The 91,284-nt window shown below is 61.5% G+C and carries 100 protein-coding genes and 1 pseudogene (1 of these 101 cut by a window edge); 63 read left to right on the top strand and 38 right to left on the bottom strand.

What is annotated here, in order from left to right; genetic code table 11:
• Nucleotides 1-859: 859 nt before the first annotated feature.
• The 3 genes from rpsT to mutM all read right to left on the bottom strand — a co-directional run bounded on the left by rpsT (nucleotide 860) and on the right by mutM (nucleotide 3,008).
• A complete protein-coding gene (rpsT, locus tag RG540_RS22460; protein WP_038594489.1) occupies nucleotides 860-1,126 on the bottom strand; it encodes a 30S ribosomal protein S20 in 267 nt (88 codons plus the stop codon).
• 190 nt (nucleotides 1,127-1,316) lie between these two features.
• Complete coding sequence (locus tag RG540_RS22455; protein WP_038592710.1) at nucleotides 1,317-2,090, bottom strand: enoyl-CoA hydratase; 774 nt, start codon at nucleotides 2,088-2,090, stop codon at nucleotides 1,317-1,319.
• 39 nt (nucleotides 2,091-2,129) lie between these two features.
• Nucleotides 2,130-3,008, bottom strand: a complete 879-nt coding sequence (gene mutM / locus RG540_RS22450) for a bifunctional DNA-formamidopyrimidine glycosylase/DNA-(apurinic or apyrimidinic site) lyase (protein WP_038592707.1) — start codon at nucleotides 3,006-3,008, stop codon at nucleotides 2,130-2,132.
• 151 nt (nucleotides 3,009-3,159) lie between these two features.
• Here mutM and ubiE point away from each other — a divergent pair, with 151 nt between their 5' ends.
• The 4 genes from ubiE (at nucleotide 3,160) to RG540_RS22430 (ending at nucleotide 7,776) form a co-directional block, all read left to right on the top strand.
• Nucleotides 3,160-3,936, top strand: a complete 777-nt coding sequence (gene ubiE, locus RG540_RS22445) for a bifunctional demethylmenaquinone methyltransferase/2-methoxy-6-polyprenyl-1,4-benzoquinol methylase UbiE (protein ID WP_038592704.1) — start codon at nucleotides 3,160-3,162, stop codon at nucleotides 3,934-3,936.
• A 4-nt stretch (nucleotides 3,937-3,940) separates the two neighbouring features.
• Complete coding sequence (gene ubiB / locus RG540_RS22440) at nucleotides 3,941-5,503, top strand: 2-polyprenylphenol 6-hydroxylase (protein WP_038592702.1); 1,563 nt, start codon at nucleotides 3,941-3,943, stop codon at nucleotides 5,501-5,503.
• 148 nt (nucleotides 5,504-5,651) lie between these two features.
• On the top strand, nucleotides 5,652-7,013 hold the full coding sequence (locus RG540_RS22435) for a hypothetical protein (RefSeq protein ID WP_038592699.1): 1,362 nt from the start codon (nucleotides 5,652-5,654) through the stop codon (nucleotides 7,011-7,013).
• Entirely contained in the window at nucleotides 7,000-7,776 is a 777-nt protein-coding gene (locus RG540_RS22430) for a COG3904 family protein (RefSeq protein WP_038592696.1), read from the top strand. The genes RG540_RS22435 and RG540_RS22430 overlap by 14 nt, the downstream gene beginning before the upstream one ends.
• Nucleotides 7,777-7,804: 28 nt before the next feature.
• Here the strand turns inward: RG540_RS22430 and RG540_RS22425 are convergent, their stop codons facing one another.
• Together RG540_RS22425 and RG540_RS22420 are read right to left on the bottom strand one after the other, a co-directional pair.
• Nucleotides 7,805-8,365 (bottom strand): glyoxalase superfamily protein, encoded by a 561-nt coding sequence (locus tag RG540_RS22425; RefSeq protein WP_038592693.1) that lies wholly within the window; start codon nucleotides 8,363-8,365, stop codon nucleotides 7,805-7,807.
• Nucleotides 8,366-8,589: 224 nt separating this feature from the next.
• Nucleotides 8,590-8,949 carry a hypothetical protein gene (locus RG540_RS22420; protein ID WP_038592690.1) on the bottom strand — a complete coding sequence of 120 codons (360 nt, stop codon included), beginning with the start codon at nucleotides 8,947-8,949 and terminating at the stop codon, nucleotides 8,590-8,592.
• A 128-nt stretch (nucleotides 8,950-9,077) separates the two neighbouring features.
• Here RG540_RS22420 and coaBC point away from each other — a divergent pair, with 128 nt between their 5' ends.
• Nucleotides 9,078-10,283, top strand: a complete 1,206-nt coding sequence (gene coaBC, locus RG540_RS22415) for a bifunctional phosphopantothenoylcysteine decarboxylase/phosphopantothenate--cysteine ligase CoaBC (protein ID WP_038592687.1) — start codon at nucleotides 9,078-9,080, stop codon at nucleotides 10,281-10,283.
• 3 nt (nucleotides 10,284-10,286) lie between these two features.
• On the opposite strand, the gene RG540_RS22410 is transcribed toward coaBC, so the two are convergent.
• On the bottom strand, nucleotides 10,287-11,081 hold the full coding sequence (locus RG540_RS22410) for a class II glutamine amidotransferase (protein WP_038592685.1): 795 nt from the start codon (nucleotides 11,079-11,081) through the stop codon (nucleotides 10,287-10,289).
• A 194-nt stretch (nucleotides 11,082-11,275) separates the two neighbouring features.
• Here RG540_RS22410 and otsB point away from each other — a divergent pair, with 194 nt between their 5' ends.
• Both otsB and otsA read left to right on the top strand, forming a co-directional pair.
• Nucleotides 11,276-12,091, top strand: coding sequence for a trehalose-phosphatase (otsB, locus tag RG540_RS22405; protein WP_038592683.1), 816 nt, complete (start codon nucleotides 11,276-11,278; stop codon nucleotides 12,089-12,091).
• Nucleotides 12,092-12,108: 17 nt separating this feature from the next.
• A complete protein-coding gene (gene otsA / locus RG540_RS22400; protein WP_038592681.1) occupies nucleotides 12,109-13,485 on the top strand; it encodes an alpha,alpha-trehalose-phosphate synthase (UDP-forming) in 1,377 nt (458 codons plus the stop codon).
• A 97-nt stretch (nucleotides 13,486-13,582) separates the two neighbouring features.
• Here otsA and RG540_RS22395 read toward each other — a convergent pair whose 3' ends face one another.
• Complete coding sequence (locus RG540_RS22395; RefSeq protein ID WP_038592680.1) at nucleotides 13,583-14,290, bottom strand: glutathione S-transferase family protein; 708 nt, start codon at nucleotides 14,288-14,290, stop codon at nucleotides 13,583-13,585.
• Between the two features lie 111 nt (nucleotides 14,291-14,401).
• Here RG540_RS22395 and RG540_RS22390 point away from each other — a divergent pair, with 111 nt between their 5' ends.
• Both RG540_RS22390 and RG540_RS22385 read left to right on the top strand, forming a co-directional pair.
• Complete coding sequence (locus RG540_RS22390; protein ID WP_038592677.1) at nucleotides 14,402-15,295, top strand: LysR substrate-binding domain-containing protein; 894 nt, start codon at nucleotides 14,402-14,404, stop codon at nucleotides 15,293-15,295.
• Nucleotides 15,296-15,357: 62 nt separating this feature from the next.
• Nucleotides 15,358-16,302 carry a threonine/serine dehydratase gene (locus RG540_RS22385; protein WP_038592674.1) on the top strand — a complete coding sequence of 315 codons (945 nt, stop codon included), beginning with the start codon at nucleotides 15,358-15,360 and terminating at the stop codon, nucleotides 16,300-16,302.
• Here RG540_RS22385 and RG540_RS22380 read toward each other — a convergent pair whose 3' ends face one another.
• Nucleotides 16,303-16,830 (bottom strand): Lrp/AsnC family transcriptional regulator, encoded by a 528-nt coding sequence (locus RG540_RS22380; RefSeq protein WP_038592671.1) that lies wholly within the window; start codon nucleotides 16,828-16,830, stop codon nucleotides 16,303-16,305. It abuts the gene before it with no gap.
• An 81-nt stretch (nucleotides 16,831-16,911) separates the two neighbouring features.
• On the opposite strand from RG540_RS22380, the gene RG540_RS22375 reads away from it, so the two are divergent.
• A complete protein-coding gene (locus RG540_RS22375) occupies nucleotides 16,912-17,298 on the top strand; it encodes a RidA family protein (RefSeq protein ID WP_038592668.1) in 387 nt (128 codons plus the stop codon).
• A gap of 6 nt (nucleotides 17,299-17,304) precedes the next feature.
• On the opposite strand, the gene RG540_RS22370 is transcribed toward RG540_RS22375, so the two are convergent.
• Nucleotides 17,305-18,888: a peptide chain release factor 3 gene (locus RG540_RS22370; protein WP_038592666.1), complete on the bottom strand. Its 1,584-nt coding sequence runs from the start codon at nucleotides 18,886-18,888 to the stop codon at nucleotides 17,305-17,307.
• Between the two features lie 98 nt (nucleotides 18,889-18,986).
• Here RG540_RS22370 and dut point away from each other — a divergent pair, with 98 nt between their 5' ends.
• Both dut and cysK read left to right on the top strand, forming a co-directional pair.
• Nucleotides 18,987-19,457: a dUTP diphosphatase gene (dut, locus tag RG540_RS22365; protein WP_038594486.1), complete on the top strand. Its 471-nt coding sequence runs from the start codon at nucleotides 18,987-18,989 to the stop codon at nucleotides 19,455-19,457.
• Nucleotides 19,458-19,586: 129 nt separating this feature from the next.
• A complete protein-coding gene (gene cysK / locus RG540_RS22360; protein ID WP_038592663.1) occupies nucleotides 19,587-20,555 on the top strand; it encodes a cysteine synthase A in 969 nt (322 codons plus the stop codon).
• Between the two features lie 73 nt (nucleotides 20,556-20,628).
• Here cysK and RG540_RS22355 read toward each other — a convergent pair whose 3' ends face one another.
• From RG540_RS22355 to rsmI, 9 genes are all read right to left on the bottom strand, one after another.
• Nucleotides 20,629-22,164, bottom strand: coding sequence for a YifB family Mg chelatase-like AAA ATPase (locus RG540_RS22355; protein WP_038592654.1), 1,536 nt, complete (start codon nucleotides 22,162-22,164; stop codon nucleotides 20,629-20,631).
• Nucleotides 22,165-22,359: 195 nt separating this feature from the next.
• Nucleotides 22,360-23,310 carry a glutathione synthase gene (gshB, locus tag RG540_RS22350; RefSeq protein ID WP_038592651.1) on the bottom strand — a complete coding sequence of 317 codons (951 nt, stop codon included), beginning with the start codon at nucleotides 23,308-23,310 and terminating at the stop codon, nucleotides 22,360-22,362.
• A gap of 74 nt (nucleotides 23,311-23,384) precedes the next feature.
• Nucleotides 23,385-23,888: a cupin domain-containing protein gene (locus RG540_RS22345; protein WP_038592649.1), complete on the bottom strand. Its 504-nt coding sequence runs from the start codon at nucleotides 23,886-23,888 to the stop codon at nucleotides 23,385-23,387.
• A gap of 108 nt (nucleotides 23,889-23,996) precedes the next feature.
• Complete coding sequence (locus tag RG540_RS22340) at nucleotides 23,997-25,097, bottom strand: sn-glycerol-3-phosphate import ATP-binding protein UgpC (RefSeq protein ID WP_038592647.1); 1,101 nt, start codon at nucleotides 25,095-25,097, stop codon at nucleotides 23,997-23,999.
• Between the two features lies 1 nt (nucleotide 25,098).
• Nucleotides 25,099-25,947: a sn-glycerol-3-phosphate ABC transporter permease UgpE gene (gene ugpE / locus RG540_RS22335; RefSeq protein ID WP_038592645.1), complete on the bottom strand. Its 849-nt coding sequence runs from the start codon at nucleotides 25,945-25,947 to the stop codon at nucleotides 25,099-25,101.
• Between the two features lie 9 nt (nucleotides 25,948-25,956).
• On the bottom strand, nucleotides 25,957-26,841 hold the full coding sequence (ugpA, locus tag RG540_RS22330; RefSeq protein ID WP_038592643.1) for a sn-glycerol-3-phosphate ABC transporter permease UgpA: 885 nt from the start codon (nucleotides 26,839-26,841) through the stop codon (nucleotides 25,957-25,959).
• Between the two features lie 77 nt (nucleotides 26,842-26,918).
• The gene (gene ugpB, locus RG540_RS22325) at nucleotides 26,919-28,241 is read right to left on the bottom strand and encodes a sn-glycerol-3-phosphate ABC transporter substrate-binding protein UgpB (protein WP_038592641.1); all 1,323 of its coding nucleotides are present in this window, start codon (nucleotides 28,239-28,241) and stop codon (nucleotides 26,919-26,921) included.
• A 113-nt stretch (nucleotides 28,242-28,354) separates the two neighbouring features.
• Nucleotides 28,355-28,744: a YraN family protein gene (locus tag RG540_RS22320; RefSeq protein WP_046599596.1), complete on the bottom strand. Its 390-nt coding sequence runs from the start codon at nucleotides 28,742-28,744 to the stop codon at nucleotides 28,355-28,357.
• Nucleotides 28,725-29,645 carry a 16S rRNA (cytidine(1402)-2'-O)-methyltransferase gene (rsmI, locus tag RG540_RS22315; protein WP_038592639.1) on the bottom strand — a complete coding sequence of 307 codons (921 nt, stop codon included), beginning with the start codon at nucleotides 29,643-29,645 and terminating at the stop codon, nucleotides 28,725-28,727. Before rsmI ends, RG540_RS22320 begins: the two co-directional genes overlap by 20 nt.
• Nucleotides 29,646-29,914: 269 nt before the next feature.
• On the opposite strand from rsmI, the gene dnaN reads away from it, so the two are divergent.
• The 7 genes from dnaN to RG540_RS32915 all read left to right on the top strand — a co-directional run bounded on the left by dnaN (nucleotide 29,915) and on the right by RG540_RS32915 (nucleotide 34,966).
• Nucleotides 29,915-31,033 carry a DNA polymerase III subunit beta gene (gene dnaN / locus RG540_RS22310; protein WP_038592636.1) on the top strand — a complete coding sequence of 373 codons (1,119 nt, stop codon included), beginning with the start codon at nucleotides 29,915-29,917 and terminating at the stop codon, nucleotides 31,031-31,033.
• A gap of 121 nt (nucleotides 31,034-31,154) precedes the next feature.
• A complete protein-coding gene (pmtA, locus tag RG540_RS22305; protein ID WP_038592634.1) occupies nucleotides 31,155-31,748 on the top strand; it encodes a phospholipid N-methyltransferase PmtA in 594 nt (197 codons plus the stop codon).
• A 2-nt stretch (nucleotides 31,749-31,750) separates the two neighbouring features.
• Entirely contained in the window at nucleotides 31,751-32,344 is a 594-nt protein-coding gene (locus RG540_RS22300; RefSeq protein WP_038592632.1) for a histidine phosphatase family protein, read from the top strand.
• The gene (gene pyrF / locus RG540_RS22295; RefSeq protein WP_038592630.1) at nucleotides 32,341-33,033 is read left to right on the top strand and encodes an orotidine-5'-phosphate decarboxylase; all 693 of its coding nucleotides are present in this window, start codon (nucleotides 32,341-32,343) and stop codon (nucleotides 33,031-33,033) included. Before RG540_RS22300 ends, pyrF begins: the two co-directional genes overlap by 4 nt.
• A 150-nt stretch (nucleotides 33,034-33,183) precedes the next feature.
• Nucleotides 33,184-33,471: a DUF1330 domain-containing protein gene (locus RG540_RS22290; RefSeq protein ID WP_038592627.1), complete on the top strand. Its 288-nt coding sequence runs from the start codon at nucleotides 33,184-33,186 to the stop codon at nucleotides 33,469-33,471.
• A gap of 102 nt (nucleotides 33,472-33,573) precedes the next feature.
• Entirely contained in the window at nucleotides 33,574-34,554 is a 981-nt protein-coding gene (locus RG540_RS22285; RefSeq protein ID WP_038592623.1) for a complex I NDUFA9 subunit family protein, read from the top strand.
• Nucleotides 34,555-34,813: 259 nt separating this feature from the next.
• Complete coding sequence (locus tag RG540_RS32915) at nucleotides 34,814-34,966, top strand: hypothetical protein (RefSeq protein ID WP_007763306.1); 153 nt, start codon at nucleotides 34,814-34,816, stop codon at nucleotides 34,964-34,966.
• 149 nt (nucleotides 34,967-35,115) lie between these two features.
• On the opposite strand, the pseudogene RG540_RS22275 reads toward RG540_RS32915, so the two are convergent.
• A pseudogene (locus tag RG540_RS22275) lies at nucleotides 35,116-35,916 on the bottom strand (undecaprenyl-diphosphate phosphatase); the annotation flags it as partial.
• 155 nt (nucleotides 35,917-36,071) lie between these two features.
• On the opposite strand from RG540_RS22275, the gene RG540_RS22270 reads away from it, so the two are divergent.
• The 13 genes from RG540_RS22270 to guaA all read left to right on the top strand — a co-directional run bounded on the left by RG540_RS22270 (nucleotide 36,072) and on the right by guaA (nucleotide 49,465).
• Nucleotides 36,072-36,764 carry a glutathione S-transferase family protein gene (locus tag RG540_RS22270; protein ID WP_007775165.1) on the top strand — a complete coding sequence of 231 codons (693 nt, stop codon included), beginning with the start codon at nucleotides 36,072-36,074 and terminating at the stop codon, nucleotides 36,762-36,764.
• On the top strand, nucleotides 36,745-37,920 hold the full coding sequence (queG, locus tag RG540_RS22265; protein ID WP_051909574.1) for a tRNA epoxyqueuosine(34) reductase QueG: 1,176 nt from the start codon (nucleotides 36,745-36,747) through the stop codon (nucleotides 37,918-37,920). The genes RG540_RS22270 and queG overlap by 20 nt, the downstream gene beginning before the upstream one ends.
• On the top strand, nucleotides 37,920-38,792 hold the full coding sequence (locus RG540_RS22260) for an SDR family oxidoreductase (protein WP_038594473.1): 873 nt from the start codon (nucleotides 37,920-37,922) through the stop codon (nucleotides 38,790-38,792). The genes queG and RG540_RS22260 overlap by 1 nt, the downstream gene beginning before the upstream one ends.
• A gap of 382 nt (nucleotides 38,793-39,174) precedes the next feature.
• A complete protein-coding gene (locus RG540_RS22255) occupies nucleotides 39,175-39,585 on the top strand; it encodes a septal ring lytic transglycosylase RlpA family protein (protein ID WP_046599602.1) in 411 nt (136 codons plus the stop codon).
• Nucleotides 39,586-39,682: 97 nt separating this feature from the next.
• A complete protein-coding gene (locus RG540_RS22250) occupies nucleotides 39,683-40,972 on the top strand; it encodes an RsmB/NOP family class I SAM-dependent RNA methyltransferase (protein WP_038592620.1) in 1,290 nt (429 codons plus the stop codon).
• Between the two features lie 134 nt (nucleotides 40,973-41,106).
• On the top strand, nucleotides 41,107-42,384 hold the full coding sequence (locus tag RG540_RS22245; RefSeq protein ID WP_038592617.1) for an imelysin family protein: 1,278 nt from the start codon (nucleotides 41,107-41,109) through the stop codon (nucleotides 42,382-42,384).
• 51 nt (nucleotides 42,385-42,435) lie between these two features.
• Nucleotides 42,436-43,974 carry a di-heme oxidoreductase family protein gene (locus RG540_RS22240; protein ID WP_051909573.1) on the top strand — a complete coding sequence of 513 codons (1,539 nt, stop codon included), beginning with the start codon at nucleotides 42,436-42,438 and terminating at the stop codon, nucleotides 43,972-43,974.
• Nucleotides 43,974-45,077, top strand: coding sequence for an imelysin family protein (locus RG540_RS22235; protein WP_038592611.1), 1,104 nt, complete (start codon nucleotides 43,974-43,976; stop codon nucleotides 45,075-45,077). The genes RG540_RS22240 and RG540_RS22235 overlap by 1 nt, the downstream gene beginning before the upstream one ends.
• Nucleotides 45,078-45,081: 4 nt before the next feature.
• Nucleotides 45,082-46,164 carry a DUF1513 domain-containing protein gene (locus RG540_RS22230; RefSeq protein ID WP_038592608.1) on the top strand — a complete coding sequence of 361 codons (1,083 nt, stop codon included), beginning with the start codon at nucleotides 45,082-45,084 and terminating at the stop codon, nucleotides 46,162-46,164.
• A 37-nt stretch (nucleotides 46,165-46,201) separates the two neighbouring features.
• The gene (locus tag RG540_RS22225; RefSeq protein WP_038592605.1) at nucleotides 46,202-46,654 is read left to right on the top strand and encodes a TspO/MBR family protein; all 453 of its coding nucleotides are present in this window, start codon (nucleotides 46,202-46,204) and stop codon (nucleotides 46,652-46,654) included.
• Between the two features lie 72 nt (nucleotides 46,655-46,726).
• Entirely contained in the window at nucleotides 46,727-47,176 is a 450-nt protein-coding gene (locus tag RG540_RS22220) for a PaaI family thioesterase (RefSeq protein ID WP_038592602.1), read from the top strand.
• Nucleotides 47,173-47,826 carry a 5'-methylthioadenosine/S-adenosylhomocysteine nucleosidase gene (locus RG540_RS22215; RefSeq protein WP_038592592.1) on the top strand — a complete coding sequence of 218 codons (654 nt, stop codon included), beginning with the start codon at nucleotides 47,173-47,175 and terminating at the stop codon, nucleotides 47,824-47,826. Before RG540_RS22220 ends, RG540_RS22215 begins: the two co-directional genes overlap by 4 nt.
• Before the next feature lie 61 nt (nucleotides 47,827-47,887).
• Nucleotides 47,888-49,465 (top strand): glutamine-hydrolyzing GMP synthase, encoded by a 1,578-nt coding sequence (gene guaA / locus RG540_RS22210; protein WP_038592589.1) that lies wholly within the window; start codon nucleotides 47,888-47,890, stop codon nucleotides 49,463-49,465.
• A 322-nt stretch (nucleotides 49,466-49,787) separates the two neighbouring features.
• Here guaA and RG540_RS22205 read toward each other — a convergent pair whose 3' ends face one another.
• On the bottom strand, nucleotides 49,788-50,693 hold the full coding sequence (locus tag RG540_RS22205) for a LysR family transcriptional regulator (protein WP_038592586.1): 906 nt from the start codon (nucleotides 50,691-50,693) through the stop codon (nucleotides 49,788-49,790).
• A 119-nt stretch (nucleotides 50,694-50,812) separates the two neighbouring features.
• Between RG540_RS22205 and RG540_RS22200 the strand changes: the two genes are divergently transcribed.
• Nucleotides 50,813-51,235 (top strand): DoxX family protein, encoded by a 423-nt coding sequence (locus RG540_RS22200; protein WP_038592583.1) that lies wholly within the window; start codon nucleotides 50,813-50,815, stop codon nucleotides 51,233-51,235.
• A gap of 44 nt (nucleotides 51,236-51,279) precedes the next feature.
• Nucleotides 51,280-52,152, top strand: coding sequence for an NmrA family NAD(P)-binding protein (locus RG540_RS22195; RefSeq protein WP_038592580.1), 873 nt, complete (start codon nucleotides 51,280-51,282; stop codon nucleotides 52,150-52,152).
• Between the two features lie 463 nt (nucleotides 52,153-52,615).
• Here RG540_RS22195 and RG540_RS22190 read toward each other — a convergent pair whose 3' ends face one another.
• Both RG540_RS22190 and RG540_RS22185 read right to left on the bottom strand, forming a co-directional pair.
• Nucleotides 52,616-53,218, bottom strand: coding sequence for an NADPH-dependent F420 reductase (locus RG540_RS22190; RefSeq protein WP_038592578.1), 603 nt, complete (start codon nucleotides 53,216-53,218; stop codon nucleotides 52,616-52,618).
• Between the two features lie 116 nt (nucleotides 53,219-53,334).
• On the bottom strand, nucleotides 53,335-54,069 hold the full coding sequence (locus RG540_RS22185; protein WP_038592574.1) for an SDR family NAD(P)-dependent oxidoreductase: 735 nt from the start codon (nucleotides 54,067-54,069) through the stop codon (nucleotides 53,335-53,337).
• Nucleotides 54,070-54,331: 262 nt separating this feature from the next.
• Between RG540_RS22185 and RG540_RS22180 the strand changes: the two genes are divergently transcribed.
• Nucleotides 54,332-55,246, top strand: coding sequence for a LysR family transcriptional regulator (locus RG540_RS22180; protein ID WP_038594467.1), 915 nt, complete (start codon nucleotides 54,332-54,334; stop codon nucleotides 55,244-55,246).
• A gap of 7 nt (nucleotides 55,247-55,253) precedes the next feature.
• Here the strand turns inward: RG540_RS22180 and RG540_RS22175 are convergent, their stop codons facing one another.
• Nucleotides 55,254-56,144, bottom strand: a complete 891-nt coding sequence (locus RG540_RS22175; protein WP_038592571.1) for a transcriptional regulator GcvA — start codon at nucleotides 56,142-56,144, stop codon at nucleotides 55,254-55,256.
• A gap of 142 nt (nucleotides 56,145-56,286) precedes the next feature.
• Here RG540_RS22175 and RG540_RS32435 point away from each other — a divergent pair, with 142 nt between their 5' ends.
• From RG540_RS32435 to RG540_RS22160, 3 genes are read left to right on the top strand one after another with little or no spacing between them, the layout of a single operon-like run.
• Nucleotides 56,287-56,529: a hypothetical protein gene (locus RG540_RS32435; RefSeq protein ID WP_038592568.1), complete on the top strand. Its 243-nt coding sequence runs from the start codon at nucleotides 56,287-56,289 to the stop codon at nucleotides 56,527-56,529.
• A 42-nt stretch (nucleotides 56,530-56,571) separates the two neighbouring features.
• On the top strand, nucleotides 56,572-57,024 hold the full coding sequence (locus tag RG540_RS22165; RefSeq protein WP_038594464.1) for a VOC family protein: 453 nt from the start codon (nucleotides 56,572-56,574) through the stop codon (nucleotides 57,022-57,024).
• A 52-nt stretch (nucleotides 57,025-57,076) separates the two neighbouring features.
• On the top strand, nucleotides 57,077-57,808 hold the full coding sequence (locus RG540_RS22160) for an SDR family oxidoreductase (protein ID WP_038592565.1): 732 nt from the start codon (nucleotides 57,077-57,079) through the stop codon (nucleotides 57,806-57,808).
• Nucleotides 57,809-58,082: 274 nt separating this feature from the next.
• Here RG540_RS22160 and RG540_RS22155 read toward each other — a convergent pair whose 3' ends face one another.
• Complete coding sequence (locus RG540_RS22155) at nucleotides 58,083-59,354, bottom strand: FAD-dependent monooxygenase (RefSeq protein WP_038592561.1); 1,272 nt, start codon at nucleotides 59,352-59,354, stop codon at nucleotides 58,083-58,085.
• A gap of 68 nt (nucleotides 59,355-59,422) precedes the next feature.
• Here RG540_RS22155 and RG540_RS22150 point away from each other — a divergent pair, with 68 nt between their 5' ends.
• Nucleotides 59,423-60,034: a TetR/AcrR family transcriptional regulator C-terminal domain-containing protein gene (locus RG540_RS22150; RefSeq protein ID WP_038592558.1), complete on the top strand. Its 612-nt coding sequence runs from the start codon at nucleotides 59,423-59,425 to the stop codon at nucleotides 60,032-60,034.
• Nucleotide 60,035: 1 nt separating this feature from the next.
• Here the strand turns inward: RG540_RS22150 and RG540_RS22145 are convergent, their stop codons facing one another.
• Complete coding sequence (locus tag RG540_RS22145) at nucleotides 60,036-60,614, bottom strand: TetR/AcrR family transcriptional regulator (RefSeq protein WP_038592555.1); 579 nt, start codon at nucleotides 60,612-60,614, stop codon at nucleotides 60,036-60,038.
• Between the two features lie 150 nt (nucleotides 60,615-60,764).
• On the opposite strand from RG540_RS22145, the gene RG540_RS22140 reads away from it, so the two are divergent.
• The 3 genes from RG540_RS22140 to RG540_RS22130 are packed head-to-tail and all read left to right on the top strand — an operon-like array spanning nucleotide 60,765 to nucleotide 63,060.
• Nucleotides 60,765-61,400, top strand: coding sequence for an NADPH-dependent F420 reductase (locus RG540_RS22140; RefSeq protein ID WP_038592552.1), 636 nt, complete (start codon nucleotides 60,765-60,767; stop codon nucleotides 61,398-61,400).
• A 50-nt stretch (nucleotides 61,401-61,450) separates the two neighbouring features.
• Nucleotides 61,451-62,392, top strand: coding sequence for an SDR family oxidoreductase (locus tag RG540_RS22135; RefSeq protein ID WP_038592549.1), 942 nt, complete (start codon nucleotides 61,451-61,453; stop codon nucleotides 62,390-62,392).
• A 47-nt stretch (nucleotides 62,393-62,439) separates the two neighbouring features.
• Entirely contained in the window at nucleotides 62,440-63,060 is a 621-nt protein-coding gene (locus RG540_RS22130; RefSeq protein WP_038592546.1) for an NADPH-dependent F420 reductase, read from the top strand.
• A gap of 244 nt (nucleotides 63,061-63,304) precedes the next feature.
• On the opposite strand, the gene RG540_RS22125 is transcribed toward RG540_RS22130, so the two are convergent.
• A complete protein-coding gene (locus tag RG540_RS22125) occupies nucleotides 63,305-63,511 on the bottom strand; it encodes a Rossmann-fold NAD(P)-binding domain-containing protein (protein WP_038592543.1) in 207 nt (68 codons plus the stop codon).
• Nucleotides 63,512-64,408 (bottom strand): LysR family transcriptional regulator, encoded by an 897-nt coding sequence (locus tag RG540_RS22120; RefSeq protein ID WP_038592540.1) that lies wholly within the window; start codon nucleotides 64,406-64,408, stop codon nucleotides 63,512-63,514.
• A 150-nt stretch (nucleotides 64,409-64,558) separates the two neighbouring features.
• Here RG540_RS22120 and RG540_RS22115 point away from each other — a divergent pair, with 150 nt between their 5' ends.
• From RG540_RS22115 to RG540_RS22105, 3 genes are all read left to right on the top strand, one after another.
• On the top strand, nucleotides 64,559-65,212 hold the full coding sequence (locus RG540_RS22115; RefSeq protein ID WP_038592537.1) for a hydrolase: 654 nt from the start codon (nucleotides 64,559-64,561) through the stop codon (nucleotides 65,210-65,212).
• Nucleotides 65,213-65,331: 119 nt separating this feature from the next.
• Nucleotides 65,332-65,688, top strand: a complete 357-nt coding sequence (locus tag RG540_RS31200) for a nuclear transport factor 2 family protein (protein WP_051909570.1) — start codon at nucleotides 65,332-65,334, stop codon at nucleotides 65,686-65,688.
• Nucleotides 65,689-65,735: 47 nt separating this feature from the next.
• Nucleotides 65,736-66,326 carry a YqaA family protein gene (locus tag RG540_RS22105; protein ID WP_038592533.1) on the top strand — a complete coding sequence of 197 codons (591 nt, stop codon included), beginning with the start codon at nucleotides 65,736-65,738 and terminating at the stop codon, nucleotides 66,324-66,326.
• A gap of 48 nt (nucleotides 66,327-66,374) precedes the next feature.
• Here RG540_RS22105 and RG540_RS22100 read toward each other — a convergent pair whose 3' ends face one another.
• Nucleotides 66,375-68,342 (bottom strand): phospholipase D-like domain-containing protein, encoded by a 1,968-nt coding sequence (locus RG540_RS22100; protein ID WP_038594460.1) that lies wholly within the window; start codon nucleotides 68,340-68,342, stop codon nucleotides 66,375-66,377.
• A gap of 117 nt (nucleotides 68,343-68,459) precedes the next feature.
• Nucleotides 68,460-69,017 carry a methylated-DNA--[protein]-cysteine S-methyltransferase gene (locus tag RG540_RS22095; RefSeq protein ID WP_038592530.1) on the bottom strand — a complete coding sequence of 186 codons (558 nt, stop codon included), beginning with the start codon at nucleotides 69,015-69,017 and terminating at the stop codon, nucleotides 68,460-68,462.
• A 301-nt stretch (nucleotides 69,018-69,318) separates the two neighbouring features.
• Between RG540_RS22095 and RG540_RS33190 the strand changes: the two genes are divergently transcribed.
• The 4 genes from RG540_RS33190 (at nucleotide 69,319) to RG540_RS22070 (ending at nucleotide 72,090) form a co-directional block, all read left to right on the top strand.
• Nucleotides 69,319-70,257 (top strand): nuclear transport factor 2 family protein, encoded by a 939-nt coding sequence (locus tag RG540_RS33190; RefSeq protein ID WP_244446598.1) that lies wholly within the window; start codon nucleotides 69,319-69,321, stop codon nucleotides 70,255-70,257.
• A gap of 17 nt (nucleotides 70,258-70,274) precedes the next feature.
• Nucleotides 70,275-70,769, top strand: coding sequence for a nuclear transport factor 2 family protein (locus tag RG540_RS22080; RefSeq protein WP_244446597.1), 495 nt, complete (start codon nucleotides 70,275-70,277; stop codon nucleotides 70,767-70,769).
• A gap of 193 nt (nucleotides 70,770-70,962) precedes the next feature.
• A complete protein-coding gene (locus tag RG540_RS22075) occupies nucleotides 70,963-71,526 on the top strand; it encodes a 2'-5' RNA ligase family protein (RefSeq protein WP_051909566.1) in 564 nt (187 codons plus the stop codon).
• Nucleotides 71,527-71,607: 81 nt separating this feature from the next.
• Nucleotides 71,608-72,090 (top strand): VOC family protein, encoded by a 483-nt coding sequence (locus RG540_RS22070; protein WP_065814428.1) that lies wholly within the window; start codon nucleotides 71,608-71,610, stop codon nucleotides 72,088-72,090.
• A 20-nt stretch (nucleotides 72,091-72,110) separates the two neighbouring features.
• Here the strand turns inward: RG540_RS22070 and RG540_RS22065 are convergent, their stop codons facing one another.
• Nucleotides 72,111-73,505 carry a methyl-accepting chemotaxis protein gene (locus RG540_RS22065; RefSeq protein ID WP_051909564.1) on the bottom strand — a complete coding sequence of 465 codons (1,395 nt, stop codon included), beginning with the start codon at nucleotides 73,503-73,505 and terminating at the stop codon, nucleotides 72,111-72,113.
• Between the two features lie 179 nt (nucleotides 73,506-73,684).
• A complete protein-coding gene (locus tag RG540_RS32910; RefSeq protein WP_167551683.1) occupies nucleotides 73,685-73,849 on the bottom strand; it encodes a hypothetical protein in 165 nt (54 codons plus the stop codon).
• Between the two features lie 174 nt (nucleotides 73,850-74,023).
• Here RG540_RS32910 and RG540_RS22060 point away from each other — a divergent pair, with 174 nt between their 5' ends.
• From RG540_RS22060 to RG540_RS22050, 3 genes are read left to right on the top strand one after another with little or no spacing between them, the layout of a single operon-like run.
• Entirely contained in the window at nucleotides 74,024-74,377 is a 354-nt protein-coding gene (locus tag RG540_RS22060; RefSeq protein ID WP_038592527.1) for an ArsC family reductase, read from the top strand.
• A gap of 16 nt (nucleotides 74,378-74,393) precedes the next feature.
• On the top strand, nucleotides 74,394-74,867 hold the full coding sequence (gene ybaK, locus RG540_RS22055; RefSeq protein ID WP_038592524.1) for a Cys-tRNA(Pro) deacylase: 474 nt from the start codon (nucleotides 74,394-74,396) through the stop codon (nucleotides 74,865-74,867).
• A gap of 8 nt (nucleotides 74,868-74,875) precedes the next feature.
• Nucleotides 74,876-75,763 (top strand): MBL fold metallo-hydrolase, encoded by an 888-nt coding sequence (locus tag RG540_RS22050; protein WP_051909678.1) that lies wholly within the window; start codon nucleotides 74,876-74,878, stop codon nucleotides 75,761-75,763.
• 30 nt (nucleotides 75,764-75,793) lie between these two features.
• Here the strand turns inward: RG540_RS22050 and RG540_RS22045 are convergent, their stop codons facing one another.
• On the bottom strand, nucleotides 75,794-76,603 hold the full coding sequence (locus RG540_RS22045; protein WP_157884637.1) for a hypothetical protein: 810 nt from the start codon (nucleotides 76,601-76,603) through the stop codon (nucleotides 75,794-75,796).
• A gap of 79 nt (nucleotides 76,604-76,682) precedes the next feature.
• On the opposite strand from RG540_RS22045, the gene RG540_RS22040 reads away from it, so the two are divergent.
• Complete coding sequence (locus tag RG540_RS22040) at nucleotides 76,683-77,936, top strand: aminopeptidase (RefSeq protein ID WP_038592516.1); 1,254 nt, start codon at nucleotides 76,683-76,685, stop codon at nucleotides 77,934-77,936.
• A 4-nt stretch (nucleotides 77,937-77,940) separates the two neighbouring features.
• On the opposite strand, the gene RG540_RS22035 is transcribed toward RG540_RS22040, so the two are convergent.
• Both RG540_RS22035 and xseA read right to left on the bottom strand, forming a co-directional pair.
• Nucleotides 77,941-78,534, bottom strand: coding sequence for an NAD(P)H-dependent oxidoreductase (locus tag RG540_RS22035; protein WP_038592513.1), 594 nt, complete (start codon nucleotides 78,532-78,534; stop codon nucleotides 77,941-77,943).
• On the bottom strand, nucleotides 78,534-80,141 hold the full coding sequence (gene xseA / locus RG540_RS22030; protein WP_038592510.1) for an exodeoxyribonuclease VII large subunit: 1,608 nt from the start codon (nucleotides 80,139-80,141) through the stop codon (nucleotides 78,534-78,536). Before xseA ends, RG540_RS22035 begins: the two co-directional genes overlap by 1 nt.
• A gap of 302 nt (nucleotides 80,142-80,443) precedes the next feature.
• On the opposite strand from xseA, the gene RG540_RS22025 reads away from it, so the two are divergent.
• The 3 genes from RG540_RS22025 to RG540_RS22015 all read left to right on the top strand — a co-directional run bounded on the left by RG540_RS22025 (nucleotide 80,444) and on the right by RG540_RS22015 (nucleotide 81,366).
• Nucleotides 80,444-80,707 (top strand): spike base protein, RCAP_Rcc01079 family, encoded by a 264-nt coding sequence (locus RG540_RS22025; protein ID WP_038592507.1) that lies wholly within the window; start codon nucleotides 80,444-80,446, stop codon nucleotides 80,705-80,707.
• A gap of 18 nt (nucleotides 80,708-80,725) precedes the next feature.
• On the top strand, nucleotides 80,726-80,998 hold the full coding sequence (locus RG540_RS22020; protein WP_157884636.1) for a hypothetical protein: 273 nt from the start codon (nucleotides 80,726-80,728) through the stop codon (nucleotides 80,996-80,998).
• A gap of 137 nt (nucleotides 80,999-81,135) precedes the next feature.
• A complete protein-coding gene (locus RG540_RS22015; RefSeq protein WP_038592501.1) occupies nucleotides 81,136-81,366 on the top strand; it encodes a hypothetical protein in 231 nt (76 codons plus the stop codon).
• A 19-nt stretch (nucleotides 81,367-81,385) separates the two neighbouring features.
• Here RG540_RS22015 and RG540_RS22010 read toward each other — a convergent pair whose 3' ends face one another.
• A complete protein-coding gene (locus RG540_RS22010) occupies nucleotides 81,386-83,227 on the bottom strand; it encodes a hypothetical protein (protein ID WP_244446596.1) in 1,842 nt (613 codons plus the stop codon).
• A 137-nt stretch (nucleotides 83,228-83,364) separates the two neighbouring features.
• Here RG540_RS22010 and RG540_RS22005 point away from each other — a divergent pair, with 137 nt between their 5' ends.
• Genes RG540_RS22005 through RG540_RS21990 form a run of 4 tightly spaced genes read left to right on the top strand, consistent with a single transcriptional unit; the run spans nucleotide 83,365 to nucleotide 85,812 of the window.
• Nucleotides 83,365-84,372 (top strand): glycosyltransferase, encoded by a 1,008-nt coding sequence (locus RG540_RS22005; RefSeq protein ID WP_038592495.1) that lies wholly within the window; start codon nucleotides 83,365-83,367, stop codon nucleotides 84,370-84,372.
• Nucleotides 84,369-85,067, top strand: a complete 699-nt coding sequence (locus RG540_RS22000) for a class I SAM-dependent methyltransferase (protein ID WP_038592492.1) — start codon at nucleotides 84,369-84,371, stop codon at nucleotides 85,065-85,067. Before RG540_RS22005 ends, RG540_RS22000 begins: the two co-directional genes overlap by 4 nt.
• A 9-nt stretch (nucleotides 85,068-85,076) precedes the next feature.
• Nucleotides 85,077-85,439: an EamA family transporter gene (locus RG540_RS21995; protein ID WP_038592489.1), complete on the top strand. Its 363-nt coding sequence runs from the start codon at nucleotides 85,077-85,079 to the stop codon at nucleotides 85,437-85,439.
• Nucleotides 85,440-85,446: 7 nt separating this feature from the next.
• On the top strand, nucleotides 85,447-85,812 hold the full coding sequence (locus RG540_RS21990; protein WP_038592486.1) for a hypothetical protein: 366 nt from the start codon (nucleotides 85,447-85,449) through the stop codon (nucleotides 85,810-85,812).
• On the opposite strand, the gene RG540_RS21985 is transcribed toward RG540_RS21990, so the two are convergent.
• A complete protein-coding gene (locus tag RG540_RS21985; protein ID WP_038592483.1) occupies nucleotides 85,809-86,795 on the bottom strand; it encodes a Gfo/Idh/MocA family protein in 987 nt (328 codons plus the stop codon). The genes RG540_RS21990 and RG540_RS21985 overlap by 4 nt on opposite strands.
• Nucleotides 86,796-86,986: 191 nt before the next feature.
• Here RG540_RS21985 and RG540_RS21980 point away from each other — a divergent pair, with 191 nt between their 5' ends.
• The 3 genes from RG540_RS21980 (at nucleotide 86,987) to RG540_RS21970 (ending at nucleotide 89,429) form a co-directional block, all read left to right on the top strand.
• On the top strand, nucleotides 86,987-87,937 hold the full coding sequence (locus RG540_RS21980) for an aldo/keto reductase (RefSeq protein ID WP_038592480.1): 951 nt from the start codon (nucleotides 86,987-86,989) through the stop codon (nucleotides 87,935-87,937).
• Nucleotides 87,938-87,997: 60 nt separating this feature from the next.
• Nucleotides 87,998-88,993 (top strand): aldo/keto reductase, encoded by a 996-nt coding sequence (locus RG540_RS21975; RefSeq protein ID WP_038592477.1) that lies wholly within the window; start codon nucleotides 87,998-88,000, stop codon nucleotides 88,991-88,993.
• Nucleotides 88,994-89,069: 76 nt separating this feature from the next.
• A complete protein-coding gene (locus RG540_RS21970) occupies nucleotides 89,070-89,429 on the top strand; it encodes a nuclear transport factor 2 family protein (protein WP_038592474.1) in 360 nt (119 codons plus the stop codon).
• 15 nt (nucleotides 89,430-89,444) lie between these two features.
• Here the strand turns inward: RG540_RS21970 and RG540_RS21965 are convergent, their stop codons facing one another.
• Both RG540_RS21965 and pheT read right to left on the bottom strand, forming a co-directional pair.
• On the bottom strand, nucleotides 89,445-90,062 hold the full coding sequence (locus tag RG540_RS21965) for a hypothetical protein (RefSeq protein ID WP_038592471.1): 618 nt from the start codon (nucleotides 90,060-90,062) through the stop codon (nucleotides 89,445-89,447).
• 80 nt (nucleotides 90,063-90,142) lie between these two features.
• Nucleotides 90,143-91,284, bottom strand: the 3' end of a protein-coding gene (gene pheT, locus RG540_RS21960; protein WP_038592468.1) for a phenylalanine--tRNA ligase subunit beta. It continues 1,282 nt past the right edge of the window; the window shows 1,142 of its 2,424 coding nt (coding positions 1,283-2,424); the start codon falls outside the window, past its right edge — the gene reads right to left on this strand; the stop codon is at nucleotides 90,143-90,145.

The following is a 91,284-nucleotide window of genomic DNA, read 5'->3' as shown; positions in this document are numbered from 1 at the left end:
AATTCGCCGCCTTCCAAATCTAGTAGCCTGGCGGTTCTCGTTAACGCCGCCAGAACAAACATCGTTTCAAGGCATAGCAAAACCATTCCCAATCATTGAGAACCGTCGCCGCCCGTCCCCTTTTTTCAAAACTCTCTCTCGTCCTCGCAGCCGATCAAAAGTCCCGCCCAGCCCGCCTCGTGAACGGTCTGCGCTTGCAGGAGCCACCCCACATATACGAACGCTCTCATCCTCATCATGAGCCGTCCGAACTCTTCCACCTCCTTGGTCCGGATGCAGGACCCGGATTCGCATTGACAAAGACCGACCGCTTCCGGAAATGCCAATTTCCGGACCACAACCGATGGTTATCAGGAAAACGGGAGAATTTATCCCCGTTGCAAAGGGCAAAAGTCTGCTTCCCGTCCTTCACTTTGACGGTTATCGGCAGCCTCTGAAGTAATCCCCGCGCCCCTTGCTGAAGGGCATTTAGGCAGGATCAAATGCCAAGATCAATGATGAATTTTACGCAAAATTAAGAGCCGGGCGTTGACTCCGCGAGCGTGATTTGAATGTCACAGAGGCATTCATGGAGAATCGCTGTTGAATCAATGGGATTCAAAAAGGACATACATTCTGAACGATTGTTCACAGAAAAAATAAAAATGTTCTTGACTCGACCCAAGGGCATTTGGTGGCCTCCAAAGTCACCTACAGACTCATAGACCTCCAGTAAGCCACTGATATTTAAGTCTATTTTCTGTCACGCCGATGACACGAAATTGTTAATGAGCCGGATAAATATAAGGAGGCCTGAGAGAATCACAAAAAGCCCAGTCGGAACGACCAGGCTTCATTATGATACAGTTTGTAAAATTGATTAGGCCGAAAGGGCCTTCACACGTGCAGCAAGACGGGACACCTTGCGGGATGCCGTGTTGCTGTGAAGCACGCCCTTGGTGGCGGCGCGCTGGATTTCCGGCTGGGCAGCCTTGAGGGCTTCGGCAGCAACGGTCATATCGCCGGAAGCGATGGCTTCCTCGACTTTACGGATGAAGCCGCGAACGCGCGAGCGACGGGACTTATTGACTGCAGTACGGCGAGCGATCTTGCGGGTCGCTTTTTTCGCCGAAGTTGTATTGGCCATTTCATGCCTCTCTACGAATTCGAACCAAACTCCGCCGTTGCCGCGCCGGTCCTTGCGACCATCAATCCAGCAATTCGGGAGCAATAGAGGAAGCCATGATCAGGCTTTCCCAACTGTGGGCGGGCATATAACCGGAATACCCGCCCCAGTCAACGCGCATTTTGGTGGATGACCATCCGCTGTTGCACGATTATCGGTTGGAGAACTGCGGCTTGCGCTTTTCCACGAAGGCCGCCATGCCTTCCTTCTGGTCGGCGGTCGCAAACAAGGAATGGAAAAGCCGCCGTTCGAAACGCAGCCCTTCGGCAAGCGTGCCCTCGAAGGAGCGGTTGACGGCCTCCTTTGCCATCAGCACCGCGGCGCGCGGGAAGGAGGCGATCTTTGCGGCCGCCTCGACCGCCTCATCGATCAACCGCTCCGGCGAAACGATGCGCGACACCAGCCCCGCCCGCTCCGCTTCCGCCACGTCCATCATCCGGCCGGTCATCACCATGTCCATCGCCTTCGCCTTGCCAACCGCTCGCGTCAGCCGTTGTGAACCGCCCATGCCGGGAATGACGCCGAGCGTGATCTCCGGCTGCCCAAACTTCGCGGTTTCCGAGGCGATGATGAAATCGCACATCATGGCGAGCTCACAACCACCGCCGAGCGCGAAACCGGAGACGGCGGCAATCATCGGCTTGCGGGTCGCGGCAACCGCCTCCCATCCGGAGATGAAGTCGTTCACATACGCTTCGACGAAATCGATGCCTTGCATTTCCTTGATATCGGCGCCGGCGGCAAAGGCCTTGTCCGAGCCGGCGAGCACAATTGCACCGATCGCCTCATCCCTGCCGAACGCGGAAAGCACTTCGGTCAATTCCGCCATGACGGTCGAGTTCAGCGCGTTCAGCGCCTTTGGCCGATTGAGGGTGATGAGCGCGACGGCGCCCCGGGTTTCGGTCAGCAGGGTTTCATAGCTCATCGAATGTCTCCTCTTCTGCTCTATTTCTCTAGGCAGCGGTTATTTCTGGCAGACCGGGCAATAGAATGTGGAGCGGCCCGCCTGGGTGATGCGTGCCACGGTACCGCCGCAGCCCAGCGTGCGGCAAGCGCCGCCTTCCCGGTCGTAGACGGAGAAGGAGTGCTGGAAATAACCGAGCGAGCCATCCGTCTGGATATGGTCTCTAAGCGACGAACCTCCGGCGGCGATCGCATCGGCGATGACGTCGCGGATCGACTGGTTGAGAAGGACCAGCTCCTTGTTCGGCCTGCCGGTCTTGGTCACGACACTGCCGGCGGCGCGTTTCGGCGACAGATGCGCGCGCCACAGCGCCTCGCAGACATAGATATTGCCGAGACCCGCTATCACCGTCTGGTCGAGCAGCGCGCCCTTGAGCGGCTGGTTCTTGCCCGCCAATCTCGCCGCCAGATAGTCCGCATCGAGTGCATTGCCCGTCGGTTCCGGTCCGAGCTCGGCAAAGGCCGGATAAAGATCGAGCTCGCTGCGCTTCCACAGCTGCATGAAGCCGAAGCGGCGCGGGTCATTATAGATGACGCGCAGCAGGCCTTCATTCTGTCTCAGATGGAAGACGACATGATCGTGTTTCTGATCTTTCGAACGTGGATGGTGGAACTCGGCGAGCGCATCGTTCTCGATCCGAAACGATCCCGACATGCCGAGATGGCTGATCACGGTGAGATCGTCCTCCAGGTCGATCAGCAGGTATTTGGCGCGCCTGCCGAGCGAGACGATACGGCGTTCGTTGACGGCATTGGCGAAATTCTCCGGAAGCGGAAAGCGCAAGTCCGGACGGTTGAGCTCCAGCCTGGCGATCACCGCACCTTCCATTGCCGGGGCGAGACCGCGCCGGACGGTTTCCACCTCTGGCAATTCGGGCATGATTGACTAACTTCCTGTTTCAACGACATCGCGCCTGGTCTATAGACCGGACCGGATGTCGCACCCATGTAATGACACGCGCCACAGATAGCGTGGGATGAGCGATTTCGCTATGGTCGCCGACCAGAAGAGAGACGTTAGGAGTTCACCGATGACTGAAGCTCGTACCAGCGCCGACGGCGGGATGGAAACGTCCTATGGCTTCCGCAAGGTCGCCGACGGCGAGAAGCAGGGTCTCGTCAACGACGTCTTCCATAAGGTCGCCAAACGCTACGACATGATGAATGACGTGATGTCGGCCGGCATGCACCGCGTCTGGAAGGATGCTCTGATCGCCTCGCTCAATCCGAGAAAGGACGTCGGCTACAAAACCTTGGACGTGGCCGGTGGTACGGGCGATATCGCTTTCCGCATCGTCGAGGCTTCCGACCGTAAGGCGCATGTGACCGTGCTCGACATCAACGGCTCGATGCTGGCAGTCGGCGCCGAGCGGGCCGAGAAGAAACGTCTCTCGGAAAACCTCGCCTTCGTCGAGGCCAACGCAGAATCCCTGCCCTTCGAGGCGAACTCCTTCGACGCCTATACGATCGCCTTCGGCATCCGCAACGTGCCGCATATCGACGTGGCGCTGAAGGAGGCCTATCGCGTGCTGAAGCGCGGCGGACGGCTGCTGGTGCTGGAATTTTCAGAAGTCGAGATGCCGCTTCTGGAGCGCTTTTACGAGGAATGGTCGTTCAAGGCGATCCCGCGCTTCGGAAAGATGATTACCGGCGAGGCCGAGCCCTATCAATATCTGGTGGAATCGATCCGGAAATTTCCGAACCAGGAGAATTTCGCCGCGATGATCCGCAATGCGGGTTTTTCGCGCGTCACCTACACCAATTATACCGGCGGCATCGCGGCGCTGCATTCCGGCTGGAAACTCTGAACGCATGAGCACGATCGGCGCTTATTTCCGGCTTGCCCGCGTCGGCTGGGTCCTGGTGCGCGAGGGCGTGGTATCGGCACTGCCGACCCAGGACATGCCGCCTTCCGTCGGCCTCATCAAGGCACTGGTGGAGCCCTTGGCGCGGTTCCGCTCCAAGACGCAGGCGCGCAGCGAGCGCCTGACCCGTGCCGTCGATCGGCTGGGGCCTTCCTATGTCAAGATCGGCCAGTTCCTGGCGACCCGTCCGGATGTGGTCGGCGTCGACTGGGCCGTCGATCTCGCCATGCTGCAGGACCGGATGGCTTTCTTCCCGACCGAGATCGCAAAAGCGGCGGTCGAGGCGTCGCTCGGCCGGACGATCGGCGACCTCTATTCCTCCTTCGGCGAGCCGATTGCGGCCGCCTCGATTGCCCAGGTCCATCCTGGCGTCGTCAATGACAGGAAAGTGGCGATCAAGGTGGTGCGCCCGGGCGTGCGCCAGCGCTTCGCGCATGACATCGAGAGCATGTATCTGTTGTCGCGCATGCAGGAACGCTTCATGCGCTCCAGCCGCCGGCTGCGACCCGTCGAGGTGACGAGGACGCTCGAACAGACCACCAAGGTGGAGATGGACCTGCGCCTGGAAGCGGCAGCGCTCTCCGAAATCGCTGAAAACACCAAGGACGATCCCGGTTTTCGCGTGCCGCAGGTCGATTGGGAGCGCACCGGGCGCGACGTGATCACCATGGAGTGGATCGACGGCGTCAAGATGTCGGATCTGGCCGGGCTTCGCGCCGCCGGCCACAATCTCGAAAAGCTCGCCGAAGTGCTGATCCAGTCCTTCCTGCGCCATACCCTGCGGGACGGCTTTTTCCATGCGGACATGCATCCCGGCAATCTGTTCGTCGATTCCGCCGGCACCGTCGTCGCGGTCGACATGGGCATTGTCGGGCGATTGGGAAAAAAAGAGCGCCGTTTCCTCGCCGAAATCCTCTACGGCTTCATCACCCGCGACTACCTGCGCGTTGCGGAAGTGCATTTCGAGGCGGGTTACGTGCCGGCCCACCACGACGTGGCGAGCTTCGCCCAGGCGATCCGCGCAATCGGCGAACCGATCCACGGCCAGCCCGCCGAAACGATCTCCATGGCGCGGCTCTTGGCTCTGCTCTTCGAGGTGACCGACCTGTTCGAGATGCAGACCCGCACCGAACTGATCCTGCTGCAGAAGACCATGGTCGTGGTCGAAGGCGTGTCGCGCATGCTCGATCCGCGCTTCAACATGTGGAAGGCTTCAGAACCGGTCGTCGGCCAATGGATCCGGGACAATCTTGGGCCGAAACGCATTGTTTCGGATTTGCGCGACGGGGTGAAAGCCGCCGTCAAGCTTGCCGAGGCTCTTCCGGAAATCGCCGCCAAGACGGAGACGCTACACCAGGAACTCGTCTATATGAGCGAGCACGGCCTGCGCTTCGATCCTGAGACGACAGAGGCCATCGGCAAGTCGGAGGCTCGACACAATCGTTCGGGGCGCGTCGCGCTGTGGATCATCGCGCTGTCGCTGCTTTATCTTGCTTTCAGACTCAGCTGAAATTTGCCCGGTGGCCTGATGATGCAAAAACCCTGCTCCACAAGGGTTTTCGCCATATTGCAACTCTAAAGCGGCCTTTATTCCGCCGAGTTCTCATTCTCTGTTAAGGAATACATTCCTTTTGGAATTCGGCTTCCGGAGACAGTTCATGGCGCTAGGCGCAACTCAACGCTTGCATGACGGCGTCGCGGCCGTCGAGACGATGACCCGTTTCGCGCTCGCCGTGCTGGCGCTCGCCTCCGGCGTCTACACCTATCTCGGGGCACGCAGCATTCTCGACGGGTCGCCGACGGCCGTGTTCTTTGCAGCGGTCATCTACTCCGCCTCGGTCTCGGTCGGCATCTATGCCTTCTGGTCCTATATGGCCCGGTTCTACCCGCATGTGACGAGCCGTGGCGGCCGCACCGCCATGCTCGGCGTCATGGCGGTCGGCGCTGCGATGATCCTTGCGATGTCGAGCTGGCTGAACGCGGCGGCACTTGCCGGCTCCGCAGCCGTGGAGCAGCATCTTTCCGAAACCGTCGAGGACTATACCGCGGATCTCGACCGCGCCCACCAGAATGCACTCGCGGCCCAAAACCTGCTGCCGGATATCCAGCGTGCGTCCGAGCGTTTCGCCCAGCTTGCGGGCGTCGAGCGCCAGTCCGGTTCGCTCACCGGCACGACCGGATCGGGGAGCGTCGTGCAGCTTCTCAGCCAGATGTCGGCGCAGATGAAGTCGCTTACAGCCAACATCAATGCCTCGCGCGAGCAGGTGGACGGCCTCTTCGCCCAAGGCCAGAAACGGCTTGAGACAATGCGTTCGCTGGTATCCGCGCCGGGCACGATCGAGCCGCGCGCCGACCAGTTTTCCACCGAAGCCGTGGCGCTGACCGGCGTCATCACCTCGCTCGCGCAGACCTCGATCGCACCGTCGATCCGTCGCGCGGCGGACGACCTGTCGCTCGGCTTCATCGCGCCGGTTCCGGATGGTGGCGCTGCAGATCTCGTCAACCGGCAGAACCAGGTGATGGACACCGTCCGCACCTCGGTCACGGCGCAATCCAAGGCGCTCGCCAAGGCTGCCGACGAAATCCTCGCGCGCCCGCCTGTGCAGGAGCGTCGTTTCGTGCCTATGTCCTCCGCCGAGGCCGTGCTGAATTATGCGCAGGACTTCATTCCCGCCTGGGCCGGCGCTATTTCCATCGACCTGCTGCCTGGCGTGATGGTGTTCATCCTGGCCGTCGTCCATGGCGCTATCCGCCGCCAGGAAGAAAACCTGCCCTTCGCCGAGCGGATCACGGCGGCCGAGCTTCTCAGGGCGCTTGAAGTTCAGCGTGCCGTCACGGCGAGCGGGGTGAACATCGAGCAGACGATCGCCAAGGCGGAAGCCGACGACAAGACATTCGCGCCAAGGCCGCAGCCGGCACCCGAACTAACACCGGAACCAGCGTCTGAAGGCGAACCGAACAACATCACCGCCATCGACCTCAAGTCGCGCAGCCGGGACCGGACGCATGAGGATCGGTGAGGCGATCGGCAAGCTCGATGAAGGCGTGCTGATGCGCGGCGCCTTCTATATTCTTCTCTCGGCCGCAGCGGTTTTCCTCGTCGTCGATATTCGTGACATGACAGCGATGAACGCAGCCCTGCCGGGCTTCGATCCGATGCACGAGGACCAGCCCGTGCTGCCGCCGGCCCTGACCGAGGGCGTGCCCGCAGCACCGCCGGTGCAGCCCGCCAGCCCCAGGGAAGTGCTGCGCAAGCCGATCACCTTTGAGCTCACCACAGGCGGTGTGCTGCTCGCCGAAGGGACGATCGACCGGGGTGCCGCCGCCCGCTTTTCCAAGGAGATCGAGACGCGCGGGGAATATGTGAAGACGGTGACGCTCAATTCCCCCGGCGGCTCGGTTGATGACGCGCTCGCCATGTCGAAGCTGATCCGCGACAGGAAGCTCGACACCAAAGTCGCTTCGAAAGCGCTCTGCGCCTCATCCTGCCCGATCGTATTTGCCGGCGGCGTCGGGCGTTTGGCGGAGAAGGATGCAGTGATCGGCGTGCACCAGGTGTTCAACGGAGCCAAGGACCGGCCTTCGGCGGAACAGGCAATGTCGGCCGCGCAGGCGACCACTGCGCGGGTCGCCCGCCATCTCGACCAGATGGGCATCGGTGCGGGCCTCTGGATCCATGCGCTCGAAACGCCGCCGGACCGGCTCTATTATCTGACGCCGAAGGAAATGACCGATTTTAAGTTGACGACCGAGCCGCTCGCGACCGCCAGGAAGAAAATCTAGCGTCTCGTTGGGCCTTGAGGGCCTCAGGTCAGGTTTGCGGCTTGATCTCCCGCTCGCAGAAGGTGATGCGGTTGCTGAAAGGATCGGTGACCGTCACTTCCAGACCCCAATCCGCCTGTTCGAGCCCTGGCTTCATATAGGGGTAGTTCCTGCCGATCAGCTCCTGCTGAAACGCGCGCGCACCTGTCATCGGCACGAAGACCCTGGCTCCCGGCGACGCGTCGCCCGCATGTTCGGAGAGGTGCATCAGCATGCCGCTTCGCGAAATCTGGCAATAGAGCGGGAAGTTTTCACCGAAACGGTGCTCCCAGTCCACGGTGAAGCCTAAGAAATCGCGGTAGAATTCCATCGCCTTGTCGACGGAGAAGATCCGGAAGATCGGGATCGCTGGCTGGATCGACACCGCATCCGGCTTCCTTTGCTGCGGCTCTGACGCGTCGATCTTTGCAGCAAGGATATTCCAGTTGTCATAGCCGAATTGCGCTGCAACCAGTTCCAGGGCCTGGCTATGCGTCAGCTCGACCTTACGTTCGGCAAGCGCCTCGCGCAGGCTTTTCGCCATCAGTTTTGCATCGCGGAAATCGCGCATCTCATCATCCTTTCAACAGACGAACAAAGACCGGTCAGGTCCCATCAATCAGCGCCCGCATTGCTGATCCGTTCGTCATCGCTGGCCGGATTGGCAAAGGATGAGAGGCGGTGGATGCGTTCACCTTGGCGCTTGAGGGCGCCGCGGGCGGCTGGCCGCATCCGGCCGCAAACAGGAGTAACGCAGTCCAGAATCTAGCGCAAGATGTTCGGATTGCTTTCGCGTCAGTGCGTGACCGGTTCCGGGAAAATCCGGCCCTCCTTCGCCTTTGCGCTTGCCTTGAAGAGAGCGCGCGTCGGGCTGGTGACGACGTCGATCGCTGCTGCAGTTGCGCTCTCGATCGCCTCGCCTGCCACGCTTGCGGCAAGGGCGCGTCTGCGGCCGCTTATCTTGCCGGGCTTGCGGACGTCGGCCCGCTCGTCGGTCAGGACGGCGGCGGCAGCATTGGCGCCGGCGACGAGGGCTCTCGCCAGCATCTGTCGGCCGGTGCGGCTTGCCAGCATGTTGCGCAGCAATGACGACTTGCGCACGGATTTCGGCACCTTGAACCCCGCGACCTTCTTCGGAACGATCTTCTTTTTCATGACGGCTCTCCTTTGCGGTCCAACTCCTGTTGGCTGCAACTGTTCCGTGACGCCGTCAAATGGGGAAGGCAATTGCAACTTGGCGACCGAAAGCTTAGCTTCCGGCCATTCTGGTATCGGGTAATGGCATGGAACTCTCCGGCAAGCGCATTCTTCTGATCATCTCCGGCGGCATCGCGGCCTATAAAAGCCTCGATCTCATCCGCCGGCTTCGCGAGCGGGGCGCATCGGTTCGTCCGATCATGACCAAGGCGGCCCAGGAATTCATCACACCGCTCGCGGTCGGCGCGCTATCCGCCAGCCATGTCTATATCGATCTGTTTTCCCGCGAGGACGAGCAGGATGTCGGCCATATCAGGCTCGCCCGCGACAACGATCTTGTGATCGTCGCACCCGCCAGCGCCGACCTGATGGCCAAGATGGCGCATGGCCTCGCCGACGATCTTGCGAGCGCTGTGCTGCTTGCCACCGACAGGCCGGTCCTGGTCGCTCCTGCCATGAACCCGAAAATGTGGGCAGCGTCTGCCACCAGGCGCAATGTCGAAACGCTGAAGGCTGACGGCATTCATTTCATCGGCCCGATGGCCGGCGAGATGGCCGAAAGCAACGAGAGCGGCACCGGGCGCATAGCCGAGCCGCTGGAAATCGTCGTGGCAGCGGTCCAACTGCTGGACGGCGCACCAAAACCGCTTGCTGGCAAAAAGGTCATCGTCACATCCGGCCCGACGCACGAGCCGATCGACCCGGTGCGTTATATCGCCAACCGCTCCTCCGGCCGCCAGGGCCATGCGATCGCCGCAGCACTCGCAAAGCTCGGCGCAGATGTGACGCTCGTCTCCGGACCGGTCACCATACCTGATCCGATGGCCGTGGAGACCGTGCATGTGGAACGCGCCGAGGAGATGCTGGAAGCCGTGATCTCGCGCCTGCCAGTCGATATCGCCGTCATGGTCGCAGCGGTCGCCGACTGGCGCGTCGCCTCGTCGGCCGGCCAGAAGATCAAGAAGCAGCCGGGCGAGGCCCCGCCTCCCCTGTTGCTGACCGAAAACCCGGACATCCTGAAGACCGTGGGGCATCACGAAAAGCGGCCGAAGCTGGTGATCGGCTTTGCTGCAGAGACCCAGGATGTCGAAAAGAACGGCCGCGCCAAGCTGGAACGCAAGGGCGCCGACCTGATCGTTGCCAACGACGTGTCGCCGGAAACCGGCATCATGGGCGGCACCCGCAACCGGGTGAAGATCATCAGCGCCAAAGGCGTCGATGAATGGCCCGAGCTTGACAAGGACGAGGTGGCGGAGCGCCTTGCCGCGCTGATCTCCTCGAAGCTCGGATAGAGATCAAGCCGCTTCCGACAGCGCCTTCGGCCGAAAGAGCGTGGCCTGCAGGCCATCGGCCCCAACCACAACGGCGCTGCCGTCCGGGATTTCTACCCAGGTATCGACTTCATCGTTCAGCGGCTCGGAAACAAGGCAATAACCCGTCTTGCCGCCCATCGGTGCCGCGTAGAGCGTCGGCGGTTTATGGTCGGTGGCATAGCGCACCGCATAGAGTTCGCGGCCGTTGGAATAGGCGGCGGTGAAGCGCACCAACGCTTCGCCCGATTTTTCCAGAGACAGGTCCTCGACCGTGGCGATCGCCTTTTCCATGGCCTGGAACGGATCGGTATCCAGGCCGAATTGCAGGGCGAGCAGGAAGAGAAGCTCGGAGTCCGTCGTGCCGTTGCGGGCTTCGAACAGCGCGTCCGAGAGCATGCCCTCCATATGCCGGCGGATGCGCTCGAAGCCGGAGATCTGGCCGTTGTGCATGAACGACCAGTGGCCTTGGACGAAAGGATGGCAATTGTCGCGCCGCGTCGCGCCGTGGGTTGCCGCCCGTACATGAGCGAGGAAGAGCGGCGAACGGATCTGCCGCGCCAGGCTCTTCAGATTACAGTCGGACCAGGCAGGCAGGATGTCGCGGTAACGGCCCGGTTCCGGCCGGTCTCCATACCAGGCGATGCCGAAACCATCACCATTCGTCGCGGTCTTGGCGCGGGTGGCGCAATGAGACTGCTCGATCAGGGAATGGGCCGGCGAGGATACGAGTTCTTCGAGATAAAGAGGTTCGCCGCGATAGGCTGCCCAACGACACATGAGTATTTCTGCTCCGACGTTGCCGCCCGTCCGCGGCCTGAAAATCCAGGAATTTCAGGGTCTCTACAAAGGCTTAATGAAACATGAATTCAATGGTTACATGCCAGCTTCTTGCTAAAGAATGTATCACTTTTTGCGACAGGGCGTGATCTTTCGAGGTTGCCGCCGGAGTTTGGCGGCCTAGATAGAGGCTCATGTCGCGTAAAGAACAGTCGAGCCCAGCTACAGCAGAAGCGCCCCTTCCGGGGGATCCCGTTCTCGCCAGGCTCATGCTCGAACCGGAGCGATGGGCGCTGTTTCTCGATATCGACGGCACGCTGATCGAGCTTGCCGAGACCCCGGACGGGATCGTCGTACCGCCGGATCTGCCCGAAAACCTGCATCGTCTTTCCATGAGCCTTGGCGGCGCGCTGGCGCTGGTCACAGGCCGGGCTCTTCCCTATGCCGACCAGCTTTTCACCCCGTATAAATTCCCGATCGCTGGCCTGCACGGCTCCGAGCGCCGCGACCCCTCCGGGGCGATCAGCCGGGTGGAGGTTGGTGCAGCGTTCGAAGATCTGAAAGCGGCTCTTGTCCGCGAGGCCCGTCAGTGGCCGGGCGTTCTGGTGGAGGACAAGGGGGCGGCCGTCGCAGCCCATTATCGCCAGGCGCTGGAGCAACGCGAGGCGGTCGAGGCGGCCATGCCCCGCTACCTCGATATGGCAGGACCCGACTTCACGCTCCAGCACGGTAAGATGGTGATGGAGATCAGGCCGGCCCAGGCGAGCAAGGGCCACGCATTGCAGGCCTTTCTCGATCAACCGCCCTTCAAGGGCCGCAAGCCAATCGCGATCGGCGACGACGTGACCGACGAGGCGATGTTCCGCACTGCCAACGAGCTCGGCGGCCATTCCATCCGTATCACCGAGACGCCGGGTGATACGGAAGCCAAATCCACCCTCCCCTCGGCCGCTGCCTTGCGCGCGGCAATCAAAGCGCTCGCGAGTGGCGTCAAGCCCGACGCCGCGTGAGCTGAAAGGACAATATCTTGAGCCGACTTGTCGTCGTTTCGAACCGTGTCTCCCTGCCGCAGAAGAGCGGCGATGCTCCAGCCGGCGGGCTGGCTGTTGCGCTGCAGGCCGCTCTGGAGGAACACGGCGGCATCTGGATGGGATGGTCCGGCAAATCCAGCGGCGCGAAGGAGCCGGCGCCACTCGACATGCAGCAGCACGGCAACATCACCTATGCGCTCACCGATCTCACCAAGACGGATGTCGAGGAATATTACCACGGGTTTGCCAACCGGGTGCTCTGGCCGATCTGTCATTACCGGATGGATCTTGCGGAATATGGACGAAAGGAGATGGCCGGGTACTTCCGCGTCAACCGCTTCATCGCCCATAAACTGGCGCCGCTCATAGAGGACGACGACGTCATCTGGGTGCACGACTATCACCTGATCCCGCTTGCCGCAGAACTGCGCCAGATGGGTCTCAAGAACAAGATCGGCTTCTTCCTGCACATTCCCTGGCCGCCGGCCGACGTGCTCTTCACCATGCCCGTTCACGAGGAGATCATGAAGGGGCTGTCGTATTACGATCTGGTCGGGTTCCAGACAGACCATGACCTTGCCAATTTCGTCGGCGGGCTTGTGCGAGAAGGCATCGGGGACGCGCTCGAGGGCGGGAAACTGACCTCCTATGGGCGCACCTTCAAGGGCGGCTACTACCCGATCAGCATCGAGACGGCGATGTTTGCGGAATATGCGAAGAAGGCAGCGAGCAACGTCATCGTGCGCAAGGCCAAGCAGAGCATCGAAGGGCGGGACCTGATCATCGGCGTCGACCGGCTGGATTATTCGAAGGGCATCACCCAGCGGATCGACGCCTTCGAACACTTCGTCAAATCCAACCCGGCCCATCATAACCGCGTCACCTATCTGCAGATCACTCCGAAATCCCGCTCCGAGGTACCGGAATACGAGCAGATGCAGCGCATGGTGGCCGAGCAGGCAGGCCGCGTGAACGGTGCAATCGGCACGGTCGACTGGGTACCGATCCGCTATATCAACCGCTCGATCGGCCGGCCCGTTCTGGCAGGCCTTTATCGGCTCGCCAAAATCGGGCTCGTCACGCCGCTACGCGACGGCATGAACCTGGTCGCTAAGGAATATGTGGCGGCCCAAGATCCGGAGAATCCGGGCGTTCTCGTGCTGTCGCGCTTCGCGGGTGCTGCACGGGAACTGCGTGGGGCGCTGTTGGTCAATCCCTATGACATCGAAGGCACGGCAAACGCGATCGCGCGCGGCATCAACATGCCGATCGAGGAGCGCAAGGAGCGCTGGGGCCGGATGATGGAGCATCTCCTCGAATACGACGTGACACGCTGGTGCGACGATTTCCTCAAGGACCTCACTGCGGCGTAAGCTCCTCAAACTCTGAAGATCAACCGCAATATCACGTCGGGCAGGTGCTTTGGTCATGGCGTTGCCAAGGACGCCATGACTGCGGATGGTTATTGGATCACGCCGCCTGCTTCAAAGATCCGAGCGCCTCATCGAGACTCACATGGCCGAGGAACTGGCCGCTCGTCTGCGCCTCTTCCTGATGTTCGATGGCCCAGGCGAACTGCACCGCGGAGTCCTGCTGCAGGCGCTCGTAAAGGGCGTTGAGCGCCGGAAACTGCCCCCGATCGACGACCTGGTGGAAATCGTTCCAGCGGGCAATGCCGGCGAAATAGGCATCCGCAAAACTCTTCTCGTCGCCGAGCAGCCATTCGCGGCCGCCAAGAAGCGTTTCGAGCTGCGCATGCGCCTTTTCGACCTTGGCGACACTGTAAGCGCGGAGCGCTTGCTTGGCCAGCGGGTCGAGTTCGTGCTCGACCGTGTGCCAGAGCGGACCGAAGGCATTGAAAAAGGCGGTATTGAGGAAAGCCAGCATCTGGTTCAGCCGGTCGAATTTTTCCGATTTCGGATCGAAACCCCAACCCTTGCCCACCGTGCGCGCGGCGATGTGATTGAGGATCGCCATGCTTTCGCTCATCACCCGGCCATCCGGCAACATCAGCGACGGTGTTTCGCCGATCGGATTGACCGGCTTGTAGGCCTCGCTCGAAACCGCGGCCGGCATTTCGACGCGGCACAGCCGATAGGGCGCGCCGGTCCATTCGAGCGCGACGATCGAGCCGAAGGAACATCCTTCCGGAACGCCGTAAAACAGAATCGGTGTCATTTTCATACTCCCTGGATTGAAATTTTGAGGCACCGGCAATATGAATTTGTGGACGCCGGCGCGGTAGACCCCAGTTTTCCGCCTTTAAGTCTACAGGCATGGAAGCTGAGAATGACTTTGCCCAACCTCAACGATCTCTATTTGTTCGTGCAGGCAGTGGAGCATGGCGGCTTTTCCGCGGCAGGCCGCCGGCTCGGCGTGCCGAAATCCACCGTCAGCAAACGCGTGGCGGAACTCGAGGACCGGCTCGGCGTGCGGCTGATCCAGCGGACATCCCGCAGTTTCTCGCTGACCGATCTCGGCCGGGATTTCTTCCGGCACGCGCAGGCATCAGTGATCGAGGCGGAGATGGCGGAAACCATCGTTCGCACCCATCTCGGCGAACCGAGCGGCATGGTGCGGATGACGGCCGCGGTGCCGACCGCGCAATTCGTGCTCGCCGATCATCTCGCCGAGCTTTCGACGCGTTATCCCAAGCTGCATCTTTCGCTGCATGTCAGCGACCGGTTCGTCGATATCGTTCAGGAGGGTTTCGACATCGCGGTACGCAGCCATCAGGCGCCGCTGCCGGATTCGACACTTCTGCAGAAGAAGCTCGCGGTGCACTCTTTCTTCGTCGTCGCCTCACCGGATTATGTTCGCATCCATGGTGAGCCCTTGCGACCGGAAGATCTCGCCGGACACAGGGCGGTCACTGCCGGCCCGATGGATACGGTCTGGAAGCTGGCCTCCGAGGATGGCGAAGCGGTCGTGGTGACACCCAGATCCGTGCTTTCCGCCGACGAGCCGATGGTGATCATGAAGGCGACGATGACAGGCCTTGGCCTGACCTGCCTGCCGACTTCCGTCTGCCGCGGGGCACTTGCCGAGGGCCGGCTGATCCGCCTGTTGCGTGATTGGACCGCCGGCAGCATCACCACGACGATCCTGATGCCGCATCGACGCGGGCAGCTTCCGGCCGTGCGCGCCGTCGTCGACTTTCTCAGCGAACGGATCGGCGCCTAAAGGGACTTTCCTTTCGGTGACTTGGCGGCTACCCATGGCCGTTCCATTCCCAAGAGGCCATCATGTCGATCGAACATACCGTCACGCCCGAACGTATCGCGGAGACCGAGAAGCTCATCCGTCCGCATATCCGCCGCACGCCTGTGATGCGCGTCGACATGCGGGATTTCGGCGGGACACCGCTGCCGATCGACCTGAAGCTCGAACTGCTGCAGCATTCCGGCTCGTTCAAGGCGCGCGGCGCCTTCACCAACCTTTTGACGCGCAATGTGCCGGCGGCAGGCGTCGTCGCCGCGTCCGGCGGCAATCATGGGGCGGCCGTCGCCTACGCCGCGATGCGACTCGGCGTGCCCGCGCATATCTTCGTGCCGAGTGTGGCCTCGCAGGCGAAGATCGACCTCATTCGCTCCTATGGCGCGGAACTGGTGGTCGGCGGTGATCGCTACAACGATGCATTGGCCGCAAGCCAGACCTACGTGGCGACGAGCGGCGCAATCGCCGCCCATGCTTATGACCAGGTGGAAACCCTGCTCGGCCAGGGCACGCTCGGCAAGGAGATCGAAGACGACCTGCCGGAGATGACGACGCTGCTGGTCGCTGTCGGCGGTGGCGGACTGATCGGCGGCATCGCCTCCTGGTTCCGCGGCCGGGTGAAGATCGTCGCGGTGGAATCCGACGGTGCGCCGACCCTTTACGAAGCCTTCAAGGCGGGTAACCCGGTGGATGCGCCGACCGGCGGCATCGCCGCGGATTCGCTTGCGCCAAAGCAGGTCGGCGAACTGATGTTCCCCGTCGCGCAGAAATACGTGCAGCCGCCCGTGCTGGTGACCGACGACGAGATCCTCGCCGCTCAGAAGGCACTCTGGGCCGGCGCCCGTATCGTTGCCGAACCCGGCGGTGCCGCAGCCTTCGCCGCCCTGCTTTCCGGCAAATATGTTCCCGGCCCTGATGAACGCGTCTGCGTGCTGGTCTGCGGTTCCAACACGACGGCGGTCAAGTTCGGCTGATCATTCCGGCGGCAGGGGCACGTTCGGCCATTCCGTCGTGACTTCCGCCTGAACCGGCCGGTCGAGATAGGTGGAAAGTGCGATATAGCTGCGGGTGCCGCGCACGCCGGCCAGCGAATGGATCTGGCCGAGCAGGAATTCGAGCGCCTGCGGATTTTCCATCCGCACCTTAAGGATCACGCTCGCATCGCCGGCAACGGAATGCAGTTCCTCCACCTCCGGGAAACGGGCGATCTGCATGAGCCGCTCGCTCTTGCCCCAGCCCGCGGCCTCCACATGCACGAAGGCCATGAGAGGCTTGCCAACCGCCGTACCATCCAGCCGCGCCACCGTATCGCGGATCACGCCCGAACGCTTCAATCGCTTGACGCGCTCATGCACCGCAGGCGGTGACAGGCCCACGATTTCCCCCAGCGCCGCGTAGCTCCGGTCCGCATCGGCAGCGAGTGCTGCTAATATCCTTCGGTCAAAAGCGTCGAGCGGGGCAGGCCCCCGCCGCTTCGGCCGAACATCCTCTGTATTTTCCATCCCATCGCCTCTTCAGCTTTTATGCCGAATAGTATTCGGCAAGAATGGGGCATTGCCAGATGAAATTCCAGAGGAAGCAAGATGAAGATGATCGCCCATAACCCAAAGGATGGCGTCTATGCCGCGACGCCGGACTATGTGCACGCCATGGAAGTGTGCCGCCCCGACCGTTTTCTTTTCGTCAGCGGCACGATGGGCCTCGACGGGAATGGAGCGGCGGGCGCTGACCTGGAAACCCAACTCCGCCTGATCTGGTCGAACCTTAGCCGGATCCTTGCCGAAGCGCGGATGACTTCGGACAACATCGTGCGGCTGACCAGCTATCTGCGGCATGCCTCCTATGTGGAGGCGAACCAGAAAGCGCGGCTTTTAGCACTCGGCGGCCGCCCTGTGCCAACGACCGCCATCGTCGTCGAGACCCTGCGCGACGACTGGCTGGTGGAGATCGAGGTCATTGCCGCGGCGTGAGCAGTCTCACGCCGCCTTGGCGACCTGATATTCCTTGATCGCGACCATCTTGATCGCCGGAAAACGCTCCGACTCGTAGCGCAGCGAAAAGCTGTCCTGCGCGAGGAAAACCGGATCGCCATCGAGATCGCGGGCGATATCGCCGCGCTTGACCGTCAGGAATTTTTCGAGATCGGCCTGATGATCGGCGGAGATCCAGCGGCAGATCGAGAACCGCGACATTTCGAAGGAAACCGGCAGGCCGTATTCGCCCTGCAGCCGTTCCTTCAAGACGTCGAGCTGCAGCGCGCCGACGACGCCGACGATGGCCGGCGAGCCGTCTTCCGGCGAGAAGAGCTGCACGACGCCCTCTTCCGCCATCTGCTGCAGCGCTTCCTTGAGCTTCTTCGCCTTCATGGCATCCTCCAGCCGCACGCGGCGGAGGATTTCCGGCGAGAAGTTCGGCACGCCCTGGAACACCAGGTGTTCGCCTTCGGTCAGCGTATCGCCGATGCGCAAAGTGCCGTGGTTCGGGATGCCGACCACATCGCCAGCATAGGCGGTATCGGCCAGCTGGCGCTGGGACGCGAAGAAGAACTGCGGCGCCGTCAGCCCGAGCTGCTTGCCGGTGCGCGACAGCCGCGCCTTCATGCCACGCTCCAGCTTGCCGGAGCAGATGCGCGCAAACGCGATGCGGTCGCGGTGGTTCGGGTCCATGTTCGCCTGGATCTTGAAGACAAAGGCCGTCATCTTGTCGTCGGTCGCGTGCACTGTGCGGATGTCCGCCACCTGGTCTCGCGGCGGCGGGGCGAAATCGCCGAGCGCATCGATGAGGTCGCGCACGCCGAAATTCCGCAAAGCCGAACCGAAGAAGACCGGCGTCATGTGGCCTTCGAGGAAAGCCTTGCGATCGAACGGCCGGCAGGCCTCGATCGCCAGTTCGGTCTCCTCGACGAAGGCGGCGCGTTCGTTTTCCGGCAGGCGGTCAGCAATGCTCTGCGGGCCGTTGACTGGGGTCGCCTTGACGTCCGTATCCGAGCCGCGGACGGTATTGTCCGCCAGGTTATAGGAACCGCAAAAACTCTTCGAACGGCCGATCGGCCAGGTGACTGGAGCGGTGTCGAGCGCCAGCTTCTCCTCGACTTCATCGAGGATCTCGAACGGATCGCGGCTTTCACGGTCCATCTTGTTGACGAAGGTGATGATCGGGATATCGCGCATGCGGCAGACTTCGAACAGTTTGAGCGTCCGCGGCTCGATGCCTTTTGCGGCGTCGAGGACCATGACTGCGGCATCCACCGCCGTCAGCGTGCGATAGGTGTCGTCGGCGAAGTCTTCGTGGCCGGGCGTATCGAGAATGTTGAAGACGTTGCCGTCATATTCGAAGGTCATCACCGAAGTGACGACCGAGATGCCGCGTTCGCGCTCAATTTTCATCCAGTCGGACCGGGTCTGGATACGGTCCCTCTTCGCCTTCACTTCACCGGCGAGCTGGATCGCGCCGCCGAACAGAAGCAGTTTTTCGGTCAGCGTCGTCTTGCCCGCGTCCGGATGGGCAATAATTGCGAATGTGCGGCGGCGGGAAACCGCCTCGGCAATCGTTTCGGGCATTTTTTCTAGATCCTTTACGTTGCCGCGTATCTAACGACTCCGTGGATAACTTTCAATTCGTGTTTGACCGGAGCGACAGTGGGTCGACAAATGACATGATGAACATTCACGCCCCCTCCTCGCCGAAGCTCAATCTCGTCCGCCTTCCTCACGGCGCCGGCCTCGATCTGCCGGCCTATGAAACCGCCGGCGCCGCCGGCATGGACCTGCGCGCCGCCGTCGAGGACGACATGCCGCTGACGATCGCGACCGGCAGAAGGGCACTGGTGCCGACCGGCTTCATTTTCGAAATTCCGGAAGGTTTCGAGGCGCAGGTGCGGCCGCGCTCAGGCCTTGCCTTCAAGAACGGCATCACCTGCCTCAACACGCCCGGCACGATCGACAGCGATTATCGCGGTGAGGTGAAGGTACTGTTGATCAATCTCGGCGACGAGGATTTCGTCATCAGCCGCGGCATGCGGATCGCGCAGATGGTGATCGCGCCGGTGACACAGGCTCGGGTGGCCGAGATTACAGAAACCTCGACGACAGCCCGCGGTGCCGGTGGCTTCGGCTCGACCGGTCTTTGAACGCAAAGGCGTTTTCGTTCCCGACCACTTCCGGGAACAAAATTTCCATTTCTCTTTCCGTCCGGTTCCGCCTTGCTGGCATTCGTCGGGAACACGCCCTAACTTCTCTCCAAACCCAGGGAGAGCACCATGCCAGAGACCAGAAAGCCGGGACGCGGCCGCATCTATTCCTCGATCACCGAAACCATCGGCGACACCCCCATCGTGCGCCTCGACAAGCTGGCCAAGGAAAAGGGCGTGAAGGCCAATCTTTTGGCCAAGCTCGAATTCTTCAACCCGATCGCATCCGTCAAAGATCGCATCGGGGTGGCGATGATCGAAAGCCTGGAGGCTGAAGGCAAGATCACGCCCGGCAGGACGACGCTGGTCGAGCCTACGTCCGGCAATACCGGCATCGCGCTGGCCTTCGCAGCGGCCGCCAAGGGATACAAGCTGATCCTGACGATGCCGGAAACCATGTCGATCGAGCGCCGCAAGATGCTGGCCCTCCTCGGCGCCGAGCTGGTGCTGACCGAAGGCCCGAAAGGCATGAAGGGAGCGATCGCCAAGGCGGAAGAACTCGCCGCTTCCCTTCCGGACGCGGTCATCCCGCAACAGTTCGAAAATCCGGCCAACCCCGAAATTCACCGCAAGACGACGGCCGAGGAAATCTGGAACGATACCGATGGCAAGATCGACATCTTCGTCTCCGGCATCGGCACCGGCGGCACGATCACCGGTGCCGGCCAGGTGCTGAAAGAGCGTAACCCGGCACTCAAGATCATTGCCGTCGAACCGGAAGAATCGCCGGTGCTCTCCGGCGGACAGCCCGGGCCGCACAAGATCCAGGGCATCGGCGCAGGTTTCGCACCGAAAATCCTGGACACGCACATCTATGACGAGATCATCACCGTCAACAGCGGTGAGGCGATGGAGATGGCCCGCCTGGTGGCCAGGCTCGAAGGCGTGCCGGTCGGTATCTCCTCCGGTGCGGCGCTGCAGGCCGCCATCGAAGTCGGCAGCCGCGAAGAAAACGCCGGCAAGACCATCGTGGTCATCATTCCATCCTTCGCCGAGCGTTATCTGTCGACGGCGCTTTTTGAGGGATTGGGGAATTAGTGGATAGTGGGTGGTGTCGGGCGAAGCCGGCGTCATACAAGCCGCTGAGAGCTTCGTTCACCACTCCCTACCCTCACGCCGCGGCCGTCGCCAGCCGTTCGCCGGCCATGCGATAGGAAATCGCCTCGGCGAGATGGAGGCGGCCGACGGTATCCTTGCCGTCCAGATCGGCGAGCGTGCGGGCGACCTTCAAAATGCGGTGGTATCCGCGGGCTGAGAATTTGAGCTTTTCCGCCGCATCCCTGAGCAGCTGGAGACCGCCGGGATCGGGTTCGGCGATCTTCTCGATCAATGCCGTCGAGCAGCGGGCATTGGTGAGCACGCGCGGATAACCCGCCTGTTCAAACCGCTCCCGCTGCCTGTCACGCGCAGCCGCTACGCGCCTGGCGACATCCGCGCTACTTTCCGCCGGCCGCGGACGAATGAGATCGGCAGCGGACACGGCCGGCACGTCTATGCGGATATCGATCCTGTCCATCAGCGGCCCTGAAATGCGCCCCTGATAGTCCGACATGCATTTTGGCCCACGTGCGCAGGAATGGCCGGGTTCGCCTGCCATGCCGCAGCGGCATGGGTTCATGGCGGCGACGAGCTGGATACTGGCGGGATAGGAAACCCGATGGTTGGCGCGGGCGATAATGCATTCGCCGGTCTCCAGCGGCTGGCGGAGCGCGTCCAGCGCCTGCGGCGAGAATTCCGGGAATTCGTCGAGGAACAGCACGCCGTGATGGGCAAGCGATGCCTCCCCTGGCCTGGCGCGCAGGCCACCGCCCACGAGCGCTGCCATGGTGGCCGAATGGTGTGGCGTGCGGTAAGGTCGGCGATCGGAAAGCTTGCCGCCGGAAAGCTGGCCGGCGATCGAATGGATCATCGACACTTCCAGCAGTTCGGCAGCTGAAAGCGGCGGCAGGATGGACGGCAGCCGGGCGGCGAGCATGGATTTTCCGGAGCCGGGAGGACCGACCATCAGAAGATTATGCCCACCGGCTGCGGCGACTTCCAGCGCCCGCTTGGCGCTTTCCTGGCCTTTGATGTCGACGAGATCCGGCAGGTTGGCAGGCAAGGCGCGGATCGCCGGCTGCGGACGCGAGATGACCTGGGTGCCGCGGAAATGGTTGGCAAGCGCGATCAGGCTGCGCGGCGCGATGATATCGATATCGGCCCCTGCCCAGGCGGCTTCCGCGCCGCTGTCGGCCGGGCAGATCAGGCCCTTTCCCAGAGCGTTGGCGGCGATTGCCGCCGGAAGTGCGCCGGCCACGGGCGCAAGCGTGCCGTCGAGGTTCAGTTCCCCAAGCACGACATAACCGGTGAGTGCATCTCCGGGAACGGCGCCCAACGCCGCCATCAGGGCCAGCGCGATCGGCAGGTCGAAATGCGATCCTTCTTTCGGAAGGTCGGCCGGCGCCAGATTGACGGTGATCTTCTTCGGCGGCATGGCAAGGCCAGAGGCGTGCAACGCCGCCTGCACCCGCTCGCGGCTCTCGGCCACCGCCTTGTCCGGCAGGCCGACGATATGCATGTTGATTTTTCCGGGTCCGACCATGACCTGCACGTCGACCGGAACGCCTTCTATGCCCTGGAATGCAACCGTGCTGACGCGCGAAACCATATCCACCCCGCCCCTAACTTCATGTCCAGGACGCCAGCGATACACGCTTTCCGTGCCAAGAATTGCAATCTGGCATAGAAATAAGAATGAAACAAGAACATTAATCGAACAACTTCACGCATCCGCTGCAAGTGGGTTGCAGGCGGTTGCATCGTGAGAACAAAGGCAATCAGTATCCGAAACCCCTTGCCTGCATCAGGCGCGTTTTGCCTCGATTGCATCCCAGAGGAGGCTTGCGACGTCGGCGCCGCCGAACTTCTTGACTTCGCGGATGCCCGTCGGGGATGTGACGTTGATCTCGGTCATGTAATCGCCGATGACATCGATGCCAACGAAGATGAAGCCGCGCTCGCGCAGGGCGGGTCCGATGCGGGAGCAGATTTCCTTCTCGCGCGGCGTGATCTCGGTCGCCTCGGCGCGGCCGCCGACATGCATGTTGGAGCGGCTGTCGTGCTCGGCGGGAACCCGGTTGATCGCGCCGACCGGCTCGCCATCGACCAGAAGGATGCGCTTGTCGCCCTTGCGCACGGCCGGCAGATAGGCCTGGGCGATATAGGGTTCACCGCGATACATCTGGCCGAACATTTCGAGCAGCGACGTGAAATTGCGATCGTCGCGGGCGGAATGGAAAACCCCGGCGCCGCCATTGCCGTAGAGCGGCTTCAGGATGATGTCACCCATCTCCTCGCGGAAGCGGGCGATTTCGCCCGGATCGCGGCTGATCAGCGTTGCCGGCATCAAATCGGCAAATTCGGTGACGAAAATCTTCTCAGGCGAGTTGCGCACCCAGGCGGGGTCGTTGACGACAAGCGTTTTCGGGTGGATGCGCTCGAGCAGATGGGTCGAGGTGATATAGCCCATATCGAAGGGCGGATCCTGACGCAGATGCACGACGTCCATCTCCGAGAGGTCGATGCGCTCCTTGTCGCCGAGCGTGAAATGATCGCCCTTGACGTCGCGAACCTGCAGCGGTTCGACGGCTGCAAAGATCTTGCCGTCGCGCATGGTCAGGCGGTCGGGGGTATAGTGAAAGAGTTCGAAACCACGCGCCTGCGCTTCGAGCGCCATGGCGAAGGTGGAATCGCCGGCAATGCTGATGCCGGAAATATGGTCCATCTGGAACGCGACCTTGCGGATTTTCGCCATGACTTCAGCCCCCTAGGATTGGCCCGCCTGATGTAGGATGGCGAGCCCCCAAAGGCAACTGCAATCGGCCGATATCACGCGGAGATGCCGACCTGCGTCTTTGCCCGCAACATGTTGCGCAGGCGGAAAAGCATGGCGATCGGCTTCGGGAAAGGCCGGCGGATGAAGGCGACCTTCTTGAGATAATTGTCGATGCGCCAGGTGGCCCAGGTCCGGCCCTTGAAATAGCCGACATCGCCTGCCGTCAGCGTGCGCTGCGTGCCGTCATCGGCGGTCACGTGCACCTCGCCTTCGAGGATCACCACCGTCTCGTCCCAGTGGAAATACCAGCGGAACTCGCCGGCCGTGCATTCCCACACGCCGGTCGTGGCGCAATCGTCTTCTGCAGTGGAGTGGGAGGCGGCCCGCGCCCGCGGATCACCGGCGAGCACCCATGTGGGCTCGATCGGCATTGGCTTCATTTCCAGAGAATGCGGACAGGCGCCGATGAACGCCTTAACCTTCGGCTTCTCCGGGGCGTCGGACCTGTATCTGAATGCGAGTGCCGCTGCGGTCGCGGCGAGGACGTGCCAACTCATCTTTCCCCCAAAAGCTGCCAATTCCGGGAAACTGTAGTGGCAAAGAGTAAGGCTGCTGTTCAGGCCGATCTTACAATTTTAACGATCGGCCTGATTTTCGCGCTCTCTTTAGAGAACCGGTTCGACGGGCGCGAGCTTCGCCTCCGCCGGTACGTTGCCCGGCAGCCGCTTGCCCGTATCGAGCGAGAAAAAGTGCAGGCGCCTGGCATCGACGGCGATGCGCATTTCCGCAGAAATCGCAATTTCCGGCGAAACGGCGGCAGTGATCTGCTGATCGCCGACAGTGCCGTGGATCAGTCGCTGGGCACCGAGTTCCTCGGTATATTCGAGGCGGAAAGGCAGAGCCTCTTCGTCGTCGCGCGCGATGCGCAGGTCCTCGGCGCGAACGCCGACGGTAACTGCGCCCGAAGTCGGTGCGAAACCGTTGAGGCTGATCATCGCCGGGCCGATCGCCAGCTTGTCGCCATGCAGTTCGCCCTTGACGAGGTTCATGGCCGGCGAACCGATGAAGCTCGCGACAAAGGTGGAGGCCGGCGCGTGGTAAACTTCCAACGGCGCCCCGATCTGCTCGATCTCTCCCCCGTTCAGAACGACGAGGCGGTCGGCGAGCGTCATGGCTTCGAGCTGGTCATGGGTGACGTAGATCGAGGTGGTGCCGAGGCGGCGCTGCAGGCGCTTGATTTCGCCACGCATGGAAACGCGCAGTTTCGCATCGAGGTTGGAAAGCGGCTCGTCGAACAGAAAGGCTGCCGGTTTGCGGACGATGGCGCGGCCCATGGCGACACGCTGGCGCTGGCCGCCGGAAAGCGCGCGGGGCTTGCGCTCCAGATACTGGGTGATCTCCAGCATGCGGGCGGCTTCGGCGACACGCGCGTCGATCTCAGCCTTCGGCGTACCGCGGTTCTTCAGACCGTAGGCCAGGTTGTTATACACCGTCATATGCGGATAGAGAGCGTAATTCTGGAACACCATGGCGATATCGCGCTCGGCCGGCTCGACCTCGTTGACGACCCGGCCGGCGATTTTCACTTCGCCCGCAGAGATGGCTTCCAGCCCCGCAACCATGCGCAACAGCGTAGACTTGCCGCAGCCAGATGGACCGACGAGGACGATGAACTCGCCATCGGCTATGTCGATGGAGACGGAGCTTACCGCCTTTACGCCGCCGGTATAAACCTTCGAAACTTCTGAAATGTGAATGCCAGCCATGTTATTTCTCCGTTTCAGTAAGCCCGCGGATGAACAACCGCTGCATGAAAATCACGACGAGGATGGGGGGAAGCATGGCGAGTACGGACCCTGCCATGACGAGTTGCCACTCGATGACGCCGTCCTGCGCCGTAACCATGCGCTTCATCCCCATCATCAGCGTGTAATAGCCGGGGTCGGTGGTCACCAGGAGCGGCCAGAGGTACTGAACCCAACCGTAGATGAAGAGGATGACGCATAGCGCGCCGATATTGGTGCGCGAGAGCGGCAGCAGGATGTCCCGGAAGAACTTCATAGGGCCGGCTCCGTCCACACGGGCCGCTTCCAGAAGCTCGTCCGGGACTGTCATGAAGAACTGGCGGAACAGAAAGGTCGCCGTGGCCGATGCGATCAGCGGGACAGTCAGACCAGCCCAGGAATTCAGCATGCCGAGGTCGGCGACGATCTTGTATGTCGGCATGATGCGCACCTCGACCGGCAGCATCAGGGTGACGAAGATGATCCAGAAAGCCAGTAGCCGGAACGGAAACCGGAAATAGACGATCGCGAAGGCGGAAAGGATCGAGATGGCAATTTTTCCGGCCGTGATCGTCAACGCCATGATCAGAGAGTTCAGCGCCATGTGCGAATAATTGGGCAGGCCGTGAGCGGCCGCGGCGCTCGTCAGAATGGTCGAATAGTTCTCGATGAAATGCGAACCTGGCAGAAGCGGGACAGGCCCGCTCATCAGCGTCGAGACGTCATGGGTCGATGCCATGATCGCGACATAGACCGGCAGCGCGACCACCAGAAATCCCAGGATCAGGAATGCGTGGGTGAGGAAGGTCAGGAAGGGGCGGTTTTCAACCATGATCGTTCCTCAATACTGGACGCGGCGTTCGACGAAGCGGAACTGAACAAAGGTCAGCAGCATCACGATCAACATCAGCAAGACCGACTGCGCCGAGGACGAACCGATGTTCAAACCGACGTAACCGTCCTGATAGACCTTGTAGACAAGCGTCGTCGTCGCCTGCGCGGGGCCGCCGCCCGTCGTGGCATCCACGATCGGGAAGGTGTCGAACATCGTGTAGTTCACGTTGATGATGAACAGGAAAAACGTCGTCGGCGACAGAAGCGGCAGAGAGATGGTGAAGAAGCGTCTCACCGGGCCTGACCCATCGATCGCGGCGGCCTCGATCAGCGACTGCGGCACCGACTGCAATCCAGCCAGGAAGAAAAGGAAGTTGTAGGAGATCTGCTTCCAGGCTGCCGCGATGATGATCAGGATCATCGCATGCGTGCCGTTGAGATCATGGTCCCAGCGAATGCCGATGCGCTCCAGGAAGAAGGGCAACAGGCCGGTGGATGTATTGAAGAGAAACCACCACAGGACGCCCGCTACGACAGGTGCGACGGCATAAGGCCAGACAAGCAGGGTGGTATAAATTCTGGCGGACCGCGTCAGGCGGTTGACCGCGGCCGCGAATGCAAGACCGAGCATCATCGACAGGATGGTTACGGACACCGCGAATACGGCGGTGCGCCAGAGAGCATCCAGATAGTTCGGGTCTTCGAACAGCCGCCGATAATGGGTCAATCCGACGAAAACGGTCGAGAAACCAAAGGGATCTTCCCGCTCGAATGAAGACTTCACTGCCTGCGCGGCAGGCCAGATGAAGAAGACGAGCGTGATAGCGAGCTGGGGCGCGAGCAGCATATAGGGCAGCAGGCGGTTATTGAAGGTTGTTCTTTTGGTATCCACCGTTCCCTCACCACAACGTAATAAGCAAGCAAGGGAGGGCCGGCGACAGCCGGTCCTCCCTGCGGAGATCGGAACGATCAGTTCGAGTTGGCCGCCTCGAATTCACGCAGAAGCGCATTGCCGCGCTGCACTGCGCTGTCGAGCGACTGCTTGGCGTCCTTCTTGTTGGCGAGGAGTGCCTGGAACTCCTCGTCGATGATGGTGCGGACCTGGGTAAAGTTGCCGAACCGCACGCCCTTCGAATTTTCCGAGGGAGTACCGCGAGTGATCTGCTTGATGGCGATGTCGGAGCCCGGGTTCTTTTCGTAATAGCCCTGCTTCTGGCCGAGTTCGTAAGCAGCATTGGTGATCGGCAGATAACCGGTGAATTGGTGCCAATCAGCCTGGACATCCGGCTTGGAGAGATAGCTGAAGAACTTGGCTACACCCTTGTAGGTCGCCTTATCCTTGCCGTTCAGCACCCAGAGGGTGGCGCCGCCGATGATGGAGTTCTTCGGCTCCTTGATCTCATCGTCGTAATAAGGCAGCGGGGCGAAGCCCGGCGTGAAGTTCTTGGCGTTGTTGATGACCCCGGCGCGGCCTGCGGAGGAGTTCATCGTGATGGCGCATTCCTGCGAATAGAACATGGTCGCCGCCTGGTCGCCACCGACCGGTCCACCATACTTGAACAGTCCTTCGTCCTGCCACTTCTTCAGGTTTGCCCAGTGCTTGACCTGCAGAGGACCGTTGAAGGTGAATTCAGACTTCACACCGCCGAAACCGTTCTGCAGGGTGCCGAAAGGCTTGTCGTGCAGCGCCGAAAGGTTTTCGGTCTGGACCCAGGTAATCCAGGCGGAGGTGAGGCCGCATTTGGCAGCGCCGGAGGAAACGATCTTCTTCGAGAACTCCTCCACTTCCTTCCAGGTCTTCGGGGCAACTTCAGGATCAAGGCCCGCCTTTTTGAAGATGTCCTTGTTGTAGTACATGATCGGAGTGGAGGAATTGAAGGGCAGCGACAGGATGTTGCCCTTCGTATCGGAATAGTAGCCGGTGACCGGAGCCAGGAATGTCTTGGTGTCGAAGGGTTCGCCTTCGTCCGCCATCAGCTTGTAGACAGGATAGACGGCGCCCTTGGCAGCCATCATCGTGCCGGTGCCAACTTCGAAGACCTGGACGATAGCCGGTTGCTGGCCAGCGCGGAACGCGGCGATCGCGGCGGTCAACGTTTCCGGATAACTTCCCTTGTAGACCGGAACGACTTTGTAGTCGGACTGGCTCTCATTGAATTTCTGAGCGATTTCCTCAAGCTTCTTGCCGAGTTCGCCACCCATGGCATGCCACCAGGTGACTTCCGTCGCGGCAAGCGACGACGTTGCCGACAGCGCGACCGCGAATGCGGCCATTGAGAGTTTTCTCAACATTATTATTTCCTCCACCTTGATTGGTGTCGGCCCCCAAATAGGGTCCTCCCATGACACCACCGTTACAGTTTTATGTCATTTTTCTAACAGAGCAAGGACACTTGATTCGTTCGTTAGAATGCGTCGGGAAAATGCCGCGGCAGACGCCCTGGAAGCACTGCAATAATATCGTAGCGCTGCGAAAGCGTCGCTACATGCTTCCGCTTCGAAAGCCACAGCGCGCTTGCCGCGCGAATACGGTTCTGGGTCGTGTAGCCGACTGCATCGATGGCTTCGCTTTCGCCTCTCCGCGCCTTGACCTCGACGAATATGACAAGGTCCCCCTTGCGGGCTATAAGATCGATCTCGCCGATCTTTGTGCGATAGCGAATGGCAAGGATGCGATAGCCCTTCACAAACAGATAGAGCGCGGCGAGATATTCGGAGAGATGGCCTCTTTTATAAGCCCTCTGCCGCGCGGCCTTTCGCCGGTTCAGGCCGTTGTCATTGCGCCCCGCCGCCATCCTCGCCCTTCAACTCCAGGAGCCGCTGATAAAGAACCTTGCGGGCAAGGCCGGTGAGCCGCGCAGCCTCGGCAGCGGCTTTCGCCGCTGGCATGGAGGTTGAAAGCTGGCGCAGCAGCACGTCCACCTCGACTTCGCCGGGAGGCTCCTCAGCCTCGGGTGGCGCGAGAAGCAGCACGATCTCCCCCTTCACCACGCGGTCGTCGTCGTAATAGGCGGCGAGTTCCTCCAGCGTGCCACGGCGAAACTCTTCGAAAGTCTTCGTCAATTCACGGCAGACCGCCGCGCGCCGGCCAGTTCCGAGCACTTCGGCGGCAGCGGCGAGCGTTGCGCCGATGCGATGCGGCGATTCGAAGAAGATCAGCGTTGCCGGCACTTTCGAAAGCTCGGCCAGCCGGTCGCGGCGGCCCTTGTCCTTGACCGGCAGGAAACCGGCGAACAGAAACGCGTCGGACGGCATGCCGGAACCGACGAGCGCTGCGAGCGGCGCAGAGGCGCCGGGGATGGGCACGACCTTGTGGCCGGCCTGGATCGCCATCTGACCAAGCCGGTAACCGGGATCGGAGACCAAGGGGGTGCCGGCATCGGAGACCAGCGCCACCGATTTTCCTTCTTCCAAAGCCGCGATCAGCTTCGGTCCGACCTCGTCGGAATTATGCTCGTGGTAGGCATAGGGCCTGTTGACGATGCCATAGCGGTCGAGCAGCACGCGGGTCACCCGGGTGTCCTCGCAGGCCAGCACATCGGCGCCGGAAAGCGTTTCGAGCGCACGCAGCGTGATGTCGCCGAGATTGCCGATGGGGGTCGCGACCAGATAAAGCGCCGGCTCCAATGGCCGCGCAGGTACGAAAGTATTGGCGACGCGATAGCCGCGCTGGCTGCTCTTCAGGTCATCGGTCAAGGGGCGTCACGCGTAAAAGGATGGTCATGTGCCTTTATGGGCAAGCGGACCGGCTTCGGCAAGTAAAGCCCAAGCTGTTGAGAACGCATATTTTCTGTGTGCAGCGCGTGAGACAGATGCGAAATGACTTGCTAACGCCTTGTTCACCTCTTGCTTTTCGAACGGGTTGTCTGCCATTTTGCCGGTCCACATCATCCGGCTGGCCCAAAGCCGGCAGAATATCAGGGTCCGGCCCTGCCGGATCGCCACGGTCGAAAGCGATTGCGTCCATGCGTATTACTCTTGAGCGGTCAAACCTTCTGAAGTCGCTGAACCACGTGCATCGCGTGGTGGAGCGACGGAACACCATCCCGATCCTCTCCAACGTGCTGATGCGCGCGGCCGGCGCCGGTCTCGACCTGAAAGCGACCGACCTCGATCTCGAAATCACCGAAGCCCTTCCGGCCATGGTCGAGACTGCCGGCGCCACGACGGTTCCCGCGCACCTGCTTTACGAAATCGTCCGCAAGCTGCCGGACGGTTCGGAAGTACTGCTCGCCACCAATCCGGACGGCAGCTCCATGACGGTGCAATCCGGGCGCTCGAAGTTCTCGCTGCAGTGCCTGCCGGAATCGGACTTCCCCGACCTCACCGCCGGCAGCTTCACACATACGTTCAAGCTGAAGGCGACCGATCTGAAAATGCTGATCGACCGCACCCAGTTCGCGATCTCCACCGAGGAGACCCGCTATTACCTGAACGGCATCTTCTTCCACACGATCGAAGCCGACGGGGACCTGAAGCTTCGCGCGGTCGCGACCGATGGTCACCGTCTGGCCCGCGCCGATGTAAAGGCGCCATCGGGTTCCGAAGGCATGCCGGGCATCATCATCCCCCGCAAGACGGTCGGCGAGCTGCAGAAACTGGTCGATGATCCGGAAGCGGTGGTCACGGTCGAGGTTTCGGACGCCAAGATCCGCGTCACAATCGGCTCGGTCGTGATGACCTCGAAGCTGATCGACGGCACTTTCCCGGATTACCAGCGCGTCATCCCGACCGGCAACGACAAGGAAATGCGCGTCGATTGCCAGAGCTTTACCAGGGCTGTCGACCGCGTCTCGACCATTTCCTCCGAGCGCGGCCGTGCGGTAAAGCTGTCGCTGACCGACGGCCAGCTGACGCTGACGGTCAATAATCCGGATTCGGGCAGCGCCACGGAAGAGGTTGCGGTCGGCTACGACAACGATCCGATGGAAATCGGCTTCAACGCCAAATACCTGCTCGACATTACCGCCCAGCTTTCGGGCGACGACGCGATCTTCATGCTGGCGGATGCCGGTTCTCCGACATTGGTGCGAGACACAGCGGGCGACGACGCGCTCTATGTCTTGATGCCGATGCGCGTTTAACATCATCAAGGCGGCCGGAAGCTCCGGCCGCCTTTTTCATGCGGTTTTCCCAGGTGCGACATTTTTCCTTGCTTTTGCGGCATCAGGGTTCCACATGGGGCAAAAAGGGAGAGGATAAAAAATGGAACTGCGCTTGAAGGAGCGGCTTGGCCGCAAGTTCGATGATGAGATCCGGTTCTTCAAAGGCTGGATCGATGGCCCGAAACGGGTCGGCGCGATCTGCCCCACCTCCTCCGTCACCGCCAAACGCATGGCAAGCGTCATCGACACGGCCTCCGGCCTGCCTGTCCTCGAACTCGGGCCCGGCACCGGCATCATCACCAAGGCGATCCTGAAGCACGGTATCTCGCCGGAAAACCTGGTCTCCATCGAATATTCGACCGATTTCTTCCAGCACCTAGTCCGCACCTATGAAGGCGTGAACTTCATCAATGGCGATGCCTTCGATCTCAAGCGCACGCTCGGCGCCTTGAAGGACACGACATTCGACAGCGTTATTTCGGCAATCCCGCTTTTGAGCTTCCCGATGGAGCGCCGCATCGCGCTGCTCGAAGACCTGCTCGACCGCATCCCGGCCGGCCGGCCGGTGATGCAGATCACCTATGGCCCCGTCTCGCCGATCATTGCCCAACCCGATCGTTACCGGATCAAGCATTACGATTTCGTCGTCCGCAATATTCCGCCGGCGCAGCTCTGGACCTATAGCCGCGGCTGACCATGGCATTCGGCCTCTACATCACCCATCCGCAGGTCCGCATCGATCCGAACGTGCCGGTGCCTCGGTGGGGACTCTCTGACGTCGGCGCCGCCCGCGCTCGCGCGGCCGCCCAATCCGAATGGGCAAGGAAACTCGGCCGGATCATCTCCAGCGACGAGGTAAAGGCGATCGAGACTGCCGAAATCCTCAGCCTCGCCTCGGGCATTTCGATCGAGATCGCCGAGGACACCCATGAGAACGATCGCTCGGCGACAGGCTTTCTGCCGCCGCCACGGTTCGAGGATGCAGCCAACTGGTTTTTCGCCCACCCGGAAGAGAGCTTCAAAGGCTGGGAGCGCGCCGTGGACGCCCAGAGCCGCATCGTCTCGGTGGTCACCAGAATTCTTGCCGAGCACGACCCGAGCACGCCGATCGCCTTCGTCGGCCATGGCGGCGTTGGAACGCTGTTGAAATGCCACCTCACCGGCTCGCCGATCGCCCGCGACCGGGACCAACCGGGCGGTGGGGGAAATCTCTTCTGCTTCACCCTTGCGGACCGGACGCTCTCATGCGACTGGACGCCCATCGAAAAATGGGAAGGGTTCCAGGCATGAACGCTCGTGATCGCCTCATCGTAGGCCTCGACATTCCGACCATCGGCGAAGCCGAAAAGATGGTCTCCGCGCTCGGTGACACCGTTTCCTTCTACAAGATCGGCTATCAGCTCGTTTTCGCCGGCGGTCTCGAACTTGCACGCGATCTGGCAAAGGATGGCAAAAAAGTCTTCCTCGACATGAAGCTGCTCGACATCGACAACACGGTCGCGAAGGGCGTCGAGAACATCGTCAAGATGGGCATGACCATGCTCACCCTGCACGCCTATCCGAAGGCGATGCGGGCCGCGGTCGAGGCTGCCAGGGGTTCGGACCTCTGCCTGCTCGCGGTAACCGTCCTGACCTCGATGGACGAAACGGACCTCGTCGATGCCGGTTACGAATACGATCCGCACACACTGGTTCTGCGACGCTCGGAACAGGCGCTGGCCGCCGGAATGGGCGGTATCGTCTGCTCGGCCGAGGAGTCCGCTGCGGTTCGCAAGATTGTCGGCCCTGATCTGGCGATCGTCACGCCCGGCATCCGCCCTGCGGGTTCGGAAGCGGGCGACCAGAAGCGGGTGATGACGCCGGCCGACGCATTGCGCGCCGGATCGAGCCATCTCGTCGTCGCCCGCCCGATCGTCAAGGCGCCGGATCCGAAGGCGGCGGCGCAAGCCATCCTCGCCGAGATGCAGGGCGTGCTCTGATAATCCGTCGTTGCCGGAGAGATATTCTCCCGGTCGTGATCCGGGATGAGTCCCGGTGGCCGCCGGACAGGTACGCAACACCCGCCATATTGACTCGCCCGGGAATTTGCCGGAAGTCGTCCTAACCGAAAACACGCTGGAGGAGATATCATGGCCAAGGGATATTGGGTCGCTCGCGTCGATGTCCGCGACCCGGAACGTTATAAGGATTATATCGCAGCGGCCACGCCCGCCTTCGAGAAATACGGCGCCAATTTCCTTGCCCGCGGCGGCACCATGGCAGCGATGGAGGGCAAATCCCGCGCCCGCAACGTCATCATCGAATTCCCGTCGATGCAGGCCGCCATCGACTGCTACAATTCGCCCGAATATGCGATCGCCATCAAGATCCGCCAGGAAGTGGCGGATGGCGAAATCGTCGTCCTCGACGGCCTTTAAGAACCGGTTATCGCGGGCGGTGCGGCAGTGGAGACACTTCCACCCGTGCCGCGATTCGGTTAAACAGCACTCATCTCGTCCCACAGGCTCCCGGAGCACGCCATGACCATCAACAACCTTCCGCCGCTCGTCACCGTTTTCGGAGGATCGGGCTTCGTCGGCAGGCATGTGGTGCGTACGCTTGCCAAACGCGGTTATCGCGTCCGGGTCGCCGTTCGCCGTCCGGATCTCGCCGGCTTCCTGCTGCCCGCCGGTTATGTCGGGCAGATCTCGCTGGTCCAGGCGAACCTGCGCTACCGCCAATCGGTCTTGAAGGCCGCCGAAGGCACTTCGCATGTAATCAACTGCGTCGGCATCATGTTCGAGAGCGGCCGCAACACGTTTGACGCGGTCCAGGATTTTGGCGCTCGCGCGGTTGCCGATGCGGCACGTGCTGCCGGCGCCAAACTTACCCATATTTCCGCGATCGGCGCCGATGCCAATTCGGAATCGTCCTATGCCCGCAGCAAGGGCCGCGCCGAAGCGACGATCCTTTCGACGCTGCCGGATGCCGTGATCCTGCGGCCGTCGATCATGTTCGGGCCGGAAGACAGCTTCTTCAACAAGTTCGCCTCCATGGCCCGCACCTTCCCTGCGCTGCCGCTGATCGGCGGCGGCAAGACGAAGTTCCAGCCGGTTTATGTGGAGGACGTCGCCGAAACCGTCGCCCGCTCCGTCGACGGCACGATCGCGTCCGGCAAGATCTATGAGCTCGGCGGCGGCGAGGTCATGACCTTCCGCCAGTGTCTCGAGACGATGCTGCGCGTCACCAATCGCACCAATGCGCTCGTCTCGCTGCCCTTCGGCATCGCATCGCTGATCGGCAGCATCGCGTCGTTGATCCCTTTCGTCCAGCCGCCGATCACCAGTGACCAGGTGAAGCTGCTGAAAATCGACAATGTCGTTTCCGATGCCGCCGCCACGGAAGGCCGCACGCTGCAGGGAATAGGCATCCGCCCGACGCTCGCGTCCTCTATCTTGCCATCCTACCTTGTGCAGTATCGCCCGCAGGGCCAGTACACAGGCTCTGGCCGCGCGGCCTGATATCATTAACCATATCCAGCAATTTGTTTCGCTTCGACATTCCGGTCGTGCCCGCTGAAAAATCGGGCACCTCTTTGTTGTCGCTCATGTTTCGGGCAAGGATAGTGGCACAAAGGTCGCAGTGGCCGAAGCAGTCGCGTTAACGGCCGGTTCAGCAAAATCCTTTATTGAATTCTTCTAATCCAACCCATAAATCCTCCCTCACCAAACAAGCGGCGCAACCGTGACGATAAAATCTTCCATCGAAAGGCATTCCTCCATGGGCAAGCCCATCGCCCTCTTTTTTGCATGCGCAGCGCTGATCATCCTCGCGGGCTCGTTCATGGCCCCGACGACGGGCGCAGCCGGCAAGAGCGAATGCACGCCCGCATACGGTGTCGATCCGTGCAGCACGGCATCCATTCATCACTAAGCATCGACAAAACAAAAAGGCCGCTCCTTAGCAGCCTTTTTGTTTCATGAAGAATTGAGCGCCCTTCACTTTAGCAGTGCAGGACGCAGGGCAGTCTCGGCCGGCGCGACGGCGCTTGAGACCACGGCACTCTGATCACCGCGTTGTGGGACAGATCCCAGCGCGATCAGGCCGAGCAACAAAAATCCGAGAATGATTCTATAGATCGCGAAGACGGTGAAGCGGTTGCTGCGGATATAGGTCAGCAGCCATTTCACGGCGATGAAGGCGACGATCGTCGACACGACGAAAGCCACGCCGAGCGAGGTCCAATCCTCGTGCGCAGCGCTGCCGTCCTTGAGCGTCTTCAGCAGCTCATAGCCACTGGCCGCGTACATGGTCGGAATGCCGACGAGAAAGGCAAACTCAGTGGCCGCGGCCCGGCTTCCGGTACCGGCCAGCATGGCGATGAAGATCGTGGCACCTGAACGCGACGTGCCGGGAAAGACACCCGCAACCACCTGCGCAATGCCGACCAGGATCGCGACGAGCCAGGTTATCTGCGTGGAAGCGGGCCTGCGTGCAGCGGCCCATTCTGCAAAGATCATCCAGATGCCGCCGATGATGAGTGCCCAGGCAATTGGTGCCGCGTCCTCGGGAAGCGCGAAACCGAGCTTCTTGACGATCAGGCCGAGAACCGCCGTGATCAGGAAGGCAACGATCAGCTTGGCAGCATAGTCGCGATTTGCCGGCTCCCGCCAGCCGAGCAACAGGTCAAGCAGGCGACGCCAGTAGATGATGGTTACCGCGATGATCGCGCCGGCCTGGATGACGATATTGAACGTATCAGACCGGTGACCGAGCCATTGTTCCGCGATGATGAGATGGCCGGTGCTGGAGATCGGCAAAAACTCGGTAATACCCTCGATCACACCGAGCACGAGGGCGCTGATAATCGACTGATCAGCCATTCTTAATCCTTTGTTGAGCAGATAAGGACAGTTTTAAGCAGTTTATGAGCCGTTGCTTGTGCTGGACCTACCAAATCCATATAGCTGCCATATGTCACGCGGGCGCGCTACGTGCCCCATCCTTCGTATACGATATTCGTGAAGTTCAAGTATCCATGCCCACGCTCTATCATCATTCCATGTCTTCGGCCTCGCGGTTCGTCCGGCTGATTCTCGCCGAATATGGCTTCCAGGCGGACCTGGTCGAGGAGCAACCGTGGGAAAAGCGGCGGGAATTCCTGACGCTCAATCCTGCGGGCACGCTCCCGGTTTATGTCGACGACAGCATGAGGGTGCTTTGTGGCCCTTCCGTGCTCCTGGAATTCCTCGACGAAACCCATGGCGTGCTGAAGCGCGACCGGCGGCTGCTGGCGGAAGATCCATGGCAGCGTGCCGAAATCCGGCGCCTGACGGAATGGTTCCTGCAGAAGATGGAGCAGGATGTCACCCGGCCTCTGACCCGGGAGCGGGTCTTCAAACTGCAGATGACGACGGCTCAAGGCGGCGGCGCGCCGGATTCGAAGGTGTTGCGCACGTCCCGCGCCAATATCCGCCAGCATATGAAATATCTCTCCTGGCTTGCCGGCTCACGGCCCTGGCTTGCCGGCGACCGCCTGAGCTATGCCGACCTTGCCGCCGCCGCCTCGATTTCGATCCTCGACTATCTAGGCGAGATCGACTGGTCGGAGACGCCGGTCGCCAAGGACTGGTATCAGCGGCTGAAATCCCGACCCTCCTTCCGGCCGATGCTTTCCGAACGCATCCGCGGCCTCACCCCGGTATCCCATTATGCGGACCTTGATTTCTGACGCGCCCGCGCGCGAGGAAGAAAAGGCGCTCCGGCGGCGGGAGAAGCTGACCGCCTTCATTCGCGAGGAAGCGGCGGCTCAGGGCTTCGACCTTTGCCGGATTGCAGGCCCGGACAGCATTCCGCAGGCGCCGGAGCGGCTGGAGATTTTCCTGGCCGACGGCCACCACGGCAGCATGGACTGGATGGCAGAGACGAGGCTGCGCCGCGCCGATCCGAGGATGTTGTGGGATCAGGTGCGTTCGATCGTGATGTTCGGGCTGAACTACGGGCCTGACGAAGACCCGCGCGGCATTCTCGACAAGCCGGACAAGGCCGCGATCTCCGTCTATGCGCGCAATCGCGATTATCACGACGTCATCAAGGGCCGGCTGAAGGAGATCGCCACCCGCTTTGCGGCGCGCGCCGGCGAGGACGTCAAAGTCTTTGTCGATACGGCGCCGGTGATGGAAAAACCGCTCGCTGAAGCGGCCGGGCTCGGCTGGCAGGGCAAGCACACCAATCTCGTCAGCCGCACCCACGGCTCCTGGCTGTTCCTCGGCAGCCTGTTCACCACCGCGGACCTTATTATAGACGCGCCCGAGATCGACCATTGCGGCTCCTGCCGCGCCTGTCTCGACGCCTGCCCGACGGCTGCCTTTCCGGCGCCCTATCGGCTCGATGCGCGCCGCTGCATCTCCTATCTGACGATCGAACACAAGGGTCCGATCGATCCGGAATTCCGGCCACTGATCGGCAACCGCATCTATGGCTGCGACGACTGTCTTGCCGCCTGCCCGTGGAACAAGTTTGCCGCCAGCGCCGCCGAGATGAAGCTCAAGGCGCGCGACGACTTGAAGGAACCGTCGATCGCGTTTCTGCTGACCTTGGACGATGCGACTTTTCGAACCTTCTTCAGCGGCTCGCCTGTCAAGCGGATCGGGCGCGACCGGTTCATTCGCAACGTGCTGATCGCTGCGGGCAATTCCGGCGATGCCAGCCTCATCGGACAATGTCTCGAACTTGCGGGCGACCCCTCGCCCGTGGTGCGCGGCATGGCTATATGGGCCCTGAAGCGCCTGATGACGGATGCGGACTTCGCGCGGTTTGCCGAGGCGCGCGGCGCGGAAGAGGATCCGGAAGTGCGGGAAGAATGGCGACTGGCGGGAGCGGCCTGATGAATGTGATGATCTTCGGATGCGGCTATTCGGGCCAGGCAATCGCCGAGGCTTTCAAATCCGAAGGCCATCGGGTCTCCGGCACGGTCAGAACGGCCCACAAGGCACTGGAGCTTGCGGCCCGTGACATCAAGGCCTTCGTGTTCGACGGGAGCCCGTTCAGCGGCGAACTGTTGGCGGAGCTTCAAGAGGTGACGCATCTGGTGCAGTCGATCCCGCCCGGCACCGAGGGCGATCCACTGCTGAAGTTCGTCTCCAGACGACTGCGTGCGCTTTGCCCGAAGCTCGAATGGATCGGCTATCTCTCGACGGTCGGCGTCTACGGCGATCATGGCGGCGGCTGGGTCACCGAGGAGACGCCGGGCACCCCGATCCAGGGCCGGTCGATCGAACGGGTCGATACGGAAGATGCCTGGGCTGCCGAAGGGCGGGCCGCCGGTCTGCCAGTGGCGAGCCTGCGCCTCTCCGGTATCTACGGCCCCGGCCGCAACGCCTTCGTCAACCTCGCGCGCGGCACGGCACGGCGCATTATAAAGAGAGACCAGGTCTTCAACCGGATCCGCGTCGAGGATATCGGGCGTGCGGCGCTCTTTCTCGCCGTAGGCAATATGGGCGGCATATATAATGTCACCGACGACGAGCCCGGTCCGCCGCAGGATGTCATCATCGAAGCCGCGCGCCTGATGGGTGTCGAGCCGCCGCCGGAACTGGATTTCGAGACCGCTGACATGACGCCGATGGCGCGCTCCTTCTATGGCGCCAACAAGCGCGTTTCCAATGCCAAAATCCGTGCCGCGGGGTTCGAGTTCCTCTTCCCCAATTACCGCATGTCACTCGCCGATATGTGGACCTCGGGCCGCTGGCGAGGATAAAGTTCCCATTATGAAACGGTTGAAATTTCCATCCTGATCGGTTGATCTAGTTATTATTTCTTAATACTTACGGCTGAGCGTCACAAAATTTGCCCAAATGAGGCAATAAATCACGCATCGCGACAAATTTTTTTCTGCGGTTTTCGTGATCACAGACTCCCTGCGAGTCTCATTGAAACTACATTCCGCTTTCTGACTGTTTTTAAAGGTTTTCTTCCGCAGAAGCTTAGCTGGCTTCTTAAAAAGATCGGCAGCAATCTAATCACAAATGTTACAGACTGTAACGTTCCGTGATCGAAAGTCTCACTTTTTCGCCACTTTTCGCCCCGCTTAGCCGTTTTGCACGCAACGTGCAGGGACAAAACGAACGGGGACGACCGACTTGACAACAATTCGACGCTCGACTTTCGCCGCGGCCTCCATTGCTGCTTTTGCAACTCTCGGCTCCGCGCAGGCCAATGCTGCGCCCGGGTGCGGTCACGCATCCTGGTATGCCCTCGGATCCAAGACGGCATCCGGGGAACGAATGAACCCTTCTCTCATGACAGCGGCCCACCGGACGCTGCCCTTCGGCACCAAGGTGATAGTGACGAACAAGCGCAACGGCAAAAGCGTCGTTGTGCGCATCAACGACCGCGGTCCATTCATCCGCGGCCGGGTGCTCGATGTTTCCAAGGCCGCAGCCAAGGACATCGGCATGATCAGTTCCGGCACCGCCCAGGTCTGTTACCAGATCGTCGATGCCGGCGATCAGAAGGTCGCAGGCAAGGGCCTGAAAGCGATCGACGGCTGAAGCTGTTCAGAGAGACCGTTTAGGCCGACCTCTTGCCCTATCGCGCAATCGCGGTTACGACCCGTGCCATACGGGTGCGACCGACACGGAGATTGACATGCGATTGGGCGGACGAATTGCCGGAGCCATAGAGGTGCTGGCCGACATCGAGACGCGCAAACGCCCTGTCGCCGACGCGCTCAAGGACTGGGGCCTCGCCCATCGTTTCGCCGGTTCCGGTGATCGGGCAGCGATCGGAAATATCGTCTACGACGCACTGCGCATGCGGCTCTCCCATGCCTGGCTCATGGACGACGAAAGCCCGGCGGTACTCGCCTACGCGGTCCTCATCCGGCAATGGGGCCTGACGCCCGACGCTCTCCAGGCCGAGTTCACGGACGACCGCTTTGCACCGCCGGCTCTAACCGAGGCGAACCTTTCGTCGCTTGCCTCCCGCAATCTCGACGATGCGCCCCTGCATGTTCAGGGCGACATTCCAGACTGGATCCAGCCGTCCTTCGAAGCCAATTTCGGCGAGGACTGGCTGATCGAGGCCAAGGCACTGGCCGACCGCCCGACCCTCGATCTGCGCGCCAACACGCTGAAGGCGTCTCGCGAGAAGGTCGTCAAGGCGTTGGAACGCTCGAACGCAAAGGCTTCGCGCATCGCCCGCAACGGCATCCGGATTGCCGCCGGCGAAGGAGCCTCCCGCCTGCCCAACGTCACCGCCGAGCTTTCGTTCCAGAAAGGCTGGTTCGAAGTTCAGGACGAAGGCTCGCAGATCGTTGCCGAACTCGTGCAGCCCGGCGAACATCATCAGGTCCTCGATTATTGCGCCGGCGGCGGTGGCAAGACGCTCGCCATGGCGGCCGCGATGCACAACAAGGGCCAGATCCACGCCTATGACGCCGACCGCAAACGGCTGGCGCCGATCATCGAGCGGCTGCGCCGCGCCGGCACCCGCAACGTTCAGGTGCACGACGACGCGCGCCAGCTCAACGGCCTGAAGGGCAAGCTCGATGCGGTCCTGGTCGATGCCCCCTGCACCGGCACCGGCACCTGGCGCCGCCGTCCGGACACCAAATGGCGACTGACCCCGAAGAACCTCGACGAGCGCATCGCCCAGCAGCAGGAAGCGCTTTCCGAGGCGGCCGTCTTCGTGAAGCCGGGTGGCGCACTCGTCTATGTCACCTGTTCGATCCTGCCGGAGGAGAACGACGCCCAGGTTTCCCGCTTCTGTGCCGAAAACCCGGAATTTTCGATCGTCCCCGCGGCAGAGCATTGGGACAGCATCTTCGAAAAAGACGCGCCGCAGCCTCGCTCAAAAGATGCGCTGACAGTGACGCTGACGCCTGCAAGTACCGATACGGACGGATTCTTTTTCTGCCGCATGCAACGCAGAGCTTGAATGCGGTAAGGGCGAAGACAAAGTCGAGTTCTACTTTCAAATTATTCTAAACTAGATTGTTTGACACCAGTTTCCAATTGCGCGATGAACCCTCTAACGGCCGGGGAGAGATCCGGGCCGTGAAGGAGAGGGACATGATCCGCAAGACCGTTCTTGGCGCCGCCCTGGCGCTTTTCGCCGCCTCCGCGGCGTTCGTCGTGACAGAGGCGCAGGCCGCCACCACATCCGCAGCTGTCCTCAAGCATTATGCCGAACTGGCGCATGCGAAATACGAAGATTCTCTGACGACAGCGCAAGCGCTCGACAAGGCCGTCAACGCGCTGATCGCCAAGCCGAGCGACGAAACGCTGAAGGCTGCCAAGGACGCCTGGATCGCCGCCCGCGCTCCCTACCAGCAGACGGAAGTCTACCGTTTCGGCAACCCGATCGTCGATGATTGGGAAGGCAAGGTGAATGCCTGGCCGCTCGATGAAGGCCTGATCGACTATGTCGACGCCTCCTACGGCACCGAGAGCGACGAGAACGCGCTCTACACCGCCAATGTCATTGCCAACCCGAAGATCAAGGTCAACGGCAAGACGCTCAACCTTTCGAAGTTCGACGCCAAGACGCTGCGCAGCCTGAACGAGGCCGGCGAGATCGAGGCCAACGTCGCGACCGGCTACCACGTCATCGAGTTCCTGCTCTGGGGCCAGGATCTGAACGGCACCGGACCGGGCGCCGGCAAGCGTCCCTATACGGACTACGACAAGGCCAATTGCACCAACGGCCATTGCGATCGCCGCGCCGAATACCTGAAGGCTGCGTCTGCGCTACTCGTCTCCGACCTTAAGGACATGGTCACTGCCTGGGGGCCGAAGGGCAAGGCGACCAAGAACGTCGAGGCCAATTCCAAGAAGGGTCTGACCGCCATCCTCACGGGCATGGGTTCGCTCTCCTACGGCGAGCTTGCCGGCGAACGCATGAAGCTCGGCCTGCTGCTGCACGATCCGGAAGAGGAGCACGATTGCTTCTCCGACAACACCTACAACTCGCATCTCAACGACGCGGTCGGCATCAAGTCGGCCTATACGGGCGAATATACCCGCGTCGACGGCACCAAGATGACCGGGCCTTCGCTCTCCGAACTGGTTGCGGTGACCGACAAGTCGCTCGACACCGAAATGCTCGGCAAGCTCGACGCGACGCTTACCGCCATGAACGCCATGGCCGACCGGGCGAAGAAGGTCGAGGCCTATGACCAGATGATCGGCGAAGGCAATAAAGAGGGCAATGCGGTCGTCCAGAAGGCGATCGACGGCCTGATCGACCAGAGCAAGAGCGTCGAGCGCGTCATTGCGTCGCTGAAGCTTGGCAAAGTAGAGCTTGAAGGTTCCGACAGCCTCGATAATCCTGATGCCGTCTTCAAATAAGCAATGAAAAGGCGGGCCGCGGCTGACCTTCAGCCTGCGGCCCGATTTCCCATGAGAACGCCCAAGTCTTTCGTCTTCCTGTTGCCGGCACTGTCGGGCGCTCTTCTTCTCACGCCGCTGATCGCGATCGGTGGCGATGCTCTTTTCCCGACCATCCGCACGGATCTCAATCCGAAGGACCAGAAACGCGTCGAGAGCGTCACGCGCCCGACGACGGATTTCTCCAAGCCCGAGCCGTTCGAGACCATGTCCGGCGGGGCCGCGACCAGCCGCGCCGATGTCAATGGCGACGCCTTCTCGCATTTCTCCGCCAACATCACCTTCGAGGAAGAAGGGACGTTCAAGCTCGGCAATGCGCTGTTCACCAAGCTCTGGGTCTCGGCGCCCTCCTCGACGCAGGCGTCCGACGGGCTCGGCCCGCTCTTCAACGCGCGCGCCTGCCAGAGCTGCCACCTGAAGGACGGCCGCGGCCATCCCCCGGAAGGCGGAGCCGACGCAACCTCGATGTTCTTCCGACTCGCCCGTCCGGCCCGCACGGACGAGGAACGCGAGGCAGTCTCCGACTACTGGAAACTCAATTTCCCCGACGCGATCTATGGCGAGCAGCTACAGGACCTCGCCGTGTCTGGCCTCGCCGCTGAAGGGCGGGTGCAGATTTCCTACCAGGAAATCCCGGTGAAGCTCGGTGACGGCGAAATCGTCCACCTGCGCAAACCGAGCTATTCGGTCGCCGACCTCGGTTACGGCGCGATGGAAGGTGATGTGACGCTGTCGCCACGTATCGCGCCGCCGATGATCGGCATGGGCCTGATCCAGGCGATCCACGACGCCGACATTCTCGGCCTCGCCGACCCGGGCGACAAGGACGGCGACGGGATCTCCGGCAAGCCGGCCATGGTGCGCGACCACAAGACCGGCGAGCTGAAGCTCGGCCGCTTCGGCTTCAAGGCGCAGAATGCCTCGGTCCGTGACCAGAGCTCGTCCGCCTTTGCCGGCGACCTCGGTATCTCCACGCCCGACAATCCGTTCGACCACGGCGACTGCACCAAGGCAGAGGCTGCATGCCTCGCCATGCCGACTGGCGTGCAGCAGCGGCTCGGGCCGGTCGAGGCGCCTGATCCGGTCCTGCCGCTGGTTACCTTCTATTCCGAAAACCTTGCGGTGCCGGCCCGCCGCGATATCGGCGACAAGACGGTTCTGAAGGGGAAGGAGCTGTTCTACCAGGCCGGCTGCACCGCCTGCCACACGCCGAAGTTCGTGACCAACCGCGATGCCAGCAACAAGGCGCAGGCTTTCCAGCTGATCTGGCCCTATTCCGACTTCCTGCTGCACGACATGGGCGAAGGCCTAGCCGACGGCCAGCCGGTTGGCGTCGCCACCGGCAGCGAATGGCGCACCCAGCCGCTCTGGGGCATTGGCCTCACCGAAACCGTCAATGCCCACACGTTCTTCCTGCATGACGGCCGGGCGAGAAACCTCACCGAAGCCGTTCTCTGGCACGGCGGCGAGGCGCAGAAGGCCCGCGATGCCTTCGCCGCGCTCGGAAGACAAGACCGTTCTGCCCTCCTCAAATTCCTGGAGTCGCTCTGATGCGCAAGATATTCTTTGCCGGACTCGTCTCGCTGCTTCCCGCCACCGCCTTTGCGCAGGAAGGTGAACCCGCGTCCTCGGTGGATCTGCCGATGGCTGACGTCACCAAGGTGATGACGGCTGCGGTGGACGGGTTCATCCGGCCGGGCTACGACGCATTCTACGAGTCCGCGGGCAAGATGACGACGGCGATGAAGGCGCTCTGCGAGGCGCCCTCCAAGACGAGCTACGATACCGCGAAAGGCGCCTTCCGTGACGCGGCGGTCAGCTGGGCGCATATCGAGGTGGTTCGTGTCGGACCCGTCATCGAACAGAACCGCTTCGAGCGCATCCTTTTTTATCCCGACCGCAAGAGCACCGGCTTGAAGCAGGTCCAATCCGTGCTGTCCAAGGCTGATGAAACCGCGACCGATCCCGTCACCCTCGGCACCAAGAGCGTTGCGATGCAGGGTTTCGGCGCGCTCGAATATGTGCTCGCTGGCACCGGTTCCGACGAGCTTCTGAAGGCTAAGAACAGTTACCGCTGCCGCTATGGCGCGGCCATCGCCGGCAATATCACCAATGTCGCCAAGGAACTTTCCGATATCTGGGACGCGCCCGAGGGCATCCAGAAGGCCTGGGAGCAGCCGGGCCCGGACAATCTCAATTTCCGCACCGGCGGCGAGGCGATCACAGCGCTGCTCGGTATCCTCGTGCATGGCGCCGAAGCCGTGCGCGACCAGCGGATCGAGACCTTCTACAAGGGCGCTGACAAGGCGAAATTCCCGAAACAGGCGCTGTTCTGGCGCTCGGAAAACACTTGGCCGACCGTCAAGGGCAACCTGGAAGGCCTTTCGGCCCTGCTCGAAAAATCCGGCATGGTCGCGCTTCTCAAGGAAAAGGACCGCCCGATCGTTGCCGCCACCCAGGCGCAGCTGAAGTCGATGATCAAGCTTTCTACCAAGATCACGCCAGATCTCGAAAAGGCGGTCGAAAATGCCGCCGAGCGCAAGAAGCTCGATACGCTACTGGCGGACGGAAAGGACGTGATCTCCAAGCTGAACGACGGTTATGGCGGCGCGATCGGCCTCAGTTCCGGCTTCTCGTTTGCGGATGGCGACTAAGGCCATGTGGCGAGGGGAGGCCATCGACCGGCGCGGCTTTCTGAAAGCGGCGGGTATCACCTTCACCGCCGCCCTTGCGCCGCGCTCGCTGATGGCGCTCGAACGCACTGATGCGGTCTATGCCTCCGGCTTCAAGGCGCCGGATGGCTCTTTCGGCGTCGCCACCGTTTCCGAACGCGGCGAGATCATCGACCGCGTTGCCCTTCCCGCCCGCGCCCATGGCATGGCCTATAGCGCCGCCACCGGCCGCGCTGTCGCTTTTGCCCGCCGCCCCGGCACGTTTGCCATGGTATTCGACCCTTCGGGGCAGACTGAGCCGGTGATGATCACATCCCCGGAAGGCCGGCATTTCTACGGGCACGGCCATTTTTCGCCGGACGGCCGCTTCCTCTATGCCAGCGAAAACGATTTCGACGGCAATCGCGGCATAATCGGCGTCTACGACGCCCGGGACAAATTCCGCCGCATCGCCGAGTTCGACGCGCACGGCATCGGCACGCATGACATGACCGTCTCCGACGACGGCAAGCTGCTCGTCATCGCCAATGGCGGCATCGAAACCCATCCGGATTTCGGGCGTACCAAGCTCAATGTCGATCGCATGGAACCGTCGCTGGTTCTGCTCGATGCGAAGACCGGCGCCCTCATCCAGCGGCACCGCCTGCCCGCCTCGTTGAAACAGCTCTCCACCCGCCATCTCGATATCGCGGAGAACGGCCGCATCTGGTTCGCCTGTCAGTGGGAAGGTGCGCGCAACGCCCTGCCACCGCTCGCCGGCTGGTTTTCCAAGGGCGAGGACCTGTCGTTCATCTCGCTGCCGGAGGAAACGACCGCCCGGCTCGGCAATTATGTCGGTGCCATTGCCGTTAACCGCCGTGACGGCGTCGTCGGCCTCACCTCGCCGGTCGGCGGGGCCGCAGTCACCCTCGACGCGAAAACCGGGGCAGTGGTGAAGGAAGAGACCATCCGAGAGGCTGCCGGCGTCGCGCCCGCAGTACATGGCATCGCCGTTTCTTCCTATGCCGGGCAGTTCAACGAAACCCGCAGCAAGATCGCCTGGGACCAGCACATCGTCCGGCTGGGCTGACCTTTCCTGGCTGCCGGAGCGCCCTAATTGCGGCGGGATGAGCAAAACGACCGTTATGATCCTCTTCATCGTCGCCTGCGTCGCACTCGGCGCCTTGAGCGGTGCAAGTAACCAGCCTGGCGAGTGGTACCAGTCGCTCAACAAACCCTTCTTCAATCCGCCAAGCTGGATTTTTGCTCCCGTCTGGACGGTCCTCTATGTCCTTATCGGGGTCGTGCTCTCCGAAACCTGGTATGACGAGAACAACGGCCGCCGCCTCGTTCTCTTTGCCATACAAGCCGCGCTCAACCTCCTGTGGTCGCCGGCTTTCTTCGGCCTGCAAAGCCCAGTTCTCGGCCTCGTCGTCATCGTGCCGCTGCTGATCTCCATCCTGCTATTCATCGGCGCAAGCTGGCGGGAAAACCGCAAATCTGCGTGGCTTTTCGTGCCCTATGCCCTGTGGGTCGCCTTCGCGACGCTCCTCAACCTGTCTATCGTTCTCATGAATTAAGCACGCTCCATCGTACGGCTTGCCGAACATCGCCGGTCATGCCAATTTCGCAACTGCGAAAGGGGCGGGAACATGAACGGGAAAGATACGGGCGACTTCCGCGAGAGGGTGCGCCAGAGCTTCGCCCGGCAGGGCGCGATGGGGATGCTCGGCGCAGAGCTGACACGTGTCGAACAGGCGATAGTCGAGATCGAGCTCCCTTTCGACATCAAGCTTACCCAGCAGCACGGTTTCCTGCATGCCGGCGTGATTTCTGCAGTGCTTGATGCCGCCTGCGGTTATGCCGCCTATACGGTGATCGAACCGGACGCCTCGATCCTCACCATCGAGTTCAAGGTGAACCTGATGTCGCCCGGCCGCGGCGAACGTTTTCTGTTCCGTGGCGAAATCACCAAGCCGGGCTCGACGATAATAGTCGCCGATGGCCGCGCCTATGCGATCGGCGACGGCCCCGCCAAACTCATCGCTTCCATGACCGGCACCATGATGGTGATCCGCGGCCGAGAGGACGTAACCGGATGACTTCTTCTCTTCCCCTCGGCGAGCCGAGCCTTACCGGCGGCAAGTCCATTCTCTTCGTGATGGCAGTCGACGCTGAATACGGCCCGGCGCTCCAGTCCCGCATCAAGCCATTGATGACGGGGGTCGGCCCGGTCGAGGCGGCCGTGGTGCTGTCCCATGCCCTGACCCGGCTCGAAGCGACCGACGATCTGCCCGATCTCGTCGTCTCGCTCGGCTCGGCCGGTTCCCGCAATCTCGAGCAGACGGAAATCTACCAGGCCTCGTCGGTCGCCTATCGCGACATGGACGCCTCGCCGCTCGGGTTTGAAAAGGGCCGCACGCCCTTCCTCGACCATCCGGCGATCATGCCGCTCCCCTTGCGCATCCCCGGCGTCAGGGAAGCTTCGCTATCGACCGGCGGCAACATCGTTTCCGGTGCCGCCTACGATCTCGTCGATGCCGACATGGTCGACATGGAGACATTCGCGGTGCTGCGCTGCTGCCAGCTTTTCGAGATTCCGCTGATCGGTCTGCGCGGCATTTCCGACGGCAAGGAAGAGCTGAAGCATGTCGGCGACTGGACCGAATACCTGCATGTGATCGACCGGAAGCTGGCGGATGCGGTCGACAGCCTGTTCGAGGGGCTGGAGGATGGCGCCATCGCGCTTTGAAGGCACGATTTTCGCCTCATTCCCCGTTGCCAGAAACGGGAAGTTTCTTTAAAGGCTCGGCATGACCCAGATAGCTCATCCCGACAGCATTCTCATCATCGATTTCGGTAGCCAGGTGACGCAGCTCATCGCGCGTCGCATCCGTGAAGCCGGCGTCTACTGCGAAATCCACCCCTTCCAGCACGCGAGTGCAGCATTCGAGAAACTCCAGCCCAAGGGCGTGATCTTCTCCGGCGGCCCGGCATCGGTGACCACCGAAGGCAGCCCGCGCGCTCCGCAGTCGGTATTCGACAGCGGCGTTCCGATCCTCGGCATCTGTTATGGGCAGCAGACGCTCTGCACCCAGCTCGGCGGTGTCGTCGAAGGCGGGCATGCGGCGGAATTCGGCCGCGCCGACGTCGAGATCAAGAAGGCGAGCCCGCTGTTTGACGGTTTCTGGGAAATGGGCGGGCGTTATCCGGTCTGGATGAGCCACGGCGACCGCGTCACCCAGCTGCCGCACGGTTTCGAAGTGATCGCGACGTCGGAGAACGCGCCTTTCGCGATCGCCGCCGACGAGAGCCGGCACTATTACACCACCATGTTCCACCCGGAAGTGGTGCATACGCCCGACGGCGCCAAGCTGCTCTCCAATTTCGCGCACAAGATCGTCGGGCTGAAGTCCGATTGGACCATGGCCGCCTACCGCGCCGAAATGATCCGCAAGATCCGTGAACAGGTCGGCAAGGAACGGGTGATCTGTGGCCTCTCCGGTGGCGTCGATTCCTCGGTTGCGGCTGTCCTGATCCACGAAGCGGTCGGCGACCAGCTGACTTGCATCTATGTCGACCACGGGCTGATGCGTCAGGGCGAGACCGAGCAGGTCGTTGGCATGTTCCGCGACAATTATAACATTCCGCTCGTGCACGTCGACGCGTCCGACCTGTTCCTCACCCAGCTTGCCGGCGTTTCCGATCCGGAAGTGAAGCGCAAGACGATCGGCCGGCTGTTCATCGAGGTGTTCGAGGCGGAAGCCGCCAAGATCGCTTCCGATGGCAAGGGCTCTCCGGCATTTCTGGCCCAAGGCACGCTCTATCCGGATGTGATCGAAAGCGTCTCCTTCTCGGGCGGGCCTTCGGTGACCATCAAGAGCCACCACAATGTCGGCGGCCTTCCCGAACGCATGAACATGAAGCTGGTCGAGCCGCTACGCGAGCTCTTCAAGGACGAAGTGCGCGCGCTCGGCCGCGAACTCGGCCTGCCGGAAAGCTTCATCGGCCGCCATCCCTTCCCGGGTCCTGGCCTTGCCATCCGCTGCCCGGGCGGCGTCACCCGCGAAAAGCTCGATATCCTGCGCAAGGCCGATGCGATCTATCTCGACGAAATCCGCAAGGCCGGCCTCTACGATACGATCTGGCAGGCATTTGCCGTGCTGCTGCCGGTGCAGACGGTCGGCGTCATGGGCGACTACCGCACCTACGACTTCGTCTGCGCATTGCGCGCCGTCACCTCGGTCGACGGCATGACCGCGGATTTTTATGCCTACGACATGAACTTCCTCGGCCGCACCGCAACCCGCATCATCAACGAAGTCCGCGGCATCAACCGCGTCGTCTACGACGTGACCAGCAAGCCGCCCGGCACGATCGAGTGGGAGTGAGGGGGCAACCGGCGGCGACAGCGTAGTTTGGGCGACGAATTTCGCTGCCGGGCTGCTGCACTGTCGATCCCTTCGTCACTGGCTCGGGGGCTCTTCTATGTCCGCGTTCTCGGGTAGCTCGCAGAACCAGTCTGCACGCAATCCTCGGAATATTTAGAGTGCCTTCAACGGGTGGGAAAGCTATAGCGTAGAATGGCGTGCGAATCGGCGGGTCTGGTTTGCGCCCATCCTCGCCGCTCCCGGGCAAAGTGAGCCGTTCCCAAACCGGCAGACATGACTTCAGAATGTTGATTTCGAGTGCCGGACGAAGATGTTCGTCTCGCTATTCCAAATACGGCGTCAGCACATCTTCGATCCATTTCATGAATGCGCGCACTCGGCGCGACAGATTGCTCCGGTGTGCTACGACGAGGGACACGGGAAGCGCCCGGCGACGAAAATCGGGCATGATTTCCACAAGCGCTCCACTCCTGAAGTATTGGCCAATCCCCAAGAGTGGCGCCTGAATCAGGCCAAGGCCGGCGAGGGCAGCAGCGTCGTAGGTTTGCGCGCTGTTGACGTGCAGCGCACCTGGCAACTGAAGCGTCGCGTAGCTGTCGCCGTCAGGATATTCCCATCCATGGGGTCTTGCACCCAGCATCGTCGAAAAATGAATTGTCCGATGTTTCTGACGCTGGAGATCTTCTAGCGATTGAGGGACGCCATAGCGCGCCAGATAAGCAGGACTGGCAGCGTTGACCATGCGCAACAGGCCAAGCGGGCGGGCAACCAGCGTTTCGTCCCTGATGGGACCGAGGCGTAATACACAGTCGAACCCTTCCTGAACCAGATCAACTTGCCGATCCGTACTCGATACCTCCAGCTCCAACTCGGGGTGAGCCGCCATGAAGTCCGGCAGCGCCGGCACGATCGTTGTGCGCGCCACCTCGGTCGGAAGATCGACCCGTAAACGGCCGCGGAGTGCCACGCGGTCGCCTGCAAACATCGAATGTAGGTCATCGACTTCAGCAAGCAGATCGCGGGCACGGGCATGAAATGCGCGTCCGTCCTCCGTCAACTGCACGCTGCGCGTCGTGCGGTGCAGGAGCCGGACACCGACATCTTCTTCCAGTTTTCGGACCGCCGTCGAGGCCCTTCCCTTTTGAATGCCCAGGCTATCGGCTGCGTGGGTGAAGCTCCCCATTTCCGCGACCGTTATGAATATGAGGATGGGCTCGAGGTTCTGCATTTTTGTGCCTCGGCATTGTTCACATCAAAGAGAACAGTGAGTTCATTTCATCGGTGTTTATCATACCTGAGAGACACAGTAACTTCCGAATATTGGGATTCCCCATCGGAGAATGACAGGTGTCCGAAACTATGAATCAGCATCAGGTGCCTGAAATTATGAACCCGCATCGCGCCCTGTGGGCCGGCCGGATACTAAGCGCGATTGTCGTTATCGCTCTGGCGGCAGACGGCACTATTCAGCTTCTCGCGCCCGCACAGATCGCGAGCATGTTGCAGGAAGCCGGGTTCACGATGGACCTGACCCATGTCGTGGGTCCGATCATCCTCGCCTGCGCCATCCTTTACGCCATCCCGGCCACCGCCGTCCTCGGCGCGATCCTGGTGACGGGCTTTTTGGGAGGCGCCATCTGCGCCCATGTCCGCATCGGTGCGTTGGGGTCGCCGCCGGAAATCATTTCGCTGCTTCTGGGCGCGATGGCTTGGGGCGGCCTCTATCTGCGCGATCCCCGAATCCGGGCCATTCTACCGCTCATCCATTGAACCAACTGGGGCAGTGCTCTGTCCCTCAACATCAGGAGAAACGCATGTTTTTAGTAATGGGAATCACGGGAAACGTGGGCGGCGCGACGGCAAGGCATTTGCTAGCGCAAGGCAAGAAGGTGCGCGCGCTGGTCCGCGACCGCGAGAAGGCGGTTAACTGGGCGAACCAGGGCGTGGAACTGGTTGACGGCGATTGGAATGATTCGGCAGCCATCGAGCGAGCGCTCAAAGGCGTCGAAGGCGCGTTTGTCATGTTGCCCCCTGTCTGGGCACCGTCGCCCGATTATAAAGAAGCAAAGAGCGTGATTGCAAATTATCTCGAGGCGCTCACCAAGGCAGCGCCGCCGCGAGTGGTTGCGCTTTCGTCGATGGGCGCGAACAAGGCCAGCGGGCACGGGGTGATCACGGCCTTGTCGCTTCTGGAGCAAGGTTTTCGCGACCTGATATCGCCAATCGCATTTATGCGCGCAGGCGGATTCTTCGAAAATTTTCTTTTCGGCTTGCAGGTCGCGCAGGGCGGAACGCTACCGGTCTTCTACAATCCGACAAACCGGAAATCGACCATGGTCGCGACGAACGACATCGGCGCGGAGGTCGCAACCCTTTTGACCGGGCCAGCATGGTCAGGGCAGCGCATCGTCGAGATTGGTTCGATGGTGACTGCGGATGAAGTGGCGGAGCAATTGGGCGAAGTCCTGAATCTCGACGTGAAAGCCTTTGCAATCCCGCGTGCAGGGTGGGCGGAAGGGTTAGAGCAATTCGGCATCCCGAAGGGCCACAGCGGACCCGCCGAAGAAATGTACGAGGCCGTGAATGCGGGATGGATGGACCTCGGCGTCGAGGGTACGGAGCACGTAACGGGGACTACGTCCGCACGCGACGTCTTCGCAGCGGCCCAGAAGGCCATGACGGCGTGACCCGCGATGCTAAACGGAGGCTACGTTCGACTCCGGTGACGAACTCAGGCTAGTGGCACGTCGCCCGGTGCTCGGCGGGTTCTCGTTAGACGGAGTTCAAAAACTCAGCGACGACCTCCGCAGCGTGCCATTCGCGGCGTCCGGCCAGGCCGCAAAGAGCATTCGTAAGCGACCAATGGAAGGTCAGGCAGCAGCTTGATGGGGCTCATCCATGGCATGACCATGCTTGTGATCGATGGCTCCTGGTGCCCGAGAAGGTCGGATCGGCTCCCTTGGATGCGGCCTTGGGCACGCTGGTGGAAGGGCTGGCGAACCCGGCAACATGACACTGGCCTCGAGCGGCGTCCACGCGCCGTCAGGCCCATCCCAACCTTCGTGTGGCCTTCAGATATTCGGTCGCGCGCTGCCCGAGGACGTTGGCGCGCGACCGGTGCTCGGCGTCGATCACACGGTCACAGATCGATTACTGCTCCTTCTTGAACAAATCCTGGAAGATGAGCTGGCCCCAAGTGCGGCCGCGTGCGTGCACCAGCGCGCCACCGTCTTTGAGCTTTCCCAGTTTGACGGGTGCGAACCCGAGTTGTTTGGCCAAGGCCGCCACGGGAGCGATCGCGTCCTCGTCGTCGCTCGACAGAAAGACGACCCGGTGCCCGCCCTCGACGATCGGATCGGCAGCCAGGGTGGCCGCAACCAGGTGATTGAAACCTTTCACGAGCTTGGCGCCGGTGAACGCCTTCGCGACGAAGGCAGAGGACGGGAGGCTGTCCAGCTCCTCGGGGGGAACTCCAAACGCATTCGTCGCGTCGATGACTGTCTTGCCCTCCCAGCTGGGCAGGGCCTTCGCAACCTCGCGATGCTCCCCGAACGGGATCGCCAGGATGATTGTGTCGGCCTCGAGTGCATCCCGCAGCGACTTGGCGACAACCGTGGGTCCAATCGCCCGAGCCTGCGGCGCCAACCCCTCCGGCGGCCGGCGGCTCGCGACGGCCACCTTGATGTCTTTACGGGCGAAGGCGTGGGCGAGAGCTTGGCCTACCGCACCGAATCCTACAATCGCATAGCTCATAATACTTCTCCTATCCGTGTTGATATTGACCCCCTACCCTCAACGGCGCTGGGTTATCTGCCGAACCCTACGGCGCGCCGAATAATCGAATGGAGCGCTTGGCCGGGCGTTGCGCGTCAGAGCTGTGCCAAGCCGCCGTCGACGGCGACTTCGCTGGCGGTCATGAAGCTGCTGTCCGACGACGCGAGAAAGGCGGCCGCCGCTCCGATCTCTGACGGATCGGCCATGCGCTGGAGCGGGGTCATCGAGGCGAAGACCTTCTGGCCCTCCTCGCCGAGCGCTTCCTTCGCGAGTTCGGTCGCGGTCGCCCCGGGCGACAGCACGTTTACCCGGATGCCGGTGCCCTTCAGGTCCTCCGCCCAGGTCCGCGCGAGATTGCGTACTGCCGCCTTGCTCGCGCTGTAGGCAGTGAATCCCGGGGCGCCCGTGGTGCCGGCGCTTGATCCGGTCAGGATGATCGAGCCGCCCGGGCCCATCAGCGGCAGCGCCTTCTGGACCGTGAAGATCGTACCCTTCACATTGGTGTCGAAGGTTTCGTCAATGTGCTCGGCGGTGATTTCGCCAAGCTTGGCCATGCTTCCCGCCCCGGCGTTGGCGAAGACGATGTCGAGGGTTCCGCGCTCGGCCTTCACAGCCGCGTAGAGTCGGTCGAGGTCCGCCTCATTCGAGACCGAGCCCTTCACCGCCAGGGCATTGGGCCCAAGGTCTGCCACAGCGGCGTCGAGCGCTTCCTGCCGGCGGCCGAAGATGAAGACGAAGGCGCCTTCCTCGATGAAGCGCTTCGCTGCGGCGCGGCCAATGCCGGTAGCGCCACCAGTGATCACGGCGGTCTTTCCATTCAGTCTGTTCATGTCATGCATCCTTTGGTCGTTCGGGGGACGTCCCTGACACCCAAAATAGGTCCGCTGGAGTCAGACGTTGAGTGCGAAAGCGCGCACATCGGTGGTGCAAAATCAATCCGGCTGGACGACTGACGCCAACCTCAACGATCGGTGTCCGCCGTTTGAAAACAGGCCGCACTTGGCCACATAAGCTATGATGACCGCCCGTACTGTTGTACGACGCGTTGGATACGGGCTTGGGAAGGCGCACCGCGCGGTGCGGGATTGCACCATGATCGACTGGGATGACATTCGCTACTTTCTTGCCGTGGCGCGCGGAGGCTCGGTGCGGGCTGCCGCCGAGGGCCTCGGGGTATATCACTCGACCGTGCTGCGACGCATCGCACAGCTCGAGGAACGCCTCGGGGCGCAGATGTTCGAAAAGCTGCCTTCGGGCTACCGCCTGACGGCTGCGGGCGAGGAAGTCCTCGAACTCGCCAACCAGATGGAAGCGTCATCGCACCAGCTGGAGACGCGCGTCTTCGGGCGCGACCAGAGCGTGCGCGGGCTTCTGCGGGTGACGCTGGCCCCCACCCTCGCGACACACCTGCTGATGCCGGACTTCGCCGATTTCGCGCGTCTGCATCCGGACATCGAGATGGACATCTTGTCGTCCGGCGAGCTGGCAAATCTGACCAACCGAGAGGCCGACGTGGCGATCCGCGTCGTCTACGACCGCAAAACCCTGCCGGTCAATCTTCACGGCCTGAAGGGACCGGATTTGTTTGGCGGCGTCTACATGTCCCGCGATCGGCTAGCCGCATGGGGTGCGGGCGCACCTGATCCCATCCGGTGGATTGTCATAAGTATTCATGGAATTCCGGATTGGGCCAGCGCGGGTGAGGTTCGCACCGCGGGGGTACCATTCAGGGTCACGGACGCCGAGGCGCAGATCGTTGCTGTGCGGCAAGGGCTCGGGATCACGACACTGCCATGTTTCGTCGGAGATGCCGACCCCCGCCTGGTGAGGGTGCCGGGCACCGACCTGCACATGTACGGAACGCTTTGGCTTCTCACACACGGGGAGACACGCAAGACGAAGCGCGTGCGGCTCTTCACGGAGTTCGTATCCCGCAGGCTCGCCGCGTACGCTCCGCTTTTGGCGGGGCAAGCCGCGACGGATCGAGAACGGTGCGGCCCGGACTAGTTACAGGCTATCCGTCTTCACCCATCTCGGAAAAAAGCCAGTCCCGAAACGCCTTCACCTTGCGCTGCCGGATCGCATCGGGAGGGTAAACGAGATAAAAACTGGATTGGGCCTTCAACGCATGTTCGAACGGGCGGACCAGCCGCCCCGCGGCGAGGTCGCCTTCCACAAGCATGGTCCGGCCAAGCGCGACGCCTTCGCCCTGAACCGCCGCCTCGATCGCGAAGGTGTAGGAATCGAAGGTCAGCCCCCCGTTTGGGTCTAGGCCCGTCACGCCTGCGCTCTCAAGCCAGGCCGCCCAGTCGATCGGATAGCCGTCGCGAATAAGGGTATGATATTTGAGATCCTCGGCTGTCCGCAACGGGTGCTTGCCCGCCATGAGTCGTGGACTGCAAACCGGCGACACATCTTCGCCGGCCAGGAATTCGCTCGTCAGTCCTGAATAGTCGCCTCCGCCATAACGAATGGCGATATCGATCCCATCGCCTGAAAAATTGGTCAGCGTGCCTGTTGTCGAGACACGCACGTCGATCTCGCTGTGTGCCCGATGAAAGCGATAGAGGCGCGGCACGAGCCATTTGCCCGCAAAGCCGCCCGACGTGCTCACAGTCAATGTCGTGTCGGAGCGGCGCGTCGTTGCAACGGCCGTGGCCACTGCCAGGTGATCGAGCGCTTCGCGCACCGCGCGCGCATAGGGCTCTCCGATCGCCGTCAGCCGGACCGAACGCGTCCCCCGATCGAACAGCGTTACGTCGAGTTGCTGTTCCAGGTTCTTGATCGCCCGGCTGATGGCGCCGTGGGTCACGAAGAGTTCCTCTGCGGCCTTGGTAAAACTCAGATGGCGAGCCGCCGCCTCGAAGGCGGGCAGAGCGGTCAACGGGGGGAGCTTTCTTGGCATGATGACCTGTGAGCACTGATCACAAATCATGCACTATTAGTCGTTTGTCGTCCAGCAGGGAAAGAAGCAAACTCCTTCCCATCAACAACGCAAAGGCGACGGCGACCAAGCTGAGAAGCGCCATTGAAAATGGATTAAGGCCATGAGTGTTACTCACGCATCGTTTGATATTTTTCATGGATCGGCAGCAGGCGAACGCGGGCATCGGCCAATCGATGTGATCGCCGCTTTGATCGGTGCGGCCCGCGATCTGGCCACGCGCCAGGTTCTGGTGATCCGGCATCGAACCGACATGCGGCGTCTCGACCGCTTTTCGGATCATAGCCTTGAAGACATCGGCTTCGAACGTGACTGGGACGGAACCGTCCTCCTACGGCAGCCATAGCCCGCCGACCGCTTCCTCAGCCATCATCGAAGGACAATGATCATGAACATCTACCCCCATCTCTGGTTCAATGGCCAGGCAGAAGAGGCCATGGAGTTCTATCGATCCGTGTTCAAGGACTCCAGGCTCCTTGCACGCACCGAACTGCCCAACCCGGAACTGTCGGTGGTGCGGTTCGAGCTCGGCGGCCTGCAGATCGCCGCGCTGAATGCCAACTCGCGCGTGCCGTACAATGAGGCGTTCTCGTTCCTTGTCGAAACAGGCGATCAGGAAGAAACCGACTACTACTGGGATGCTCTGATCGCCGAGGGCGGCAAGGAGCAGCCCTGCGGATGGCTGACGGACAAATTTGGCGTTTTCTGGCAGGTCACACCCGCCATCCTGCTGAAGATGATCGCCGACGCGGACAAGGACAGGGCCGAACGGGTGATGCAGGCCATGTACAGGATGAAGAAGATCATCATCGCGGATCTCGAACACGCCTACCAGGGTTAGCGACGCTCGTCGCGCCCGACTTCACAGCACCACTTCAGATATGGAGGAACCCATGGCGACGCTTATGGGCAAGAGAATTCTCGTCATCGGCGGCAGCTCCGGCATCGGTCTCGGCGTTGCGACCGCAGTTCTGGACAAAGGCGCCGAGGTGGTGATCGTCGGCCGGTCGCAGGAGAAGCTGCAAGCAGCCGAACGCGCGCTTGCGGCAGTCGGCAAGGTCAGCACCTTCGCAGCCGACATGACCCAGGAGGCAGAGATCGCTCGCCTGTTCGCAGGGATCGGCGGCCTCGATCATCTTGTCTCGACGGCAGGAACGCCGCCGCCCGACTACCCCATCGGGGACACCGACTTGAATGTTGTTCGCGGCTTCATCGACAACAAGCTGGTGGGCGCGGTCCTGGTAGCCAAGCACGCAGTCCGCACCTTGAAGAAGGGTGGATCGATGACCTTCACGTCGGGCATAAACAAGGACAAGCCGCCGGTTCCCGGCGGATCGGTCGTGGCGGCCATCGCCGGGTCGTTCGGCTATTTCGCGCATGCGCTGTCGCTGGAACTGGCGCCGACAAGGGTCAACGTGGTGTCGCCGGGCTGGGTCGATACACCCATGTTCACCGAACTGGCCGGCGAGAATAAATCCAGCCTTTTCGAGAGCATGGCGACGCGGCTCCCGGCAGGACGGATCGCGAATCCAGCCGATGTGGCGCTGGCCTATGTCTACGCCATGGAGAGCGAGTTCACGACAGGCCAAACGCTGCATATCGACGGCGGCCAGAGCCTAATCTGATCGCTTCCGCGGAGGAGCCATCAGCAAAGCCATTCCCGGCGCAGGCATCGTACTTCCGGCTGGCCGGAACCCCGATCACCGCCCGGACCACTCTCTCGACATTGCTCGGCTTCAGAAAGACAGAGGCTCCAAGCCGATATTCGACGTCGAGCAGGCTGTTCCTGACTACATCGACTGGCTTAGGTGAACGACCGCTAGGCCCGGAGGCACTCGATCTTCGAAAGGAAACTGCTTTCGGTGTGGCGCAATCACGGCCTGCATCCCGAGTTCTCACCTAACCCGGTAGCGCAGTTTGATGGGCCGGATGCAGCTCCGTATATTCGGGTAGAAGCCAGCCGCCGTCCCTGTCTTCCGACGAAAATCTGGCGACCAGGTCCGGGATGCGGAGCAGTGCGGCCAAGGCCATTATGGAAAGAAAGACGTTTACCCCAAATCGCGTCTTAGGCATTCCCAGGCGCAGAAGCGATGGGTTTACGTTCTGGATTTCGTTGACGAAGGGCCGTAGCGTTTCGTCGTAGAGCGCGAAGGCTCGCGCGAGATCTCCCGTATTGCGATTGATCTCACCCGCCAAGACATAAGCTCCGACCAGGCTGCCGGATACGCCCATGCCGCTGAACGGGGATGCACAATGCGCGGCATCGCCGACGAGAACCACGCGACCCTTGTACCAGGTGTCTGTGCGGACCTGCACCACTTCCTGAGAGTAGAAGTTGGGAGTCGTCGTCATGCCGCGGATGAATCGATCGGTCTGCCAGCCGGCGTCCCGGAACCGCTCTATCCAGAACTGCTTTTGCTGGTCCAATGGTGCCCTATGAATGGCCGATGCTTCTTCGGAGCTTTCCCTGAGCACGAAGTAGACTTGCGTTTCCGTCGGATTATGGCTCCGTCGCATGATCATCCGGCCGCCAGGAGCGAGGTACGTATTACGGATGTTGCCATCGTCGGCCGGTGTGCGTGGGATGAACCAATAGGCCATGTGGATGCCCATTCGCAGGTAAGGGTCGGCGGCATCCGGCGGCAGGATACCCTGGCGAATGCGCGATCCCTGACCATCGGCTCCGACCAGCAGATCGAAGGTGTCAGAGGTGCCGTCGGAGAAGTGAGCTAGAACCTTCTCGTCGTCCTGTTCGAACCGCTCTACGGTCTTGCCGAAGACGTATTCTACGACGTCCCTGGTCAGGTCCTGGAGAATGCGCACGACATCGCCGCGCATGATCTCGTATTCGGATGTGAGCGATTGCGCGCCGCGACCGGATGTGTTGGCCAGAATCGTCGCCTTGGCATGACCCTGGGAGTCGACGAACGAGACGCCAGCCTCATCGACAAGGTTGCTGCGGATGGCGCCTATAAGCCCCATGCGCTTGGCGGCCTCGATGCCTTGCCCGCGCAGGTCCACCTGCGCACCCCTGGCCCTGATGCTTGAGAACCGCTCGACTACGACGACTTGATGGCCGCTTCGGGTGAGCCAATAGGCCAAGGCCGGACCCGCAATCCCTCCACCGCAGACAAGAATCTTGAGGGAGCGATTTTCAGTCTCAATCTTCATGTGCGCAACTCGAATCTATCAGTGATAGGCTGATTTACAAACTCCCCTATCGCCGATAGATTGTCAAGATGGCTAAGCTAACTCGTGAAACCGTAATTGCCGAAGCGCTCGATCTGCTCGATGAGGTTGGTCTTGAGGGCGTCAGCACGAGACAACTCGCGAAGCGGCTCGGCGTCGAGCAACCGTCGCTGTACTGGCATTTTCGCAAGAAGGAGGAACTGCTCGCCGCCATGGCCGAGACTGCGATGGCGCCCCACGCGACCGCTCCGCTTCCAATGCCATCCGATGACTGGCGTGATTGGTTTCTCGACAACACGCGCAGCTTCCGGCGAACGCTGCTGATGCGCCGCGACGGCGCAAAGCTCCACGCGGGCAGCCCCCCCGGTGCGGCGGACATCGATCGGATCGCGCACAAGATGGCCTTCCTGGTCGCGTCCGGTTTGCCCGAGCGGGACGCTCAGATGGCGATGCTCGCGTCCAGCCGCTTCACCGTCGGAAGCGTGCTCGAGGAACAGGCCGAAGCCAGTCTCGGCGCAACTGCGGACGATTTGATCGGGGTTCCGCAGATAGATCACGAAGCCGCTTTCGAAGAAGGGCTGAAGCTGATTCTTGATGGCCTCGCCGCACGAGTGGAGCGCCGATCAACGAGGGCGACCATCGACCATCAGATGCTGATCTGATTCAACGCGTCGCCTTCTTGACGCCGTTGCTCGAAGGGTTTGTCAGGATAGCGCTCGTTACAATGTGAGCAAGATGATCGGCCCGCGGCGCGAATGAGGGTAGGTCGACGAGCCAGCCGAGCGCCGACATTAGGCCGAACAGGTCGTCCCCATTCATATCGGTGCGCGCTGTACCTTCGGCCTGAGCACGGAGCAGTAGTCGCGTGCTCGCCGAATGCACCGCTGCGCATGAAGCATAAAGAGCGGAGTCCGGGTTCGTGTGGGCGGCCGCCATCAGGGCGACAACGCCCCTATAGCTTTGGGCGAATGCCATCCATTCGCGAAACCAGGACACGAGCGCTTCCTCAGGTGAATTAGACGTTTCGAGTTCGTCTGCTTTCTGCGTCAGTGCGTCCAGATTTGTACACAGCAACGCTTCGAACAAGGCTTCTCGCGTCGGAAAATGACGAAGCAGCGTGGCCAACCCGACGCCGGCCCGGCGGGCGATATCGCGCATCGACGCATCTGCACCATGCTCGGTGACGACCTCACGCGCGACCGTGAGGATATGGCTGTAATTTTTTCTGGCGTCAGCTCGCATGGTTTTCCTTGATAAACGGATCAGTGAACCATATATATGGATCAGTGGTTCGGATCCGTAAGCCAGAATCCGGATCGGTGATCCATAAGATACAGCGCGCCGTACCATTTAGAAAGTGCGAGCACCATCCAATTCACGAGGATATTGCACATGAGCACTATCAGCATCATCGGGTCAGGCGGAATGGCCGCAGCGATCGGAGGCCTTGCCGCCAAGGCCGGACACACCGTCGAGGTGATGAGTCGCGACGCCGCCAAGGCGCGGGCGCGGGCCGAGCAGATTGGAGCTGGCGCGACGACAGGAGTGTTCGCAGCAGCCCCGGCCGGGGACATTGTCGTCCTCGCGGTTCCTTATTCGGCGGTTCTCGACGTGGTGAAGCAGTACGGCGAAGCGCTGGCAGGCAAACTCCTCGTCGACATCACCAACCCCGTCGGCTCCGACCTAAAGAGCTTTGTGACCCCTGAGGACAGTTTCGGCGCGCGGGAGATCATGAAGGCCGCACCTTCGGACGCCGTTGTCGTCAAGGCGTTCAACACCCTGTTTTCCCGCGTCCTGGCGGCGGGTCCAGTCGAGGGTCGCCCCTTGGACGTGTTCATCGCCGGGGACGACGCGCAGGCGAAGGCGCGCGTCTCGGCGTTCATCGAGAGCCTCGGATTGCGTCCGATGGATACCGGACAGCTGTCCATGGCGCCGACGCTTGAGCACGCCTGCCTGCTGTCGCTCGGGCTTCTCGCCCACTCCGTCAAACACACCAACTTCTCGATCGGCGTCAGCCTCCTCGGCTGAGGACACGCGCCATCCCTTCTCGCATCCCATCACCCACAAGGAGCAGTATCATGCACGTATTCGTTACCGGCGGGACCGGCCATTCCGGTCCGTATATCATTTCCGACCTCATTGCAGCCGGTCACGAGGTTACTGCGCTTGCCCGGTCGGACAAGTCCGCAGAGGCGGTGTCCGCGCTTGGCGCCAAAGTGCGTCGCGGCGACCTCGATGATCTCGACGGGCTAAAAGCGGCGGCCGCAGACTCCGACGGCGTCATCCACGTTGCGCACCGGCAAGACCTGCTTCCCACCGGAGGCCTCGACGCGGTGGCTGCCGCGGAGCAAAAGATCATGCTCGCATACGGTGAGGCTCTGAAGGGGACCGGAAAGCCGCTGGTCACATCGGGGAGCATCGGCTCGCCGGGTTGGGAACATCTCGGCCGCCCAGCCACCGAGGAGGATCCCACCCTCTCTGGCGGCGAGAAGTTCAAGGGCACCTTGCGAGTTCGTAACATCGTCGAAACGACCGTGCTCGGTTTCGCTGAGCAAGGCGTGCGCTCTTCGGTCGTACGGATTCCGACGATCATGCACAGCACGAGCGACAATGCCGGTTTCCTCCCGATACTGATCGGGCTTGCGAAGGAGAAGGGCGTCGTCGGATATCCCGGCGACGGCAAGAACAATTGGTCGGCCGTGCACGCCCGCGACTTGGCCGCCATGTTCCGTCTGGCGCTGGAGAAGAGCCCCGCCGGCAGGAATTGGCATGCGGTTGCCGACGAGGCTATTCCGTTCCGCAAAATTGCCGAAGCCATCAGCAGCCGCTTGAACCTGCCGGCCGTGCCGATTCCGGCGGACGAGCTGATGCTGCCGGGCTTTTTCGGGTTCCTCGCGAATCTGGTCAAGCTGGACGTCGCCGCGTCCAGCGCCATCACCCGCCAGACCCTCGGCTGGGACCCCACTCAGCCCGGCCTGCTCGAAGACCTAGACAACGGCCATTACTTCCCGGCCGGCTGACCCGCTCAGAGACTACCAGCAATACCCAACTCTTTAGGAGACTGCACATGAGCACTATCACCATCATTGGTTCAGGCGGCATGGCCGCGGCGATCGCGGGCCGTACCGCCAAGGCTGGACATACCGTCGAGGTTGTCAGCCGCGACTCCGTCAAGGCGCGGGCGCTGGCCGACCAGCTGGCGGTCGGAGCGACCACAGGGACGTACGGCGCCGCGCCTGCGGGCGACATTGTCATCCTCGCAGTGCCGTACGCCAGTGCGGCGGCGGTGGTGGCCGAATACGGGGACGCGCTCGACGGCAAGGTGATCATCGACATCACCAACCCGATCTCCCCCAACGCCACAGGCCTCGTCACCCCCCACGGCAGTTCTGGTGCACAGGAGATCGCTAAGGGCCTCCCCGCCGGTGCGCATGTCGTGAAGGCGTTCAACACGCTCTTCGGCCACGTACTTGCTCGGGGTGGACGCCTTGACGCGTTCATCGCAGCCGACGATCCGGAGGCCAAGGCGCGCGTCTCGACCTTCACCGACAGTCTCGGGCTGCGTCCATTCGATATCGGCGGCCTGCACATGGCCCAGACGCTCGAGGCGCTCGGCTTGATGCTGATCGGCCTGGCCAAAAACGGCGCCGGCACCTGGGACATCGCTCTCAACGTCGATCTCCTCTGAGCCGCCGACACCACGCCCTCATCGGCAGGTCCACAACACCACTGGGAGCAAGTCATCTCTCACGTCGTTCTCATCAACCAACTCCAGTGGAGTTGTCTGTCGACGGCGGCTTCCGAAAAGCCGCAGGCTATGCTCCTGGTCCGGTCACCACCGGACGGTCTTCCCGTCCCGGTCGAGATATTCGAGGCCCGGCTTGCCTTGCTGCGAGATCAGCACGTCTACGACCTTGCTGGTGCGATAGGCTTCATGCCGGCCATTCGCCTATGCTGCCTTGGCCTGACGACATCACGCCGTCCGCCCTCACGTGATCCTGCAACCCCTCGATTACGCGCATCGGGCCGAGTGCATTCGTCACCAGCACGCGCGCAAACTCTTCGGTGGCGATATCGGCGACCCGCTCGCCATGCCCCTTACCTTCTCCGGAGTTAGGACCTCCGACAGGATAGGCCACTCAGACAGGGGCAGGTCCTGCGAGGTGCGGAGCCGGTTCGCAATACTCAATCAGCAATTCGGTGAGGACCCGTATCTTCCGTGCGGGATGCTGACCTGGCGGGCGGATGACATAGGCCCCGGCCGGAGGTGGCGGATGACGCGTCATGACCGGCATGAGCACACCGGAAGCTATATATTCATGGGTAAGGCAATCGGGCAGGTAAGCGATGCCGAGTCCCGCTGTCGCGGCGGCAACGAGAGCTATGCCGTTGTCGGCCTTGAAGCGACCCTGCGGACGAACCGTGATGATCTTGTCGCCATCCATGAGTTGCCAGGCTTCGGTGCCCTGCATGAGGGCCTCATGAGCGACGAGTTCCTCCGGCGTTTCGGGCGATCCATGCGCCTTGATATAGTCCGGGCTCGCGACGAGCTTCCCATAAATCGGTCCGACGCGCCTTGCGACCAGGTTGGAGTCCTGGAGATAGCCAACTCGTATCGCGCAATCGTATCCCTCCGTGATGAGATCGACGAAGCGATCACTGTAGCAGGTGTGGATTTGGAGCCGGGGGTGGCGTCGCGCCATTTCCGTGAGGATGGGAGCGAAGTGGGTCGGTCCGAAGGAAAGCGGCACGGCAACCCGCAAGCGGCCACGAAGGTCACCGGCGGGCAGGATTGTTTCCTTGGCAACGTCGATCTCGGCGCAAACTCTGGCTGCATAGTCTCGGAAAGTGGCGCCGGCTTCGGTGAGAGCGGCGCCCCGGGTCGTTCGTGCAAGCAACTGGACGCCAAGTTCCGCTTCAAGCCGGATTAGCCGACGACTGACGATCGACTTGGAGACGCCGAGCCGGAGCGCAGCCGCGGAAACGCCTCCAGCATCGGCAACTTCTACGAAGGTCTGCAGCTCTTCAATGTCCAAATCAGCGTTCCTCATTTCGCGACACAGCTTATCGCCAAAGGGGACTACCGCAACTTGGATAGGAACGGCAATAGTCCTTGCGGGCAACGTGCCCCTGGCACATGTCTCTGAAAAACCAATGCCGCTCACACGGCAGCAAAGGATGTAACAATGACCTTTCGTAATGGCCTTGCTTCGCTTCTTCGTCCCGAAGATTCAGTACTCGTTCTGATCGACCACCAGCCCTACCAGCTCACCAATCTAAACAGCCACGACCCGCAGGCTGTCGTCAACAATGTGACCGCGCTGGCAAAGCTGGCAAAGGCTTTCAATGTTCCGACGATCCTCACCAGCGTGATCGCGGATCGCGGTGGCAAGCTTTTCAAGCAAATCACTGACGTCTTCCCAGGGCAGGAAGTGATCGACCGGACCTGGGTGAATACCTGGGAGGACGAGAAAGTGGTGGACCTGGTCAAGGCGACCGGCCGCAAGCAATTGATCATCGCAGGCCTATGGACCGAAGTTTGCGTAGCGATGCCAGCGATTCAGGCTGCCGGCGAAGGCTGGGACGTGACCGTAATTACCGACGCATCGGGCGGAAGTTCAACCGAGTCTCACCAGGTCGCCATACAGCGGATGATTGCGGCCGGCGTCAACATGATGACCTGGATGGCTCTGGCTGGCGAATGGCAGCGTGACTGGGCTCGCACCGAGCATGTCGAAGAGCTGACCGAAGTGCTCATCTCGCACATGAGCGGCAGCGGCATCGCATATCTCTGGGAGCAGCAGCTGCTCAATACGCCGGTGCCGAGCAACGCAGGATGATCTGAGCGGGGGTGACGAAAGACTTGAGCGATCCGGCGCCAACACGCTGGCTGCATATCGAGTTGCGTCATCCCCGCTTCACAAGATGGCCGCCCATGCCTGAATGCAGGGCGGCCGGCATGATCAACGACCATTTCCTCCAGCGCTACCCGCGACTGCAGCCGGCTCAGCCCGGCTATCCATCGCCCAGGCCGTTTGCGGTCACTCGGTCACCGGATCGCGTCTCCGATGATCCTCCCCAGCGCAACAAGGCGCTCGTGATCAAGGCGATGACCTCGCTATTCCAACGTCATGATGCGTCGGCAGTGGAGTTCCTCTACGCGACGGATTATATCCAACACAATCCCAACATTCTCCAAGGTCGCGAGGCGCTGAAGGCGCTTGTTGCTGCACTGTCGAAGGACGTCTATTACGAGCCCGGCCTGATGGTCGCGGAAGGTGCGAGAAATTTGTTACCTTCGATCGCAAATTCATAAAGGCGGCACGTGCTGCCGGTTATCAAAACGTACAGGACGCCTGATTTATGCTTCGCAGCCTCTATAACTGGACGATGGCGCTCAGCGCCCGCAAATCCGCGGCGGTATGGCTTGCCGTCATCGCCTTCGTCGAAAGCTCCGTCTTCCTGGTGCCGGCCGACGTGCTGTTCCTGCCGATGGCGCTTGCTCGGCCGGAGCGTGCCTGGCGCTACGCACTGATCGCCACGGTCTTTTCCGTGCTCGGCGGCATTGCCGGCTGGGGCATCGGTTATTTCGCCTTCGATGCGCTTGCCGAACCGATCCTGCAGTTCTGGGGTAAGCTCGACACCTTCAACGAGCTCAAGGCCGGCATCACTTATGAAGCCGTGGTGCTGATGCTGGTAACGTCAGGTTTCGCGCATCTGCCGCCGATCAAGGTCGTGACGATCCTTTCCGGCGTGGCACATATCAACCTCGGCCTGTTCGTGATATCGGCGATCGTCACCCGCGGCGCCCGCTTCTTTCTGCTCGCCTGGCTGCTGCGCCGTTACGGCGAAGACATCCGCCATTTCATCGAGAAGCGGCTGGGGCTGATCGCAATGGCGGTGGCGGCGGTGCTGATCGCCGCCTATGTCACTTACAAATTCCTGACGCATTGAGGCGTTCAACGTCTCTTGCCTCTGCCCCGGAAGCGCCGGGGTCACGCGTCAGCGGGCAAAATAGCGTAGCTCGTCGCCCTTGCGCCCATCGAAATAAGGCGCTTGCCAGCCGTCGTCGGTGTGGAGAAAACCATGCCCGATCGAGGCTTTCGGCGGAGTTGCACCGGTCAGCAGAACCTTTCTGCGCTGCTCCTCGAGGACAGCCCGGTAGCGGTAATGGTCCTGGACGTCGAGGACATGCACCGCATAGGCTGCCGCGAGCTGCGGGGCGCCCCTAATGATCAGCATGTTCTCATCATTGGCATAGGATGCCTTGAACCCGAGATTGTGACTGCCGGTGATCACGACGCAATCGGTCTGCGACAGCGGATCGATCACCACGATCTTGTCATGTATGATCGCAGTCCCCGCTGTCAGCAGTTCACGCTGGAAATCCCCGATCAGGTCGCGGATGGCGCTCGCCCTCACCATCATCACGCGGGGTGCACCTTTCAATTGATAGATGGAAGGCGCCGGCGCCTTGGTAGCCCCGTCTTCCTCGTCGGCGTCGTCTTCCCGGACCGGAATTTCGTAATTGGGCATCGCCTGTGGCGCGCTGATGGCTCCAAGCACGAGCAGGTCGGGTTTCTCGGCCGCGATCTTCACCGCCTCGCCGATGATGCTGTTGCGGCCCTGCTGGGCCGGATAGAAACTCAGGAACAGCAAGGCCTGTTTGGCGCCCCGCATCAGGTCGAAGACGTCCTGCATATCCGGAGGCGTCGCCGGATTCTGGCGCGGAACGCTGACCTTGGACATGTTGGGCGAGAACCAGGCTGTCACCTTCGCCGATGGGGCCACCGAAGCAATATCGAGAGGATGCGGGGTCGCCCCATCCGCACGCAGCTGAGGCCCCTGATCGACATTGTTCGGCTTGCTCAGCGGAGCCGGCTCCGGAATCACGTCGGCCAAAAGGCGCTGCCAATAGCCGAGATAGACCTCGGCGAGCTTCATGTCCTCGATCATCACCGCATTGTTCGTCTGGCCGCAAAGACCGGTCGACGTCCAGTTGGTGCTGCCGGTCAGCACGGTAATGGGCTCGCCCGTCCTGGAGACCAGCACGCCGAACTTGTTATGGCCGATATGTTTGCTGTTGTTGAACATCCGGTTCTGCAGACGGTCGCCAAGCTTGGCCCGCAATCTGCCGCGTGCAGCCTCGTTGGTCGTATCCCAGGTCTTGCCGTCTTTCGACTTGCCGGCAGTCGAAAGGATCAGGTGGATGCGGGCATGGTGGGTATCGATGAGGTCGATCAGTTCCTCGTCGTGAAGTTCGTAGAGCGCCAGATAGATATCCGCGTCCAGTTTCTCCGCCAGATCGAAGAAACCTTTGACCGTCTTCAGCGCATCGCCGCCCAGGAACCATCGCAGGGGATCGCGTCTGTCGGCGATGCGTCTGAGAACCTCGCTTTTCGATGGCGTCTTGCCATCGGGGGTCTTCAATTGCTTCCTCAGATTCTGGGTCGACAGGATGCCGTTGTTGAACGCCACCGTGGCCTTGCCAAAGCGGCCGGTCACCAGCAGTTCATCGGTCAGAACGGGCTCCCCGCAGAAGAAGAGGGGTATCGGGTCACCTTTGTATCGGGGCTTTCCGGCATCGTCGAGAAAGGTCGCGGTCGCCGAAGGCGGCACAGGCAGGCGTCCCGGACCGGCCAAGCCTAACGGCACGACCTCGTAGCGGACTTTGAATTCCCCTTCCCGCAGTACCGTCTCGTTGCGGCTGCGGCGAAGCGTAAGATCGCGCCAGGAAAATTTCTGAATGGGCCAGACGCTGGTATCCTGCTCCTCGCCCCTCGGATTGGACTGCGTGTCGAAAGCGACCCATGCGGGCAGGACACGCCTTGCAACTTCGTTGCCGGCAAGATCGAAGTGGATCCGGGTTATCATGAACCCGAGACAATCCTTGATGATCCCATCAGTCCGCCAAGCAAGATAGCCGACTTCGTTGTTGCACCACGCATTCGCCTTGACGATCCTGGACATGGCCATCCCCTACCCTCTGACCATTTCCTAGCAGATCAAATTCGCAGGAATATTACAATCGCAAATCCATGCGCCGTTTTTATACCCGCCTTGATAGATGCCCGTGGAAGGGACGTGTCAGAACCCCATCGATTGCTGCGCCGGCTCCGGCGGTGTCAGGCGCACACCCTCGAGCTCCAGCATGCGGGATTTCGAAGTCGAGCCGCCGGGAGCCGAGAAGCCGCCTATCTTGCCGCCGGCGGCGAGTACGCGGTGACACGGAATGATCAGAGCCACCGGGTTCTTCGCCATTGCCTGGCCGACATCGCGGGCGGCCTCGGGACCGGCGCCGAGCTGCTTGGCAATCGCCCCATAGGTCGTCGTATACCCCCAGCCGATCCCGCGGGCGGCAGCATAGATCTGCTTGAAGAAGTCGTCCTGGCCATCAAGATCCAGCCTGACCTTCGAGAAATCGACTTCCTCGCCCGCAAAATACCGCTTCACGGCGTCGACAGCTTCGAGCACCTCGGCCGGAGGCGTGCCCGGCTCAGCCTCCGGCAGCCGGCGCCGCAGCAGCTTTTCGGTCGAATCCGCGCTTTTGGTCGGGAGCTGGAACCGAGTGATGCCGACATCATTCCAGGCGATGCCGCAGAAGCCGCCGGCAGTTTCAAAAATCAGGTATTGATGCATTGTCATGAGGAAACCTCCGCATTGCGATTGACCTTAAAATCGTGCCTTAGGCCCAAGGATTCAACCCGTTTCTTGCCTGCAGGGGCGAAGTTCTCGCAGAACTGTCGGTTGAAGTTCCCTGGCCGCTCCTTAAATTTTCCGCCATGAGCGGATCGCAAGCATTGCTGGAAAAGCGCGCCTGACCGCGGAGAGGCTGCATACGCCTCCCGGCGGCGGACGCTTTGCGATATCGCGCCTGGCGCTCGGGCTTTTTCTCATCGATCAGGACCGCCACCGGATCGCCGTCGGCTCTGACAAACGGCAACATGTGCCTCTGAAAGCCGGCGAAGGCTGGATCCTGCCGGCGGGTGCGACGGGTATTTGCGAATATGACGAGGCGCTGTCTTTCCTCAGACTTGAGGTGCCCGAAAACCTGCTCGCCGATGTGAGCTTCGAACGTCATTCGGATTTCAGGCCGCTCATGTATCAGGTCCCCTATTACACGGAGGCCAATCGCGGCCTTATCCCGCAATATGACAACCGCTTCAACCTCGCCTCCTGGGAGCCGTGGCTGACCTATGATTCCGTTTCTCTCGGGGCAAAGCTCGACAAGCCGACCTTGATCGTTCATTCGGAGGGAGCTGCCGTGCCGCAGGGTGCGCATGCGTTTTACGCGCTGCTGCCGGGCGAGAAATCGGAACTCTGGCTCGACGGTTTCAGTCAGTTCGACTTCTACGACCGATCGGAGCCGGTGACAATCGCGGCGGACGCAGCGGCGGCGCATTTCACCCGCGTCAACGCGTCTCGGCAGATCGATCCCGAGGACCGTGCGGCGATCATCGACACGATCACCGATATCGCCGCCGGCGCCGACCGGCATCAATGGGACCGGGTACGTCGCGCCTTCGCCGACGAGGTGACGCTTGACTATACAAGCCTTTGGGGCGGCAAGCCGATTGCCCAACCGGCCGATGAGGTGATCCGGCAATGGTCCGGTTTTCTGCCGGGTTTCGACGAGACGCGGCATCTCGTGACCAATCATACGATCACGGGCTTACAAGGCGAGAAGGCGACCGCCGAGGCCGATTTCCAGGCGACCCATCGCATCGGAACCGATCTCTGGGTGCTGATCGGCCGTTACCACTACGAGCTCGCCAAGGTTAACGGCGGCTGGAAAATTTCCGCCCTGACCATGACCGCGACCCACGAGACCGGCGACAGGGCGCTCACTCAGCGCGCCGCCGAACGCGCGCCGAAAACCCGCTGAACCTCGAGGAGGAACCCATGTTCAAAACCGTCGTTCGAGCCCTCCTCGTCTTTGCCACGCTTTCATCAGGAGTACCCGTCATGGCAGCCAGCCCCGAACAGAACCGCAAGGTCATCACCGATTATTATGCCGCCTACGGCACCGGCGACATGACCAAGGTCGCGTCCTTCTTCGCCGATGATATCGAATGGCATATCCCGGGCCACCATCCGCTTGCCGGCACCAAGCGCGGCAAAGCGGAAGTCGCCGCCTTCTTCCAGCAGCTCGGAAAGGCAGGCTTCCGCGCCGAACTCATCGCGCTAATGGCAGACGAAAACTGGGTGATCGACATGCATCGCGGCTGGTCGAACCGCGAGGGCGCCAATGTTGATACCGTCTGGGTACTGGCCTTCCGTATCGAGGACGGAAAGATCAAGGAAGCCCGCAACTTCTCCTATGACCAGGCGGCCGCCGACAGCTTCTTCTGGCAGGCTTATCCGCTAAAGCCGGTGCCGGAGCGGCTCGCAAATTAACCATGATTGCAATTGTTCCGTATTTGTTCTTTACTCATCCACGGAGTCCCGCTAAATTTCATTCAACGGCATGAGGTCGCATTACTATGACGGTAGCAAGATGAGCTTGCGCAAGCACGCTAGCCAGCTCTCGTTCCCCTTTGGCGAGAGCTGGCAGCTACCAAACCGGCCTGCACGACGGAAGAGCAAGCTGATGCTCGTGCTCAAGCCTTCCGCTCCTCTTGGTCTCATCATGCATGGCGATGCCATGCTTCATGCGGCGAACCAGAACACCCGCGATGCCTATCCGGCCGATCTTCTTCATATGAGCCTGCTTTGCATGGAAGAGTTCGATGAGCTTCCCCTGGCGCTTATCGAAGCAACCAGGATGGTCATGGCCGGTATCCAGGCAAGACCTATTCCGATCACGCTCGACAGCAGCGGCCTCTTCGGAGGCAGGCGTCATCTCGCCCTGTATCGCGCCAGGGGCAATCCGATTGTCAACCAGTTCGCGCAGATGCTGCGTCATGCCCTCGCTCGCCACAACCTTCCGAATGTCTGGATGGCGGACGCCGCCCCGCATGTGACGCTGATCTATGGCTGCGGCCGAATTGAACCCATGCCTATCGAGCGGAACTACGCCTGGATCGCCGGGGAATTCATGCTGGTCTACAGCCATTATGGCGAAACCCGGCACGAGGAATTCGGGAGATGGAGTTTCGATCCGAATGCCCCTGCTTATCCGATGCGGCCAGAACAGCTCCGCATGACGATCTGACGGAAAAGAATTTCACGAACATGTCGGGCCGACGGGAGCGCGGGCGTCCAGTGGCCGGTCACCATTACCAGGAGAGAGCAATTGATCATCCAGAAACATAAAATCGTGCCCCATCTCTGGTTCGAGAACAACGCCGAAGAAGCGGTCAATTTCTACGTCTCGATATTCGACAATTCGAGGATCACCGATGTCTCGCGCTTTGGCGACGCCGGCCCTGGCTTGAAAGGTTCGGTGATGGCGATGGGCTTCGAGCTCGAAGGCCAGAGCTTTGCGGCGATCAACGGCGGACCCTTGGCAAAGTTCAACGGTGCGGTTTCCTTCCTTGTCCATTGCGAGACGCAGGATGAGATCGACCATTATTACGGCAAGCTCGTCGAAGGTGGCCAGCAGCAGCCCTGCGGATGGCTGACGGACCGTTACGGCCTCGTCTGGCAGGTCAACTATGCCAGGATGGCGACAATGCTGACGGATAGCGACAACGCCCGGGCCAGTCGTGTCATGCAGGCCATGTTCTCGATGAAAAAGATCGAAATTGCCAAACTGGACGCTGCCTACGCGGGGTGACGCAACGCCACCTGCCGATATCAGACCTTGATCGCGAGGCGCAGCCCACCCCAGTGACGCCCGTTGACGGTGATCGGAGCGGAAATGTCCTTCATCAGCACGAATTGACCGCCACCCATGTCTCGACGGTAGGTCTGCAGCAGGAAAGGTTCCTTGTTGCGGCCAGCCGCCAGGCCCACACGGTCATTGAAGATGCGCCGGTTGCGGCAGTTGGCGGTATTCCAGGTTACGTCGCCGGGACGCTGGCGCTGCGAAAATTTTCGATTGTGGGTCGGCAGATAGCCGTTTTCATCGATGGCAGCACAGAATGCCACCTGCGGGTTGCTTTCGGCTGCCTGTTCCTGGATCGGCGGCAGGACGGCGTCGGTGAATTCCGTAAAGCGCGTCATGTACTGGACGGGATCGCTGCCGGGGATCGCTGCGTATTGCCGATCGAACAAAGCGCCAAGATCGATGCGGCCGGATTTGACGGCCGCCTCGAAGACAGATGAAACCTCGGCGGCATAGGCCATCACCGCGCGGATATGGGGGCTGTCCGGCGTCTCTATGCCGGCACTCGCCGTCGTCTGGATCATCCGCTCGGAAATCGTCACCACCTCGCCGACGCGCGACGAGGTCTGCTGCAGCTGGTCGTTGGATTTCAGGATCGCGCTTGCGGCAGAAGCGATCGAAGATGCGAACTCGCCGCATTGCCGGTCGACGGTCTCGGTGGTCCCGGCAAGCGAAGACGCGTTGTCGAGGATCTGGGTCATGACGCCTTCGACGCCCTTGAATGAACCCTGGACCTTCATCGCAGTCGTCTTGACGCCCTCGGCCGACTGGCTGGCGCCTTCGCCGGCCGCCACCAGCCGGTCGATGCGGCTGTTCAGTTGATCGAGCGTGACCTGGATCGAACTTGTGGTCTGGGAAGTCTGGAGCGAAAGCGCCCGCACTTCCGCGGCGACAACGGCAAAACCCTTGCCGGCTTCGCCAGCACGGGCCGCTTCGATCGCGGCATTCAATGCCAGGAGGTTCGTCTGCCGGGCAATCATGCCGATCGCGTCCGCCAAACGTCCGACGTCTCCGAGCGCTGTGGAAAACAGCTTGATCTCGGCGCCGATTTCCTGCGAGGCATGCACCATGTGGTCGATCGCCGTGATCGAGCCGGAAAGCTGCTCAGCCTGCTCGCCGAGCACCTTGCGAGCGTTCGCCGTCAGCTTGTCAGATTCCTGGAGGGAACGGGCAACATGGCCATTGGCGTCCGCGATCGATTGAGCGGACTGGGTCAGGCGACCAAGCAACTTCGCGTGTTCCGAGGACTGCGTCGCCGTATCCTGGATGGCACCGGCGATATCGACCAGATGAAGGCCAAGCGCGGACGCCTCGTTTGCGAGTTTGGCGACGGATCGCTTTAACGCCTCGCCGTCGACAGCCATAGGCTCCGACGGTGCCTCTTCCCTGATAATCAGCCCGACCAAATCCACATCTCCCGGAATATTAGGGGATCATAGGATATCTATGGTTAACGGACAGTTGCCGCGGGTATCTCGCAAAGACGTATACTTTAGGCTGAGATACGACACCCCTCCCGGCCGGATAAGGCCGGAAAGACGGATTAGCCGAGACGATCGAAAGCCTTCGGATCGATGCCGAGGGTGGTCAGGTCGACGTTGCTCGGACGGCGATGATTTTCAACGGCAGCCGAAACCGAAATTGCGGCGCTCATAACTGCAAAGGCGCGGCCAATGGCGCTGCCACGGGTCTTCTTCTGTGCGGACATGTGAAACTCTCCTTTTCGTTCTGCTAAAATATGATGTCTGTGCTGTTTTTGTGCAATGCACAACGAAACAGGGGAGCCATGCAACTGTCACATAACAACCGTTAACCACGCCAGATGGCTTGCATGGCGTGGGTTGCGCTTGGTATCGGTCAGGCCCGGACTGAAGAGGCTTCGATGACAATCACGATCTACGGCATCAAGAACTGCGATACGATGAAGAAGGCGCTCGACTGGCTCGACCGCAAGGGCGTCACCTACGCTTTTCACGATTACAAGGCCGAAGGGATCGACCGGGCACATCTCGATACCTGGACGGACCGCGCCGGCTGGGAAATCGTGCTCAACCGCGCCGGCACCACGTTCAAGAAACTCGACGAAACCGACAAGGCAGACCTCAACCGGGAGAAGGCGATCGCCCTGATGCTTGCCCAACCTTCGATGATCAAACGGCCGGTGCTGGAGGCGGACGGAAAGCTGATCGTCGGCTTCAAGCCGGAGATTTACGAAGAAGCCTTTTCCGAGATCTGAATCCAGGATCCGAGCCATGTCCAAGACAACCCGCGCCACCCAGATGCTCGAAAAGGCCGGTATCGCCTTTGCCACCGTCACCTATGACTACGATCCGAACGCAGACCGGATCGGGATGCAGGCGGCGGAGGCGATCGGCGAGGAGCCGCGCCGTGTTCTGAAGACACTGATGGCGGAAGTGGACGGCAAGGCGGTCTGCGTCGTGGTGCCGTCGGACCGCGAGGTCGCGATGAAGAAGCTTGCGGCGGCATTCGGCGGTAAGTCGGCGAACATGATGAAGCCCGCCGATGCGGAACGGGCAACCGGCTATCATGTCGGCGGCATCAGCCCCTTCGGCCAGAAGAAGCTCGTGCCGACCGCGATCGAGATCACCGCGCTCGACGAGCCGCATGTTTTCATCAACGGCGGCCAGCGCGGACTGCAGGTGCGGCTCGACCCGAAAGCGGCTCGCGACGCACTGAAGGCGGTCGCAGCACCGCTGGTGGCATGATGGCGATCATGAGTGAAATGACCTCGACTCTTCGAATTCTCGAGCCCTATCCAGGCATCTTTGCCTATTACGATGGCCGGGTGCCTGGCAAACGGCTGCATGCGAAAACCGCAAACTGGCTGGACGACGGCGCCTATTCGCTCGGCGTCGCATCCTATGCAATCGTCGATCAGGGCGAGGCGCTGGTCTATGACACCCATATCTCGCTCAGTCACGCCAAGGCGATCCGCACCCATCTGGAAGGGCTCGGCGTCAAGAAGATCCGCGTCGTGCTCAGCCACTGGCACAAGGATCATATTGCCGGAAACGCGATCTTTTCCGATTGCGAAATCATCGCGCTGACGCTGACGGCCGAGAAGCTGAAAGAAAATCGCGAGAAGATCGAAAGCGCCGATCCACCGATCTCACCTCTCATCATGCCGACGACGCTGTTCGATGGCCAGTTCGATCTGACGGTCGGCCGCCGTCGGATCGAACTGCATCATTTCGCCATCCACAGCGCCGACGGAAATGTGATCTGGCTGCCGCAAGAACGGCTTCTGCTGGCCGGCGACACGCTGGAAGACACTGTCACCTATATTTCGGAAGCGGCCGAGATCGGTACGCATATCGGCGAACTCGCGCGGATGGCCTCCTGGCCGATCGCAAAAATCCTGCCGGCGCATGGCGATGCGGAGCGCATCGCGGCCGGTGGTTATGGGTCGGACCTGATCGATGCCAACCGCGCCTATCTGCGCCGCATGGCGGGCGCGATTGCCGCTGGCCAGGACATCGATCCCTCGCTGAAATCGCTCGTCGCAGAAGAGATCGCCTCGGGCGCCGTGCTTCACTTCGCGCCTTACGAAGAGGTTCATGCCAGCAACATTGCCGCGGTCAAGGCGGCGCTGCAGCACTGACCGGCCAGACGAACCGGCCGGATCAAACCATCACGGCCATTTCGCCGACCATTGCTTGAGGGCGGCAAGCGCCGGTGCCGGCCATCTGCGGACCGCCGGACGCAGGATGATCTTCTTTCCCATCGGCTTCCAGGCGAGATACAGCTTTCTCGCCGAAATATCGGCGGCGACCAACGCCTCTGCCTCGGTGCACATATGCGGCATGCAGGCTTCGCCAATATAAAAACCGTTCTTGAACGCTCCGCTGCCGGGTCCGGTGATGGAGCTCTCGAATTCCTGTCGATGCTCGCCAAGCATGGCGTTTGCCGTTTCGGCAATCGGGCCTATGCCGAGAAGTTCGGAAGGGTGCCCCGCCTTTTTCATGTCATCCCAGCCCATCGTCGCATTCGGCTGGAAGGCGACCTTGCCTGCCTCGGCGAAACCTTTTCCGGGCGTCCAGGTCCAGCGCAGGCTCGGCTGCCCGGGGATGGCTTCGGTTGCAAGCAGAAGGTGATCGCCCTCTGCCGCAATCGAAGCCGCGGCCCGGCAATCGTCCATCGGCTCGTCGACGCGCGGCTCTCCGCCCGGCGGAAACGAGACGACCAAGGGCGAACCCGGGCAGGCATTGCCGCCATCCGAACTGACCACGACGACAAACGGCACATCTGCGACCAGACCGACATTTTCGATCAGCAGGAACCGGTTGGAATGGACCTGCCTGCCGTCGATCGTCAGTTTCTCCTCATCGTCATCGGATGCGATGGCCACCTGATGGTCGAACATGGTCGCTGCAAAGTCTGCCGAGAGACTGACGGAGGCCGAGGCGCCGAAGAGAACGGCGTATAACAAGGCGGTTTTCATGAACATCGATCCCTGAGCTTCAATTTTGCCCCAAACCTCTTTAAGTCTCGTCGATGACAGAAATCAGGTGAGGTCTCTCATGACAATCGTGCCGAATTTTCAAACCGTCGTCGATCCTCAAAAGCTCGAAAAGCTGGCGGAAGTGGCCATCAAGGTGGGCTTGCGCCTCGAGAAGGGGCAGGATCTGGTGATCACGGCACCGATCGCCGCCCTGCCGCTCGTGCGGCTGATCACCAAACACGCCTATATGGCCGGCGCCGGCATCGTCACGACCTTTTATTCCGACGAGGAAACGACGGTGGCGCGCTACGAATATGCGCCAGACGGCAGCTTCGACAAGGCATCCGGCTGGCTCTATGACGGCATGGCCCAAGCCTATGCCAATGGCGCCGCACGACTTGCCATTTCCGGCGACAATCCGATGATGCTCTCCGGCCAGGATCCGGCCAAGGTGGCGCGCGCCAACAAGGCCAATTCCATGGCCTACAAACCCGCCTTGGAAAAAATCGCCAATTTCGACATCAACTGGAACATCGTTTCCTATCCCAATCCGTCGTGGGCGCGCCAGGTCTTCCCGGACGTTCCGGAAGACGTGGCGGTCGGCAAGCTGGCGGACGCGATCTTCGCTGCCTCGCGCGTCGATCTCGCCGATCCGGTCGCGGCATGGGCCGAACATAACGGCAATCTCAAGAAGCGCTCCACCTGGCTCAACGGCGAGCGCTTTTCCGCGCTCCACTTCACCGGCCCAGGCACCGACCTGACGGTTGGCCTTGCCGACGGCCACGAATGGCATGGCGGCGCGTCCACCGCCAAGAACGGCATTACCTGCAACCCCAACATCCCGACCGAAGAAGTCTTCACCACGCCGCATGCGCTGAAGGTCGAAGGCCATGTCTCCAGCACCAAACCGCTCTCGCACCAGGGCACGCTGATCGACAATATTCAGGTGAAATTCGAAGGCGGCCGGATCGTCGAGGCGAAGGCTTCGAAGGGCGAGGAAGTGCTGAACAAGGTCCTGGATACGGACGAAGGCGCCCGAAGGCTCGGCGAAGTGGCACTGGTGCCGCATTCCTCGCCGATCTCCAGGAGCGGTATCCTGTTCTACAACACCCTGTTCGACGAAAACGCCTCCTGCCACATCGCGCTCGGCCAGTGCTACTCGAAGTGCTTCCTCGACGGTGCATCGCTCAGCCAGGACCAGATCAAGGCACAGGGCGGCAATTCCAGCCTGATCCACATCGACTGGATGATCGGCTCCGACAAGGTCGACATCGACGGCCTGCGCGCCGATGGCACCAAGGTGCCGGTGATGCGTAAGGGCGAGTGGGCCTAAATCCTCAACCTAACATCTGGAGCGCAGCTTTCACGCGCTCCAGGTGCCGCCTGCGCTTCTCATCGGCGGCCCGGTCCATGTCGTGCAGCGCCAGCATGCGGAAATCGACTTTTCTGTTGCAGAAGATCGCGATACCGCGCCTGAGCTGACGACGCACGGGGTCGCCCATATAGAACTTCACGACCCACCAGGGCGAACCTGTGGTCGTGAAGGCACAGAAATGGCGGATGTTGGTGAGCAAGGGCACGATCCTTCCGCCCGCCTTGTCGTGGCGGAAGGCGACACCTGGCGCAAAGACTCGGTCGAAGAAACCCTTAAGCACCGCCGGCAGGTTGAACCACCATTGCGGGAAGACGAATATCAGCGCCTCGGCCTTCTGCAGCCGCGCCACGAGATCCGCCACCTCCGATGTGTCGTAGGGCACATCGAAGTAAGCGCGCCGTTCGTGTTCCGTCAGCCGCGGATCAAAACTCTCCGAATAGAGATCGACCAGGTCCACCGTATGGCCATTCGCCTCCAGCGTCTCGCGTGCCACGCGGGCAACCGAATGCGCAAAGCTTTCCGGCAGCGGATGGGCAAGCACCAGGAGCACATGCATCAGAAGAGCGTGCCCTGTTTTGGCGCGTCTCCGGGCGGCTCCGGTTTCGCCGGCCGCTTCTTGGGCTCAGGCGCCGCAACGGGAGGATCGGCCAGTTCGCCGCCCTCGCCGGTCACCGCTGCAATGCGGCCGTCGGCAAATTCCACGGAGATCGCCTGCCCCTGACCAATGCCGGCAGCGCGTGTCAGCGGCCGGTCGTCCTCGCCGCGCACCACGGCAAAGCCGCGCTTCAGCACGTTCTTGTAGGAGAGCGATTGCAGCACGCGATCCTGCGCTGTGATCGCCGCACGGCTGCGCATCAGCGTGTGCGAGATCGCCGTATCCGCGTGGCGGGCCATCGATGCGAGATGCTGGCGCTCGCGCTGCAGCTGGCCGAGCAGCCTTGCCGGGAGCGCCGAAAGCGATGCGCCGGCTTTGGCAACACGGTTGTTCTCCTTCAGCACTTGCAGTTCCAGGCAGCGGTCGCCGCGCGTCAGCCGGTCGGCCAGCAACTGCCGCTGCTGGGCAAGGCGGTTGGTCAGCAGTTCCAGCCGCAGCCCCGAAGAGGCTCGTTCAAAACTGCGGCGCTTGACCACCGTGGTGCGTTCCAGTCCACGCCCGAGACCGGCCGCCGCTTCGTCGAAGCGCCGGCGCGGCAAGGCCAGCAACTGGTCGAGCGAGGGAAGCGCGCGAACCAGCGCACGAACCGATTGGCGGCTCTGGTCCATCTGGCGGCTGGTGGCGCTGCGAAGGCGAGCTGTGAGATTGGCGACCTGCGCTTCGAGGTCCGCCTTGACCGGCACGGCCATTTCGGCGGCACCGGTCGGCGTCGGTGCGCGGATATCGGCGGCGTGGTCGATCAGCGTCCAGTCGGTCTCATGGCCGACCGCCGAGATCAGCGGGATCTCGCTGTCCGCCGCGGCACGCACAACGGCCTCGTCGTTGAAACTCCAGAGATCTTCGAGACTGCCGCCGCCGCGGGCGACGATCAGCACGTCCGGCCGCCTGATTGGGCCGCCAGGCGCCATCGCATTGAAGCCGCGGATTGCGGCCGCCACCTCGTCGCCCGATCCTTCGCCTTGCACCTTGACGGGCCAGACGATGACATGCACCGGAAAACGGTCGGAGATACGATGCAGGATATCACGGATGACGGCGCCGGTCGGCGAGGTCACGACGCCGATGACCCGCGGCAGGAAGGGCAGAGGCCGCTTGCGGGCCTGGTCGAAAAGTCCTTCGCCGCCGAGCCGGCGCCGACGTTCCTCGAGCAGCGCCATCAGCGCGCCGGCACCCGCCGGCTCCAGGTTCTCGATGACGATCTGGTATTTCGAAGAACCGGGGAAAGTGGTGATCTTGCCCGTGGCGATCACTTCCATGCCCTCTTCCGGGCGGAATTTGATGCGCGGGAAGGTGCCCTTCCAGATCACCGCATCGATCCGGGCGCGATCGTCCTTCAGCGAGAAATAGGCGTGGCCCGAGGAGTGCTGGCCGCGATAACCGGAAATCTCGCCACGTACCCGCACGTGGTCGAACGCATTTTCCACCGTGCGCTTGATCGAGCCGGACAGTTCCGACACCGAAAATTCGGTGAGGTTCGTGGGCGAATCGTTGTCGAGCAAACTGGTCATCCTTCTCTTCTAAAGGAAGAGCGCGGCGATTTCACCAGTTCCAGGCGGCGGAAACGGGGATGATGTGCCCTCAAAAAGAACGTTTCGAATGGCTCTTTCGATGATGCAACAAGGGCCGGCCCCGCGGACGGTTCGTGCCCAAGTATTTGGCGTTGCATCTTTTCTTCTGCCGAAGAAGCCACATTTTCTTCTGCGGAAAGGCCGGAAGCCTGCGGTACAGCGTTTTTTTAAGCCTCGCATTTTCCCCGTGGGAGAGAGGAGAGCGACAATGACGGACAGCGATATTCAAGGAGATTTCGTCCATGCCCGACCGTTTCGCCAATACCCAAGCCTCGCTTTCCGGCCCCGCTTCCTCCGGCTTTGCGATCACGCCCAGCGACAGTGCAGATCTGCCGGAGGCGACGCGCGCTCTTTATGTGGGCACCGGCGGTCACCTGTCCGTACGCATGCTGTCGGGCGAAGTGCTCACACTTTCGAACGTACCGGCCGGCGGCCTGCTCCCGTTGCGGGTGACCCGCGTGTTTGCCACCGGCACGACGGCGGTGGCAATCGCCGGCCTCGTCTGAGGGAAATGGCGGGTGGCGATGCAGCCTAAACCTTTGCTGCTCCGCTTCGAGGACAGGCGGCAGGCCATGTCCGTGCTCGGCGAGATCGGCATTGCGTTCGATACCGTCTCCGGTGACGGCATCATCCGCAAGCCGACAGGCGAAACGGCCGAATTCGAAGGCGAGGTCGTCGCCCTCACCTGCCCGGTCTCGGGCTACCATGTCCGGCTCATCTGGCGAGGAGAACTGCCACGCTCGCTGGCGCCATATCTTGTGGATCGCGACGCTTCTGGCGAATGCCAGAGCCACTGAACATGGCTTAACCGCACCGAATCAGATCGTATCAAAGTCGTCGCGGGCCCTAACGCCCGCCACGCATTGGAACGAAAGCATTTATTAGCACGTTGCTAATACGCTCGTTCCCTTGAGGCAGATGAGGAGATATCCGAGTGCTTTTCCTGACCGCTGCATCGATAGGCATCTGCGTCGGCATGATGCGGTCCGCATTCTCGATCGCTTTAATCGCTGTCATGATCACCGCGACATTCGCGCTTGCGACCGCCATTTCGCCCGGCCCGGCGTCCTATTTCAATCTTCTGATCGCCATTCTCGGCTACAATGCGGGACTGATCGCGTTCCTCACCGGTCTTTTCGCGCTGCAGACCCGCCGCGTGGCGTGAGGGCATTTCATCCTCGCAATCAATTCTTGTCCGGCAGCACCTTGTAGAGGCGAAAGCCACTTTTGCTCGGTTGTCCAAACGGCTGGAGATAATCGGGCACCTGGCCGCGGGCGAGGCTGGCATAGAGTCCGTCCGGCTTGCGCCTGATCAGGCCATCCGTTTGCGGGTCGGTCTTGCAGAAGGCGAGCGCCGTCACGCCGGCACCTCTCAGAAAGGCCTTTGCTTCGCCTGGCTGGGCGAGACCTATGTAGAGTTCGGTCAGCATGCCTTTCTGGTTACGATGATAAGGTGCCGACAGGGCCCTGTGAGGGGTCCAGCGTAGAATATCCGCGCCGCTGTTGGAGGGCGCGGCGATGACGCCCGTGGGCAAGGTGTTCAATGCGGCCATGTCCGCCGGATCACCGCACTCGCCGACTTCGCCGCCGGAAATGCCGGCCCCGGAGAGCGCCCGCATGTCGGCCGCTTGTTTCCAGCCATTGACCGCAAGGAGGCCGCCCAAGGCCCAGACAATCGGCACCGACATCAGCACGGCGCTGATATAGGCAAAGGCGGTGCTGGGGTTCTCGGGATCGGCCGCGGAGGCGCGCCGCAGATCGGTGATCAGCAGCGACAACGGTAGGATGGCCAGCATGTTGGAAAAGAAAGCGCCCCGCACCTGCAGCAGCGCGATCCCCCATGACGCCCCGATCAGCGCCAGCAGCACGAGATGGAGTTCCGTCTCCTCGCGCTTCAGGCTGCGGACAAGGCAGACGACGATCGCAAAGAGCCCGACGGCGTAGAATCCACCGACCATTTCCGGCTCGGTCTGGGCTTCGGCGAAGACCGAGCGTGCTTCCGTGACGCCGTTCAGCCATAGCTCGACCAATAGCGGATCGAGCGTGCCGAGCGGATCGCCGAGGCATTGCGGCGCGATGATGCGGGCCGTCAGCAGCAGCACCCCGCCGGTAACGCCGGCCAAGGCGACACGGAAAGGCCGACTGCGCTGTTTCGGCAGGCTTGCGAGGAGAAAGAGCGCAGCTCCTCCCAGTGCGGAAAGGGCATTGAAGCCGAGCGAAAAGTTATCGCAGGTGACGACCGCATAGGCGCGCGGCGGGATCGTCAGGAAAAAGGCCGCCGAGACGGACAGCGCCAGCGACAGGCCGAAGAAACGGGCCGGCCGGGAAAATGCCGGGCCATGCCAAACCCACTGAAGCGCGACGCACACGCAGACGACAGCAACAAAAGGTGTCGTTTCGACGCCGATCGCCAATGCCAGCGCGCAGGCGATGGCCGCGACGATATAGCTCGATGCTCGCTTCTGCGGATCGACCAGCATCGCGGCGATCCACATGACGATCGTAAGCTGGACGTTGTGATGATCGATGGAACCGGGCTTGAAGCGGACGCAGCCGAGGACGAACAGCGCCCCAAGGCCGAGCGCGATATGCATGGTCGCAACGCCGGCCAGTCTGCGGGCAGCCAGACCAAGCGGCAGGAGAAGAAGCGGCACCAGAAGCAGAGGCCAGATCGTGACGACGACGGCTTCGGCCTTGCCCGGAGTGAGGAAGAGCGAAGACAGCCGGATCAGCAGCGCGATCGGCAGGTCGATCAACCGCGACCAATGCATCAGCGTGCCGTCCTCAAGACCGAGCCGGTACTGGGTCAGGTCGAACCAGTTCTGGCCACCGAGAAAATCCCTGATCTCGACGAGCCGCATGACGTCATCATTGTCGGCTCCGACGTAATCCTTGGCGTCCGAGAGAAAAAACGCGAGAGCTATCGCCGCGGCAACGGCCGCATAAAGTACCACCGCCGGCAGAAGCCGCGACAGTAGCGGCACAGCGGGCTGGCCTGCCGCCCTAGATAGGGATCTGTCTGCCATGTTTTCCGTCATCTTGGTGCGGACTTTTCGCCTGTTTCGAGGGTTGAGGAAACCTAGCCTTAACCTTCCCAAGAAATAGTAAAGCCTGCGGCACGGGAGACTCCCGCGTTCGGTTTTCCGTGTATCGAGTGAAAAACATGACCGACGCCCTGACCGGCCATTTCGACATCGCGATCCTGCTGCCCTGTTATAACGAGGCGATGACCATTGCCGGCGTGGTGCGCGGTTTCCGCGAGGCGCTTCCCGGTGCCCGGATCTATGTCTACGACAACAATTCCACGGACGGCACCGCACTCCAGGCGATGCTCGCGGGCGCCCTCGTCATGCGCGAGCGTCGGCAGGGCAAGGGCCATGTGGTGCGCCGGATGTTCGCCGACATCGAGGCAGATATCTACATCATGGCCGACGGGGACGGCACCTATACGCCGCAGGATGCGGAGGAACTGGTCCGCACGCTTTTGACCGAGCGCGCCGACATGGTGGTCGGCACACGGCGCGGAGTGCATGCGGATGCGGGGCGGCAGGGTCATGCGGCCGGCAACCGGCTGTTCAACTTCCTCTACCGGACGATGTTCGCTCCCGACTTCACCGATATCTTCTCCGGTTACCGAGCCTTCTCGCGCCGGTTCGTGAAGAGCTTTCCTGCCGTCTCCGGCGGATTCGAGATTGAGACCGAAATGTCGGTGCATGCCTCGCTGCTGAAGCTGCCGGTCTGCGAGATCGAACTTGATTATGGGAGGCGGCCCGAAGGCTCGCATTCCAAGCTCTCGACCTTCAAGGACGGCGTCAAGATCCTCTGGATGTTTGCCATGCTGATGAAGGAAACGCGGCCGTTTGCCTTTTTCGGCCTGATCAGCGGCGCCTTCATGGCGGCGAGCCTGATCTTCATGGCGCCGGTGCTGGTCGCCTATTTCCAGACCGGCCTCGTCGAGCGCATGCCCACCTGGGTGTTTTCGCTGGTGCTGATGCTGGTTTCCTTGCTGATTTTCACCGCCGGGCTGATCCTCGATTCCGTCTCCCGCGCCCGCGCCGAGCAGCTTCGTATCCACTACATGAGCCTGCCGGCCAGCGTCCATGCCACCGACCCTGTGCAGGTTCCGGCCCGGCCCGCCAAGCCCGAGCGGCGCAGGACCAAAGCCGCATGAACCGGGAAACCACAAACCGCATCCGCTTTGTCATCGAGGATCTGCTGCCGCCGATCCTCAGGGATTCGTCGATGTTCCTGTGGCTCGCCAAACGCGTCTGGGGCGACCATATCAGCCATCTCGCCAGCTTCCGCGAACGGGCGCCGTTCCTGACGGCTGAGGAATATGCGGACCTCTACCGCAACCATCCGCGCGTCCATGAAGGTACGGACAATTCGGCGGCCTGCATCCGGCGTATCAATTCCATGATCGTCGGAACCAGCGTCTGCGACGTCGGCTGCGGCACCGGTGCGCTGCTCACCTATATCCGCGCCGCCCATCCCGAACTCACGCGTCTGGTCGGCGTCGATTTCGTCGTCGAGGATGCGGCCGCGATCGAAGGTGTCGAATACGTCGCCGCCAAGATCGAGGATCTGCCGTTTGCCGATGGCGAGTTCGATACCGTAGTCTGCACCCATGTGATCGAGCATGTGCTGGAATACAGGGAAGCGATTGCGGAACTCAGGCGGATCGCCAGAAAGCGGCTGATCATCGTCGTGCCCCGCGAACGGGAATCCCGCTACACGTTCAATCCGCATTTCAACTTCTTCGCCTACACGCATTCCTTCCTGCGTGCGGCCCATCCGGTGCCGGAGGTCTATGTCTGCGAAGATATCGGCCGCGATATCTTTTACAGCGAAGACCGGCCGGGCTGAGGATATTCGATGTTCGCCTCGCTTTCCCCCATCACCTGGCTCGGGCTTCTCGGAACGCCGCTGCTGATCGCTATGGGGCAGGTTCTCTTCAAGATGACCAGCTCCACCGCCGGTGACTTTTCGTTGCGCGGGCTCGCGGCGCTCGCCGCCAACCCGGTGCTGATCGCAGCATTGGCGCTTTACGGTTTCGGCACGATCGTCTGGATTTACGTGCTCAAGTCCGTACCGCTGACGCTCGCCTATTCGTTCATGGGGCTGACGTTCTGCTTCGTGCCGCTGCTGGCGCAGCTTTTCTTCGGCGAACCGCTGACGTTTCGATATGCGCTTGGGACCGTGCTGATCTTTGCCGGCCTGCTGGCGATCAACGGCTGACCGCGCGATGACCAGCCGCGCCCGGTTTGCCATTCTCCTCGCGCTGCTGATCATCGTCGATGCGCTGCTGCTAAAGATCCTGGCCACCGAGACCGAGGCCGGCACGCTTGTAGACCGCCTAATGTCGCTGAGCGGCGGCCTCGTTGCCGCACTGGCCCTGCACAGAATAATGCCCGCGGCTTCGGATCACGTGCGCCAGCCAGGTTTCTGGCCGCTCGTCACGATCGGCCTTGTGCTGAACTACGGGATTTTCGTAGCGCTGGCGTCACGCGCGCCGCATGTGCAGCCGCTCGTGCATTTCGGCTTCGCCTGGGCCTGCGCGCTCATCTTCGGCGGCTTCGGGCTGTACCGCATCCGCCGCTGGCGGAACTAGACCTTTTCCCAGCCGTCGTGGCCGCCGGCACGGTAGATGGCATCGATGAACTTCTGGTTCTTCAGCGAATTCTCGAGCGTCACGACTTCGACCGGCTCGCCCTTGGTTGCCTTCGCGAAGGCCTCCGCCTGGCGCTTGTATTGCCGGCTGTCCGGGAAGCGGAATATCTGCGACACCGCGTGGTTTTGATTGGTGAGCTCGACTTCCTCGGCCCCCCAGCGGCCGGCATTGAACGGCGACTTGACCTCGATGTAGCCCTCGGTGCCGTGGAAGACCATCAGCTGGCGGGCGGCCATCTGGGTGGCGATATAGAAGGTCATTTCGAACGAACCGAAATCCGCCTTGACGCTGGAATAGATATCCGTGCCGAAACCGGGATCGCGTTCCACCCGCGCCTGTATCCGCTGCGGTTCCTGGCCGGTCACGAAACGTGTGGTGATCGTTGGGTAGACGCCGATATCCGGCAGGGCTCCGCCGCCGAGTTCCGGGATATTGCGCATGTTGGACGGATCGCGGTTGAAATAGCTGAACGATCCCTGGACATGCTTCAGTTCGCCGATCGCCTTTTGGCTCAGCAGTTCGCGCACCTTCAGCCAGACCGGTGCGTAAGTAACCATGAACGCTTCGCAGATCAGCTTGCCGGTGCGGTCGCGCACCTTGATCAGGTCCTCGATCTCGCTCGCCTTGATCGCGATCGGCTTTTCGGACAGCACATGCTTGCCGGCTTCGGCGGCCTTGATCGACCATTCGACATGCTGGCTGGAAGGCAGCGGAATATAAACGGCGTCGATGACGTCGGAGGCCAGCATCTCTTCGTAGGAACCGAAGGCATGCGGGGCGCCGAAACGGTCGGCGAGCGCCCGCGCCTTGGCGAGATCGCGGCTGGCAAAGGCGGTAACGACGCAGTTCTCCGCATCCTGGATCGCCGGCACCACCTGTTCATGACCGATCCTGGCAGTGGACAGGATTCCGAAACGCAGCATGTGAGCCTCCCTATGGCATTGTTGCCGCACCTTATTGGCCTGCCGGGAACAGCGCAACGGCACACCGGATGCGGCGCTTGAAAAAGTGATCGTCCGCCCAAAATAGGGGCTGGTCGGCGGCGGAACATCGGCTAATCTCAGGCTCCTTTCCCAAGCTCAACCACTCACTTAAAAAATTTTGGAGGAATATCATGGAGCTGCGCGCACTCGGCCGAACCGGCCTTTCCATTTCCCCCGTCGTTCTCGGCGGCAACGTGTTCGGCTGGACCGCCGACGAAAGGACGTCGTTCGACATCCTCGACCGGTTCTTCGATGCCGGCTTCAACACGATCGATACGGCCGACAGCTACAATCGCTGGGTGCCCGGCCATGTCGGCGGCGAGTCCGAGGCGATCATCGGCAAATGGCTGAAGAGCGGCGGCATTTCCCGCGACAAGGCGGTCATCGTCACAAAGGTGGGCTCCGACATGGGCCAGAGCAGGAAGGACTTGTCCGCCAAGTGGATCCTCGAAGAGGTCGAAAACTCCCTGCGCCGACTGCAGAGCGACTATATCGACCTCTACCTCGCTCACTGGCCGGACGAAGCCGTACCTTACGAGGAAACGCTCGGCGCCTTCGCCAAGCTGAAGGAACAGGGCAAGATCCGCGCGATCGGCTGCTCCAACCTCGACGCCCAAATGCTGCAGGATAGTTTCGACGCCGCCAAGAAGGCTGGCCTGCCGCGCTACGACGTGCTGCAGCCACAATATAATCTCTATGACCGCGACACGTTCGAAGGGCCGCTTGCGGATCTCTGCGTCAGCCAAGAGATCGGCGTCATCAACTATTACGGCCTCGCCTCCGGCTTCCTGACCGGCAAATACCGCGACAAGGCCGATACCGAAGGCAAGGCACGCGGCGGCAGGGCGCTCGGTTATCTCAACGACAAGGGCCTGCGCATCCTTGCAGCTCTCGACGAGATCTCGGTCGAGACCAATGCCGAGCCCGCCTCGATCGCGCTCGCCTGGCTGATCCAGACCCGCGGCGTCACCGCGCCGATCGCCAGCGCCACCAGCGTCAGCCAGCTCGACGCGATCATCGCCGCCGGCAACCTGACCCTCTCGGCCGACCAGATGAAGCTGCTCAACGAGGCCGGTGCCTGATCAATCCAACGGGCGCCACGAGACGCCCGTCAGTTTCTGCGATTAAAAAAGGAGGCTCTCATGAAAATGAGGAAGCTTGGAAAAGAACTGACCGTTTCCGCCGTCGGACTGGGCTGCATGGGCATGAGCCACGGTTACGGCGGCCAGGACGAACAGGAAGCAATCGGGACGCTGCACCGCGCCGTCGATCTCGGCGTCAATTTCTTCGATACCGCCGAAGTCTACGGCCCCTTCAAGAACGAAGAACTGCTCGGCAAGGGCCTGAAGCCTTTCCGCGACAAGGTCGTCATCGCCACCAAATTCGGCTTCAGGATCGACCCGAATGCCTCCGACGCCCGGGCAATGTCCGGCCTCGACAGCCGGCCGGAACACGTGCGCGAAGTGGCGGAAGCCTCGCTGAAACGCCTCGGCATCGAGGTGATCGACCTTTTCTACCAGCACCGCGTCGACCCGAATGTGCCGATCGAGGATACCGTCGGTGCGATGGCAGACCTCATCAAGGAAGGCAAGGTGCGTGCGCTCGGGCTTTCCGAAGCCGGTGCCGCCGCCATCCGCCGCGCCCATGCGGTCCACCCTATCACGGCGCTGCAGAGCGAATATTCGCTCTGGACCCGCGAGCCGGAAGGCGAAATCCTCGATACCTGCCGCGAGCTGAATATCGGTTTCGTGCCGTTCAGCCCGCTCGGGCGCGGTTTCCTCACAGGCAAGATCCAGAAGCCGGAGGATTTCGGCCCGGACGACTTCCGCAATACGCTACCGCGCTTCAGCGCCGAGAACATGGCCGCCAATGCGGCCCTGGTGAAGACGCTGGAAGACATGGCCGCCCAGAAGGGCGTTACCGCCGCGCAGCTGTCGCTGGCCTGGGTTCTCGCCCAGGGCGACTTCATCGTGCCGATCCCCGGTGCCAGAAAAATTCCGCATCTGGAACAGAACGTTGCCGCGACGGAAATCTCGCTCTCTCCGGACGAGTTGAAGACGCTCGGCGATCTGCTGGCGCCGGAAAAATTCTCCGGTACCCGCTACGCCGCGCAGGCTATGGCCTGGACGAACCGTTAAGTTTGCCCTTGCTAACGCAAGCTCGGGCTTCCATCTTTCCGTGTTAGTATGCTGGCGCTAACACGGGAGAAGATCGATGTCCGAGGAGCAGGCCGTTCAGGCGGTGATCCATCTCTATGTGGACGGAATGACGTTTGCGCATGAAGCGGCGCTTCGGAAGGCATTTCATCCGAAGGCCTGCATCATCGGCAATTACGATGGCGCGGTCGAATGGCTGTCGCTCGACGAGTTCATCGGAGCGGTCACCTCGGAAGGTCCCGCTCCGGCCGGCACGCAGCCGCTGATCCAGATCGAGGCGCTCGACGTTACCGGCGACGCCGCGACGGTGAAGGTCGTCGATCAGTTCGCCGGCATGCGGTTCTCGGATTATCTCTCGCTTCTGAAGATCGACGGCCGCTGGGTGATCGTCAACAAGCTCTATCACCTGCATTCCTGAACGGTCCCCCATCGCTTACCGTTTAAGCGCCGGGAACCCGATGTAGTGCTCGGAATGATCGCCTTCGTTGTTGGGCATGCCGATCTTGGTGAGAACCCCGCGCGGCTCGGCGAAGCTGCGGATGCGACGGATGGGCCTTTCGTGCCACTGGATGTTCATCGCCCAGAGTTTCGGAAAGACCATGATCGACGAGTAAGGCAGATGGTCGTGGATCCACCAAACCATCTTCTGCCAATCGCCGTCGTCGTTATAGTTGTCGATCAGCCAGGGAAAGACGACGCAGGCCGTGGCACCCATGAAGCCCTGTGCATCGCGCCGATCCCAGATATGGTCGGCGGCGGTATTGGCGTTGGATGAACAATTGAGATTGTTCTTGTTGCCGAACTCGTTGACCTTGGCGCAGCGATAACCGGAGCGCAGGTGCAACCGCCCGAACGTCGCTTGCAGCGGCTCCAGCAGTTCCTCGCAAAGATGCCGGCCAGCCTCGATCGCCAGGTCCGGATCTTCCGGGATGTTCGGGATGCCGTAGAAATTGGCGATCTCCGAAAACAGGAAATCGCGGAGGAAGAAGTTCTTCGATAGCCTCACCCGGCCGAGTTCCTCAAGCCCTTTCATCGAACCCGGTGTGCGCATCCGTTCCTCCAACAAAAAAAGCCTGCCCCACATCATCCGTGAGACAGGCTATCTTTCAGAGGTGATTCAGGCCACCCGTTTCAGGCGCGCAAAGTTCCGCCGGTGGTCTTTTCGACATTGGCGACGATCTTGGCCGTCAACGCGTCGAAATCCTCGTCGGTCAACGTGCGCTCGGCCGGCTGGATCAGCACTTCGACCGCAATCGACTTCCGACCCTCGCCAAGCGATGCACCCTCGAACACGTCGAAGACGTTGACGCCGGTGATCAGTTTCCGGTCGGCGCTCGACGCCGCCTTGACGATCGCGCCGGCTTCCACATCACTCGAAACCACGAAAGCGAAGTCGCGCTTGACGGCCTGGAATGGCGAAAGCTCCAGCGGCGGCTTGGTACGCGTCGCCTTCTTCTTCGGCTCAGGCATGGCGTCGAGGAAGACTTCGAAGCCGCAGAGAGCGCCCGAGACATCAAGCGCGCCCAGCGTCTTCGGGTGGAATTCGCCGAAATAACCGAGCACGACTTTCGGACCCATCTTGATGGTGCCGGAGCGGCCCGGATGATACCATTCCGGTGCGCCCTTCTCGATCTGCACGTTGCCCATCGGCAGGCCGCAGGCTTCGAGCACCGCCAGCGCATCGGCCTTGGCGTCGAAGACGTCGACCGGCTTGCCGCCGCCCTTGGCAGCGTTCGACCAGAGACGGCCGGTGCCGTTGATCGAGGCCGTGCCGCGACGAATGCCGCCGGCAACGCGGCGCTGGCCTTCCGGCCTGTCGTTTTCGTAAGTGCCGGACACTTCGAAGATCGCCACGTCACCAAAGCCCTTGTCGGCATTGCGCTGCGCGGCGGAAAGCAGGCCCGGCAGCAGCGACGGCCGCATGTCGGACATGTCGGCTGCGATCGGGTTGGCAAGCCTCAGCGCCCCGGCGCCGCCGCCGAAGAGCTTTGCCTGATCTTCCGGAATGAAAGACCAGGTGACGGCTTCCAGCATGCCACGTGAGGCAAGCGCCCGCTTAGCGGTGCGGGTGCGGATCTGCAGGGTTGTCAGGATCTTGGCATTGACGCTCGAGAGTTTCTCGATCGGCTCGGGCTTGATCTGGTCGACGCCATGAATGCGCATGACTTCTTCGACGAGGTCCGCCTTGCCGTCGACGTCAGGACGCCAGGAGGGCACGGTGACCGAGACGCGTTCTCCGGAACCTTCGACCGCGAAACCAAGTCGCGTCAGAA

The organism is Neorhizobium galegae bv. orientalis str. HAMBI 540, assembly GCF_000731315.1.
In the GTDB taxonomy this organism is placed as follows: Bacteria; Pseudomonadota; Alphaproteobacteria; order Rhizobiales; family Rhizobiaceae; genus Neorhizobium; species Neorhizobium galegae.
Note: the sequence above shows the minus strand (reverse complement) of the source record. Positions and strands in the feature narration are given on the sequence as shown.

Excerpts from the sequence above, each read along its gene's own strand:
- RG540_RS22300 (WP_038592632.1), top strand. The coding sequence starts at position 31,751 with ATGGCATTCGGCCTCTACATCACCCATCCGCAGGTCCGCATCGATCCG.
- RG540_RS22155 (WP_038592561.1), bottom strand. The coding sequence starts at position 59,354 with ATGAAGATTGAGACTGAAAATCGCTCCCTCAAGATTCTTGTCTGCGGT.
- RG540_RS22045 (WP_157884637.1), bottom strand. The coding sequence starts at position 76,603 with ATGAAAACCGCCTTGTTATACGCCGTTCTCTTCGGCGCCTCGGCCTCC.
- RG540_RS22250 (WP_038592620.1), top strand. The coding sequence starts at position 39,683 with ATGCGATTGGGCGGACGAATTGCCGGAGCCATAGAGGTGCTGGCCGAC.
- RG540_RS22005 (WP_038592495.1), top strand. The coding sequence starts at position 83,365 with ATGACCGACGCCCTGACCGGCCATTTCGACATCGCGATCCTGCTGCCC.
- RG540_RS22080 (WP_244446597.1), top strand. The coding sequence starts at position 70,275 with ATGTTCAAAACCGTCGTTCGAGCCCTCCTCGTCTTTGCCACGCTTTCA.
- RG540_RS22150 (WP_038592558.1), top strand. The coding sequence starts at position 59,423 with ATGGCTAAGCTAACTCGTGAAACCGTAATTGCCGAAGCGCTCGATCTG.
- RG540_RS21995 (WP_038592489.1), top strand. The coding sequence starts at position 85,077 with ATGTTCGCCTCGCTTTCCCCCATCACCTGGCTCGGGCTTCTCGGAACG.
- RG540_RS22020 (WP_157884636.1), top strand. The coding sequence starts at position 80,726 with ATGCAGCCTAAACCTTTGCTGCTCCGCTTCGAGGACAGGCGGCAGGCC.
- otsB (WP_038592683.1), top strand. The coding sequence starts at position 11,276 with ATGTCGCGTAAAGAACAGTCGAGCCCAGCTACAGCAGAAGCGCCCCTT.
- RG540_RS21980 (WP_038592480.1), top strand. The coding sequence starts at position 86,987 with ATGGAGCTGCGCGCACTCGGCCGAACCGGCCTTTCCATTTCCCCCGTC.
- RG540_RS22385 (WP_038592674.1), top strand. The coding sequence starts at position 15,358 with ATGTCGATCGAACATACCGTCACGCCCGAACGTATCGCGGAGACCGAG.
- RG540_RS22345 (WP_038592649.1), bottom strand. The coding sequence starts at position 23,888 with ATGAGTTGGCACGTCCTCGCCGCGACCGCAGCGGCACTCGCATTCAGA.
- RG540_RS21990 (WP_038592486.1), top strand. The coding sequence starts at position 85,447 with ATGACCAGCCGCGCCCGGTTTGCCATTCTCCTCGCGCTGCTGATCATC.
- RG540_RS22380 (WP_038592671.1), bottom strand. The coding sequence starts at position 16,830 with ATGGAAAATACAGAGGATGTTCGGCCGAAGCGGCGGGGGCCTGCCCCG.
- RG540_RS22190 (WP_038592578.1), bottom strand. The coding sequence starts at position 53,218 with ATGAGCTATGCGATTGTAGGATTCGGTGCGGTAGGCCAAGCTCTCGCC.
- RG540_RS22180 (WP_038594467.1), top strand. The coding sequence starts at position 54,332 with ATGATCGACTGGGATGACATTCGCTACTTTCTTGCCGTGGCGCGCGGA.
- RG540_RS22000 (WP_038592492.1), top strand. The coding sequence starts at position 84,369 with ATGAACCGGGAAACCACAAACCGCATCCGCTTTGTCATCGAGGATCTG.
- RG540_RS22320 (WP_046599596.1), bottom strand. The coding sequence starts at position 28,744 with ATGGCGGCGGGGCGCAATGACAACGGCCTGAACCGGCGAAAGGCCGCG.
- RG540_RS21970 (WP_038592474.1), top strand. The coding sequence starts at position 89,070 with ATGTCCGAGGAGCAGGCCGTTCAGGCGGTGATCCATCTCTATGTGGAC.
- RG540_RS22290 (WP_038592627.1), top strand. The coding sequence starts at position 33,184 with ATGGCCAAGGGATATTGGGTCGCTCGCGTCGATGTCCGCGACCCGGAA.
- RG540_RS22115 (WP_038592537.1), top strand. The coding sequence starts at position 64,559 with ATGACCTTTCGTAATGGCCTTGCTTCGCTTCTTCGTCCCGAAGATTCA.
- cysK (WP_038592663.1), top strand. The coding sequence starts at position 19,587 with ATGCCAGAGACCAGAAAGCCGGGACGCGGCCGCATCTATTCCTCGATC.
- RG540_RS22395 (WP_038592680.1), bottom strand. The coding sequence starts at position 14,290 with ATGACACCGATTCTGTTTTACGGCGTTCCGGAAGGATGTTCCTTCGGC.
- RG540_RS22235 (WP_038592611.1), top strand. The coding sequence starts at position 43,974 with ATGCGCAAGATATTCTTTGCCGGACTCGTCTCGCTGCTTCCCGCCACC.
- RG540_RS22455 (WP_038592710.1), bottom strand. The coding sequence starts at position 2,090 with ATGAGCTATGAAACCCTGCTGACCGAAACCCGGGGCGCCGTCGCGCTC.
- ugpE (WP_038592645.1), bottom strand. The coding sequence starts at position 25,947 with ATGGTTGAAAACCGCCCCTTCCTGACCTTCCTCACCCACGCATTCCTG.
- RG540_RS22065 (WP_051909564.1), bottom strand. The coding sequence starts at position 73,505 with ATGGCTGTCGACGGCGAGGCGTTAAAGCGATCCGTCGCCAAACTCGCA.
- RG540_RS21975 (WP_038592477.1), top strand. The coding sequence starts at position 87,998 with ATGAAAATGAGGAAGCTTGGAAAAGAACTGACCGTTTCCGCCGTCGGA.
- gshB (WP_038592651.1), bottom strand. The coding sequence starts at position 23,310 with ATGGCGAAAATCCGCAAGGTCGCGTTCCAGATGGACCATATTTCCGGC.
- RG540_RS22140 (WP_038592552.1), top strand. The coding sequence starts at position 60,765 with ATGAGCACTATCAGCATCATCGGGTCAGGCGGAATGGCCGCAGCGATC.
- RG540_RS22225 (WP_038592605.1), top strand. The coding sequence starts at position 46,202 with ATGAGCAAAACGACCGTTATGATCCTCTTCATCGTCGCCTGCGTCGCA.
- RG540_RS22100 (WP_038594460.1), bottom strand. The coding sequence starts at position 68,342 with ATGTCCAGGATCGTCAAGGCGAATGCGTGGTGCAACAACGAAGTCGGC.
- RG540_RS22050 (WP_051909678.1), top strand. The coding sequence starts at position 74,876 with ATGAGTGAAATGACCTCGACTCTTCGAATTCTCGAGCCCTATCCAGGC.
- RG540_RS22230 (WP_038592608.1), top strand. The coding sequence starts at position 45,082 with ATGTGGCGAGGGGAGGCCATCGACCGGCGCGGCTTTCTGAAAGCGGCG.
- RG540_RS22060 (WP_038592527.1), top strand. The coding sequence starts at position 74,024 with ATGACAATCACGATCTACGGCATCAAGAACTGCGATACGATGAAGAAG.
- pyrF (WP_038592630.1), top strand. The coding sequence starts at position 32,341 with ATGAACGCTCGTGATCGCCTCATCGTAGGCCTCGACATTCCGACCATC.
- RG540_RS22425 (WP_038592693.1), bottom strand. The coding sequence starts at position 8,365 with ATGCGCGATTTCCGCGATGCAAAACTGATGGCGAAAAGCCTGCGCGAG.
- RG540_RS22105 (WP_038592533.1), top strand. The coding sequence starts at position 65,736 with ATGCTTCGCAGCCTCTATAACTGGACGATGGCGCTCAGCGCCCGCAAA.
- RG540_RS22220 (WP_038592602.1), top strand. The coding sequence starts at position 46,727 with ATGAACGGGAAAGATACGGGCGACTTCCGCGAGAGGGTGCGCCAGAGC.
- RG540_RS22135 (WP_038592549.1), top strand. The coding sequence starts at position 61,451 with ATGCACGTATTCGTTACCGGCGGGACCGGCCATTCCGGTCCGTATATC.
- RG540_RS22040 (WP_038592516.1), top strand. The coding sequence starts at position 76,683 with ATGACAATCGTGCCGAATTTTCAAACCGTCGTCGATCCTCAAAAGCTC.
- RG540_RS22340 (WP_038592647.1), bottom strand. The coding sequence starts at position 25,097 with ATGGCTGGCATTCACATTTCAGAAGTTTCGAAGGTTTATACCGGCGGC.
- RG540_RS22285 (WP_038592623.1), top strand. The coding sequence starts at position 33,574 with ATGACCATCAACAACCTTCCGCCGCTCGTCACCGTTTTCGGAGGATCG.
- RG540_RS21985 (WP_038592483.1), bottom strand. The coding sequence starts at position 86,795 with ATGCTGCGTTTCGGAATCCTGTCCACTGCCAGGATCGGTCATGAACAG.
- RG540_RS32910 (WP_167551683.1), bottom strand. The coding sequence starts at position 73,849 with ATGTCCGCACAGAAGAAGACCCGTGGCAGCGCCATTGGCCGCGCCTTT.
- dut (WP_038594486.1), top strand. The coding sequence starts at position 18,987 with ATGAACATTCACGCCCCCTCCTCGCCGAAGCTCAATCTCGTCCGCCTT.
- RG540_RS22215 (WP_038592592.1), top strand. The coding sequence starts at position 47,173 with ATGACTTCTTCTCTTCCCCTCGGCGAGCCGAGCCTTACCGGCGGCAAG.
- RG540_RS22240 (WP_051909573.1), top strand. The coding sequence starts at position 42,436 with ATGAGAACGCCCAAGTCTTTCGTCTTCCTGTTGCCGGCACTGTCGGGC.
- RG540_RS31200 (WP_051909570.1), top strand. The coding sequence starts at position 65,332 with ATGATCAACGACCATTTCCTCCAGCGCTACCCGCGACTGCAGCCGGCT.
- RG540_RS32915 (WP_007763306.1), top strand. The coding sequence starts at position 34,814 with ATGGGCAAGCCCATCGCCCTCTTTTTTGCATGCGCAGCGCTGATCATC.
- RG540_RS22195 (WP_038592580.1), top strand. The coding sequence starts at position 51,280 with ATGTTTTTAGTAATGGGAATCACGGGAAACGTGGGCGGCGCGACGGCA.
- rpsT (WP_038594489.1), bottom strand. The coding sequence starts at position 1,126 with ATGGCCAATACAACTTCGGCGAAAAAAGCGACCCGCAAGATCGCTCGC.
- RG540_RS22420 (WP_038592690.1), bottom strand. The coding sequence starts at position 8,949 with ATGAAAAAGAAGATCGTTCCGAAGAAGGTCGCGGGGTTCAAGGTGCCG.
- xseA (WP_038592510.1), bottom strand. The coding sequence starts at position 80,141 with ATGACCAGTTTGCTCGACAACGATTCGCCCACGAACCTCACCGAATTT.
- RG540_RS22270 (WP_007775165.1), top strand. The coding sequence starts at position 36,072 with ATGCCCACGCTCTATCATCATTCCATGTCTTCGGCCTCGCGGTTCGTC.
- RG540_RS22185 (WP_038592574.1), bottom strand. The coding sequence starts at position 54,069 with ATGAACAGACTGAATGGAAAGACCGCCGTGATCACTGGTGGCGCTACC.
- RG540_RS22370 (WP_038592666.1), bottom strand. The coding sequence starts at position 18,888 with ATGCCCGAAACGATTGCCGAGGCGGTTTCCCGCCGCCGCACATTCGCA.
- RG540_RS21965 (WP_038592471.1), bottom strand. The coding sequence starts at position 90,062 with ATGCGCACACCGGGTTCGATGAAAGGGCTTGAGGAACTCGGCCGGGTG.
- RG540_RS22130 (WP_038592546.1), top strand. The coding sequence starts at position 62,440 with ATGAGCACTATCACCATCATTGGTTCAGGCGGCATGGCCGCGGCGATC.
- ugpB (WP_038592641.1), bottom strand. The coding sequence starts at position 28,241 with ATGTTGAGAAAACTCTCAATGGCCGCATTCGCGGTCGCGCTGTCGGCA.
- guaA (WP_038592589.1), top strand. The coding sequence starts at position 47,888 with ATGACCCAGATAGCTCATCCCGACAGCATTCTCATCATCGATTTCGGT.
- RG540_RS22355 (WP_038592654.1), bottom strand. The coding sequence starts at position 22,164 with ATGGTTTCGCGCGTCAGCACGGTTGCATTCCAGGGCATAGAAGGCGTT.
- RG540_RS22175 (WP_038592571.1), bottom strand. The coding sequence starts at position 56,144 with ATGCCAAGAAAGCTCCCCCCGTTGACCGCTCTGCCCGCCTTCGAGGCG.
- RG540_RS22095 (WP_038592530.1), bottom strand. The coding sequence starts at position 69,017 with ATGACAATGCATCAATACCTGATTTTTGAAACTGCCGGCGGCTTCTGC.
- ubiB (WP_038592702.1), top strand. The coding sequence starts at position 3,941 with ATGAGCACGATCGGCGCTTATTTCCGGCTTGCCCGCGTCGGCTGGGTC.
- RG540_RS22245 (WP_038592617.1), top strand. The coding sequence starts at position 41,107 with ATGATCCGCAAGACCGTTCTTGGCGCCGCCCTGGCGCTTTTCGCCGCC.
- RG540_RS22205 (WP_038592586.1), bottom strand. The coding sequence starts at position 50,693 with ATGCAGAACCTCGAGCCCATCCTCATATTCATAACGGTCGCGGAAATG.
- RG540_RS22430 (WP_038592696.1), top strand. The coding sequence starts at position 7,000 with ATGAGGATCGGTGAGGCGATCGGCAAGCTCGATGAAGGCGTGCTGATG.
- RG540_RS22160 (WP_038592565.1), top strand. The coding sequence starts at position 57,077 with ATGGCGACGCTTATGGGCAAGAGAATTCTCGTCATCGGCGGCAGCTCC.
- RG540_RS22260 (WP_038594473.1), top strand. The coding sequence starts at position 37,920 with ATGAATGTGATGATCTTCGGATGCGGCTATTCGGGCCAGGCAATCGCC.
- RG540_RS32435 (WP_038592568.1), top strand. The coding sequence starts at position 56,287 with ATGAGTGTTACTCACGCATCGTTTGATATTTTTCATGGATCGGCAGCA.
- queG (WP_051909574.1), top strand. The coding sequence starts at position 36,745 with ATGCGGACCTTGATTTCTGACGCGCCCGCGCGCGAGGAAGAAAAGGCG.
- dnaN (WP_038592636.1), top strand. The coding sequence starts at position 29,915 with ATGCGTATTACTCTTGAGCGGTCAAACCTTCTGAAGTCGCTGAACCAC.
- mutM (WP_038592707.1), bottom strand. The coding sequence starts at position 3,008 with ATGCCCGAATTGCCAGAGGTGGAAACCGTCCGGCGCGGTCTCGCCCCG.
- ybaK (WP_038592524.1), top strand. The coding sequence starts at position 74,394 with ATGTCCAAGACAACCCGCGCCACCCAGATGCTCGAAAAGGCCGGTATC.
- ubiE (WP_038592704.1), top strand. The coding sequence starts at position 3,160 with ATGACTGAAGCTCGTACCAGCGCCGACGGCGGGATGGAAACGTCCTAT.
- RG540_RS22075 (WP_051909566.1), top strand. The coding sequence starts at position 70,963 with ATGCTCGTGCTCAAGCCTTCCGCTCCTCTTGGTCTCATCATGCATGGC.
- coaBC (WP_038592687.1), top strand. The coding sequence starts at position 9,078 with ATGGAACTCTCCGGCAAGCGCATTCTTCTGATCATCTCCGGCGGCATC.
- RG540_RS22165 (WP_038594464.1), top strand. The coding sequence starts at position 56,572 with ATGAACATCTACCCCCATCTCTGGTTCAATGGCCAGGCAGAAGAGGCC.
- pmtA (WP_038592634.1), top strand. The coding sequence starts at position 31,155 with ATGGAACTGCGCTTGAAGGAGCGGCTTGGCCGCAAGTTCGATGATGAG.
- RG540_RS22390 (WP_038592677.1), top strand. The coding sequence starts at position 14,402 with ATGACTTTGCCCAACCTCAACGATCTCTATTTGTTCGTGCAGGCAGTG.
- RG540_RS22410 (WP_038592685.1), bottom strand. The coding sequence starts at position 11,081 with ATGTGTCGTTGGGCAGCCTATCGCGGCGAACCTCTTTATCTCGAAGAA.
- RG540_RS22375 (WP_038592668.1), top strand. The coding sequence starts at position 16,912 with ATGAAGATGATCGCCCATAACCCAAAGGATGGCGTCTATGCCGCGACG.
- RG540_RS22035 (WP_038592513.1), bottom strand. The coding sequence starts at position 78,534 with ATGCATGTGCTCCTGGTGCTTGCCCATCCGCTGCCGGAAAGCTTTGCG.
- RG540_RS22145 (WP_038592555.1), bottom strand. The coding sequence starts at position 60,614 with ATGCGAGCTGACGCCAGAAAAAATTACAGCCATATCCTCACGGTCGCG.
- RG540_RS22435 (WP_038592699.1), top strand. The coding sequence starts at position 5,652 with ATGGCGCTAGGCGCAACTCAACGCTTGCATGACGGCGTCGCGGCCGTC.
- RG540_RS22010 (WP_244446596.1), bottom strand. The coding sequence starts at position 83,227 with ATGGCAGACAGATCCCTATCTAGGGCGGCAGGCCAGCCCGCTGTGCCG.
- RG540_RS22025 (WP_038592507.1), top strand. The coding sequence starts at position 80,444 with ATGCCCGACCGTTTCGCCAATACCCAAGCCTCGCTTTCCGGCCCCGCT.